We start from the raw sequence: 111,269 nt of genomic DNA, 5'->3' as shown, positions 1-111,269 counted from the left end.
GCTGTCTGCGTGATCGACAGCCCCACGTCGCGCAGACATTGGATTTGGTAACGTTCGCTTTGGCTCAGATGGGTGTAGTTCATGGTGCACTTGGGTTGACTGGCAGGTCACACAAGTCATCTTCACTTACTTATCTGGGCCTACCTTTTGGCAACGTGCACTTCGTTGTTTAAACCGCAAGCTTTTTTGCCGCTACCGCGCTATCAGAAGGCCTTGGCAGCTATGAATAAGTGAGTAAACACCCTGCGCAACGCCCCCCCACCGGCAGGGGATGCAAGGGCGAAGCAGGCGCCTACGCCGGGTTGTCGATCTCGATGAACTGGTGCTCCAGCCCACATCGCGCCGCCACATGGGCGGCCACGGCGGGGGCGCCATAGCGCTCGGTGGCATGGTGCCCGGCGGCAATGAAGCTCACGCCCATCTCACGCGCCAGGTGGGCCTGGGGTTCGGAGATTTCGCCGGTGATGAACGCATCGGCACCTGCGGCAATGGCCGACTCGAAATACCCCTGGGCGCCCCCGGTGCACCAGGCCACCAGGCGCACAGGACGAGATGGCATGCCACCTGCGGCTGTGGGCTGCACCAGCGTCACGGCACGGCCCAGCGCCTGCGCCACATGGTCGGCCAGGGCCTGACCGTCGTCAAAAACCGCCGGGGCGGAGAACCCCAGGTCCTGCTCGCCAAACCGCGCATCGGCGGCAAAACCCAGCACGCGGCCCAGTTGCGCGTTGTTGCCGAGTTCGGCGTGGGCATCGAGCGGCAGGTGGTAGGCAAACAGGTTGATGTCGTGCGCCAGCAGCAGCTGTAGCCGCTGCTTCATCCAGCCCGTGATGCGGCCGTCCTGCCCGCGCCAGAACAGGCCGTGGTGCACAAAGATGGCGTCTGCGCGGGCGGCAATCGCAGCCTCGATCAGGGCACGGCTGGCGGTCACGCCGCTCACCACGCGCTGGATCTCGGGCCGCCCCTCGACCTGCAGGCCATTGGGGCCGTAGTCCTTGAAGCGTTCGGGCTGCAGCAGGCCGTCGAATGCCTGCAAAAGTTGGTGGCGTGAAATGCTCATGCCGCTATTGTCGCGCGGGCCCCAAGCCCCCACATGGGGGACAATGCCGCCAGCGAGACGGCTTGGCTCCGCCCCCGGTGGCGGCGCTCTCGGCCTCTCCCTACCCACCACCTGTACGTTCATCGGGACGTGAATTTCATGAAACGACTCTGGCTGTTGTTCTCCCAGACCGTGACGGTGTTCGTTGCGGCCTATTTTGTTGTTGCCACCCTGCAGCCCGACTGGCTGGGCCGGGGCACCACACGCTCCGGGGCCGGCATTGCGCTGCTGGAGGCGCCCACCACGGCGCCCTCGCAGCCCGCTGCGGGCAGCTTCAGCGGTGCGGCGCGCAAGGCCGCGCCCGCCGTGGTCAGCATCAACACCAGCAAGGAAGTGCGCCACCCGCGCAGCAACGACCCCTGGTTCCAGTTCTTCTTTGGCGACCAGGGCAGCCAGGCGCAGGCGGGCCTGGGCAGCGGCGTGATCGTGAGCCCTGACGGCTACATCCTCACCAACAACCATGTGGTCGAGGGCGCGGACGAAATTGAAGTCACCCTCACCGACAGCCGCCGCGCCCGCGCACGTGTGATCGGCACCGACCCCGACACCGACCTGGCCATCCTCAAGATCGAGCTCGACAAGCTGCCCGTGATCGTGCTGGGCAACTCCGACGGCCTGGACGTGGGCGACCAGGTGCTGGCCATCGGCAACCCCTTCGGCGTGGGCCAGACCGTGACCAGCGGCATCGTGAGTGCGCTGGGCCGCAGCCAGCTGGGCATCAACACCTTCGAGAACTTCATCCAGACCGACGCGGCCATCAACCCCGGCAACTCGGGCGGCGCGCTGGTGGACGTGAACGGCAACCTCATGGGCATCAACACCGCGATCTACTCGCGCTCGGGCGGCAGCATGGGCATCGGCTTTGCGATCCCCGTGTCCACGGCGCGCATGGTGCTCGACGGCATCGTGAAGGACGGGCAGGTCACGCGCGGCTGGATCGGTGTGGAGCCCAACGAACTCTCGCCCGAGCTGGCCGAGACCTTTGGCGTGAAGAAGGCCACCGAGGGCGTGATCATCACCGGCGTGCTGCAGGACGGCCCCGCCGCCCAGGCCGGCATGCGCCCTGGAGACGTGATCGTGCGGGTGGACGGCAAGAACGTGGGCAATGTGTCCGAGCTGCTGAGCGCCGTGGCCGCCCTCAAACCGGGCACTAGTTCGGCCTTCAACGTGCAGCGGGGGGACAAGCTGGTGGAGCTGAGCATCAACCCCGGCGTGCGCCCCCGGCCGCAGCAGCGGAACATCCGGCGGTAAGCGGGGAGGCTGCGGGCGGGCCCTGGGGCCCGTCTTGCGCCAAGGGGCCGCTGCCACAGAGGCGGGCGCGGACAAACCGCTGGCTTGCTCAAATGCTATACAAAATATAGCATTAAGTCGTTTATGGACGTGCGGAAGCGGTCAATTTCATCCAAAAAACTGGCTCCAAGGATCGCGCAAGAAGCGCAGACCTGCCCCTCAGGCTTTGGATTGCCCCGCCCCGCTGCGTACACTGCGCACCGCCAGCAGGAACAAACGCTTCAAAAAGCCAGGGAAGAAATCAGGGAGCCGATGCGGACTCTTCCGCTTCTGCCGGCGCCTTGGTGTGCTTGATGAAAACCTGCGCGGCCCAGATGCCCACCTCGTACAGGATGCACATGGGGATGGCCAGCGACAGCTGCGACACCACATCGGGCGGCGTGACGATGGCGGCGATCACAAACGCGATCACGATGAAGTACCCACGGAATTCGCGCAGCTTCTGCACGCTGACCACACCCATGCGGGCCAGCACCACCACGGCAATCGGCACCTCGAAAGACAGACCAAACGCAAGGAACATCGACAGCACAAAACTCAGGTAGGCCTCGATGTCTGGCGCCGCTGTGATGCTTTTGGGCGCAAAGCTCTGGATGAATGCAAACACCTGGCCGAACACCAGGTAATAGCAAAACGCCACGCCGATGAAGAACAGCAGCGTGCTGGAGATCACCAGCGGCAGCACGAGCTTCTTCTCATGCGAGTACAGCCCGGGCGCCACAAAGGCCCACACTTGCCACAGCACAAACGGCAGGGCCAGCAAGAAGGCCGACATCAGCAGGATCTTGAGCGGCACCATGAAGGGCGAAATCACCGAGGTGGCGATCAGCGTGGCCCCCTTGGGCAGGTGTGCCACCAGGGGCGCCGCCAGAAAGTCGTACAGCGCGCCGGGGCCAGGGAAGAAGAACAGAATCGCCGCCGCAATGGCGATGGCGATGATGGCCTTGACCAGCCGGTCGCGCAGCTCCATCAGGTGCTGCACAAACGGCTGCTCGGTGCCGGCCAGCTCGTCTTCTTTGGTGGGGGTGTCGGACATGGTGGGTTTTCAGGTGCGCACAGGGCGCCCATGCAGCGCCGCGCACAGGGGGCCGCGCGGCGTCATCGTCAATGGAATTTCTGGGGGCGGTAGCGGGCCACACGCGCCGCACCGGACTGCGCCTTGGTGCGCACACCGCTTTTGGCCTTGTACCACTGGGGCACAGCGCCGCGCTTGAGGCGCCAGTTCTTGCCCGGGTGTTTGTAGGCGGGCACCACAGCGGACTGCTCCCGCAGGTCCGCATTGTTGCTGGTATCGGTGGCTTCGGCCCAGTCCTTCTCGAACTCGCTGGCGCTGGTCTGGATGGAACTCTGCACATCACGTGCCGCGTTCTCCACCGTGTCCTTCATCTTCTTGAGTTCGTCCAGCTCCATGGAGCGGTTGACCTCGGCCTTCACGTCGGACACATAGCGCTGGGCCTTGCCCAGCAGAGTGCCCACGGTGCGGGCCACGCGCGGCAGCTTTTCGGGGCCGATGACGATCAAAGCCACGGCACCGATCAGCGCCATTTTGGACAGGCCAATATCAATCATGGATGGATCAGGCGCAAGGGCACAACAGAGTGCAGCGTGTGCGGGTCAGCGGCCACACCGGCTCAGCTTTTTTGCTTGGCTTCGACATCGATGGTGGTCTTGTCGGCAGCCTGGCTGTTGGCCACCTGGCCAGCCGGGGGCGTTGCGGCGGTGTCAGGGGCGGCGCCGCCGTCCTTCATGCCGTCCTTGAAGCCCTTGACGGCGCCCCCAAGGTCGGAGCCCATGTTCTTGAGCTTCTTGGTGCCGAACACCATCACAACGATCAGCAGCACGATCAGCCAGTGCCAGATGGAAAAAGAGCCCATGGAATATCTCCTAACGAATTGCAACCATTTTAGACGGGGGCTGTGACCGGAGTTCGGCGCACGCGCTCCCCAGCGGGAAACTACCGGCTTGCGCCGTCAGTCTGGGTCAGCCTTTGAGCCACGGGCGGGGGCCACCCATGACATGGACATGCAGGTGGTGGATTTCCTGCCCACCTTCCAGACCCGTGTTTACCACGACGCGAAAGCCACCCTCGGGGTACGGGTTGCAGCCTTGCTCCAGCGCCAGCTTCGGGGCCAGCGCCATCATGCGCCCCAGCACTCCCGCATGCTCGGAAGTGACCTGGGCCATCGAAGGGATATGCAGCTTGGGGACCATCAGAAAGTGCACCGGCGCCCAGGGGTGGATGTCGTGGAAGGCGAAGATTTCTTCGTCCTCATAGACCTTCTTCGAAGGAATTTGGCCCGCGATGATTTTGCAGAAGAGGCAGTTCGGATCGTGCATGGGAAAAATCGGTTCGAAGTTAGCTGTAAACAACTCGCAGAGCCATGCTCACCGCCGGTTGAAACCGGCGAGCCCCCGGGCCAGCGCCACCGTGGAACTGGCTTTGCCAGGCCACGGGTGGCGTCCCCCTGAGGGGGAAGGCGCCGCAGGCGACACAGGGGGCTTCACGCATTGTCAGCGATCTTGATGGTGGGCCGCACGCCCACGTCCTTGCGGTGCGCCTGCAGCCATTCCTGCCCCGCCGTGCGGCCCAGGGCGAACAGCTTGCGCACAAAAGGCAGGTCGGCGCGGGTCTTGCTGTCGGCACCGAAAGGCGCCAGCACGGCGCCACCGTCGATGCGGTGCATGCGCACGCTCTTGTAGCGGCGCGGGTCCAGCTTGCCCTCGGCCAGCAGGCGGCGCACGAACTCGATGGCGCGCATCTCGGCCAGCAGGCTGGCGTTGAAAGTGACCTCGTTCATGCGCTCCATGATCTCGGGGCCGGAATGGGGCAACTCCAGGTGCTCGATGGGGTTGATCTGCACCAGCAGGATGTCGGAGGTTTCGGTCTGGTAGATCAGCGGGTGCAGTGCCGGGTTGCCCGAATAGCCGCCGTCCCAGTAATGCTGGCCGTCGATCTCCACCGCCTTGAACAGCAGCGGCAGGCAGGCCGAGGCCATCACTGCATCCGCGCTGAGCTTGGGGCCCGAGAAGATCTCACCGCGCCCGGTGCGCACATTGGTGGCACACACAAACACCTTGGGCCCGCCTGCGGCGCTGAGGGCACGGCGCGCGGTGCACAGCAGGTCAAAGTCCACCTCGCGCTCCAGCAGGCGGCGCAGCGGGTTGATGTCGAGGGGGTTGGTCTGGTAGGGCGAGAGCCACTGGCTCATCATGCCCAGCATGGGGTTGGCAGCCGACAGCGGTGAGCCCCACATCAGGCTGCCCAGCGTGCCCACGCCCTCCCACAGGCGGGTGAGCGTCTCGCGCGCCTTCTGGCAGCCCGCCAGGTGGGCGTCTTGCGGGTCTTTGTGCTCATGCGCGGCCTGGGCAAAACCGTGGGCCAGGGCCACGGCGTTCATGGCGCCCGCACTGGTGCCGCTCACGCCGTCAAAGTGCCACTGCCCGTCTTCGAGCAGCGCGTCCAGCACACCCCAGGTCAGCGCACCGTGCGAACCGCCGCCTTGCAGGGCCAGGTTCAGGCGCGGCAGCGGCGCTGCGGGGGCTTCAGGCATCCACCGCCCGGTTGTTGCTCATGGCCAGCATGCCGCGCACGATGCGGTACAGGAACCACAGCGAAATGATGCCCCAGGCAATCCAGCCCGGCGCAATCAGCAGCAGCCACAGGGGCGCGGTCACGATATACAGCACACCCACCCAGATCGTCGAGCGAATGCGCCAGGAGAAATGGTTGGCCTGCCAGGTGCCTTCGGCATCACCGCGCTTGACCAGATCGATCACCAGCGCAATCACCAGCAGCAGTGCGCTGGCCTGCGCCCCCGGCAGCACCGCCCCCACGGCCACAATGAGGTGCAGCACATAGCTGACCCAGCCGACGTTTTTCAGGCTCTGGGCCTTCTGGTCGTTGGTCTGCACATCGACGATATCGCTCATGAAGAACCTTCCTGGCTGGCACGCGCATCAGCCTTGCGCAAGGCTTTTTCCTCAATGCCACTGGTGCCTTCGCGGCGCTCCAGCTCGGCCAGCACGTCTGCAGGCGTGAGGCCGTAATGGGCCAGCGCCACCATGGAATGGAACCACAGGTCGGCCACTTCGTACACCAGCGTAGATTTATCGGCCCCGTGGTCCACGTCCTTCGCCGCCATCACCACCTCGGTGGCCTCTTCGCCGATCTTCTTGAGGAATGCGTCGGGCCCCTTGTGCAGCAGGCGCGAGACATAGCTCTTGTCGGGATCGCCGCCGTTGGCCGGCTTGCGGCTTTCAATGACAGCGGCCAAACGCGCGAGCGCGTCTTGTGACGCGGGGGCGAGGGAATCGTTGGAACTCATGGGTGTTATTTGTAGATGGATTCGGGGTCTTTCAAGACCGGATCGACAGGCTGCCAGGCGCCGTCCTTGAGCACGCTGAAAAAGCAGCTGTGGCGGCCGGTGTGGCAGGCGATGCCAGGCTCGTGGCCGAGCTGGGTGACCTTGAGCAGCACCACGTCGTTGTCGCAATCCAGGCGGATCTCATGCACGGTCTGCACATGGCCCGATTCTTCGCCCTTGAACCACAGCTTCTTGCGCGAGCGGCTGAAGTACACGGCGCGGCCGAGTTCGGCCGTTTTTTCGAGCGCCTCCCGGTTCATCCACGCAAACATCAGCACGTCGCCCGTGCCCTGCTCTTGCGCAATCACGGGCACCAGGCCCTGCGCATCCCATTTCACTTCGTTGAGCCAGTTCATGGCGGGGATTGTCGGCGATTTGCCTGGAGAGCCCGTGCGCCCAAGGTGCAGGTTTGAGGTCATTTTGGCCCTTTGGGCGCGACCACCATGCGCACGCAGCTACTAAAAAATGAGCAATCGAAATCCACCGGGCTGTGGGCACGCGGCCCTTGGCGCTGCCGCGCTGCCCGCCGCACACCCACTCAAAAACAATAGCTACAAACGCTTACCCATAGCGCGGAGAAGCCGATTTTTTTCACTCACCGCGCGACCGTCAGGAAGACCCACTTGCGGTCCCAGTTCTTGCGGCCCAGGTACTTGATGGCGAAGGCGTAGCGGCCCGGGGGCAGGAAGTCCTGCGTGAGGGTTTCCTGCTGCGTCACCACCGGCTGGCCATTGATGCGCACGCTGGAATTCGCCACCAGTTCGGACTCGCTCTCCAGGTCCTGGCCATCCAGGGCATAGACGATCACGTCGGGCTCTTCCTTCTCGTCCCCCACATGGGGCAGGCCCAGGGGGGTGGCGCGGGTTGCCACGTCCAGCGCCTGGGCGCCCGGCACGGGGTCGCGCACGACCCAGTGCACATCGCGCACATTGCTGTTGAGCGTTTGCAGCAGGGCCTTGAGCTTGTCGAATTCGGCCTTGTCGGCAATCACCTCCACCGGCTTGCCGCCGATGGTCGCATCAAAACACCGGCCAATGCGGTGCACACAAGGCAGGCGCTCGGAAAAGCTCGCGTACGACGGGGGTGGCACCTGGGCCGCAGCAGGCAGCGCCGTGGCCGCGCCAGCCAACGCCACCGTCAGCAGCCGGCGCAGGCCTGCGAACGGAACAGCCATCACAGCCGTACGGGGATACCGCGCTCGGCCATGCGGGCCTTGGCCTGGCCCACGGTGTATTCGCCGTAGTGGAAGATACTGGCGGCCAGCACCGCGTCGGCGCCACCGGTCTGGATGCCGTCTGCCAGGTGGTCGAGATTGCCCACGCCGCCCGAGGCGATCACGGGCACGCCCACGGCGTCACTGACGGCGCGGGTCAGCTCCAGGTCAAAACCTGCCTTGGTGCCGTCGCGGTCCATACTGGTCAGCAGGATTTCGCCCGCGCCGCGCTGCGCCATCTCGGTGGCCCAGGCAATGGCATCCAGGCCCGTGTTCTTGCGCCCACCGTGGCTGTAGACATCCCAGCCCGCGCCCACGGGCTGGCCGTGGGCGCCGATGCGCTGGGCATCCTCGGCCGAGCGGCGTTTGGAGTCAATGGCCACCACGATGCACTGCGCGCCGTACTTGGCCGACACGGCGTTGATCACCTCGGGGTTGGCGATGGCGGCCGAGTTGAAGCTGGTCTTGTCCGCACCCGCGTTGAGCAGCCTGCGCACGTCTTCCACGGTGCGCACGCCGCCGCCCACGGTGAGGGGAATGAACACCTGGCTGGCCACGGCCTCGATGATGTGCAGGATCAGGTCGCGGCCATCGCTGGTGGCGGTGATGTCCAGAAACGTGAGTTCGTCGGCCCCCTGGGCGTTGTAGCGCGCAGCGATCTCGACCGGGTCGCCCGCGTCGCGCAGTTCGACAAAATTGACGCCCTTGACCACGCGGCCTCCGGTGACGTCGAGGCAGGGAATGATGCGTTTGGCAAGCATGTCAGATGTCCAATGGGGCGGCGCTGCCGCCCCGGGGGTTGTTACCCATTCAACTCGTCAGCCCGCGCTTGCGCAGCTGCAAAGTCCAGGTCGCCGCTGTAGATGGCACGGCCGCAGATCACGCCTTCGACGCCCTCGCCTTCCACCGCACACAGCTGCTCGATGTCGGCCATGTTCGACAGGCCACCCGAGGCAATCACGGGGATGCTCAAAGCCTGGGCCAGCTTCACCGTGGCGTCGATGTTGATGCCCGAAAGCATGCCGTCGCGGCCGATGTCGGTGTAGATGATGGATTCAACGCCCCAGTCCTCGAACTTCTTGGCCAGGTCCACCACTTCGTGGCCGGTGAGCTTGCTCCAGCCATCGGTGGCGACCTTGCCGTCCTTGGCATCCAGGCCCACGATGATGTGGCCACCAAAGGCGCTGCACGCGTCCTTGAGGAAACCGGGGTTCTTCACGGCCGCCGTGCCGATGATCACGTAGCGCAGGCCACCGTCGATGTATTTTTCGATGGTGTCCAGGTCGCGGATGCCGCCGCCCAGCTGCACGGGAATGTCATCGCCCACCTCTTTGAGGATGGACTTGATCGCGCCGTAGTTCTTGGGCACGCCCGCGAAGGCGCCATTGAGGTCCACCAGGTGCAGGCGGCGTGCGCCTGCGTCCACCCACTTGCGCGCCATGGCGGCGGGGTCTTCGCCAAAGGTGGTGGATTGGTCCATATCGCCTTGCTTGAGGCGTACGCAGTGGCCGTCTTTGAGATCGATGGCGGGGATGAGCAGCATGGTGGTGGGGGTTCAGGGGATCGGCCAAATCTCGGCGCGGCCCGAACGGGATGGTTGAGGAGGAAGGGTGGAGAAAAAGAATCAGGGATTCCAGTGCAGAAAGTTGCGGTACAGGGCCAGGCCATGTTCCGCGCTTTTCTCCGGGTGGAATTGCGTCGCAAAAATATTATCGCGTGCAATGGCCGCAGCGAAAACACCGCCGTAGTCGGCCTGCCCCGCGCAATGGACGGGGTTTTGCGGCACGGCATAGAAGCTGTGCACAAAGTAGAAATAGCTGTTGTCGGGCACACCGGCCCACACGGGGTGCACAGCCCCCCCGTGCTCCATCTGGCGCACCTGGTTCCAGCCCATCTGGGGCACCTTGAAGCGGCTGCCATCGGGCTGGGTGCGGCCGGCCAGGTCGAACTTGAGCACGTCGCCGGGGATCAGGCCCAGGCCGGGGGTATCGCCCTCGGCACTGTGGTCCAGCAGCATCTGCATGCCCACACACACACCGAACAGGGGCTTGGTGGCAGCGGCTTCAAGCACCGATTCCTGCAGGCCGGATTCGCGCAGCTCGCGCATGCAGTCGGGCATCGCACCCTGGCCGGGCAGCACCACGCGTGCTGCGGCGCGCACGTCTTCGGGGCGCTGGGTGACCAGCACCGTCCAGCCCGTCCCCTGGGCGGCGGCCTGGACGGCCTGCGACACCGAGCGCAGGTTGCCCATGCCGTAGTCCACGACCACCACTGTTTTTGCTTCCATATTCATAGCTACTGGCGCTTACCCATCAGGCGCAGAGGCCCGATTTGATTCATAAAAATCACAAAGAACCCTTGGTGGACGGGATGACACCGGCCGAGCGCGGGTCGCGCTCCAGCGCCGCGCGCAGCGTGCGCCCGAACGCCTTGAAGATGGTTTCGCACTGGTGGTGGGCGTTGAAGCCCTTGAGGTTGTCGATGTGCAGCGTGACGCCCGCGTGGTTCACGAAGCCCTGGAAGAACTCGTACACCAGCTGCGTATCGAGCTGACCGATGCTGCCCGCCGTGAACTTCACATCGATGTGCAGCCCGGGGCGGCCCGAGAAATCGACCACCACGCGCGACAGCGCTTCGTCGAGCGGCACATAGGCGTGGCCGTAGCGGCGGATGCCCTTCTTGTCGCCCACGGCGCGCGCAAACGCCTGGCCCAGCGTGATGCCCACGTCTTCCACGGTGTGGTGGCCGTCAATGTGCAGGTCGCCTTCGCAGTCGACGTCGAGGTCGATCAGCCCGTGGCGGGCAATCTGGTCGAGCATGTGGTCGAAGAAGCCGATGCCGGTGTGCAGCTTGGCCTGGCCCGTGCCATCGAGGTTGATGCGCACGCGGATGCGCGTCTCGGCGGTGTTGCGGCTGACCTCGGCGATGCGGTCGGCCAGGGGGTCGGTGGTCGTGGAGGGGACGAGTGCGGAGGAAGTCATAGGGAGGCTTGCAGGGCGGCCAGCATCTGCGCGTTGTCGGAGGCGGCGCCCACCGTCAGGCGCAGGCAGTTGGCCAGCAATGGGTGCATTGTAGAAACGTTCTTGACGAGGACCTTGCGGTTTTTCATGCCGTCATAGGCCCGGGCGGAATCCGCCACGCGGATGAGGATCATGTTGGCCTCGCTGTCCCAGCATTTTTCGATGCCGGGCATCTGGCGCAGGGCCGCCAGCACCTTGGTGCGCTCGGCACGGATCTCGGCAGCCTGCGCGGCAAACACGTCGGCATGCTCCAGAGCGAACAGCGCAGCCTCGCAGTTGAGCACGCTCACGTTGTAGGGCGGGCGCACCTTGTCGATCTCGCTCACAAAGGCAGCGGGGCCGATGAGGTAGCCCAGGCGCACGCCCGCCAGGCCGAACTTGCTGAGCGTGCGCATCAGCAGCACGTGGGCATTGCGCGCGGGCTCGGCCCGCATGCGGTCGATGAAGGTGCGGCTGGCAAACGGCTGGTAAGCCTCGTCCATGACCACGATGCCGCCCTGCGCACCCGCGGCGTCGATGATGCGCTGCACCGCCCCCTCGTCCCACAGCGTGGCCGTGGGGTTGTTGGGGTAGGCGATGTAGGTGATGGCCGGGCGGTGCTGGGCGATGGCGGCCAGCATGGCGGGCTCGTCCAGCTCGAAGTCGGGCGTGAGCGGCACGCCGACAAAGTCCAGGCCCTGCAGCTGCGCGGACAGCGGGTACATCACAAAACCCGGCATGGGCGCGAGCATGGTGGCGCGCTGGCCCGTGCCGGGTTGGGCGCAGGCCAGGGCCAGCAGGGTGATGAGTTCGTCCGACCCGTTGCCCAGCACCACGCCGTAGCCCTCGGGCATGCCAGCATATTTGGCGAGGGCAGCCTTGAGGTCCAGCAGGCGGTCGCCGGGATAGCGGTTGAGCGCGACCGCGCCCAGGCGCTGGCCCAGCGCGGCCTGCAGATGCGCGGGCAGGCGGAACGGGTTCTCCATCGCGTCCATCTTGAGCATGCCGGTGGAGGGCTGCACGCCGTAAGCGTGCATGGCGCGCACGTCGGGGCGGATGCGGGCCAGGGCTTGAAGCGGGGAAGATGGAGCGGCGTTGGTCATTCGGCGGTGTCCAGTTCGTTGGGGGTGGTGAGAAACGGGTTGATGGGGCACACGGCGTCCAGCGGCTCGCCATGCGGCAGCGCCTCGGTCAGCAGGTAGCGGCAGCCTTGCTGGTGGGCGGACGAAAGGATGAGCGCATCCCAGTAGCCCAGGCGGTAACGGTCCTGCAGATCCCAGGCGCCGTCCACCGTATAGGAGTCGAGGTGTGGCGGCAGCCACACGCGCAGGCGGCGCACCTGGGCACGCACCTGCTGCAGCACCTGGGGGCCCTCAAAGCGCTGGATCGCCTGGTTGTAGAGCTCGTTGAGCACCTGCGAGCTGATACGGCCGCTGCGCGTCTGCCAGCAAAAGCTGATCCATTCGCGCGCCCGCGCCTGGCGCCCGGCATCGCGGTCGTCCACGCTGGCCAGCAGGATTTCGGTGTCAACAAAGATGGGGACGGTGCTCATGCGTTGTCAGCTTGCGGGTCAGCGCAGGAACAAGGTCTCGCGCGGCACATAAGGCCCGCTGGATGCACCCCAGCTCTCGAAGCCCAGCGCCTCGCGCATGGCCTGCGCATAAGCGTCTTCCTGGCGCATTTTTTCGGCCAGCCATTCACCGAGCAGGCGGGACACGCTGCTGCCGCGTTTGGCGGCTTCCACGCGCACCCATTCGGCAACGGTGTCGTCCATGGTCACGGTGACGTTTTTCATGGGGCCATATTACACGAATTTCGTGCCACACGAACTTCGTGTTTATTTTTCCACCTTGATCAGGCAGCCTGCCGTTGGCCCTGCAGCATGCGGGTGGCCATATCGCCCACGGTGCGCAACGCCTCCAGGTGCGCGGGCGACCAGTCGCCGCCCACGCCGATGCGCAAGCAGTTGCGAAATCGCCCGCTTGCGCTGAATACCGTGCCGGGTGCAATCAGGATCTGCTGTGCCAAGCAGGCCTCGTGCAGTTGCACCGAATCCAGCGCACGCGGCAGCTCCAGCCACAGCAGCAAGCCGCCCGGCGGGTCGCTCACACGCGTGCCCTGCGGAAAACGGGCGGCGACAACGTGCCGTACTTCGTCCATGCGCGCCGCCACGGCCGTACGCAGCTGGCGCATTGCCGCCGCATGGCCCGCCTGGGTGATGAGGTCGGCCAGCGCCAGCTCCAGGACGGCCGACTGCCCGCCCGCCTGCAGGTCCTTGATGCCTCGGACCTTGTCAGCCCAGCGCCCCGCCTCCAGCCAGCCCAGGCGCAGCCCCGGCGCAAGTGTCTTGGAGAACGAGTCGCACAGCATCACATGGCCCGTGGTGTCATACGACTTGACGGTGCGGCGCATGTCATCGACCTCCACAAGGTCGTTGTAGATCGCATCCTCGATGACCGCCATGCCATGCCGCGCCGCCATCTGCACCAGACGCTTGCGCTCGGCCTGCGGCATGCAGCTACCCAACGGGTTGCTGAGCGTCGGCACCACCATCAAGGCCTTGACAGGTTGTGTCTCCAGCGCAAGCTGCAGCGCATCGAGCGAAAGGCCATTGCGCGGGTGGGTGGGAATCTCCAGTGCCTTGAGGTGCAGCCCCTGCAGCACCTCCAAAAACGAAAAGTGCGTGGGCGACTCCAGCGCTACCACGTCGCCTGGCTGCGTCACGGCGCGCAGACACAGCGCAATGCTGTCCATGCAGCCCCCGGTGATCACAATGTTCTCGGGGTCCAGACTGCAACCCAGACCCACGGCGTAGCGCGCGATGGCGCGGCGCGCATCTTCGTGCCCCGAAGAGCTGGGATAGGTGCACAGCAGATTGCGATGGCGCTGCGCGGCGCGAACCACGGCGCGGCGCACCCGGTCGGGGTTGAACAGCTCCGGACCAGGAGTGCCACTGCTGTACGACACCATGTTCTCGGGCTGGTTACGCCCCAGGATGCGCTGGCCCAGCCAATCCACCGACACCTCGCGCGGGCGACGCATGGAGCGCGGCGTGCTGGGCTCAGGCAAGCTCACAGGCCGAGCCGCCACAAAAAAACCCGAGCGCGGGCGGGCTGTGATAAGGCGCGCATCCTCCAACCAGTGGTAGGCCTGCACCACCGTGGTCTGCGCCACGCCGTGCTGGCGTGCCAGCTCGCGCACCGACGGCAGCTTTTCGCCACGCGCCAACGTGCCGTTGCGGATCAGCTGCGCCAATTGCTCGGCGATCTGGAGATAGAGCGGAAGAGCGTCATCGGTGGCCATGGCTGCATTTTGTACTGGCAGCCAGACAAATAGCCAGTACAGAGCAGATGCAGCCCATACAGTACAGATGGCCAATACAGCCAGTCTGTACTGGACCAGGTCCTGCATGCCTGTCCGTGGCGCCGCGCGCGCCCTGGCAGCACAGTGAAGGCATGAACACGCTGCACACCCCCACCCCGCCGTCGCCCACGCTGCCCACCCAGCCTGCGGCGCCCCTCACCCTGCAATGGAAGCGCCAGCCGCTGCCGCCACTGCAGGCCGTCCAGGTGCTGGACTTCCGTGCGGGCGAAATCGCCCTGCTCGAAGTCGAACAAGGCCGTGTCTGGGTGACCTGCGACGGCCTGCTGGAGGATTATTTTCTGGAGGCCGGGCAGCGCCTGTCGTTCACCGGCCCGGTACGGCTGCGCGTGAGCGCCGAAGGCAGCCGCCCTGCGCAGCTGAGCTGGGCGAAACACCGGGCGGTGGAGGGAGCAACGTACCCACCCGCTGCCGCAGTCACTGCGCCACCAAGGGCCTCTGTGGTGCCCACGCCCGCACCGAGCACCCCGCCCCGGGGCGCGATCAGCGCGGCTTGACGGGCGTGGTCAGCCGCATCTCTGCGGCTTGCGCGTGGGCCTGCAGGCCCTCGCCATAGGCCAGCTCGGCGGCGATCGTGCCCAGCACCTGGGCACCCGCCTCGCTCACCTCGATGAGGCTGCTGCGCTTCTGGAAGTCGTACACACCCAATGGCGACGAAAAGCGTGCCGTGCCGCTGGTGGGCAGCACGTGGTTGGGGCCCGCACAGTAGTCACCCAGGCTTTCGGAGGTGTAGGCCCCCAAAAAAATCGCACCCGCGTGGCGCAGCAGCGGCTCCCAGCGGTGCGGGTCGGTGCTGCTCACTTCCAGATGCTCGGGTGCGATGCGGTTGCTGATGGCGCAGGCTTCCTCCATGTCCCTGGTGAGGATCAGCGCGCCCCGGCCCGTGAGGCTCTTGGCGATGATCTCGGCGCGCGGCATGGTGGGCAGCAGGCGGTCGATCTCGCGCTGCACGGCATCGAGGTAGGCGGCGTCGGGGCACAGCAGGATGCTCTGGGCCAGCTCGTCGTGTTCGGCCTGGCTGAACAGGTCCATCGCCACCCAGTCGGGCGGCGTGCTGCCGTCAGCCAGCACCAGGATTTCGCTGGGGCCAGCGATCATGTCGATGCCCACCGTGCCGAACACGCGCTTCTTGGCGCTGGCCACGTAGGCGTTGCCGGGGCCGGTGATCTTGTCCACCTTGGGCACGGTGGCCGTGCCGTAGGCCAGCGCCGCCACGGCCTGGGCGCCGCCGATGGTGAAGGCGCGCGTGACGCCCGCCACGTAGGCGGCTGCCAGCACCAGCTCGTTGCGTTCACCTCTTGTCGAGGTGCCCTCGCCCGTTCCGCCCGTCGCCACGCTGCCGCGCACGGGCGTGGGCACAACCATGATGATTTCCTGCACGCCCGCCACATGGGCCGGGATGGCGTTCATCAGCAGGCTCGACGGGTAGGCAGCCTTGCCACCGGGCACGTAGATGCCCACGCGGTCCAGCGGCGTGACCTTCTGGCCCAGCAAGGTGCCGTCTTCGTCGCGGTAGCTCCAGCTCTCGCCCGAGGCTTTCTTTTGCGCCTCGTGGTAGCTGCGCACGCGCTTGGCAGCGGCCTGCAGCGCGTCGCGCTGGGCCTGCGGAATGGCGTCGAAAGCGGCCTTGAAGTCGGCCTGGGTCAGCTCCAGCGCGGCCATGTTCGGTGCCGAGAGGCCGTCGAAGCGGGCGGTGTATTCCAGCACCGCCGCATCGCCGCGCTTTTGCACATCGGCCAGGATGTCGGCCACGCGCTGCTCGATGGCCGCGTCGGCGTCGGCAGACCAATGCAGGCGGGCTGCAAAATCAGCCTCAAAAGTGGCCGCAGAGGTGGACAGACGGGCGGGAGCAGCTACCAAAGTCATAGTTTCAGTCGGTGGGATAGGTCAGTTTTTTTCAGCCGGAATGGCGGAGGCAAACGCATCAATGATGCGGCGCAGCGGCGCCTGCTTGAGCTTGAGCGCGGCCTGGTTGACCACGAGATACGAGCTGATGTCCATGATGCGCTCAACCTCGACCAGGTGGTTGGCCTTGAGCGTGTTGCCGGTGGAGACCAGGTCCACGATGGCATCGGCCAGGCCCGTCAAAGGCGCCAGCTCCATGCTGCCGTAGAGCTTGACCATGTCCACGTGCACGCCCTTGGTCGCGAAAAAGTCGCGGGCGATGCTGGTGTATTTGGTGGCCACCTTCAGGCGTGCGCCCTGCTTGACAGCGCGCTCGTAGTCGAAGTCATTGCGCACGGCTACGCTCACGCGGCACTTGGCGATCTGCAAATCCAGCGGCTGGTACAGGCCCTGGCCGCCGTGTTCGATGAGGGTGTCTTTGCCCGTCACGCCGATGTCAGCACCGCCGTATTCCACGTAGGTGGGCACGTCGGTGGCGCGCACCAGCACCACGCGCACGTTGGGCTGGTTGGTGGGCAGGATGAGCTTGCGCGACTTTTCGGGGTCTTCCAGTACCTCGATGCCTGCGGCGGCCAGAAGCGGCAGGGTTTCGTCGAAGATGCGGCCCTTGGAGAGTGCCAGGGTAATCATGCTCATGCTTTTACTCGCTCGATGTCGGCGCCGATGCCGCGCAGTTTGGCTTCCATGCAGTCGTAGCCGCGGTCCAGGTGGTAGATGCGGTCCACCACGGTTTCGCCGTCGGCCACCAGGCCGGCGATGACGAGGCTGGCCGATGCACGCAGGTCGGTGGCCATCACGGTGGCGCCGGACAGGCGTGGCACGCCTTCGATCACAGCCACCTTGCCATCCACCTGGATTTTGGCGCCCAGGCGCACCAGCTCGTTGACGTGCATGAAACGGTTTTCAAAAATCGTCTCGGTCACCGTGGCCGTGCCCTGCGCAATGCAGTTGAGCGCCATGAACTGAGCCTGCATGTCGGTGGGGAAACCGGGGTACTCCGTGGTGCGAAAGCCCTGGGCCTTGAGCGTGGCGCCGCCCCGGCTCTTCACGTGAATGCCACCCTCCACCGCCTGCACGTCGGCACCGGCTTCACGCAGCTTCTCAATGACGGCGTCGAGGTGGTCGGCGCGGCCATGGCGCAGCACCACATCACCGCCGGTGGCGGCCACGGCGCACAAGAAGGTACCGGCTTCGATGCGGTCGGCCACCACGCGGTGGGTGCAGCCGTGCAGCTTGTCCACGCCCTGGATACGGATGCGGCTGGTGCCGTGGCCTTCGATTTGGGCGCCCATGGCGATCAGCATCTCGGCCAGATCGGAAATCTCAGGCTCTTGCGCAGCGTTTTCGAGCACCGTCTCGCCCTCGGCCAAGGCTGCGGCCATGAGGAAGTTTTCGGTACCCGTCACCGTCACCATGTCGGTGGTGATGCGCGCCCCCTTCAGGCGCTTCCAGCCAGCGGGCAGCTTGGCGATCATGTAGCCGTGTTCGACCACGATCTCGGCGCCCATGGCGGCCAGGCCCTTGATGTGCTGGTCCACCGGGCGGGAGCCAATGGCGCAACCACCGGGCAGCGACACCGTGGCCTCGCCAAAGCGGGCCAGCAGCGGGCCCAGCGCCAGCACCGATGCACGCATGGTCTTGACCAGCTCGTACGGCGCCTCGGGCGTGTTGAGCGCACTGGCGTCGATGCGCACCGTGCCGTCGTCAGCGCGCTCTGCAGTCACGCCCATGTTGCGGATGAGCTTGAGCATGGTGCTCACATCCTGCAGCTGGGGCACGTTGAGCAGGGTCACGGGCTCGGCCGTGAGCAAGGCGGCACACAACTCCGGCAAGGCGGCGTTCTTGGCGCCGGATACCAGCACCTCGCCCTGCAAGGTGCGTCCGCCACGAATCAGGAGTTTGTCCATGTCAAGTAACCAGAATATGAATAAAAATCGGCTCTACCGCGCGTCCATCATGCGCTGGTAGCTATCAATAAATGAGCAAAAGACCTGGCACTTTGTGTTTACTGCGCCTGCGCCGCCCACTCGGCGGGGGTGAAGGTCTTCATCGACAGCGCATGCACTTCGTCGGTGTGCATTTTCGCCCCCAGCGTGGCGTACACACGCTGGTGACGCTGGATGGCGCGCTTGCCCTCGAACTCGGCCGAGACGATGGTGGCGTACCAGTGGCGGCCATCGCCTTCGAGCGTGATGTGTTCGCAGGCCAGGCCAGCGGTGATGATGTCTTTGAGTTGGTCAGCGGTCATGTCAATTCCGAATCTTGTAGCCTGTGCGCAGCAGGTGCACAGCCAGGGCGCTCACAGCCAGCCAGGCGATGCCCACGATGCCCAGACTGAGCCAGGGCGAGGTGTCGCTCTGGCCAAAGAAGCCGTAGCGGAAACCGTCGATCATGTAGAAGAACGGGTTGAGGTGGCTCACGGCCTGCCAGAACGGCGGCAGCGACTGGATCGAATAGAACACGCCCGACAGGAAGGTCATGGGCACGATGATGAAGTTCTGGAACGCGGCCATCTGGTCGAACTTGTCGGCCCAGAGCCCCGCGATCAGCCCCAGCGTGGCCAGCAGCGCCGCGCCCAGCAAGGCAAACACCAAAATCCACAGCGGCGCTGCAAATTCGGGCCGCGCAAACGCCAGCGTGACGATGAACACCCCCAGGCCCACCACCAACCCACGCACCACGGACGAGCCTACATAGGCCACAAACCAGGCCCAGTGCGACAGCGGCGTGAGCAGCACAAACACGAGGCTGCCCATGATCTTGCTCTGGATCAGGCTCGACGAGCTGTTGGCAAAGGCGTTCTGCAGCACGCTCATCATCACGAGGCCGGGCACCAGGAAGGCGGTATAGCTGATGCGGTCGTAGACCTTCACATGGTCTTCGAGCACATGACCGAAGATCAACAGGTACAGCACGGCAGTGAGCACGGGAGCCGCGACGGTCTGGAAGCTGACCTTCCAGAAGCGCAACACCTCTTTGTAGAACAGAGTCTGCCAGCCGGTCATCGCTGTGCCCCCACGCTCGGCACTGCCGTGTCCTCGCTGCCCCCCAAGGGGGCCGCGCCTTGCTTGGGGCGGCCCGGCGCGGCGGCGGACGCCACCCCTTCCAGCGGGATGTTGGAAGCCGACGTGCCGGACATCACCTGCAAGAACACATCCTCCAGATCAGGCCTGCGAATCTCCATGTCCTGCACCTCGACCCCGGCCACGCGCAACGCGGCCAGGTGGTTTTCAATCTCTGCCGCGTCGTGGGCGGGCAGCTGGACGATACGACCGGTGACCCGCGCCACTGCAGCCAGCGAAGGCGGCAGGGCCGTGTCGGTCTTGAACTGCAGCACGCTGCCCGAGGCGGCCTTGAGCAACTCGCTGGTGCGGTTGAGCGCCACCACCTGCCCGGCCTTGAGCATGGCAATGCGGCCACACAGGGCTTCAGCTTCTTCCAGGTAGTGGGTGGTGAGCAGCACGGTGTGCCCTTCCTTGTTCAGGCGGGCGATGAAGTGCCACAGGGTCTGGCGCAGCTCCACGTCCACGCCCGCCGTGGGCTCGTCGAGCACGATGATGGGCGGCTTGTGCACCAGCGCCTGCGCCACCAGAACACGGCGCTTCATGCCGCCGGACAGTTGGCGCATGTTGGCATTGGCCTTGTCGGTCAGGCCGAGGTTCTCCAGCAGCTCGTCGATCCAGGCGTCGTTGTTCTTCACGCCGAAGTAGCCCGACTGGATGCGCAGCGCCTCGCGCACGTTGAAGAAGGGGTCGAACACCAGCTCTTGCGGCACGATGCCCAGCTTGCGGCGGGCATCGGCATACTGCGCCTGCACATCGCTGCCCTGCACCAGCACGCGGCCGCTGCTGGCACGCGCCAGGCCGGCAAGGATGCTGATCAGGGTGGTTTTACCGGCCCCGTTGGGGCCGAGGAGCCCGAAGAACTCGCCCTCCTCAATGTCCAGGTTGACCTGGTTCAGTGCCTGAAAAGGGCCTTTGGGCGTGGCAAAGGTCTTGGAGATGGCTTGGAAGGAGACTGCGGGCATGAAGCCGTCGATTTTACGGCCTTGCCTTGAACCGCGTTGGTGAGGGGGCGGGCGGTGGCTTTTGCCACACCGGGAGCCGGAGAATGCGGGAGAGGCTGAACCCTGAACCTGCTTCAGGACACCGGCGTGAGCAAGGTGCCCACACCATACAGGCCCGCCATGCCGCGCAGCGCCGTGGGCAGGCCTTGCACGGCAAAGGTCTTGCCCACCGACAGCGCCTCGCGCCGACATTCCAGCAGCACCGCCAACGCCGAGCTGTCAAACACCGTCATGGCGCTCGCGTCCACCACCACGCCGCTTTCGCGGTGCACCCGCAGGCCTTGCAGCAGCATCTGCAGGCAGGCCGTGGCCTGGCGGTGGGTGAGTTCGTGGGGCAGTACGAGCATGGCGGATTCGGTCACACCGTTTCAACCCTTGGCGGTGGTGTTGGCCTTGTTGCGCGCTACCAGAGTCTCGATCAGGCCGTCGATGCCCTTGGCGTTGATCTCTTGCGCGAACTGGCCCCGGTAGGTCTCGACCAGCCACACGCCCAGCACGTTCAGGTTGTAGATCTTCCAGCCTGCGCCGTCGCCGGGGGTCTTTTCGAGCCGGTAGTCGAGCTGGATGGGGTCGCCCCGGCCCACGATTTCGGTGCGCACCAGCACGTCCTTGTCTTCGGCCGCCGCACGCAGGGGCTTGACCTGGATGGTCTGGTCGTTGACCTGGGCCAGTGCACCGGCGTAGGTGCGCACCAGCAGGATCTTGAACTCTTCCTGCAGGCGTTTTTGCTGCTCGGGCGTGGCCTGGCGCCAGCCGGGGCCCACGGCCGCAGCCGTCATGCGGCGGAAGTTGACGTTAGGCATGACGGTCTTGTCCACCAGCGCGATCACCTTGGACAGATCGCCGCCCTGGATGGCCTTGTCGGCCTTGACGGTGGAGAGCACATCGGCAGACAGGCGCTTGATCAGCGCGTCAGGCGCTTCGTCAGCTGCCAGCGCGGGCACAGACAGGCCCAGCGAAAGCGCCATCCCGGCAGCAAGAGTCAGGGCGCTGCGGCCCAGGGTACGTCGGTTCATCATGTTCTTGGCTTTCATCAGCGCGGGCTGATGCCCGTCAAATCATTGTGGAGGCCTGGGTGCGCCCGCATGCTTCGCTGAGGTTGCGGATTGCAAGCAAGTGCAACAGGCACCGACCGTCTGTCGGAACACCCGGCGGGGTCGTTCAGCGCGGCGGCTCTTCGGGCAGCACGCCGTCGTTGCCATTGGCCTCGCTCTTATCGTCGCCATTGAACGGCGTGCCTGCCTGCTGGCTGCGCACCTGCAGGAACACATCGCGTGTGAAGCTGTATTTGTCCAGCGCCGCACTGTCGAGCACCGAGCTGGCACGCAGCAGGTTGGCCCGCGTGTCCACAACGCGCAGCGCGTAGAGCGAATTACGTGCCGAGACCGGATCCACATAACTCACCACATTGCCCTTCATGTCCACCGGCAAGGCCAAGGTGTCACGCACTGTGGAAGGCCCCAGGATGGGCAACACGAGGTACGGACCAGTGCCCATGCCCCAGTAGCCCAGCGTCAGGCCGAAATCCTGCTTGTAGCGGTCGATACCCAGCTCGCTGGCAATGTCCAGCACACCGCCAATGCCCATGAGGGTGTTCACATTCACCCGCATGAAGGTGGAGGCGGCGGCTTCGCCACGCAGCTGCAGCACGTTGTTCACGAACGACCACACATCGCCCAGGTTCGCAAAGAAGTTGCTCACCCCGGTGCGCACGGGCGCGGGCGTGACCTCCTTGTAGGCAATCGCCACCGGCTTGAGCACCATCGCATCCACATGCTCATTGAAGTTGGTCATGCTGCGGTTGTAGGACTCCAGCGGGTCACGCGGGTCGGGGTTGGCCACTGTGGCGCAGCCCGTCAGCAGCGCAGCGCCGAGCAAAAGCCCCAGGCAGGTCATCAGGCGCGCCGCCAAAGCCCCGCGTGCTGCGTGGGGGGGCGGGTTTGTATCGTGAGAGTTCGTCATTTTTTGCCACCTGTCCCAGCAGGTTTGCTGCCGTCTTCGGCCTTGCTGTAAAGAAATTGTCCGATGAGGTTTTCCAGCACCACGGCCGACTGGGTCGCCGTGACCATGTCGCCCGCCACCAGGTTTTTCTCGTCCGCACCGGCCTCGATGCCGATGTACTGCTCACCCAGCAGGCCGCTGGTAAGAATCTTGAGCGAGCTGTCCTTGGGGAAAGCGTAGCGGTTTTCCATCGCCAGCGTCACCCGCGCTTGGTAGGTCTTGTCATCAAAGGTAATAGCCTGTACCCGCCCCACCACCACACCGGCGCTGCGCACCGCCGCCTGGGGCTTGAGGCCGCCAATGTTGTCGAAGCGCGCCGTGATCTGGTAGCCCGGCTGGAAGTTCAGGGTCAGCAGGTTGGCCGACTGCAGCGCCAGAAACACCAGCGCCACCGTGCCCAGCATCACAAAGAGCCCCACCCAGAAATCGTTTTTGGAACGTTGCATTGTCTTGGATTCCTTCCCGCGCCAGCTTTGCCAGCGTCAGATACTGAACATCAGGGCCGTGAGCACGAAGTCCAGCGCCAGCACCGCCAGCGACGCCATGACCACCGTGCGCGTGGTGGCCCGCGACACGCCTTCGGGCGTGGGCTTGGCCACAAAGCCTTGTAAAAGTGCCACAAAGGTCACGGTGAAGCCGAAGACCACACTTTTGAGCACGCCGTTGCCCAGGTCTTTCCAGACATCCACCCCGCCCTGCATCTGGCTCCAGAAGGCCCCGGGGTCGATGCCGATCATGAGCACGCCCACCACCCAGCCGCCAATGATGCCCACGGCGCTGAACACCGCCGCCAGCAGCGGCATGGTGATCACCCCGGCCCAGAAGCGCGGCGCCAGGATGCGCTGCACCGGGTCCACGGCCATCATTTCCATGGCGCTCAATTGCTCGCCCGCGCGCATCAGCCCGATTTCGGCCGTGAGCGAAGTGCCCGCGCGGCCCGCAAACAGCAGCGCCGTGACCACAGGCCCCAGCTCGCGCACCAGGCTCAACGCCACCAGCAGGCCCAGGGCCTCCGAAGACCCGTAGCGCTGCAGCGTGTAGTAGCCCTGCAGCCCCAGCACAAAACCCACAAACAGGCCCGAGACCGCAATGATGGCCAGCGAGTAATTGCCCAGAAAATGGATCTGGTCGCGCACCAGCCCGGGGCGAACAAAGGTCGCCCCCGCCAGCCGCAGCAGCCGGAAAAACAGGCGCGCACCCAGGCCGATGTCCGCCAGTTGCTGGCGCACGGCAAAACCGACATCCGAGGGCTTATACCAACTCATGATCTGCGCCCTCCCTCCGGTCCAAAATCCTGGGCTGGGTCTGGCGACGGGTAGTGGAACGGCACAGGCCCCGCAGGCAGGGCATTTACAAACTGGTGCACCAGCGGGTCGCGGCTGGCGCGCACCTCATTGGGCGTGCCCTGGGCCGCCACCACGCCCTCACCCAGGATGATCACGTGGTCTGCAAGCCGGAAGGTTTCCTCCAGATCGTGCGAGACGATGATGCTGGTCAGGCCCATGGCGTCATTGAGCTGGCGGATCAACTGTGCCGCCGTGCCCAGCGAGATGGGGTCCAGACCCGCAAAGGGCTCGTCATACATGACCAGCTCCGGGTCCAGCACGATCGCGCGGGCCAGAGCCACGCGGCGGGCCATGCCGCCCGAGATCTGACTGGGCGCCAGGTCGCGCGCGCCACGCAGGCCCACGGCATGCAGCTTCATCAGCACCACGTCGCGGATCAGGGCTTCGGACAGGTCGGTGTGCTCGCGCAACGGAAAGGCCACGTTCTCGAACACGCTGAGGTCGGTGAACAGCGCCCCGAACTGGAACAGCATGCCCATGCGCCGACGCGCCGCATACAGCGTCGCCACATCCATGCGCCCCACATCCTGGCCATCAAACAGCACCTGGCCGCTCTGGGCCTTCTGCTGGCCACCGATCAGGCGCAGCACCGTGGTCTTGCCGCCACCCGATGCACCCATGAGTGCCGTGACCTTGCCGCGCGGCACCGTCAGGCTGACGTCGCGCAGGATGGCGCGATCACCGTAGGAGAAGGTGACGTTGCGCAATTCGGCGAGGAAAGACGGCTCTTGCATGCAAGGAAAAGGGTTGTGAAAATCCTGGACCTGCCCACGCAGCACCCGACGCGCCCCACAGTGAAACGAGCCGCGATGGTAGCCGAAGACACAAACATACATTCACGCATGTTTGTAAAAATTGGCACGGGGCGCGGAGGGCCGCAGCGGCCCCAAGACAGAGGCAACCCCGGATTGACAGGACTCCCGATTGTGCCAACAAAGCACATGAGCAGCGGGCCCCATGGTTTTACCCCGGAACTCACAGGTTGACCCCGTCGCAAAAAGCCCCAAAAAAACGGCGCCCGCAGGCGCCGCTTTTGCTTGAACCCATCCGCCGGTGATCAGCGGGGCAGGTCCGAGTAGCCCATGAGGAATTCGTCCACCGCGCGGGCGGCCTGGCGGCCTTCGCGAATGGCCCAGACCACCAGCGACTGGCCCCGGCGAATGTCGCCAGCGGCAAACACCTTGGGCACGTTGGTGGCATAGCCGCCATCGAACTCGGTGGTGGCGCGGGCGTTGCCACGGGCATCCTTGTCCACGCCAAAGGCGTCGAGCACGGCGGCCACAGGGCTCACAAAACCCATGGCCAGCAGCACCAGGTCGGCCTGGTAGTGCTTTTCGGTACCTGGGACTTCGACCAGCTTGCCGTCCTTGAACTCCACCTGCACGGTCGTCAGGCTCTTGACCTTGCCCTTTTCACCCGTGAACTCCTTGGTGGAGATCGCGAACTCACGCACACAACCTTCGTCGTGGCTGGAGCTGGTGCGCAGCTTGAGCGGCCAGTAAGGCCAGGTGAGGGGGCGGTTTTCCACCTCGGGGGGCTGGGGCATCACCTCGAACTGGGTCACGCTGGCCGCGCCATGGCGGTTGCTGGTGCCTACGCAGTCGCTGCCGGTATCGCCGCCACCGATCACGATGACATGCTTGCCCGTGGCCAGGATCTGGCCCTTGAGCTTGTCGCCTGCATTGACCTTGTTCTGCTGGGGCAGGAACTCCATGGCGAAGTGAATGCCATCGAGATCGCGGCCGGGCACGGGCAGGTCGCGCGACTGCTCGGCGCCACCGGTCAGCAGCACGGCATCGAACTCCTTGTTCAGCTGCTCGGGCGTGATGGTTTCCTTGGCCCAGTTGGTGACCTTGGAGTCCTTGCCCAGGCCATCCTTGGCTGCGCCCACAAACACGCTGGTGCGGATGACCACGCCTTCTGCTTCGAGCTGCTTGACGCGGCGGTCGATGTGCGACTTCTCCATCTTGAAGTCAGGAATGCCGTAACGCAGCAGGCCGCCCACGCGATCGTTCTTTTCAAACAACGTGACGCTGTGGCCAGCGCGTGCGAGTTGCTGGGCGGCGGCCATGCCGGCCGGTCCGGAGCCGACCACGGCGACCTTCTTGCCCGTCTGGTGCTTGGCGGGGCGGGGCTTGACCCAGCCCTCTTCCCAGGCGCGGTCGATGATCGCGTGTTCGATGGACTTGATGCCCACGGCGTCGTCGTTCACGTTGAGCACGCAGGCCGCCTCGCAGGGGGCGGGGCAGATGCGGCCGGTGAACTCGGGGAAGTTGTTGGTGCTATGCAGCACCTCGATCGCGCTCTTCCAGTCCTGGTGATAAACCAGGTCGTTGAAGTCCGGAATGATGTTGTTCACCGGGCAGCCGTTGTTGCAGAACGGCGTGCCGCAGTCCATGCAGCGCGCGCCTTGCACCTTGGCCTGGGCGCTGTCGAGCCCGATGACAAATTCCTTGTAGTGCTTCAAGCGCTCGGGCACGGGCTTGTAGCCCTCTTCGATGCGCTCGTATTCCATGAAGCCGGTAGTTTTTCCCATGACGGTGTCCTTGTCTATGAATGCTGTGCGAAGGTCTGTGGCGGGGCCTTACTTGGCCGGCGCCGCTTCCTTTTTGGGAGCAGCTACCGCAGGTGTAGCGGACTCTTCCAGCACTTTTCGTTCATAAATTTCGGCCAGCGCACGCTTGTACTCGGTCGGGAAGACCTTGACGAACTTGCCGCGCGATGCCGCCCAGTTGTCCAGCAGTTCGCGCGCGCGCTTGCTGCCCGTCCAGCGGTTGTGGTCTTCCAGCAGCTTCTTGAGCTGGGCCTCGTCGGTCTGGCCGTTGTGCCAGATTGAACGCGGCACCGTGGCCTCCTGCTCAGAGGCTGGCAGGATGCGCTCCAGCGTGACCATGGACATGTTGCAGCGCGTGTCGAACTGGCCGTCTTCGTCATAGACGTAGGCGACGCCGCCGCTCATGCCCGCCGCAAAGTTGCGGCCAGTCTTGCCCAGCACCAGCACGGTGCCACCGGTCATGTACTCACAACCGTGGTCGCCAGTGCCCTCCACCACCGCCGTGGCGCCCGACAGGCGCACGGCAAAGCGTTCGCCCGCCACACCACTGAAGAAGGCCTCGCCCGTGGTGGCGCCGTACATCACCGTGTTGCCCACGATGGTGTTGCGCACAGCGTCGCCACGGAAATCAATGCTGGGGCGCACCACCACACGGCCGCCCGACAGGCCCTTGCCCGTGTAGTCGTTGGCGTCGCCGATCAGGTACAGCGTGATGCCGCGCGTGAGGAACGCACCGAACGACTGGCCACCCGTGCCTTCCAGCTGGATGCGGATGGTGTCGTCTGGCAGGCCTTCGGGATGGGCGCGTGTCACGGCCCCCGAGAGCATGGCGCCCACGGAGCGGTTGACGTTGCGCGCCACTTCGATGAACTGCACGCGCTCGCCCTTGTCGATGGCAGGGCGGCTGCGTTCGATGAGCTTGCGGTCCAGCGTGCTCTCGATGTTGTGGTCTTGCACGTCCACGTGGAAACGCGGTACGTCGGCAGGCACATTGGGCTGTGCGAACAGGCGGCTGAAATCCAGGCCGCGCGCCTTCCAGTGCGAGAGGCCAGCGCGCATGTCGAGCAGGTCGGAGCGGCCGATCAGGTCATCGAACTTCTTGATACCGAGCTGGGCCATGATCTGGCGCACTTCTTCGGCGATGAAGAAGAAGTAGTTCACCACGTGTTCGGGCTTGCCCGAGAACTTCTTGCGCAGCTCAGGGTCTTGCGTGGCCACACCCACCGGGCAGGTGTTCAGGTGGCACTTGCGCATCATGATGCAGCCCTCGACCACCAGCGGAGCGGTGGCGAAGCCAAATTCATCCGCCCCCAGCAGCGCGCCGATGGCAACGTCACGGCCGGTCTTCATCTGGCCATCGGCCTGCACGCGTACGCGGCCACGCAGGCGGTTGAGCACCAGGGTCTGCTGGGTTTCGGCCAGGCCGATCTCCCACGGGCCGCCCGCGTGCTTGATGGACGACCAGGGCGATGCGCCCGTGCCGCCGTCGTGCCCGGCGATCACAAGGTGGTCGCTCTTGCACTTGGTGACGCCTGCGGCGATGGTGCCCACGCCCACCTCAGACACCAGCTTGGTGCTGATGCTGGCATGTGGTGCCACGTTCTTCAGATCGTGGATCAGCTGGGCCAAATCCTCGATGGAGTAGATGTCGTGGTGTGGCGGGGGCGAGATCAGGCCCACGCCCGGCACGCTGTGGCGCAGCTTGCCAATGTAGTTGGACACCTTGCCGCCGGGCAGCTGACCGCCTTCGCCGGGCTTGGCGCCCTGGGCCATCTTGATCTGGATCTGGTCGGCCGACGACAGGTACTCGGCCGTGACGCCGAAGCGGCCCGACGCGACCTGCTTGATGCGGCTGCGCAGCGAGTCGCCGTCCAAGAGCGGCAGGTCCACCTCAACGTTGGCCGCGCCGATCACGCTCTTCAAGGTATCGCCCTTCTTGATCGGGATGCCCTTGAGTTCGTTGCGGTAACGCGCCGCGTCTTCACCACCTTCGCCAGTGTTGCTCTTGCCGCCGATGCGGTTCATGGCCACGGCCAGCGTGGCATGCGCCTCGGTGGAGATGGAGCCCAGCGACATCGCGCCGGTGGCGAAGCGCTTGACGATTTCCTTGGCAGGCTCGACCTCATCGATGGAGATGGCCTTGGAGGGGTCGATCTTGAACTCGAACAGGCCACGCAACGTGAGGTGGCGCTTGCTCTGGTCGTTGATGATCTGGGCGTATTCCTTGTACGTGTTCCAGTTGTTGGCGCGCGTGCTGTGCTGCAGCTTGGCAATCGCGTCAGGCGTCCACATGTGGTCTTCGCCCCGGGCGCGCCAGGCGTATTCGCCGCCGGCATCCAGCATGGTTTCCAGCACAGGGTCGTCACCAAACGCGGCCTTGTGCATGCGGATGGCTTCTTCGGCGATTTCAAACACGCCGATGCCCTCCACGCGGCTGGCGGTGCCGGTGAAATATTTGCCCACGGTTTCCGTGTTCAGGCCGATGGCCTCGAACAGCTGGGCGCCGCAGTAGCTCATGTAGGTGCTCACGCCCATCTTGGACATGATCTTGGACAGGCCCTTGCCGATCGCCTTCACGTAGTTGTAGATGGCCTTGTCGGCAGACAGGTCGCCGCCCAGGTCCTTGTGCATATCGGCCAGGGTTTCCATGGCCAGGTAGGGGTGCACGGCCTCGGCGCCGTAACCCGCCAGCACGGCGAAGTGGTGCACTTCGCGGGCGGTGCCCGTTTCGACCACGAGGCCCGCCGTGGTGCGCATGCCAGCGCCCACCAGGTGCTGGTGGATGGCCGACAGCGCCAGCAGCGCGGGAATGGCCACTTGCGTAGCGCTCACGGCGCGGTCGCTGATGATGAGGATGTTGGCACCGCCCTTGATGGCGTCCACAGCCTGCGCGCACAGCGACGCCAGCTTGGCTTCCACGCCCTCACGGCCCCAGCTCAGCGGGTAGGTGATGTCGATGGTGGCGCTCTTGAACTTGCCTTGGGTGTACTTCTCGATGTCGCGCAGCTTGGCCATGTCGGCAAAGTCGAGCACTGGTTGGCTCACTTCGAGCCGCATCGGTGGGTTGACCTGGTTGATGTCCAGCAGGTTGGGCTTGGGGCCGATGAAGCTGTTGAGCGACATCACGATGGCCTCGCGGATCGGATCGATCGGCGGGTTCGTCACCTGGGCGAACAGCTGCTTGAAGTAGTTGTACAGCGGCTTGTTCTTGCCCGAGAGCACGGCCAGCGGGCTGTCATTGCCCATGGAGCCGATGCCTTCTTCGCCGTTCTTGGCCATGGGCGCCATCAGGAACTTGATGTCTTCCTGGGTGTAGCCAAAAGCTTGCTGGCGGTCCAGCAGGGGCAGGTCAGCAACCTGGGGCGCAGCAGCCTGGGCACCAGCTTCGATGCTGTCGAGCTTGATGCGCAGGTTCTCGATCCACTGCTTGTAGGGCTTGGTGTTGACGATGTTGGCTTTCAGCTCGTCGTCGTCGATCATGCGGCCTTGTTCCAGGTCGATCAGGAACATCTTGCCGGGCTGCAGGCGCCACTTGCGCACAATCTTGTTCTCGGGGATGGGCAGCACGCCCGACTCCGAGCCCATGATGACCAGGTCGTCATCGGTGATGCAGTAGCGCGAAGGGCGCAGGCCGTTGCGGTCCAGCGTGGCGCCGATCTGGCGGCCATCGGTGAACACGATGGAAGCGGGGCCGTCCCAGGGCTCAAGCATGGCAGCGTGGTATTCATAGAAGGCGCGGCGGCGCTCGTCCATGGTGGTGTGCTGTTCCCACGGCTCGGGGATCATCATCATCACGGCCTGGCTGATGGGGTAGCCGGCCATGGTCAGCAGTTCGAGGCAGTTGTCGAACGTGGCGGTATCGGACTGGTCGGCAAAGCTGATGGGGTACAGCTTTTGCAGGTCGGCCGCGAGCACGGGCGAGGCCATCACGCCTTCGCGCGCCTTCATCCAGTTGTAGTTGCCCTTGACGGTGTTGATTTCACCGTTGTGCGCCACATAGCGGTACGGGTGGGCCAGCGGCCACTCGGGGAAGGTGTTGGTGGAGAAGCGCTGGTGCACCAGGCCGATGGCCGAGACGCAGCGCTCGTCGGACAAGTCCTTGTAGTACACGCCCACCTGGTCGGCCAGCAGCAGGCCCTTGTAGACCACGGTGCGGCTGGACATGGACGGAACGTAGTATTCCTTGCTGTGCTTGAGCTTGAGCGCCTGGATGTTAGCGCTGGCCGTCTTGCGGATCACGTACAGCTTGCGCTCCAGCGCGTCCTGCACGATCACGTCGTTGCCACGGCCGATGAACACCTGGCGCAGGATGGGCTCCTTCTTGCGCACGGTGGGCGACATGGGCATGTCCACATTCACCGGCACATCGCGCCAGCCCAGCAGCACCTGGCCTTCGGCCTTGATGGCGCGCTCCATCTCCTGCTCACAGGCCAGGCGGGAGGCATGCTCCTTGGGCAGGAAGATCATGCCCACGCCGTATTCACCGGCGGCGGGCAGCGTGATGCCTTGCTTGGCCATCTCTTCGCGGTACAGCGCGTCGGGGATCTGGATCAGGATGCCCGCGCCGTCGCCCATCAGGGGGTCAGCCCCCACGGCACCACGGTGGTCGATGTTTTCCAGGATCTTCAGGGCCTGCGTCACGATGTCGTGGCGCTTCACACCCTTGATATGGGCCACAAACCCGAGGCCGCAGGCGTCGTGTTCGTTACCCGATGAATACAAACCGTGTTGTTGCAGATGCTGGATCTCGGCAGCCGTGGTCATGGCGCACTCCTCATATTTTTCGCAGGGAGTGGGAGATTAGTGCATTGCAACATGATTTGGCAAGCACATTAATTGGGGTCAGATTCCTTTTAATAACCCAGTATCTCAGTTTGATATTTTATTAGGGACATATCAAATTAAATAGCAATAAAGCCAATACAGAAGCGCGAAGAAGCCTATTTTTCCTCTGATTTCTTCACGCTCTTTGGCCGTCCGGCCTGCCCCGCCACCACCCGGCGGGGTGTCTGTTTTTGCAACCCCTCGATGAAATCTGCGTCGCCAAGGGCCCATCCGCTCAGGGCCGAAGCCGTGAGAGCCGCCTGCTCCTGCGACCCGATTCCCGTCTGCACCAATGCGGCATAGGCGGCCTCGCGGGCAAACGGCGTGTTGCCCAGCGCCCAGTACAAGGCATGGGGCGTGAGCAGGCGGTCGTTGCGTACACCCCGCCAGTGGGCGTGGCTGGACCAGAGGTAGTCCGCCGCATTCGCAACCAGCCCCGCCCTCACCGGATTGAGGTCCAGGTACACCATGCAGGGCAGCAGGTACTTATCGGGCTGCAGCACGGTGGACCGGTAGCGCCCTTCCCACAAGGTGCCGGTGCGCGCATGGCGGCGGTTGAAATACTGCACATAGCGCCGCCCCACCGCCTGCATCATTTGGGGCAGCGCCTCAGCCAACGAGGGGGTGACCAGCAAATGGAAGTGGTTGTCCATGAGCACATAGGCATGGACAGCCACCCCGTGCTGGAGCGCGCTGTCGGCCAGCAAGGCGAGCATGGTGTGGAAGTCTTCGCCGTCCTGAAATATGGGCTGGCGGTTGTTGCCACGCTGGATCACGTGGTGCAGGTGGCCTGGCAGGGCAAGGCGTGGAAGGCGTGCCATGGGTGAGGGTCGATGAAGGCAATGTGCGCCATCATAGACCCGTCCCCAATTTCAAAACCTCCGGCACGCTGCCGCGCCGCTGCGACACGGGTGACGCAATCAGCCCGCAGCAGCAGCCTCGGTCACGTCGGCAGCCACCGCCAACCCAAAACGGGGCCCCAAGGCGTTCTCCAGCCCGAACTCGACCAGGATGGCGCGCAGGCGCTCAGCCGCGCTGCGCTTTTTCTGCCCGGTGTAGCGGGCGATGATGAGTTCGTTCTTCATGCTGTGCTCCCAACCCACCAACTCGGTCACCGTCACCTGGTAACCGCTGGCCTCCAGGTACAGGCAGCGCAGCACATTGGTCACCTGGCTGCCCAGCTCACGGGTGTGCAGCGGGTGCCGCCACAGCTCGGCCAAGGGCGTGCGGGCCAGCTGCAAGGCCTTGCCCTGGCGCAGACAGGCGGCCATCTCGGCCTGGCAGCAAGGCACCAGCACCATGGCGCGGGCTTTCTTTTGCAGGCCAAAGGCAATGGCATCGTCGGTGGCCGTGTCGCAGGCATGCAGGGCCGTGACCACATCGATCTGCACAGGCAACTCGTCGGCCGCCGACGATTCGGCCACCGACAGGTTGAGGAAGGACATGCGGCCAAAACCCAGCCGCTGGGCAAGCAGGCGAGATTTTTCGACCAGCTCAGCCCGGGTCTCGACGCCATAGATATGGCCATGCCCCAGGGCCTTGAAATACAGGTCGTACAGAATGAAGCCCAGGTACGACTTGCCCGCGCCATGGTCTGCCAGGGTCGGCCCGCTGCCGTCGGCCGAAAGCTCCGACAGCAGCGGCTCAATGAAGTTGAACAGGTGGTACACCTGCTTGAGCTTGCGCCGCGAATCCTGGTTCAGCCGCCCTTCGCGCGTGAGGATGTGCAGCTCCTTGAGCAGCTCAATCGACTGCCCGGGCCGCAGCTCGGACATCTCTGCCGCCTGGGCATCGGCCTGAGATTCCTTCTTGCGGGTCGCCCCACCGGCTCCGCACGGCGAGGGGGATGGTTTCTTCTGCGTCATTGCGCACGCCCTCCCTCGGACTGCACCGCCCCAGGCCCCGCCGCGTGCGGCCCCACATCCAGCGCCAACCAACCCTCCATCCCCAAGCCCTCCAACACTTCCATGTTCCGCTCAAAGATGGCTTCCGCCTCAGGGAACACCTCCACGGCCCGGTCGATGCTGTCTTCACGCAGTAAATGCAGCGTGGGATAAGGCGCACGGTTGGTGCAATTGGTAACGTCGTCTACCTCGGTGCCCACAAACTGGAACTGCGGGTGAAAGCTGGCGATTTGCAGGGTGCCGTCCAACCCCAGCGCGTCCAGCAAATCCTCGGCCTCACCAAGAAAATCATTGAAAACCAGAAAATCCTGCAAACAGTGCGGCAGCACCAGCAGCGTCGTATCACGCACTTCGGCGGGCATGCCCTGCAGGGCCAGAAGCTCTTCACGCAACAACTCCAGCACAGCAGCGGGATTGTCGGTCAGTGCCACGGCGTAGTGGACCTGCCCCTTCACATGCACACCCTTGGCGAACGGGCACAGGTTCAGCCCGATCACGGCCTTCTCCAGCCAGCGCACGGTGTCATGGATGAACGGGGCTGCGGGATCGAGCGCGCCCATCGGGAAGATGGAGGAAGTGGATGTCATAGGCGCGCTGGCAGGCACAGTAAAAAGAGGCCTGATTTTACCGGCGCCTCGCCACGCCGCGCCGGGCGGCAGCGTCATCCGCCCAGCAGGCGCCGCCCCGTCAACCGTTCATGCTCCCGCGCAGCAAAGCGGTCCGTCATCCCGGCGATGAAATCAGCCACGGCACGCGCGCGCACCGCCGCATCCCCTGCCAGCGCCTGCTGCGCAAACGCCGCCTTCATCTCCTGGGGTGCGGCTACATAGGCCGCAAAAAGGTCTCGCACAATGTCCTGGGCCAGCCCCGTGGTCTCCATCACCTGTGGATGCCGATACAGGTGCCGGAACAGGAACTGCTTGAGCGCCTTGGAACGCTCGCGCATGCCATCGCTGAACAAAACCAGTGGAGGGCACTGGCGGACATCATCGGCACTGGCGGGCGCATGTTCACGCAAGGCCAACCGGGTGGCATCAATCACGTCGTACACCTGCGCACTGAGCATGCGGCGGATCGCTTCGAACAACAGTCGCCTTTGCAGCGATGGCTGCGCGAGATCCGGATGCTCGGCCAGCGCTGCAGCCCGGTACGCGTCAAACAGCGGAACATCGCGCAACTGCGCCAAAGTGATCAGGCCTGAACGCACACCATCGTCAATATCGTGCGCGTTGTAGGCAATCTCGTCGGCCAGGTTGCACAACTGGGCCTCCAGACTTGGTTGCTCCCGGCGCAGGAACCGCCCGCCCACACCACCGGGCTCGGCCGCCTCCAACTGTTCGGCATGCTGGCGCGAACAATGTTTGAGGATGCCCTCCCGCGTCTCGAAGGTGAGGTTGAGGCCGTCGTACTGGGGGTACCGCTCCTCCAGTTGATCCACCACACGCAGGCTTTGCAGGTTGTGCTCAAAACCGCCAAACCCGGACATGCAGCCATGCAGCGCATCCTGCCCCGCATGTCCAAACGGCGTGTGACCCAGATCGTGGGCCAGCGAAATCGCCTCGACCAGGTCCTCATTGATCTGCAGCGACCGCGCAATGGACCGCCCGAGCTGCGCCACCTCCAGCGAGTGGGTCAACCGGGTGCGAAACAGATCCCCCTCGTGGTTGAGGAACACCTGTGTCTTGTAAACCAGGCGCCGAAATGCCGTGGAATGCACGATCCGATCACGGTCCCGCTGGTACTCGGTGCGCGTAGGGGCGGGCTGCTCCGGGTAGCGCCTCCCCCGTGTCTGCGAGGGGAGTGAAGCGCAAGGCAAAAGATCAGAACTTTGAATCAAAATCGGGGCCTGCGCGCTTTGGACATACGTTACCAGCTACACATTAGATAGCAAATAGCAAACTACCCACGTCAACCACAACAGGCGTCAATGACCTCTCGCACCAAAGCATCGGGGGCAGCCCGCACCACAGCCTTGCCCGGCCCATCAATCAGCACAAACCGGATCTCCCCGCCTTCCGATTTCTTGTCGATGCGCATCAACTCCAGATAGCGGCCCGCGTTGTCCGCCTCATCCAGCACAGGCCCCTTCGTCGGCAAACCCGCCCGCGCAATCAGCGCAGTGAGCCGCTCCACAAACGCAGCGTCCACGAGCCCCAGTCGGCGGGACAACTCGGCCGCCATCACCATGCCAGCGGCCACCCCCTCCCCATGCAACCAGACGCCATACCCCATGCCCGCTTCGATCGCGTGGCCAAAGGTGTGCCCGAAATTGAGGATGGCCCGCAGGCCGGTTTCCTTTTCGTCTTGGCTAACGACCCATGCTTTGATTTCGCAGCTGCGTTGGACTGCATGCGCCAAGGCAGTACGGTCGCGGGCCAGCAAATCTTCGATAGAGGACTCCAGCCAATCCAAAAAATCGACATCGGCAATCGGCCCATATTTGATGACTTCCGCCAATCCGGCGCTGAGTTCTCGTAAAGGCAAAGTATCCAGCACAGCGAGATCGCACACCACTAGCTGTGGCTGGTAAAACGCTCCGATCATGTTCTTCCCGAGAGGATGATTTATGGCCGTTTTCCCCCCGACAGAAGAGTCTACTTGCGCCAAGAGCGTCGTTGGTACTTGTACAAAGGGTACGCCGCGCATATAACTTGCAGCAGCAAAACCTGTCATATCCCCGATCACCCCCCCACCCAGAGCAAAAAGTACAGTTTTCCGGTCACACTTATTGGTCAAAAGACTATCGAAAATTAACTGCAACACCTGCCAATTTTTGTGCTCTTCACCATCAGGAAGCAGTACTTGATGCACTACAGAAAATTTTCTCTGTAAGACACTACATAGTTGTTGCGCATAAAGAGGGGCGACCGTTGTGTTGGATACAACAATTGCCGCCCCCGAGAAATTCAAATCCGAATAAGTGACTTCAGCGAAGGACGAGCCGTCGCCAATCGCAATATTGTAACTACGACCACCCAAATCAATCGCAACCTGCGCAAAACCAACCTTCAACATTGCGCATGCACTCTCATACACAAAAAATCATGCATACAAAACCTTACAAATTCTTGCCCAAAAGGTCGAAAAATCAACCTGCGCACAGATCTAGCGAATTGGAAAAATTGAATTTCTCAAGCATCACAGACCCGTGTCAAAAAAAAGACGACTACACCGAATCCAATCAGCTCGAATACACCGCACTCGCAAGAATTAATTTTCAGAAATTTTAGCGCAGTTATTTAACGACTCTAGAAACCAAAAAATACCACACGTAGATCGAAAGCGAGCACTACACAGGGCACAATCAAAATCTAAAAAATAAGACAACATCACCATATTGAAAAGGAGCTGCCTAACGCCTCTCTATTTCATATCTACATAAAACACCTTCTCAGACAGTCCGCGCATCAAAAATAGAATACCCGGACTGTCTGAGGCCCCGAATCAAGGGCAAGTAACTGGAGGGACCGCAGTGGCATCACCAACGACTTCAATCGATACCTGACGTGTTACTACACTGGTACCACGTTTAGCCGTAACCAGGAATGCATTCACTCCACACGCCGGAGGCGTTCCATTGACAAAGCCCGTATTACCAGTAGTAGCCGATGTAAGCCAAGCTGGCAAAAGCTGGAAGTCCCAAGTAATGGCTTGTGTAAGATCACCCCCGCTACCAGAGAATGCATAGAGATATGAACTGCCCTTGATAGCATTTGGAAGCACACAAGCAGTATTTACGTTTGCAGAGCATCCATTGATGGTAAACACGAATGGATCCAGCGGCAAAGCCCCCGTAACAGTCAATGTCACAGTGCGCGATACTTGGCTCCCTATCGCATCCGTAACAGTCGCGACAACTGTGTAAACACCTGGTGCGGCCAAAGGAGTGCCACTGATAACTCCTGAACTATTTAGCGTCAAGCCAGGTGGCAGTGTACCGACCAACGACCAGCTGTAAGGCGCGATTCCACCGGTCGCTTGCAATACAGTCGCAAACGGGAGGGTATTAGGCACCGTCAAAGCCGTTGCAGTAAACGTAAGTGGAGTTGTCGCTACACCGTCCAGAACGCTGACCGCAACCAGCGAGGAAACAGCGTCTTGAATACCATTAGTGACATTGTTATCAAAACGATCTGTAGTCAATTCCAAAAGAATAACACCGCTTGCCGCCCCACTGGACAGAGAAAAGGTCCCAACTCCGCCCAATGTGCCAACTTGCAAAACACTACCCGACTGATTGCCAGATATCAGCTTAGCACCCGCATAGGCGCCAAATGGGCGAATACTCACTTGCAAATTGGAAGCGGAAGGATTGGACACCGGCTGATTTGCATCATCCATCAAAAAAGCCTGGATACCAACGCTATTGCGCAAATTACCAGTATTATCTCGAGACCCTAAGAATCCGGGCACCTGAGCCGTGGCCCGGACGCTGGCCGGTTTTCCACCGCCCCCACCACCTACGGCGATATCAACGCTTGCGGTGCGCACTTGTCCATCACGCGGATCCGTGACAGAACATGTCACTCGAGCAGTGCCGATTTGATTTCCCGCATGAAAATGAAACGAAGCCCCACCGGCATTTGCACCCAGTGTCACAGATCGATAGGCAAGCGGATTTTTATTTTCATCTTGATGCTCTGATTTTCCATCCAAGTAGTAAAGCGCGCCCGAGTCGAGCCCTGCCGTTAAATTGCAGCCAAAAACATCTTCCCCCCCAGGAATCGGGCTAGCCCCCTTTCGGGCATCAACATAGAGTGTCGTAGTGTATGCACCAAATGCGCCAATTACTGCCGGTTGATTTCCAACATTGAGAGGCAACTGGCTTTTCGTAGAACGCAACGAAATGCTGTATGGTTCATTGGTGCTACCAGAACTACCACCACCGCCACCACACGCTGCAAGAACTCCTATCATGGCAAGGATTGAAGCTTTAAGAAATTTACGCATTTGATTACATCCTCAATTCATTCAACGTGCAGAAACACGATCCGATATTACCTTAGGGGTAATAAAAACTAACATCTCCCGCTTAGTTGATTCTTTAGTTCTATTCTTGAACAAGTTACCAACAACTGGCACATCCCCGATCAAAGGAATTTTATTCTCTTGATTAGTTTCTTCCATTTCAAAAATCCCACCAATCACAACCGTCCCGCCATTCTCGATAAGGATTTGAGTTTTAACATGTTTTGTGTCAATTGCCACACCCTGAGTTGTCGTTTCACCGCGACTATCCTTGTTCACATCCAGATCTAAAATAATATTTCCTTCTGGAGTTATCTGCGGAGTAACCTCTAATTTTAGAACGGCTTTCTTGAATGCCAAAGTGGTTGCACCATTGGGGGCAGTTACTGAGTACGGATACTCAGTGCCTTGTTCAATTAAAGCTTTCGTTTGGTCGGCAGTAATAATTCTTGGACTTGATACTATTCTCCCTTTACCATCTGCCTCCATAGCAGACAACTCAAGCGTGAGAAATCGATTGGCGGCCGAATTAAATATCGAAAGTGCAAAACTCCCAACACCACTCACGCTAGAAAGACTAGCAGGAAGATTTACAAAATTCCCGTTTGTATTAGTAGACCCTCCGGCGCCACTCGAGGCAACTGCGTCACTGTACGAAGAGCCAAACGCTACTCGATTGTTTCCACCAATACTGTAGCCCCCATCCCCCCCCCGGTTAGCCCTCAGATCCGTTCCGCCAAGACGCACTCCCAATGAGCGACCAAAAGAATCTCGCGCCTCGACAATACGCGCCTCAATCAGAACTTGCCGAACAGCCACATCTAGACTAGCGAGCAAAAGCCGAACCTCTTCCAACTTGCTCGACGTGTCCGTCACAAACAACTGGTTGGTCCGCGGCTCTGATATTGCACTGCCCCGCTCCGACAAGAAACGCCCCCCCCCGCCGCCGCCACCGCCACCAGTTGCAGAGGTCGTTAGCTGAAGAAGGATATCCCCAGCCTTGGCATAGTTTAGTTGATAGGCTTGAGTTTTCAGCGGTTCCAATTTCTGTATTGCCAGAGCCGCTTCAAAATCTTTTTTCGTACGTGCATCGATCTCATCCTTCGGAGCAATCCAAAGAACGGATCCTGTCTTCTTCATGCCGAGGCCTTTTGCATCCATGATAATTTGGAGTGCTTGATCCCAAGGCACATCTTTGAGCCTCAGCGTAAGGGCCCCCGTTACGGTATCAGAAGTTACGATATTAAAGTTTGTGAAATCAGCAATTACCTGAAGCAGCGATCTGACTTCAATATTCTGAAAATTGAGTGAAAGCTTTTCTCCAGAATACCCGGGACCTTGAGTAAGCTTACTCAGATCGATCTTTTTCTGCCGAATTTCCACAACGAATTGACTGTCGCTTTGATAAGCACTGTGCTCCCAATCACCCGCAGACTCAATCAGCATACGCACACGCTCACCCACCTGAGTCGTCGTTACAGTTTGCACGGGAGTTCCAAAATCCGTAACATCAAGGCGCCGCCTAAGGCCCTCAGGTAGTGAAGAGCGCATGAACTCAACTACGATACCTTTCGCTTGTTGCTGGAGATCAACCCCCACCTGGCTGCTTGTCAAGTTAACAACAACTCGTCCGGAACCATCCGTGCCACGGCGAAAATCGACATCTTTCAATGGCAAAACATCACTGTTTTGGCCATCCGAAAAATGCACAACAGAGGATGCGGGATTTGAAGTCGCTCCTGCAACAGGATCAAGCGACAATATTAATGTTCTACCTTGAATATCAGTTCGATAAGAGGTTGCTGATTTCAGATTCAAGACAACGCGAGACCGCTCTCCTGCCTGAACCACATTGACTGACTTCAAATTACCTAAATTTACTTCATAGACTGACTTTCCAGAGGCGTTTCCCACACCTTGAAAATCAAGAGCAACGCGCGCTGGCGATTGCGTAGAAAAACCAGTCGGAGTTGAAGCAAGAGGCCCATCAAAATCTATTTTCAGTACCTCAACACCGCCCTGAATACTTGCAGCAATCGCACTGATAGCTCCCTGGGCCGCCACCCCCAAAGAAACAACTGCAATAGAAACGCCTACAGCAGCATTACGGCAAAAACTCACAAAGGAGCCACTATGATGTTTCATTTTTTACCCTCTTGCAGATCTAGCGACACTGGGCGCTCTATCCAGTCTCCAGTTGCATCCTGCGCGATTTCGCGCAATTGAATTGAAGTCTCCGTTACCCCAATGATCTTCCCATAATTTTGACCCAAATAATTCCCGACCTTCACTTGGTAAATTAGATTATCAACCTTCAATAACGCGGTAGGCGTTCCCGTTTTATTCAGACTCCCAACCATTGCCATCGCGTCCAATGGAAACGCCTCAAGAGGCTCTTTGCGTCGCGTCATCTCCGGGGCAATCAATGCCGCATTAGAGGCAATCTGCGCAGAATCTCGCCGTAATGCCTGGGTGAGCTTCACTTGATTGAAAGGTTCAAGCGCTCCAGCCTGAGAATATGACTCTGGAATAAATTTTTTCGGCTCCGTCAATGGAGTTACGTTAGGCCTCGTATTAGCTCTCTGATCAGCAATCCAAAGGCGTAGCTCATCCTCTCCTGATGGCAAACATCCTGCAAGAGAAAAAGTTGAGAAGAGAATTAGCGCACCCTTTACTGCTCCCCTCATTTAGCACCTCCAGCCTTTTTCTGCGCCTGTATTTCCTCAGGATCTAAATATCTGAAAGTACGTGCAGTCGCATCCATAATCAACCCATCGCGAGCGCCAGGCATGATTGATATATTATTCAGTGTCACAATGCGCGAAAGATGGGCGACATCCGACGCGAAAGCACCTAAATCATGATATTTCCCTGTCACTCGAATAGATATAGGAAGCTCTGCATAATAATCTTTGACGACTACCTGCCCAGGCTTGAAGAGTTCAAACTGCAGACTCCGCCCAAGCCCTGCCTGGTTGATATCAGACAAAAGAGCAGCCATCTCAGCTTTACTAGGCAGCTGCTTCTCGAGCTGAATAACATACTGCTGAATCTGCTCCCTTTGCTTTTTCAACGCATCCAAACTCACGGCCTTGACCAGCTTTTTCTGGTAGTCGGCCCGCAGGGCAACCTCTTTACTTCGCTCACCCTCCAGCTCTGCCTCATAGTCCTTCAAAAATGCGAACCACGAAACCGTGGCTACAGCTCCTGCGATAAAAAGACACAGCAGCGCCTTGGGAAAAACTGGCCATAGCGATGGATCTTTGGTGTCCAGATTCTTGAATTGCCGTTGAACTACATCCATCTGTTCGGCAAAGCTAATAGATTTTTCCTTTTTATTAGCCATGTCACTTGCCTCCCGATGCTGATGCAGCAGCACTGGCCGCCGCCATCGTCTTCTGGGCTTCACTTGCACGCACCAGCTGGAATTTCAGATTAAACGAGGACACTCTACGCTGATCCCGTTGACTCAAAGAAACCGTACTGGCTGTAATTTCACTCAACTCGGGCTTGTCTAGCCACGGGGTGTTAGCGGACAAGTTACGCAGCAACTCAGAAACTCGCTCATTCGATTGGGCCATGCCTTGCATGGTGATCGTTTGTCCGGTTTGACCAATCGCAGTGATATACACCCCATCTGGCAGCTGCTTGACCAGCTCCGTCAAAAGATGGACTGGAAGATTTCGGTCAGATTGAAGATCTTCGACAGCCTTCTGGCGTGCGCGCAGAGCAGCAATCTCATCTTCGATGGACGCGATTTCTTTGATCTGCTCTTCGAGCACTTTAATTTCCTGTTGCAGGAAATTGTTCTTGGCCTGCTGATCGGTGATCATCATCTGAAACCACCAATAGATGGCACCAGCTATCACCAAACCAAGGAGGAACGACGCAAACATGGTGGCCTGAAAAGCCTCCTTGCGACGCTTCCGCGCCTCCTCTCGGTGAGGGAGTAAGTTAATCAGAATCACTGCAAGAACCTCCGCATAGCCAGGCCGCAAGAGGTCAAATAGGATGGCGCTTCGCGCACCATCTTTTTGAGCCGGACGGAACTTCCAATCTCCATCCCGTCAAATGGATTGACCGCGCTGCAGGCAAACCCCGTCTGCTGAGTAACGGCCTCGGTGAGGCCTGGCAAAGGCGCCGACCCCCCCGCAAGCATGATGTGATCAACACGGTTGTGTGGCGTGCTGGTGAAGAAGAACTGCAATGCACGGCCAATTTCTTGGGCCATGCTATCGACGAAAGGACGAAGAACTGCAGCCTGGTAGTCTTCAGGAAGATCGCCGTTGCGTTTTTTGCCTTCTGCCTCTTCCACCGAAAAGCCATATTGACGCACGATCAATTGCGTCAGTTGAGCGCCACCAAACGCCTGGTCACGGTCATACAGGACTTCTTCGTTTCGAATGACCTGCATGCTGGTGGTAAGCGCACCCACCTCGAACAAGGCCACCATGGCATCAACGCCTTTGTTGGGGAGCGCCTCAATCAAACGTCCCGCCGCCAAGCGCGATGCATGGGATTCGATATCAACCACCACAGGCTTCAAGCCTGCAGCCTCTGCCAAGCCTTGTCTGTCCTGGACTTTTTCGCGCCGTGAGGCGGCGATGAGCACATCCACATCACCGGGCGCATTCTTGCTGGGCCCGATCACGCAAAAATCCAGACTTACCTCGTCGAGCGAGAAAGGAATGTATTGATTGGCTTCGGACTCGACCTGGACCTCAAGCTCCTGCTCCGTCATACCACCCGGGAGGGTGATCTTTTTGGTAATGACAGCAGAGGGTGGCAACGCAAGAGCGACATTTTTTGTCCTCGTTCCGCTCTTCTTCACGAGTCGGCGCAGAGCGTCCGCGACCTCGTCGAATTTTTCGATGTTGCCGTCCGTGATCCAGCCGCGCTCCAGCGGCTCGATGGCGCAACGCTCCAGAACCAGACCGCCTGCCTTATCACGCCCCAACTCCACCAGCTTGACACTGGAGGAACTGATGTCGATTCCCAGCAGCGGAGCAGACTGGCGACTGAACAAAGACCCCATTGAGATCAAGATTGGTCCCCTGTAACTTGCCAAAATGAGGCAACAAAACTTAACACTTCACATGAATGCTATCAGTAAGATAGTTCTCCAGCAAAGATTTTTCCCGTTGTAACGCCTGCGGAGCGTTGCCAAAAGCAGACGAAATTTCGGCGCTCGGCAATACCGTTCGACAAGGATCACGTGCCTTTCGGCGGCACCGGAATGGCCCGTATTTAGGATTCCAGAGAAGTCTGGACAGACATTTTTATAATGGGCGGCCTTACCCTTTCGGAGCGATATGCCGCCCTCCCCCTCGAAGTCGTCCGACAAGTCGGACACATCCTCCGCCCGCCCCCGCTCCACCTGGCTTCGCTGGCTTCTTCGCATCACGCTGTGGATGGCCGGGTTGGCGACGGCTGCGGCGGTCGGACTGGCGCTGGTCATCGCGGTGGCGCTCGCCGTGGCCTACCCCAACCTTCCCGATATCTCAGACCTGGCCGACTACCGGCCCAAGCTGCCGTTGCGCGTCTACTCCGCTGAAGGGGCCTTGCTGGGTGAGTTTGGCGAGGAGCGCAGAAACCTCACGCCGATCGAAGACATCCCGAAGGTGATGAAGGATGCTGTTCTGGCCATTGAGGATGCTCGCTTCTTCCAGCATGGCGGCGTGGACTACAAAGGCGTGGTGCGCGCAGGCCTTGCCAATTTGGGCCGTGTGAAAAGCCAAGGGGCATCGACTATCACAATGCAGGTGGCTCGCAATGTTTATCTGTCGTCAGAAAAAACATTTACCCGCAAGATTTACGAAATCTTACTGACATTCAAACTGGAGCACTTACTGACCAAAGATCAGATTCTTGAGATTTACATGAATCAGATTTTCTTGGGCAATCGGGCTTATGGTTTTGCCGCAGCCTCCGAGGCCTATTTTGGCAAACCGCTGAAATCTCTGTCCATTGCAGAAGCCGCGATGTTGGCGGGATTGCCCAAGGCCCCGTCGGCCTACAACCCCATCAGCAATCCCAAACGTGCCCGAGTCCGCCAGCAGTACATCATTGAGCGGATGGAAGAGAACGGCTTCATCACCGCGCAACAGGCGGCCGACGCCAAGAAGGAAGAGCTGAAGATCCGCACCGGTCCCGACAACACACGAGTGCATGCGGAGTACGTGGCCGAAATGGCCCGCCAACTGATCTTCACGCAGTACGGCAACGAAGCCTACACGCGCGGCCTGAACGTGTACACCACCCTGAATGCGGCGGAACAGGAAGCCGCGTACAGCGCCTTGCGCAGAGGGATCATGGACTATGAGCGACGCCAGCAGTACCGGGGCCCCGAGAAGTTCGTGACCTTGCCCACGGCGCCACAGGAAGTCGAGGATGCGATTGATGACGCCCTCGCCAACCACCCAGACAATGGCGACGTGCTTTCGGCCGTGGTGCTGGAGGCAACGCCGCGCAAAATCGTTGCAGCGCGTGCCAATGGCGACACACTGGAGATCGCCGGAGATGGCCTCAAGCCCGCGCAGTCAGGGCTGAGCGACAAGGCCCCGCCCAACATCAAGATCCGCCGGGGTGCGGTGATACGCGTGGTCAAGACGCCCAAAGGCGCCTCGGAGATCACGCAACTGCCTGAAGTCGAAGGCGCCTTTGTGGCCCTGGACCCTCGCAACGGCTCCATCCGCGCCCTGGTGGGAGGCTTCGACTTCGACAAGAACAAGTTCAACCACGCCGCACAGGCGTGGCGCCAGCCGGGCTCCAGCTTCAAGCCGTTCATCTACTCTGCCGCACTTGAAAAGGGCTTCACTCCGGCCACCGTCATCAACGACGCGCCGCTGTTCTTTGATGCCGGTGTGACCGGTGGCCAGCCCTGGGAGCCCAAGAACTACGACGGCAAGTACGACGGCCCCATGAGCATGCGCACGGGCCTGGCCAAATCCAAGAACATGATCTCGATCCGCATCCTGCAGGCCGTAGGCCCCAAGACGGCGCAGGAGTGGGTGGGACGTTTTGGCTTTGATCCTGAAAAGCACCCTGCCTACTTGACCATGGCGCTAGGGGCAGGCTCCGTCACGCCGCTGCAGATGGCGGCCGCCTACTCGGTGTTTGCCAATGGGGGCTATCGCGTGAACCCCTGGCTGATCACCAAGGTCACGGACCACAAGGGCCGGGTGATTTCCGAGACCACACCGCCAGTGACCAGCGAACAACCTCGGGCCATCGAGGCCCGCAACGCTTTTCTGATGAACAGTCTGCTGCAGGAAGTCACCCGTTCCGGGACGGCGGCCCGTGCGCAAGCCACCCTCAAACGCCCCGACCTGTACGGCAAGACCGGCACCACCAACGACTCGGTGGACGCCTGGTTTGCCGGCTACCAGCCCACCATCGCAGCCGTCACCTGGATCGGCTACGACACGCCCCGCAACCTGGGCAGCCGCGAAACCGGGGGCGGACTCAGTTTGCCCGTGTGGATCAGCTTCATGGAGCGCGCACTCAAGGGCGTCCCCGTGATGGAGCCCACGGTGCCTGCTGGGGTGGTCAATGTGGGTGGCGAGTGGTTCTATGACGAGTACGCCCGCAGTGCAGGCGTGTCGAGTGTGGGGCTGGAAGACCAACGCTCCACTTCACCGGCGGTCACACCCCAGGCGCCACCGCCTTCTGAAGAGCGCAGCCGCATCCTCGACCTGTTCCGCAACTAGCGGAGCAACGCTTGCACACAGCGCTGCACGGATGCGGTGGGACGCGGCACGCATCCGCCAGAGCAAGGAGAACAGGGGGCGGGAGCTTGCCCAGCCCGCTCCCGGCGCACAACGAAGCGCCGATTGCTTGACTGGGCGGCAGTCTAAAGGGCAGCAAACTGCAAAGGCAGCCCTGATTGCTGGGTGGCATCGCGGCTCAGACACGCGAAAAACTCTCCAGCCCCCTTTGTGTCCTGCCATGCGCTGCCGTCAAACCGGTAGTGGTAGCCCCCCGAGCGAGCCGCCAGCCAGACCTCGTGCAGAGGTTTTTGCAGGTTGATGACGATCTGGCTGCGGTTGGGAAAGGTCAGTGTCACCATGCCGCCTGACCTCTGGGCGTCCACATCGGCATCCGTGGTGTCGTTGATGCGATCACAGCTGCGCTCGACGGCAAGCAGCAGTTGTTCGGCGTGGTCCATGAATTCGAGGTCGGTCATTACAATTTGCGCATGTTGAAAGCTCCCCAAATTCTAGTCAGGACACTTGTCCTTGCTGCCAGTGCGGCGGCCCTGCTTGGCTGTGGACAGCGGGGGCCCTTGTACCTGCCGACGGGGCCTGCTGCGGGCCAGCGCGCCACTCTGCCAGAAACACTCACGCCCAGCAGCGGCGCGGGCGCAGCGCAGGCGCCTGCTGCCGCAGCCTCTACCCCCCGCTGACGCCGCTGGGACAACGTCCCGCCATGGGGCACCAATGCAGCACCGCTTGATTTCGATCAAGCACAAACCCTAGGGGCACTCGTACAGTCTGCGCTTTATTGCACCGCAGGATGGCCATGGCCCTGGAACTCTACCGCGACAAAAATCACGCTTGCCTGATGTTCACCGACCTCATCGAGGAGGACGGCCAAGCCGTGCAAGCCAACCAGTTTTTGATCGTTGACGACGACACGGGCGCCATCATCGACCCGGGCGGCAACCTCGCGTTCAACGAGCTCTTCATGGGAATGACCAAACATTTCCCGCCCCACAAGCTCTCGTACCTGATCGCCTCGCACGCCGATCCGGACATCATTGCCTCGCTCGACCGCTGGATGACGAGCACCAAGGCCAACCTGGTGATCTCGCGCGTGTGGGAGCGATTTGCACCCCACTTCACCAAGGTGGGAAAAACAGAAAACCGCGTGATTGGTGTGCCCGACGGCGGTGGCCACCTGCCCCTGGGCCGCCACGAGCTGGTGCTGCTGCCTGCGCACTTCATGCATTCCGAAGGCAACTTCCACTTCTACGACCCGGTCAGCCGCATCCTGTTCACGGGCGACCTGGGCGTGTCGATGATGTCGGGCGCCGAAGCCCGTGTGCCGGTGACCGACCTCAAGGCGCACATCCCGCGCATGGAGGGCTTCCACCGTCGATACATGGTGTCCAACAAGATCCTGCGCCTGTGGGTGCGCATGGTGCGGCAGCTTGATATCTCCATGCTGGTGCCGCAGCACGGCGCCCCCATCAAGGGCAAAGAAGCCATCAACGACTTCTTTGAATGGATCGAGAACCTGATGTGTGGCATTGACCTGTTTGATGACCGGGCCTACCAGATCCCCACGGCCTACATCGACCCCGTGACCCGGCAGATGCGCCCGGCACTGCGGGCCGTCAATGCGTAAAACTGAGCCATCACAAGGAAAAATGGCCGCCTCCGCGCATTAGGCAAGTAAAGTTTGCTATTAAATATATAGCAATTATCTCCCAACGCTAAGGCAAGCCCGCCGGCGTGCTACGCCCGCGCTGGGTGGCGGCCCGGCCAGGCTGCGGCCTGTACCAGCGGTGCCAGGCACGCCAGCCCAGCAGCACCGCCAGGATGGCGGCGTACAGCGCCACTTCCGCAAAATCGTTCTTACCGGCACGCATCCAGAAGAAGTGCAGGATGCCCAAACCCGCCACCGCGTAGACCGCGCGGTGCAGCGCCTGCCAGCGCTTGCCCCCCAGCGCCTTGATGGCCCGGTTGAACGAGGTGCCCGCCAGCAGCGCCAGCAGCAGCAGTGCCAGCGACCCGACCAGGATGAACGGCCGCTTGGCGATGTCGCGCAGGATGTCTGCCAGGTCAAAACCCATGTCGAACCAGGCATAGCTCAACAGGTGCAACACCCCATAAAAAAACACGAACAGGCCCAGCATGCGCCGAAACCGCGCCAGCTGCGGCGTGGCCGAAAGCACGCGCAGTGGGGTGACGGCCAGCACCAGGCACAGCGCCCGCAGCGTCCAGTCGCCCGTGGCGCGGATCAGGGCCTCTGCGGGGTTGGCGCCCAGCTGGTTGGTGGCTGCGGCCACCACCAGCCAGACCAGGGGCAGCAGGCACAGCACAAACACCAGCGGTTTGGCGGCGGGATGGAGCAGAAGTTTGCGCATGGGGATCGGTACCCTTCCTGGCAGCCGCAGCCCCCACGCGGAAGGCCGGGCAAAAAGACAGGGCCCAGAGAAGGTCAGGCGGTCGCCAGGGGTCAGTAGAACTTCTTGAGGTCCATGCCCGCATAGAGCTGGCCGACCTGGGCTTCGTAGCCGTTGAACATCAGAGTCTTGCGCTTCTTGGCGAACAGGCCGTCTTCACCAATGCGCCGCTCGGTGGCCTGGCTCCAGCGCGGGTGGTCCACCTCGGGGTTCACGTTCGAGTAGAAGCCATATTCCTGCTTGGCCGCCTTGTTCCAGGCGGTGCCCGGCTCCTTCTCGACGAAGCGGATCTTGACGATGCTCTTGGCGCTCTTGAAGCCGTACTTCCAGGGCACCACCAGGCGCACGGGTGCGCCGTTCTGGTTGGGCAGCACCTCGCCATACATGCCAAACGCGAGCAGGGTCAGCGGGTGCATGGCCTCGTCCAGGCGCAGGCCTTCCACATAGGGCCAGTCGAGCACCCGCGAACCGACGAAAGGCATGGTCGCCTTGTCGGCCAGGGTCACAAATTCCACATACTTGGCGCTGCCCTGCGGCTCCACGCGCTTGATCAGCTCGGCCAGCGAATAACCCACCCAGGGGATGACCATGGACCAGCCTTCAACGCAGCGCAGCCGGTAGATGCGCTCTTCCTGCGGGCTGAGCTTGATCAGGTCTTCGATGCCGTATTTGCCGGGCTTCTTGACCAGCCCTTCCACTTCCACCGTCCAGGGGTTGGCCTTGAGTGTGTGGGCATTGCGCGCCGGGTCGGCCTTGTCGGTGCCGAATTCGTAGAAGTTGTTGTAGGTGCTCGCGTCTTTGTAGTCGGTGAGCTTTTCCATCGTGACCGCGCCCGCCACAGTGGACTTGGCACCCGCCAGCGCAGCCAGCTTGTTGGGCCGCACCACCTGCGCCTGCTGCGCCAGCGCCTCGCGGCCTGCCCAGGCCGCCATCGCGGCACCTGCCGCGCCGCCCGCCATGAGCTTGAGCATCTGGCGGCGGTCTTCGTAGACCGCGCGGGGCGTGATTTCGGAGGGGTGGGGGTGGTTGAAGCCCGAATCGCGCGGGGGGATCAGCATGGGGAGACTCCGGTCATGGTCTGGTGGAAACAGCTGCAGCGGTAGAGCAACACTACTGCTAGTTCGTTCCCTGGACTGTGCAGGTTACACCGACGACGCAATAGTTGCCGCCGCCTGCGCCAATGCCCGACCGGGCCCTCTCCCTTGAACCCATCACAACGTGCCGTAGCTGTGCAGGCCGCTCAGGAACATGTTCACGCCCAGGAATGCGAACGTGGTGACCGCCAGCCCCACCAGCGCCCACCAGGCGGACACCGTGCCGCGCAGCCCCTTCATCAGGCGCATGTGCAGCCAGGCCGCGTAGTTGAGCCAGACGATCAGCGCCCAGGTCTCCTTCGGATCCCAGCTCCAGTAGCCACCCCAGGCCTCGGCCGCCCACAGCGCGCCCAGCACGGTGGCAATGGTGAAGAACGCAAATCCCACGGCGATGGACTTGTACATCACGTCGTCCAAGATCTCGAACGAGGGCAGGCGCGCCGCGATGCGCTTGCGGCCCAGCAGGATGCCCGCGACGATGAGTGCGGAGATGCCGAAGTACACCATCCAGTAGCTGCCGCCGTTCTCGGTGGCGCCCTGGCGGAACACGATGGGCTCAAAACACAGCACCACGCCCAGCAGCCACAGGGGCGCCAGCTTGTACCAGCGGGTTTCGGTGGCCTGCTGCTTGATCAGGTAGGCAAAGGCCACCATGGCGGCCAGCGCAAAGGTGCCGTAGCCGATGAAGTTGGCGGGCACATGCAGCTTCATCCACCAGCTCTTGAGGGCAGGCACCAGCGGCTGGATCTCATGCGCCTCGCGCACCACGGTGTACCAGAGCAGGAAGCCCACGGCGGCACTCACCACCAGCATGACAAAACCGCCCAGGGCACGCGTGTCGTACTGCTCTTCGTAGTACAGGTAGAACGCCGCCGTCATCCAGCAGAACAGCACGAACACCTCGTACAAATTGCTCACCGGGATGTGGCCGATGTCCGGGCCGATGAGGTAGCTTTCGTACCAGCGCACCAGCGTGCCAATGAGCGCCATGGCCACGGCCACCCAGGCAATGCGCGAGCCCAGCATGCTCATGGTGCGCCCCTCGCCGCGCGAAAACATGCCGATCCAGTAGAACGCGGTGCTGATGAAAAACAGCATGCTCATCCACAGGATGGCGGACTGGCTGGAGAGGAAGTATTTGAGCCCGAACACCGTGTCGGCCCGGGCCAGGCTGCCCGCCCCGTCCTGCTGGTACAACCCGATCGCCATCAGGGCCACGGCGGCCACGATGAGCAGCAGCACCCGCAGCGGGCGCCAGAACCAGCACAGCCAGATCGTGCAGGGAATGGTCCCGAGCAGGATGCCTTTTTCGTACCCGTCCATGAAGCTGCCATACCGCTGCAGCGCGTAAAGACCGCCCACGGTCACGATGGCGGCAAACAGCCAGTCCAGCCAGTTGCGACGGGCAAAGAAGCCCTCGTTCAGGGTGATCGTGGTGGTGTTCGAAGAAGAGGTCGCGGTGTTCATGCAGTACCTTCGCGGGGCGAGGCCCCGATCAGTTTGTGTGCGAGCTGTGCAAACTCCTGGTCACTGTCCAGCGTCTTGCGGTTGGTGGACAGCGCCATCGTGGCGTGGGTACGCCCTTCCTGGGGAGCCACCCACACCCATACGCGCCGCTCCCGCACGTACAGCATGGCAAAAATGCCCAGGATCAGCAAGGCGCAGCCCAGATAGACAATGTTCTTGCCAGGGGCGCGGGCCACCTGGAACACGCTGGCCTGCACCTGGGTGAAGTCCTTGAGTTCGAACGCCAGCGGCGCGGGGTAGATCTGCGCGTCCGACAGCGAGAGCACGGCCTGCGTCATGAAGCCCTGGGTGCGGTCATCGTGCTGCAGCGGCGCCTGGCCCGCCTGCTTGCGCGCAAGCTGGGCCAGCTCGAACAGCGTGCCATTGAGGATGCGCACCAGCACCTCGCCCGCCCGCGCGCGCTCGGCCTCGGGCACGTTGGCCTCCATGAAGTCCGACACCGCCTGCAGGCCGCCCGTGGGCTTGCCACCTACCATGCCTTCGCCCGCAAACAGCGCCAAAGCGCGGGATGCCGAGAGGCGCAGCTGCTCGGCTAGCTCGGGTCGCGACGAATCCATGGCCTGCGTCACATAGCGGCGCACGGCCTGATCGCGCGCATCGGGGTCTGCCAACAGGGCCTTCATGCGCAGAAAACCGTCCATGCTGCCGTTGTCGTCTGCAGGCACGCGCAGGTAGCGGAAGGGGTCGGCAGGCGACTCGCGCACGCCCAGCAGAAACACCGGCACGCCGTCACCCGTGTCCACGGGCAGCATGTAGTTGTGGAACTCGCGCGCCTGGCCTGCAGCGTCGCGCAGCTTGTAGCTCACGCTCGGGCCCACGTTGCGCAGCTCTTTTTTGGTCACGGTCTTGTTGGCGGCCCCCAGGCGCGACTCCACCGATTCGCGCAGGTCCACCTTGCGCACATCGGCACCGCTGCCACCGGGGCCTGCGCCGCCAAAGTTCTCGACGTTGATGGTTCGCAGGGCCGTGAACTCCAGCGTCAGCGTCTCGCTGCCCGGACCGCCCCCCTTGCTAGAGAGCTGGGTAGAGCCGCCCACCACACCTTCCACATCAAACGGTTTGGCGCCCGCCACCATGGGCGCGGCGCGCAGCTTGAGGTGCGATCCGCCGTCGTCAAAGCTCGACTGGTAGATCTCGATGCCTTTGTAGCTGGCCGGGTGGTTCACCTCCACACGCGCCGGAATCTTCTCGCCCGTGGCCTTGTCGTGGATCACGATCTCGCTGGCGAACAGCTTGGGCATGCCCGTGGAGTAGTGCTCCACGATGAATTTCTTGAGTTCGATGGCGAACGGCAGGTCCTGCAGCAGCACGCCGTCGGACTGGTTCAGGATGGCGGTGCTGGACTGCGTGCCCTCGGCCACCAGCAGGTTGCCCCGGAAGGTGGGGTTGCGCTCGGACAACCGGTGCTCGGGCTTCACATCGGCAATCAGACCGCCGCCCTGGTAGGGCGTCTTGCCCCCCAGCAGCATCTGGGCGCGCACGATGAGGTCGCCGTCCAGCAGGCCGCCCACACACACCAGCACGATGGCGCTGTGCGCCGCGATGTAGCCGATCTTGTTGGCCGCGCCCGCCTTGGCCGCCACCATCCAGCCGGTGCCAGGGCCCGCAGCGGTGTCGCGCTGCTGCAGGCGCACCTTCCAGCCACCACCGGCCAGCAGGGTGCCTATGCGGCGGGCCTCGGCCTCGGCCGCCTCGGGCAGGTCGGCCTGCGCCTTGTGGTGGAAGGCCTTGAGGCTCTGTTCGCGGATGTTTTCCTTGTAGGCCTTGAGGTCCACCAGAATCTTGGGCGTGTTGCGGGCGATGCACAGCGAGGTGCTGATCACCAGAAACGCCAGGATCAGCAGGAACCACCAGGCGCTGTACACCGCGTTGAGCTGGATGGCGCCAAACAGTTCGGCCCAGAACGGCCCGAACTGGTTGACGTAGTTGACTGCGGGCTCATGCTGCTTGAGCACCGTGCCGATCACCGAGGCAATGCAGATCACCGTCAGCAGCGAGATGGCAAACCGCATGGAGGACAGCAGTTCGATCCCGGCGCGCCAGGCCTGGGAACCAGACTGGATGCGAAGGCCTTGGGTGTTGTCGGACATGGATAAAACGGTGTCTGCGAAGCGCGAAAGAAAAAGGGCGGGGCCATCTGTGTGATGGACCCGCCCTTTTTGGGGTTGTTATTGGCGGTAGGTTCCGTGCGGCCCGGTTCAAAAAACCTCAAGGGGCCACGGTTTGACGAAAATCAATCAGCGCAGACCGGCGATGTAGTCCGAGACGGCCTTGATTTCCTTGTCGTTGAGCTTGGCAGCCACCTGGGTCATCTGGATGCTGTTGGCGCGCGAGCCATCGCGGAACATGTTCAGCTGCGAAACCGTGTAGTCGGCATGCTGGCCCGCCAGACGGGGGTATTGAGCCGGGATGCCTGCGCCGTTGGGGCTGTGGCAGCCTGCGCAGGCGGCGATGTTGCGGTCGGCAATGCCACCGCGGTAAATGCGCTCGCCCAGGGCCACCAGGTCCTTGTCCTTCGCAAAACCAGCCTTGGCAGGCTTGGAGGCCACCCAGTAGGAAATGTTGCGCATGTCGTCGTCCGACAGAGCGGCCGCAAAGCCCTTCATGACGGCGTTGTTGCGCTTGCCCGATTTGAATTCCTGCAATTGCTTGACCAGGTATTCAGGGTGCTGCTGCGACAGCTTGGGGTTGGCCGCGATGGCCGAATTGCCGTCGGCGTTGTGGCAGGCCGCGCACACTGCGGTGAAGCTGGCCTCGCCCTTGACGAGATCCGGCTTGGCCACTTTGGGGGCGTCGCCCGCCGCGTAGGCCGAGAAAACAGGTGCTGCCAGTGCGGCAGCCGTCAGCAAGGAGGCGAGCAACTTCATATCGAGGGTGTATGTTTATGTGCGCAAAACCGCGCGATTCTACAATGAGGCTTCCTTGTATCCCAATTCCCCATGACGACTTCCTCTATCGCGCCAGCTGCTGGCTCCCTTCCGCCCGCACCCGACGCCAAGATCGCCATGGGCTGGATGCACACGGCCAGGTTCCTGACCACGGCTGCGCAGCTGCACCACCTGCCGCCCATCGATGTGCCCGAGATCGCCTTTGTGGGCCGTTCCAACGCCGGCAAATCCACCTGCATCAACACGCTCACGCAGCAAAAGCAGCTGGCGTTTGCCTCCAAAAAACCCGGCCGTACGCAGCACATCAACCTGTTCTCGCTGGGCAAACAGGGCGTGACCGACGCCGTGCTGGCCGACCTGCCCGGCTACGGCTATGCCGCAGTGTCGCGCTCGGACAAAGTGCGCTGGCAGCAGGTGATGGTGAACTACCTGGTCAGCCGCACCAGCCTCACCGGCATCGTGCTGCTGTGCGACCCGCGCCTGGGCCTGACGGAGCTGGACGAAGCCCTGCTTGAAGTCGTGCGCCCCCGCGTCGAAGAGGGCCTGAAGTTCCTCGTGGTGCTGACCAAGGCCGACAAGCTCACCCGCGCCGAACAGGCCAAGGTGCTGTCGATTACGCGACTGCACGCGGGCGGCGGCGAGGTGAAGATGTTCTCGGCCCTCAAGAAACAAGGGGTGGACGACGTGGCCCAGCTGCTGTGGCAGTGGGCCCACCCGGTGCGCCCTGCGGCAGCGCCTGAAGCCGCCGATGCCGATGCACCGCCTGCCGGGGCAGATACCGCCCCTGAAAATTCAGACAAAAACAGCCTCTAGCGCGCGACCATCATGCGCTAGTAGCTATTTAATTAATAGCAATAGCGCCATGATCCAGCAAAACGCCGTTCCCCTTCCCCATGGCATCACCCTGCACTGTCGCACCAGCGGCGTGGCGGGGCGCCCTGTGCTGCTGTTCCTGCATGGGTTTCCCGAGGGGGCCTTCATCTGGGACGAGCTGCTGCTGCATTTCTCCCGCCCCGAGAACGGCGGCTACCGCTGCGTGGCGCCCTACCTGCGCGGGTTTGGCCCATCCAGCAGCCCGGCCGGGGTGGATGCCTACCGCGCCAAACACCTGGTGCAGGACCTGGTCGCGCTGATCGCCCACGAATGCCCCGGGGGCGCGCTGGAATGCCTGGTGGCGCATGACTGGGGCGGTGCCGTGGCCTGGAACCTGGCCAACCAGCAGCCGCAGCTGATGAAGCGCCTGGCGATCATCAACTCCCCCCATCCCGGCGCCTTTGTGCGCGAGCTGGCGCACAACCCGGCCCAGCAGGCGGGCAGCCAGTACATGCACTTCCTGTGCCGCCCGGATGCCGAGGCGCTGCTGGCAGACAACGACTTCCGCCGCCTGTTCGGCTTTTTCGACGACCCGCAGGGCATTGCGCCCGCCTGGCTCACCGACAGCGTGCGCGCGCAGTACAGGTCGCTGTGGCAGCAAGGCCTGACCGGTGCATGCAACTACTACCGCGCCAGCCCCATCCGCCCGCCACGGGATGGCGACCCCGGCGCGCAGGCCATCACCCTGCCCGAATCGATGCTGACGGTGGAGGTGCCCACCCTGGTGCTGTGGGGCATGGACGACCCGGCCTTGCTACCCGGGCTGCTTGATGGCCTGCCGGGCTGGGTGCCGCAGCTGCAACTGCAACAGGTAGAAGCCGCTTCGCACTGGATCGTGCACGAACACCCGGAGCGCGTGGCCCTGGAATTGCAGCGCTTTTTTCATCAAAAAGCATAGCTACCAAGGCTTTCTGGACGCGCGGAAGCGGCCATTTTTGCCAAGAAATTGAGGCCTCACAACGGGCCGAAGCCATACCGCCTGGGCGGAGCCCCACCGCCAGAGATCAGTACACCGAGTCCTCACCCTCGGGCCGGGTCTTGAAGCGCTTGTGCACCCAGTAGTACTGCTCGGGCATGGTGTCGATCACGGCCTGCAGCTCGCGGTTCATGCGCACAGTGTCGGCCTCGGCGTCGTCGGTGGGGTAATCAGCCCAGGCGGGCGAGACCTCGGCCACATAGCCCGTGGGCGTCATGCGCGAATACACACCCACCACCTTGGCCCGCCCCAGCCGCGCAAAACGCGACAACGACGGGATGGTGGCCGCCGTCACGCCGTAGAACGGCACAAACACCGAGTCGTTGCGGCCATAGTCCATGTCGGGCAGCAGGTACAGCAGGCCGCCCTTGCGCAGGCTGGAGATGATGGGCTTGACACCGTCGGCACGGTTGAGCATGCGCACATCGCCAAACCGCTGGCGCCCGGCCATGAACCAGGCGTCTACCGCCGGGTCCGGGTGGGTGGCAAAAATCGAGGTGAAGGCGCGGCCGGTGTTCAGCGGCAGCGCCAGCCCGCCTGCGTCCATGCCATAGAAATGCGGCGCGAACAGGATGGTGGGCGTGTCGCCCTCCAGTTCGTGCACGGCGCCCGTGAGGCGCACGCGCTGCTCGACCACGGCACGCGGCGCGGCCCAGAGCCAGCTGCGGTCCAGCCAGGCCTGGCAGAACGCCACAAAGTTGGCCCGCGCCACGGCCCGGCGGCGCGCCTCGGTCCAGTCGGGGAAACACAGCGCCAGGTTGCGCAGCGCCACCTTGCGCCGCCGCACCACCAGCACATAGGCCACCTGCCCCAGCGCCCAGCCCATGCCGCGCAACACAGGCAGGGGCAGCAGCGCCAGCACGCTCATGAACCACACGCCCAGGCGGCCGGTCATGCGGCACCCCCGGCAGCAGATTCAGCCGGTGCGGCATCCCCGCGCGGCTGCTTGTAGCGGCCATAACCCCACAGATATTGCTCGGGGCATTGGCGAATCAGGTGTTCCATGGCCTGGTTGACCTGCAGCACGGCCGCGTCCATCTGGTCGGACAGCGGCTGCGCCAGGGGTTCGAAATGCGTGAAATAGCCCCGTCCCCAGGACAGGCGCTCGCAGCGCACCAACACCACGGCCGCACCGGTCTGCTGCGCCAGGCGCACGGCCAGGGTCATGGTGTAGGCATCGCGGCCAAAAAACGGCGCCCACTGCCCCTGCCCCTCGGGCGGCACCTGGTCGGGCAGCAGGCCCACAGCCTCGCCCCGGCGCAGGGCCTTGATCATCTGGCGCACACCCGCCAGCGTGGTGGGCACGGCCAGCATGCCGGGGCGGTTGCGCGCGGTTTCCATCACCTTGGCCAGCCAAGCCTGGCGCGCGGGGCGGTACAGCACGGTGATGGGGCCCCGCTCGGCGCTCCAGCGCCGAGCGACCGCCTGGGCCGACAGCTCAAAACACCCCTGGTGCGGGGTCAAAAACACAACGCCCCGCCCGACAGCGTAGGCCTGCTCTACACAGGCCTCGCCCGTGATGGCGCAGGGCATCGTGGCGCCCAGCCACAGGCGCGGCAGCTCGGCCACCATGCGCCCGGCATGGGCCACCGCAGCCCGCACAGCACCAAACGAATAGCCCGCCAGCGCCGAATTGGCGAGAAAGCGGCGCCGGTAGGTGGGCGACGCACAAAACGCCACCCAGCCCATTGCTGCACCCATGGCATGCAGCAACCACAGTGGAAACGCGGAAAAGAATCGGAAGACGACTGGCATTAAAATAGAGGGGTCGCTGAGTTAAATGAGCAACTTGCAGGGCGACGTTAAAAAAATCTGCTAAAGCGTTCGCCAGATCTCCTTCGGGGTGAGGGCAACGCCCCAAATGCCGGAACACAGGAGTTTATTCAAATGGCGAACGACTTTCTCTTTACCTCGGAATCCGTCTCCGAAGGCCACCCCGACAAGGTGGCTGACCAGATCTCGGACGCGATTCTCGATGCCATCTTCAAGCAAGACCCCCGCAGCCGCGTCGCCGCCGAAACGCTGACCAACACCGGCCTGGTGGTGCTGGCGGGCGAGATCACCACCAACGCCCACGTGGACTACATCCAGGTAGCGCGCGACACCATCAAGCGCATCGGCTACGACAACACCGACTACGGCATCGACTACAAGGGCTGCGCCGTGCTGGTGGCCTACGACAAACAGTCCAACGACATCGCGCAGGGCGTGGACCACGCGAGCGACGACCACCTGAACACCGGCGCCGGCGACCAGGGTCTGATGTTCGGCTACGCCTGCGACGAAACGCCCGAACTGATGCCCGCGCCCATCTACTACGCGCACCGCCTGGTGGAGCGCCAGGCCCAGCTGCGCAAGGACGGCCGCCTGCCCTTCCTGCGCCCTGATGCCAAGAGCCAAGTGACGATGCGCTACGTGGACGGCAAGCCCCACAGCATCGACACCGTGGTGCTCTCCACCCAGCACCACCCCGACCAGAGCGAAACGCAAACCAAGATGAAGGCCAGCTTCACTGAAGCCGTCATCGAAGAGATCATCAAGCCCGTGCTGCCCAAGGAATGGCTGCAGAACACGCGCTACCTGATCAACCCCACCGGCCGCTTTGTCATCGGTGGCCCGCAGGGCGACTGTGGCCTCACCGGCCGCAAGATCATCGTGGACACCTACGGCGGTGCCTGCCCCCACGGCGGCGGCGCCTTCAGCGGCAAGGACCCAACGAAGGTGGACCGCTCGGCCGCCTACGCCGCCCGCTACGTAGCCAAGAACATCGTGGCTGCGGGCCTGGCACGCCAGTGCCAGATCCAGGTGGCGTACGCCATTGGTGTGGCCGAGCCGATGAACATCACGGTGTACACCGAAGGTACGGGCGTGGTGCCGGACGACCGTCTGGCCGCACTGGTGCGCGAACATTTCGATCTGCGCCCCAAGGGCATCATCCAGATGCTGGACCTGCTGCGCCCGATCTACGAAAAGACCGCCGCCTACGGCCACTTCGGCCGCGAAGAACCCGAGTTCAGCTGGGAACGTACGGACAAGGCTGCCGCACTGCGTGCGGCAGCAGGGCTGTAAGCCCTCCGCGCATCGCGCGGCTTTCCGTACGTGGACGAAGCTCATATCGCGCAGCGATGTGAGCGTAGGCCAGAAGACCGATAAAGCTGCTGCGCTTCGCGCTGCAGCCGGGCTTTAAAGCCCGCCGCGCGATAGCGCGGTTTTCGGTCTTCGGGCGCAGTTCATATCGCGCAAGCGATGTGAACGCAGACCCAAGAACTAAAAAGGCCGCAACGCCCCGCGCGTTGCGGCCTTTTTCTTTTTGCCGCGCGCCCCCTGTGCGGCACTCTCCTACACCCACGCCCAGCCGCTGCTGACGGCGGCGCCGGCGGCCAGTCCGTATTGTTTCTGCTCGCCCTGTCGCAGCCCGCGCGGCGCAACAGCCCACAGAGCAGATACGGACAACCCACCATGCCCGACACCACGATCTTTGAAGCCTTGCGCGAAAGCCACGAACGCCAGCGCGCGCTGTCCACCGCGCTCACCGACACCAGCGGAGACAGCCCCGAGCGGCGCGCGCTGTTTGACGAACTCAAGACCGAACTGGCCGCCCACGCGCTGGCCGAGGACCGCCATTTTTATGTGCCGCTGATGGCACACGACGCAGGCATCGACGTGTCGCGCCACGCGATCGCGGAGCACCACGAGATCGACGAACTGGTGGAGTCACTCGAAGAAACCGAGCTCTCCAGCCCCGCCTGGTTACCGCTGGCCAAGAAGCTGACCGACAAGGTGGAACACCATCTGCAGGAGGAAGAACACCGCTTCTTCCAGATGGTGGGCAAGCTGCTGACAGAAAAGCAGAAAACCGCATTGGCGGCGAGCTACCGGGATGACTACGAGGACGCCAAAGCCGCCCCGGCCTGACGGCTTTCCTCTCGAAAGCTCAGACCGCCTCTTCCGCTTGCACCACGCAGTTGCGACCGCTGGACTTGGCCTTGTACAGCGCTGTGTCCGCGCGCTTGATGAGCGCATGGCTGTCTTCCTTATGGTCCCAGGTAGCTACGCCGAAGCTAGCGCTTACATGGCCCACGGCTTCGAACGGCGCGCCCGCGATGCGGGCCCGTACGGCCTCGGCCACGGCCATGGCGGCATCCACAGGGGTTTCCTTGAGCAGGATGATGAACTCCTCACCGCCAAAGCGGGCCGCGCAGTCTGACGAACGCAGCAGCTCGCGCACGCGCAGGGCCGTGTGCTTGAGCACCACATCGCCCGAATCGTGCCCGAAAGTGTCGTTGATGCGCTTGAAGAAGTCGATGTCGAACATCACCACCGACAGCTGGCTCTTCTTGACCCGGGTCTCTGCCATGCCGGCCTCTAGCCGCTCGAAGAAGCGGCGGCGGTTGACCAAGTCGGTCAGGAAGTCCTTGGTCGCCAGGTCTTCCAGCTTCGCATTGAGCCGCGCCATCGGCTCGATCACCAGCGACGACAGCGAGAGGTTGAGCACCACAAACAACAGCGCAAAGCTGGTCACCAGCGCCGCCATCACGGTGTTGAAGGTCTGGCGCGCCTTCTCCAGCGGGAAGTACATGGGCACCTTCACCACCTGGATGCCCACCGTCTCGTTTATGCCCCAGCCAAAGCCGTTCTTGTCGCCATAGACCTTGAGCATGGTGGGCGGCGCCACGGCCGGTGTGCTGTGGCAGGCCATGCACTGGGCCTGCTTGATGGTGATGGGCCGGGCCACGTACATTGCGCGGTGCATGCCCTCGCCCACCTCACCGGTCACCTCTTTCTTCAGGTCGGTCCGGCCTTCACGGAAGTCGCTGATGATGCGCTCCTCCCAGTCATTGGCCCGGTCGCGCAGGTTGGTGGGGTTGAGCACCGCCTCCTTGTATTCGTAGCCCGGGAAGCGGCTTTGCAGGCGGCGCAGCGTCTCCGTCGCTGCGTAGGCCGGTACGGTCTGCGGCAGAAATTTTTCGGCCAGGGTCACGTCCAGGTGCGGCTTGACCAGCTCAGTGGTGTAGTCGCGGATGGCCATGGCGGCATGCATCATGATCTGCGATTTGTGCTGCACCTCTTCGATGGCCACCTGCTGCAGAAAGCGGTGCACATAGGCGCCCGCGCCCAGCACCGCCAGCAGCAACACCGCCGCCAGCACCAGATTGAATTTGAGCCGCAAAGACATGGATCTCCCTCAGGTCCGGCGGGCAGCCGGCGGTTTGGTGGCACTGGCGCCGGAGAGCCCGACTGCGCGCAACCATTGTTCGTGGGACACAAAGTTTGCGTTTGTGCCAGATTTGCGCGCGGCGGTCCAATGCTTTGTGCACCACGGGGGCCGGAGCCAAGGGCAGATTACACAACCCAGCGCAGTAAGTTCTGGCCAGGCGCCGCGTCACAGGCAGTACGGGTAGTACGACAAGACGCAGCAACGACGCCAGAGGGGTTGTGTGATCCGCGCTACAAACCCCGGGCGCTCAGCGACAAAGTCCGCCGGTAGGCCGGGCGCACCCGGTACAGCTGCGCGGGGCGGTGTGCGCCCCCGGTCTGCAGAGCGCCCACCACGGGCTCCAGCATGTCCAGCTCGTCCATCTTGCGGCGAAAGCTCACCTTGTTGACCGGCTCGCCCAGCACGGCCTCGTACACCGCCTGCAGCTGCGGCAGCGTGAAGGGCTCGGCGCACAGGTGCACGGGCAGCGACGAATACTGGCTCTTGCTGCGCACGCGCAACACGGCGGTGTCAATGATCTGGCGGTGGTCAAAGGGCAGCGGCGGCAGCGCATCCACTGCCACCAGCTCCACCCGCCCCGCAGCCTGCGCCAGCACGGCAGAAGGCACCAGGGCGCAATAGGCCACGGCCACCGACCAGCCACGCGGGTCGCGCACCGCCCCCGTGAAGGTGGCCAGTTGCTCCAGGTAAGGGCTTTCCAGCCCAGCCTTGTCACGCAGCACCCGCACGGCGCTGGCCTGGGCGTCCACATCGTCCTGGGCATGGATGTAACCGCCGGGCAGCGCCAGGGCCTGGGCAAAAGGCTCGTGCTCGCGGCGCACCAGGGCCACCTTCAGCGTGGCCTGCTCCAGGGTCAGCAGCACCAAGTCCACGGTGCAGATCACGGCGGGAATGCTGTCGGTGGTCATGCGGTGAGGTAGTTCATTGCAAAGTTGAACGAACAAGGCTACCACCAGGACAGATTGCGGCAAAGCATTCCGAGACTACGGACGCCCTGCAGCCCCGAAACATCCGCTTGCAAACTACTTAGTTGCGAATTTAACCTAACAAAACTACACTGCCCCCACAGCGAAGGAGAAAGACCATGGCCACACGCACCACCCAGCTTCTGGTGATCGACCCCCAAAACGATTTCTGCGACCTGCCCGCCACCCGCTGCCCCGCAGGCAGCGCGCCCAGCCTGCCCGTGGCGGGCGCCCATGCCGACATGCTGCGCCTGGCGGCCTTCATCCGGGCCCAGGCCGGTCAGCTCGACGCCATCACGGTCACGCTCGACTCGCACCAGCGCTTCGACATCGCCCACCCCGGCTTCTGGCAACAGGCAGGCGGCGGTGCGGTGGCGCCCTTCACCCCCATCACCGCCGCCCAGGTGCGCGCAGGAGACTTTGCACCGCGCGATGCCACCGCCCTGCCGCGCACGCTGGCGTACCTGGACACGCTCGAAGCCCAGGGCCGCTACAGCCTCATGGTCTGGCCCGTGCACTGCGAGGTCGGCAGCTGGGGCCACGGCGTGCACGCCGATGTGCTGGCAGCCTGCGGCGACTGGCAGTTGCTGCGCCAGCGTGCCGTGCGCAATGTGTTCAAGGGCACCAACCCCTGGACGGAACACTACAGCGCCATAGAGGCCGAGGTGCCCGACGCGGACGACGCCAGCACCGCGCTCAACACCGCCCTGCTGCAGTCGCTGGGCCAGGCTGATCGGCTGCTGATTGCAGGCGAGGCCAGCAGCCACTGCGTGCGCTCGACCACCGAGCACATCGTGCAGCACCTGCCACGCCTGGTGCCGGGCTGGCACACAAGCCGCATCGTGCTGCTGACCGATGGCATGAGCCCCGTGGGTGGCTTCGAGGCACAGCACCAGGCGTTCATGGATGCGATGCACGCGGCAGGCGTGCAGCTGAAAAATATGAATGAAATTGGCCTCTAGCGCCTGACCATCTTCCCCTGATAGCTATAAGTTCAGGAGCAAATCATGCAACCCGTCATCACCAGTCTGCTCGACACCGACCTCTACAAGTTCACCATGTGGCAGGCCCTGCTGCACCGCCATCCACAGACGCAGAGCGAGTACCGCTTCGTCTGTCGCAACCAGCCCCTGTACCCGCTGCCCGAATTGCTGCCCGAGGTGAATGCCGCGCTCGACCACCTGTGCAGCCTGCGCTTCACGGCAGACGAACTCAGCTACCTGTCCGGGCTGCGCTTCATCAAAAGCGATTTCATCGACTTTCTGCGCATCTTCCAGTTCCAGCGCAGCTTCATTGAAGCGCGGGCCGAGGGCGACACGCTCCACATCGTGGCGCGCGGCCCGCAGGTGCATGTGATGGGCTTCGAGATCTTCGTGCTGGCCATCGTCAACGAGCTGTACTTTCGCCGCTTCGATGCGACCCTCGCCCTCACCAGCGGCCGCGAGCGCCTGGCGGTCAAGGTGCAGCAGCTGCAGGACCTGGCCCGGCAGGCCACGTTGCGCCATCCCTTCGAGCTGTTCGACTTCGGCCTGCGCCGCCGCTACAGCGGCGCCTGGCAGCGCGAGGTGGTGCAGATCTTTGCCACGCAGGCGCCGCAGTGGTTCAAGGGCACCAGCAACGTGCTGCTGGCGCGCGACCTGGGCCTGGTGCCCATCGGCACCATGGCGCACGAATACCTGCAAAGCTACCAGGCGCTGGGCGTGCGGCTGCGCGACTTCCAGAAGGCGGCGCTCGAAGACTGGGTGCAGGAGTACCGGGGCGACCTGGGCATTGCGCTGACCGACACCGTGGGCATGGATGCCTTCCTGGCCGACTTTGACCTGTACTTCGCCAAGCTGTTTGACGGCCTGCGGCACGACTCGGGCGACCCGGTGGCCTGGGGCGAAAAGGCGCTGGCGCACTATGCGAAGCTGCGCATTGACGCGCACACCAAGCGGCTGGTGTTCTCCGACGGCCTCACGCTCACCAAGGCGCTGGCGCTGTACCGGCATTTTGGCGACCGCACGCAGCTGGGTTTTGGCATCGGCACCCACCTCACTAACGACATGGGGGATGCGCCGGAGATGAAACCGCTCAACATCGTGATGAAACTCACCCGCGCCAACGGCCAGGCGGTGGCGAAGCTGTCGGACACGCCGGGCAAGACGCTGTGCGACGATGAAACCTACTTAGCCTACCTCCGCCAAGTCTTCAACGTTGCATAAGAAGCCACCCTGAGTCGCTTCGCGCCTTCCCCCCAGGGGGACGACGCCCTCACTGCGGGGCGGCCCTTGCTCGGCGTCCCTGGCATAGGCAGCGCCAGTGTCGGCGGCCACCGATGAAATCGAACCTTAGGATGAATGACACTATGCTCCGTATCACCATCGCCCAATTGAATTTCACCGTTGGCGACATCGAAGGCAATGTCACTCGCATGGTGGCCGCTGCCCGCCAGGCTGCGGCCGACCGGTCCGATATCGTCGTTTTCAGCGAACTCGCGCTGTGTGGCTACTACCCCGGCGACATGCTGGACGAGCCGCCCTTCCTGCAGCGCGTGCAGGACGGCCTGGCCGCGCTGCAGCAGGCGTCGGCCGAGCTGCCCGCGCTGCACTGGGTGATGGGCGCCCCCACACCCGCCACGGGCCCCGGCAAGCGCCTGCACAACAGCCTGCTGGTGCTGCAGGGCGGCGCCGTGCGCCTGCAGTACGCCAAGCAGCTGCTGCCCACCTACAACATCTTCGACGAGCGCCGCCACTTCGAACCCGGCCCCGACGTGGCCAAGGTGCTGCGCATTGGTGGCACGCAGGTGGGACTGCTGGTGTGCGAGGACGGCTGGAACGACCACGGCGCCGACTACGCCACCAACCCCTTCGAGCGCCTGCGCGACGCCGCGCCGGACCTGGTGATCAGCATCAACGCCAGCCCCAGCCATGTGGGCAAGCGCGAGCAGCGCCACCAGATCTTTGGCGGCGCGTCGCGCCGCCATGGCCTGCCCATCCTGTACGTGAACCAGGTCGGCGGACACGACCAGGTGGTGTACGACGGCGCATCGTTTGCGGCCGAACCCTCTGCGGGCGTCGTGTTCGAGGCGCCACGTTTTGTGGAGGACCTGCGCACGCTGCAGTTCGACAACGGCCACTTCCTCACGGCCGAGGGCCGGGCCCCGGCACCGGTACCGGTACCGGTACCTGCAGAGGGCCTGCCCACCATGGAGTTCTACCGCCAGCAGATCCTGCTGGGCCTCAAGGACTACGCGCGCCGCTGCGGCTTCCGGCAGGTGATGGTGGGCAGCTCGGGCGGCATCGACAGCGCGCTCACGCTGGCCCTCGCCGCGCAGGCGCTGGGGCCCGAAAACGTGGTGGGCATCACCATGCCTTCGCGCTACTCCAGCAGCGGCTCGGTCGATGACTCGGTGGCGCTGTGCCAAAACCTGGGCGTCAAACTGCTGACCCACCCGATTGCCGACCTGGTGGCGGGCTATGCGCGGCAATACGAAGCCAGCTTCGGCCAGGCGCTGGCGGGCCTGCCGCTCGAAAACCTGCAGGCGCGCATCCGGGGCACAGTGCTGATGGAGTACTCCAACGCCTTTGGCCACCTGCTGCTCACCACGGGCAACAAGAGCGAGATCTCGGTGGGCTACTGCACGCTGTATGGCGACACCAACGGCGGGCTGGGCTTGATTGGCGACTTGTACAAGACCGAGGTGTTTGCCCTGTCGCGCCATGTCAACGAACAAGCGGGGCGCGAGCTGATCCCGCAGGCCATCATCGACAAGGAACCCTCTGCCGAACTGGCCCCCGGCCAGCGCGACGTGGACAGCCTGCCGCCCTACCCCGTGCTGGACGAAGTGCTCAAGCTGCTCCTCGAGGGCGAGCGCCTGTCGCCCGCCGAACACCTGGCCGCGCAGGCCTTTGTGGCCCAACTGCAGGCCGACGACGCCGGGCGTGCCCTGGTGCAGCGCGTGCGCATGATGGTGGCGCGCAACGAGTACAAACGCCGCCAGGCCCCGCCCATCCTGCGGGTGCGGCCCCGGGCGTTCGGCAGCGGGCGCCAGATGCCCATCGCTGCGCGGTATGTGTGAGCCGTGGGCCCTTCGGTAGAATTACTATAAAAACAATAGCTACTTGGGCATGATGGACGCGCGCAAGCGGCCAAAAAACCTCAAAATTTCGGAGACCCATGTACGACACCGCCCTCCTCATCGGCCGCTTTGAGCCCGTGCACAGCGGCCACCTGGCCCTGCTGCACGAGGCACTGCGCGTGGCGCCCCAGGTCATCGTGGTGGTGGGCTCGGCCTGGCAGGCCCGCTCGCCCAAGAACCCCTTCACCTGGCAAGAGCGCGAGGCCATGCTGCGCGATGCGCTGCCCCCGGCCGACCGCAGCCGCATGCAGGTGCTGCCCGTGCGCGACTACTACAACGAGGCCGTGTGGGTGCAGGCCGTGCGCCAGGGTGTGGCGCAGCACACGCAGCACACGCAGCCCGGTGCCCGCATCGCGCTGGTGGGCCACTTCAAGGACGCGACCAGCAGCTACCTGCGCGCCTTCCCGGGCTGGGCACTGATCGACCTGCCGCGCCAGGGCAGCATGGACGCCACCACCATCCGCGACGCCTACTTTGGCGCCACGGCCGCCACGGTGGACGAAGCCCTGGCGCCGCTGGCTGCGCAGATCCCGCCCAGCACGCTGCGCCAGCTGCAGGCCTTTGCCCACACGCCGCACTACGCCGCGCTGCAGGAGGAGTGGCGCATGCTGCGCGGCTACCGCCAGGCCTGGTCCGCAGCGCCGTACCCGCCCGTGTTCGTGACGGTGGACGCCGTGCTGCGCTGCCAGGACCATGTGCTGCTCATCCGCCGCGCCCACGCGCCCGGTAAGGGCCAGCTGGCCGTGCCCGGCGGCTTCATCGAGCAGCGCGAGACGGTGTGGCAGTCCTGCCTGCGCGAGCTGGTGGAAGAAACCCACTGCCACCTGCCCGAAGCCCACATGCGTGCCGCGCTGCAGTCGGTGGCCGTGTTCGACCACCCCGACCGCAGCCAGCGCGGCCGCACCATCACGCATGCGCACTACTTCGACCTGGGCGATGCGCCCTTCCCGGTGGTGCAGGCCGACGACGACGCGATGCTGGTGCAGTGGACACACATCGATGCATTGGCGGGGATGGAAGAAGAGTTCTTTGAAGACCACTTCCACATGCTGGACCACTTCCTGACGATCACCGGGGCGCCGCTGCGAGGCTGACAGTCCGCCCCGCGAGCCCGCCGATCAACGCGGCGGTGGGAGCTTGCGCAGCCAGTCTGTGAGGGCCTGCACCGGCATCGGCCGCGCGTACAGGTAGCCCTGGTACTGCGCGATGCCGCGCTTCGCCACCCAGTCCAGCTGCTCCTGCGTTTCCACGCCTTCGGCCACGGCGGTGAGCTTCATCAGTGTGGAGAGCGAAACAATGAGCTCAGCCAGCGAGCGGTTGGCGTCCGTGTCCTGGATGAAGGTCTTGTCTATCTTGAGCGTGTGAATAGGGAAACGCTGCAGGTAGGCCAGGTTGGAGTAGCCCGTGCCAAAGTCATCCAGCGCCATGGTCAGCCCCAGCGCCGACAACTCGCGCATCACGCCCAGCACATGCTGGTCTTCGCCCAGCAGCATGGATTCGGTGATCTCCAGCTCCATGCGCGCGGGGTTCACCCCGGCCTGGCGCAGCACACCGGTGATGTCGTGCAACAGGTCGGGCGATGCAAACTGGCGCGGCGACAGGTTGACCGACACCACCAGATCCCAGCCCTGCGCCGCCCACGCCACCTGCTGGTGTGCGGCCTGCGCCAGCACCCACAGGCCCAGCTGGCCGATCAGGCCCATGCTTTCGCACGCAGGGATGAACTGGGCGGGCAGCACCACGCCCAGGCGCGGGTGGTTCCAGCGCACCAGCGCCTCGACCGCGCGCAGGATGTTGGTGGCCACGTCCACGCGGGGCTGGTAGTAGACCTCGAACTCGTCGCGCTCCAGCGCCTGGCGCAATTCCTTTTCCAGCTCGGTGCGGCTGCGTGCCATCTCGGCCAGGCCGCTGTCAAAGTAGACCAGCGTGTTGCGACCGCGCTCCTTGGCGGCATACATCGCCAGGCCCGCGTTGCGCAGCAGGATCTCGATGGTGTCGCCGTCCTGCGGGTACAGCGCCACGCCCATGCTGGAAGTGACGCACAGTGGCGTGCCCGCCACCGACAGCGGCGCGGCCAGCGCCACCGAGATGCGCTCGTGCAACGCGTCGAGATCGGCGCGGATGCGCGGCGATGTGAGCAGCACCAGAAACTCGTCACCGCCCCAGCGGGCCAGCACCTCGGTGCCATGCCGCGTGTGGCGCAAGCGCTGCGACAGCGCCACCAGCAGCTCGTCGCCCGCCGCGTGGCCCAGGGTGTCGTTCACGTCCTTGAAGCGGTCCAGGTTGATGAGCAGCAGCGCCGCCTCCAGCGACTGGGCGCGGGCTTCTTCCATCGCGCGCGCAAAGCGCTGGGTGAAGTGCGCGCGGTTGGGCAGGCCGGTGAGCACGTCGTGCAGCGACTGGAAGTTGGCGCGCTCCTCGGTGTGTTTGATATCACTGATGTCGGCCTCGCTCACCAGCACGGCGTCCTGGCCGGTGATGGCGTCGCTGCAGCGGCGTGCCGACAGCTCGTGCCAGCGGTCGCCCTGGGGCGTGCGCACGGCCAGGGTGAGCGTGGCCACACCCTGCTGCTCCAGGCTGCGCGACAGGGCGGCAAACGCAGCCGGGTTGCCTATGCGGTCCTGCAGCCGCTCGCCGGGGCTGAGCACCACAGCGCGTGCGGCCGGGTTGCGGTACAGCGCTACGCCGTTCTGGCCATAGAGAGTGATCATCACCGCCGTGTGCAGCAAGGCCTCCACAGAGCGCAGCGACTCGGGCGGTACCACGCCCACGGGCTCGCCTTCGCAGAGCATGCTCATGCGGCCATCGGGCAGCCTGTGCCCACTGAAGCGCACATTGAGCGACACCGGCACGCCGCCGGGATAAATGGTCCATTGCTCATTGAAGCTGGTGTTGCCCCGCAGCACAAAGTCGCTCTGGTACTGCGCCAGGCGCAGCGCCACCGATTCGGACATGTCGTGCCCCATGTCGCGCCCACACAGATCGGCCAGCGTGGAGGCGTTCCACACCGCCAGCGCGGGGGTGTTGGCCCAGTGCACGCATTGACCATCGATGTCGAACACCCAGACGGGGCGGGACAGCCACTCCAGCGCGGCGTAGCGGGCAGTGCGGTCGACCAACTCGGTGGCTGGGGGCTGGCGGTCCACTGGCAGGCGCGCTGCCGGAGTGTGTGCCGACACGTTCATGCCCCCCCGCAGCCCGGCGCCAGTCCGAGGGCAAGTGCACACAAAAGGGCCAGCGACAACCGGGCGGACATGGGTGGCAGGAATGTGGGGGAAAAACGCAAGAGAGGTTTGCGTCAGAAGCAACTACCGATTGCATCTTCGCACACTCCCATGGCTTGTCCAGCCCACTTTGGCAGGGGCTCTTCCGGCAATCTGCCCAGCCCCCTCCGGGGTCAGGCCACGCGGAACTGCCCCACAGTTTGCGACAACGCCACCGCCTGCTGGCTGAGCGACTGGGCGGCCGCCAGGGCTTCCTCCACCAGCGCTGCGTTCTGCTGCGTGCTCTGGTCCATCTGCGAAATCGCCTGGTTGACCTGGGCAATGCCCGCGCTTTGTTCGCCGCTGGCGGCGCTGATCTCGGCGACCATGGAGGTCACGCTTTTCACGCCTGCCACCACTTCGCCCATGGTGGCACCCGCCTGCTCCACGAGTTGTGTGCCCACGCCCACCTTGGCCACAGAGTCGTCGATCAGGCCCTTGATCTCCTTGGCCGCCGCCGCACTGCGCTGGGCCAGGCTGCGCACCTCGCTCGCCACCACCGCAAAGCCCCGCCCCTGTTCGCCCGCACGCGCAGCTTCCACCGCCGCATTCAGCGCGAGGATATTGGTCTGGAACGCAATGCCGTCGATCACGCTGATGATGTCCACGATCTTGCGCGAGGACTGGTCGATGGAGCCCATGGTGCCCACCACCTGCTGCACCACGTCGCCCCCGCGCACGGCCATGTCCGAGGCCGCGCGGGCCAGCTCGTCGGCCCGCTTGGCGTTGGCGGCGTTCTGCTGCACGGTGGAGGTGAGCTGCTCCATCGAGGCTGCGGTCTCCTGCAGCGCGCTGGCCTGCGACTCGGTGCGGGCCGACAGGTCGCCATTGCCTGCAGCAATCTCGGAGGACGCGGTGTTGATGGAATCGGTGCTGTCGCGCACCTGCTTCACCAGATGCGAGAGGTTGTCGCGCATGGCGCGGATGGCATGCAGGATGCTGGTGGTGTCGCCAGGCAGGGTTTGCACGTCCACGGCCAGGTTGCCTTCGGCGATCTGGGTCACCACATCGGCCGCGTACTGCGGCTCACCACCGAGCTGGTGCACCAGGCTGCGCAGCATCTGCCAGGCCATCAGCGCGACGATGAGCATCAGCACTGCGCCGATGGACAGCAGGATGGCGGTGTTGCGCCAGAAGGTGTTCTCGATGTCGTCCACATAGTCGCCAAAACCAATGATCCAGTCCCAGGGCTCGAACTTGATGATGGCGTAGAGCTTGTCCACCGGCTCCTTGGCGCCGGGGCGTGTGCCAGGGGCCGTCACTGTGCCCACGGTTACGCCCTGCAGCGCGGCGCGGTAGCGCACACCCGCTTCTTTGCCGCCCTTTTCATCGACGATGCCGATGCGCTTGGGGTTGGGGTGCACGTAGTTCACATCGTTGGTGAAGCCCCGGACAAAAAAATATTTGTCCTTGTCAACAAAGCTGCCGATGGTCTGGGTGGCTTCCTTGATGGCGTCTTCGCGCGAGAGCGCCCCGCTTTTTTCTTTTTCGTGCGACTTCTGGGCCGCCGCGTGGGCCAGCACCACCAGGTTGGAGAGCTGCGCCGTGCGCTCTTTCATCATCGACTGGTAGAGCGTGGTGAGCGCCATGGCTGACAGAACGACCAGGCCCAGGAGCGTGGCGGCGCACAGCCACAGGATGCGGGTTTTGAGTTTCATGGGCCTCTCCTCTTCTCAAGATAAGGGGTTAATGGTAACCAGAAGATACAACGAGGCCCACATCCTGTGGGAATGCGGCCCTAAGCCGCTGCGTAGGGCGCCCCGCCTGCCCGCTCCAGCATGGCATGCAGCAGCACATTGCATCCTGCCTCAACGTGCTCAGGTTTCGCGTCCTCGATCTCGTTGTGGCTGATACCGTCTTTGCAGGGGATGAAGATCATTCCACTGGGTACCAGCCTGGCCATGTAAACCGCATCATGCCCCGCGCCCGACACGGCGGGCATGTGGCTGTAGCCCAGCTTGGCCGCAGCGCGGCCCACGGCGTCCACGCATTCGGGTTGGAAGAGTTGCGCGGGGTAGCTGGACACCATTTCGATGTGCACCTGCACGCCGTGCTCTTGGGCTACCTGGTCGGCAAAGGCCTTGACCTCGGCGGCCATGGCATCGACCAGCGCATCGGTGCTGTTGCGCAGGTCGATGCTGAACTTGACCCGGCCCGGGATCACGTTGCGGCTGTTGGGGAACACCTGCACCATGCCCACCGTGCCGCGCCCGTGCGGCGGGTGGCGGTGGGCGGCAGCGACTACGTCTTGCATGATGCGTGTGGCGGCCAGCATCGCGTCCTTGCGCAGGGCCATGGGCGTGGGGCCTGCGTGGGCTTCCATGCCGGTGACGGTGCAGTCAAACCAGCGGATGCCCAGCACGCCGCTGACCACACCGATGGTCTTGTCGTTGTCTTCCAGCACGGGGCCTTGTTCGATGTGGGTTTCAAAGTAGGCGCCGATGGGGTGGTCGCCGGGCTCCTGGTCTCCGATGTAACCGATGCGCTCCAGCTCACCCTTCACCGTCTTGCCTTCGGTGTCGGTGGCTGCGTAGGCGTGCTCCAGCGTGAAGGCTTTGGCAAACACGCCCGAGCCCATCATGACGGGCACGAAGCGGCTGCCTTCTTCGTTGGTCCAGAAGGCCACTTCGATGGGGGCCTCGGTTTCGATGCCGTGGTCGTTGAGCGTGCGCACCACTTCGATGCCGGCGAGCACGCCGTAGTTGCCGTCGAACTTGCCGCCGGTGGGCTGGGTGTCGATGTGGCTGCCGGTCATGATGGGTGGCAGGCTGTTGTTGCGCCCGGGGCGGCGCATGAATCCGTTGCCGATCTTGTCGATGGTGACCGTCATGCCCGCTTCGCGCGCCCAGCGGGTGACGAGGTCACGGCCCTGTTTGTCCAGGTCGGTGAGGGTGAGGCGGCACACGCCGCCCTTGGGTGTGGCGCCGATCTGCGCCAGCTCCATGAGCGAATCCCACAGGCGCTGGCCGTTGATGCGGAGGTTTTCGATGTTGGGTTTGACTTTGGTGTCCATGGTGTTGTTCTCCGTCGGTTCAGCGGGCAACCGCTGTGGGGGCCAGGTCCTGCGCCCGTTTCTGCACGGCCTGGAAGTTGGCGCCAAACGCCGGGCGCTTGATGTAGCGGCCCCTGCCTTGCTCGGCCTGCAGGTCGCCGTTGGCGTACACCACGCGGCCCTGGCTCACGGTGTGGCTGGGGATGCCGCGCACGGTGCGGCCTTCAAAGATGTTGAAGTCGCCCTTGCTGAACTGGGTCTTGGCGGAGAAGGTCTTGGTGCCTTGCGGGTCCCACAGCACCAGATCGGCATCGGCGCCTTCGCCGATGTAGCCCTTGCGCGGATAGATGTTGAACAGCTTGGCCGCGTTGGCCGAGGTGATGGCCACAAACTCGCTGGGCGTGAGGCGCCCGGTGTTCACGCCGCCATCCCACAGCGCGGCCATGCGCTCTTCCACGCCACCCGTGCCGTTGGGGATCTTGGCAAAGTTCTCCTTGCCCATGGCCTTTTGCGCGGCGCAGAAGGTGCAGTGGTCCGTGGCCGTGGTGTGCAGCTGGCCCGACTGCAGGCCGCGCCACAGCGCCTCCTGGTGGCCCTCGGGGCGGAAGGGCGGGCTCATCACATAGGCGGCGGCCTTGGCAAAGTCGGGGTCGCGGTAGACGCTGTCGTCCACCAGCAGGTGGCCCGCCAGCACCTCGCCGTACACGCGCTGGCCGCGCGCACGGGCGCGGGCAATCGCGTCGGCCGACTCCATGCAGCTCACATGCACCACGTAGATGGGAACGCCCAGCACGTCGGCAATCGCGATGGCGCGGTTGGCGGCCTCGGCCTCCACCATGGGTGGGCGCGACAGTGGGTGGCCCTCGGGGCCGGTGATGCCCATCTTGGCGACCTCCTGCTGCAGCAGGTACACCAGCTCGCCGTTTTCGGCATGCACCGTGGGCATGGCGCCCAGCTCCAGCGCGCGCTTGAAGCTGTTCACCAGGGTTTCGTCATCGCACATGATGGCGTTCTTGTAGGCCATGAAGTGCTTGAAGCTGTTCACACCCTCGTCCTGCACCAGCGTGCCCATGTCGGCGCGCACCTGCTCGCTCCACCAGGTGATGGCGACGTGGAAGGAATAGTCGGCGGCCGACTTCTCCGCCCAGCCGCGCCACTTGCGATAAGCATCCAGGATGGGTTCTTGCGGATCGGGGATCACGAAGTCGATGATGCTCGTGGTGCCACCGGCCAGCGCAGCCGCCGTGCCGGTGAAGAAATCGTCCATGGTGACGGTGCCCATGAACGGCAATTGCATGTGCGTGTGCGGATCGATGCCGCCGGGCAGCACGTACTGGCCGCTGGCGTCCAGCACCTGCGCGCCCGCAGGCGCCTGGGCCGCAGCCCCATCCCCCACGGCCGCGATGCGGCCATCGACGCACAACACATCGGCGCGCTGTTCACGGTCGGCGTTGACCACGGTGCCACCGCGGATCACAAGGGCTTGGCTCATGGGGGTCTCCTTCAGGGATGCGGATCAGATCAAAAAAGGCCCTGCACTGGCACCAGGCCCAGGCAGGGCCAAGGGGTCACTTCTTCTTGGCAGTCAGGTAGTAGTAGGTGCCGGCCACGGCCAGGCTGAAGAACCAGCCAGAGTCGAACAGCGTGAGCCAGATGGCGGGCATGCCCGCCTTGTCCACCACGCCCGACACCGCCAGATAGCCTGGCAGGCAAGGCAGCACGCCCAGTGCAAAGGCGATGAGCGCGTGCAGGTTCCAGCCATTGCTGTACTCATACTCGCCGCCCCGGCGGTACAGGTCTTCCACCTTCAGCTCGCTCTTGCGCACCAGGTAGTAGTCCACCAGCAAAATGCCTGCAATGGCGCCCAGCAGCGTGCCGTAGCCGCCCAGCCAGGTGAAGAGGTAGCCGCCCGATGTGGCCAGGATCTTCCAGGGCATGAACACCAAGCCGATCAGCGCAGCAATCACGCCGCCCATGCGGAAGCTGATCTTGGAGGGCGCGACCTGGCTGAAGTCATACGAAGGCGACACCAGGTTGGCGGCCACGTTGGTCGTCAGGTTGGCCAGAAGGATCACCAGCAGGCCCAGGCCCGCGGCCACGCTGCCCATCTGGGTCAGCAAGCCATCAGGGAACAGCTGGGCCTTGCCATACAGGATGGCCGACGCCGAGAAACCGATGACCCCGACCATGGAGAACAGCGCCATGGGCAGCGGAAGGCCAATGGCCTGGCCCACGACCTGGTCCTTCTGCGACTTGGCGAAGCGCGTGAAGTCCGGGATATTGAGCGCCAGCGTGGCCCAGAAGCCCACCAGCCCCGTGAGTGCCGCCCAGGTCTTGGGCCCGCCTTCCACCACCTTGGCGGGCAGATTGAAGAGCTGGCCCGATGGCACCTTCATCATCAGAACCACAACGAACAGCACCGAAGCGCCGATCATCAGCGGCGCGGCGATCACTTCCAGCAGGCGGATGGACTCCGGCCCCTTCCAGATGAAGTAGATGTGCACCGCCCAGAACGCGAGGAAACACATGAACTGCGAGGTGCTGATGGTCTCCCCAGCGGCTGGCCCTGCGAGGTTCATGCCCACGATGTTCAAGAAGCCATGCAGCGCGAGTGCGCCGAAGTAGCAGTTGATGGAAAACCAGCCACAGGCCACCAAGCCCCGCAGCACAGCGGGCAGGTTGGCGCCCTTCACACCAAACGATGCACGCGCCAGCACCGGAAACGGCACACCGTACTTGGGCCCCACGCGCCCTATGAGCACCATGGGAATGAGCACGATGCAGTTGGCCAGGAACACCAGCCACACCGCCATCTGCCAGGTGAAGCCCTGGTCGAGCATGGAGCTGGCCATGGTGTAGGTGGGCACACACACCACCATGCCCACCCAGAGTGCCGCGAAGTCTTTCCAGGTCCAGTGTCGCTGCGCGGCGGTGGTGGGGAGCAGATCTTCATTGGCGAGCGTGTTGGAGGCTCCGCCGGGCATTAGCCCCGCCACATGGGCCGCGCTGCCGGTACTGTTGGTCATGCCTGTACTCCTGTCAAAGACTTCGTTGGGGTTGCACACAACCCGCCGTCTGTTTCAGCGCCCTCACGCTGGCAGATGGCGGGCAAAGGGAAGCGAGCGATGCTAGAGATCACGCAAGAACTGCACCAGATGCAGTGCAGCATGCGTTGCAAATCGGCACCACAACGGGTGCTGTCACAACGCTTTGCAGGGTCTGTGGCACACGCACGCAGGGGCCGCTTATCAAGCCGCTGCAGACACGCGCTGGGGGTTATTGGGGTGCGTGGTCCAGTTGGCGTATTCGCCCGTCACTTTCTTGCCCGTTCGCACATCAACTTCGCCCGACTCCAGCGCGCGCATGGTGATGCACTCGGGCACGGGGCAGATCGACACACACAGGTTGCAGCCCACGCATTCGGCCTCGTTGATCTCGAACTTGCGCACGCCACCCTCTTTGGTGAAGGTGATGGCCTGGTGCGAGGTGTCTTCGCACACCACATGGCAGCGGCCGCACTGGATGCAGGCATCCTGGTTGATGACGGCCTTTTCGATGTGGTTGAGGTTGAGGTTCTTCCAGTCCTTGACCGTGGGCACGGCCTGACCCTTGAAGTCATCCAAGGTGGCGTAGCCGTGCTCGTCCATGAAGTTGGACAGGCCGTCACACATGTCCTGCACGATCTTGAAGCCATACACCATGGCCGCCGTGCACACCTGCACTGTGCCGCAGCCCAGCGCAATGTATTCAGCCGCGTCGCGCCAGGTGGTGATGCCGCCGATGCCGCTGATGGGCAGGCCGGCGGTCTGCGCGTCGCGTGCGATCTCGGCCACCATGTTGAGCGCGATGGGCTTGACGGCCGGTCCGCAGTAGCCGCCGTGCGAGCCCCAGCCGTCAGTGCTCGGGCTCATCACCATGCGGTCCAGGTCCACGCCCATGATGGAGTTGATGGTGTTGATGAGCGACACCGCATCTGCCCCGCCCGCCTTGGCGGCGCGTGCGGGCTGGCGCACGTCGGTGATGTTGGGCGTGAGCTTCACGATCACGGGCAGCTTGCTGTAATGCTTGCACCAGGCCGTCACCATCTGGATGTACTCGGGCACCTGGCCGACGGCCGCGCCCATGCCACGCTCGCTCATGCCGTGGGGGCAGCCGAAGTTGAGTTCAATGCCGTCGGCGCCGGTGTCTTCCACGAGCGGCAGGATGGCCTTCCAGCTCTGCTCCTCGCAGGGCACCATCAGTGAGACGATCATGGCGCGGTCGGGCCAGTTGCGTTTGACGCGCTTGATCTCTTCGAGGTTGGTGTGCAGCGGCCGGTCGGTGATCAGCTCGATGTTGTTCAGGCCGATCACGCGGCGGTCCTGTGACATCAATGTGGAGTAGCGCGGGCCGTTGACGTTGACCACGGCCGGGTCTTCGCCCAGCGTCTTCCACACCACGCCGCCCCAGCCCGCCTCAAAGGCGCGGGTGACGTTGATCTCTTTGTCGGTGGGCGGTGCGGACGCGAGCCAGAAGGGGTTGGGGCTCTGGATGCCCAGGAAATTGCTGCGAATGTCTGCCATGGGGTGCTCCCGTGAAAACTGGGGTGAAGGGGTTCAAGCCATCAATGCGGCGTGGATGGAGACAGCGGCCACCTTGCCGTGCTCCACCGCCTCCACCGTGAGGTCGCGGCCGCCCACACGGCAGTCGCCACCGGCCCACACGCGCGCCAGGCTGGTCTGGCCTTCGGCATCGGTGACGATGCGCCCGCCTTCCAGCGCAATGCGGTTGCCCACCGGCTCGGCCACAAAGGTCTGGCCAATGGCCTTGAGCACCATGTCGGCATCGAGCGTGAAGGTTTCACCGGTTTCCACCAGCTTGCCGCCGCTCAGTGCCGTGGCGGCAAAGCGCACGCCCTGGACAGCGCCGCCTTCGCTCAGCACCTCTTTCGGTGCGGCCCAGTGGCGGATGGTCACGCCATTCGTCTGCGCCCATTGTTGTTCCACGGCCGATGCCGACATGGCCTCGGCGCCCCGGCGGTAGACGATGGTCACTTCTTCAGCGCCCAGCTTGCGCGACTGCACGGCAGCATCCACCGCCGTCATGCCGCCACCAATCACCACCACACGGCGGCCCACGGGCAGGGTGGAGAGGTCGGTGCTCTGGCGCAGCTCGGCAATGAAATCCACGGCATTGCGCAAGCCTGTGGCCGTGGGTTCGGCCACGCCCAGCGCGTTCACGCCCTGCAGGCCCAGGCCCAGGAACACCGCGTCGTAAGCGCCCAGCAGGCTGTCGAGCGTGATGACACGGCCCAGCTGCTGGCCCGTGCGCACCTCGATGCCGCCGATGGACAGCAGCCACTCCACCTCCTTCTGAGCGAAGTTGTTGGTGGTCTTGTAGCTGGCGAGGCCATATTCATTGAGGCCACCGAGCTTGGGGCGCGCCTCGAACAGCACCACATCATGGCCGCGCACAGCCAGGCCATGCGCGCAGGCCAGGCCCGCCGGCCCTGCGCCCACCACGGCCACGCGCTTGCCGGTGGCGGCTGCGCGCTGGAACAGGGGTGCACCGGGCTTTTCAAAAAACGCGTCAGTTGCATAGCGCTGCAACGAGCCGATCTCCACCGGCTTGTCCTCGTTGGTATTGCGCACGCAGGCCTGTTCGCACAGCACCTCGGTGGGGCACACGCGGGCGCACATGCCGCCCAGCGGGTTGGCCTCCAGGATGGCACGGGCAGCACCCCGGTTGTTGTCCTGCGCAATGCGGTGGATGAACGATGGGATGTCGATGCCCGTGGGACAGGCGGTGGCGCAGGGCGCATCGTGGCAGTAGTAGCAGCGCTCGGCCTCGATCAGGGCCTGGGGTTTGGTGAGCGGCGGGTGCGCATCACTGAAGTTGGCAGCGTAGTCGGCCAGGTTCAGGCGTGCGGCATGAATGCCGCAGGCACGGCTTGCGGGTGTGTCCATCAGGTTTCCTCCGAGAGGGTCAGGGTGGGGGTCTGGGCGCAGTCCATGCAGGCGCTCCAACGCGCCCGTGCCACGCTGCGCTGGCTGCGCATGCGGCTGGGGCCAGCCAATGCAGCGCAGGCGCAGGCGCCTGTGCTTGCAAACTTCGGAGGTTTCATCGTGGTCCTCGCTGTGGGGTGCAGGTGCCCGCTGCTTTGGTGCAGCGGTGCCCTGCGTTGTGGGTCAATTTACCAACGTGTAAAAATTTACCAATTGGTAAAATCCCTAGAGCAAACCGCGTGCCAGCGCCACGCCAGCGATTTGCCAGTTTTTGGGCCCTGGCTTGTTCCACAATGGTGCAATGACTGCTGCCGCCTCCCGCCCGCCCAAAGCTCCTTCCGCCCCCCGCTCCCCCAAGGTGCCACGCACCGCCTCTGGCGACACCGTGGTGCCCCGCGCGCCCAAGGCCTCGCGCCTGGCCAAGGAGCAGGGCATCCTCACCGAGGCCGAGAACCACTTTGCGCAGTTCGGCTTCGAGGGCGCCTCGCTGGAGAACATTGCCGCCGCTGCGGGCATCAGCCGCCACAACCTGCTGTACTACTTCCCGAGCAAGGAGGCGCTGTACCAGCGGGTGCTGGACGATGTGCTCACCCAGTGGCTGGCGGGCATGGAAGATCTGTCGCACAGCGACGACCCCCAGCAGGCGCTGCGGCGCTACATCCGCGCCAAGCTGCACTACTCGCGCACGCGCCCGCAGGGCGCCAAGGTGTTCACCAAAGAGGTGATTGCGGGTGCACCACGCTATGGCCAAGCCATCACCGAGCGGGTGGCGCCGCTGCTCAAGACCGAGGTGCGCACCTTCGAGCGCTGGGCGCGCGAGGGCCGCATTGCCAAGGTCAACTTCACGCACCTGATGTTCATCATCTGGTCGGTCACGCAGGCGTATGCGGAGCAGGAAGCGCAGTTCGCCCTCCTGCTGGGCAAGCCCGCCTTGACCGAGCGTGACTACGAAAAGGCCGAGGAGCTGATCGTGCGCATGGTGCTGAGCGCACTGGCGCCTGATGCGGTGGCTTGAGCGGGTGGCGATGCATGCAGCCCGGGCGCGTCCGCATCTCAAATACTACATATTTGATAGCATAAAAACCAATATGGTCGCGCGCAAACGGCCTATTCTTCTCATAATTTAGCCCACTCCCTCCACCGGCAACGCCTTGAGCCGCCGGTACAGCGACCGCTCGCTGATGCCCAGTTGCCGCGCCAGCGCCGCGCGGCTGCCCTGGTGGCGGGCCAGCGCCTGGCGCAGGGTGGCGTCGTCCAGCAGGGCGCGGGGCGGCTGGGGCGCCTGCAGCACAGGGTGCCCCGCATCCTCCGGGGGCGGCAGGCCACAGGCCAGGGCCTGGTGCATGTGGCCCGCGTCAATCTCCAGGTGGTCGCACAGCACGGCGGCGCGCTCCAGCAGGTTGCGCAGCTCGCGCACGTTGCCCGGGTAGGGCTGCGCCTGCAGCACGGCCACCGCCGCATCCGACAGGCGCAGCGCGCGGTGGGCGGGGGCCAGGCGGTCGAGCAGCGCCTGCGCCAGCAGGGCGATGTCCTCTGGCCGCTCGCGCAGGGGCGGCAGGTGGATGGGGAAGGTGCCCAGGCGGTAGTACAGGTCTTCGCGAAATCGCCCCTCGGCCACCAGACGCGGCAGGTGGCGGTGGGTGGCCGACACCACGCGCAGGTCGGCATGCCGCAGCTCGGTGCTGCCCACGCGGCGGTAGGTGCCTGTCTCCAGCAGGCGCAGCAGCTTGATCTGCTGGGGCAGCGGGATGTCGCCCACCTCGTCCAGAAACAGCGTGCCGCCGTCGGCCACCTCCACCAGCCCTGCCCGGGCCTGCGCCGCGCCGGTGAAAGCGCCCTTCTCGTGTCCGAACAGCTCGGCCTCGAACAGGCTCTCGGACAGGCTGGCGCAGTCCACGGGCACCAGGGCGCGCGTGGCCCGGGGGCTGCCCCGGTGCAGCGCCTGGGCCACCAGCTCCTTGCCGGTGCCCGACTCGCCCAATAGCAACACGGCGGCCCGCGTGGGCGCCACGCGCGCCACCAGCCCCAGCATCTGCTGGAAGGCGGGCGAGCGCCCGACCAGGCCCGGCACGCCGGGCAGGGTGCGGGCCGCCAGGGGCAGCGGCACCATCTTCTCGACGAAGAAGGCGGCCTGCCCGTCCGCCCCCTGGATGGGGGTCAGCTCGATCTGCACGTATTCCTCGCCCTGCGGCGTGTGGTGCAGGTGCAGCACATGTTCGCGCTGGCCCGACTGGCGCGCCTGCGCCAGGGGGCAGGACTCGCCCGCCTGGTCGCAAGGGACGCGGGCATGGTGCGACACAGCATGGCAGTGGCGGCCCACCACGGGGACCCCGCCGCCAAACTGCTGGCGGTAGGCCACATTGGCCGCCAGGATGCGGTAGGCACCGTCCAGCAGGATGTGGGGGTCGGGCAGGCCTTCAAGGAAGGCCACCAGCTCGGGCGGCGGGAGGTGAGGGCTGGCCATGGCGGGATGTGAAGAGGGATGGAGCACAAGGCAAAACGCCGAAGGCCCCACGGTGCCCGAGTTCTGGCTCCCGGGCTTTGATCTATGCCATGGCGTCTGCACATGGCAGTCAGTTGGCAGTTATCTGGCAGCGCTTCGGCAGTGGTTCGCGCCCCTCGACAGGCGAAAAGCTCCGGTACTCCGTTGATTCACAAAGGTTTTTCTCCTGACGCCTCCATGGCACGCCATTTGCCAAGAGAGACCCAGACCGGGCAAGCCGCCGGACAGTTCTTCATCTCCCATTTGTCGCACCCGCGCTTGCCCCACGCCCACCACCACCGGAACTCCGCCATGCCCTACACGCTCTCGCCCTCCCCCACCGCTCTCGCCCCCTCCCAGGAAAGCCCGGACAACACCGAACGCCGCCAGATGGTGCTGCTCGCCGCAGCCACAGGCGGCCTGGCTGCCGCCGGGGTGGCGATCCCCCTGGTGTCCAGCCTCGCGCCCAGCGAGCGTGCACGGGCCCTGGGCGCCAGTGTGGAGGTGGACGTCGGCGACCTGCCCCCGGGTGGACTGGCCACCGTGGAGTGGCGTGGCAAACCCGTGTGGATCTTGCGGCGCACGCCCGACATGCTGGCCGCCCTGCCCCGGCTGGACCCGAGTCTGGCCGATCCGGCATCCCGCAAGGACCAGCAGCCCGACTACGCCCGCAACCCCGGGCGCTCCATCCGCCCCGAGCTGCTGGTTGCCGTGGGCATCTGCACCCACCTGGGGTGCTCGCCGAGCACCATCCCCGCAGGCACGGCCCACCCCAGCGTGGGGCCCGACTGGCAAGGGGGTTTCTTCTGCCCCTGCCACGGCTCCACCTTCGACCTGGCGGGCCGCGTATTCAAGAACAAACCCGCCCCCGTCAACCTGGAAGTGCCGCCCCATCACTATGTGTCGGACACCCGCTTGCGGATCGGCGAGGACGCAGCCTGAGCAACCTGCTGCGCATCAGCCCTGCTTCTGCTGCCACAACACATCCAGCACATGCTGGGTGGCGCGCTCCACGCCGCCTTCGCGGTGGGCAACGCCCAGCGGCCGCCACAGCGGGCGCTGCAGGGGCAGCATGCGGATGCGCGGGTCCAGAGGCGCAGCGGTGGCAGCCTCATGGGGCAGCAGCGTGGCGCCATAACCGGCGGCCACCAGGCTTTTGATGGCGTCGTTGTAATTGAGCTGGATGCGCGCCCGGGGGTGCTCGCCCGCCTGCGCAAACCATTCCTTGCACAGTCGTGACAGGCTGGTGCCCTCGTCGTTCAGGATCAGTGGCTGGCCCGCCAGCCAGCGGGGTGTAGCGCGGCGGGGCGATGCCCAAGCCGACGGCACAAAGGCCATGACCGGATCACGCCGCCAGGGCAGCACCACCACCCCGCGCACGGCGGGCTGCGGCAGGGCCACCAGGCCAATGTCCAGTGCCCCGCTGGCCAGGCGCTCCATGGTCTCTGGCGAAGTCAGCACCGCCACCTGCACGTCCACACCCGGGTGGTGCTGGCCCAGCACCTCCAGCGCCTGCGGCAACAGGTGCGCAATGGCGCCAGTGGAGGCGCCCAGGCGCACCCGCCCGGACAGCCCTTGCACCTGGCGCTGCACCAGGTCCAGGGTTTCGTCCGCATCGGCCAGCAGGCGCCGCGCACGTTCGACAAGCGCCTCGCCCACGCCCGAGGGCCGCACCTCGCCCCGCTTGCGCACCAGCAGGGGCGCGCCGATGTGGGCTTCCAGGTCGGCGATGTGCAGGCTCACCGTGGGCGGCGCCAGGTGCAGCACGCGCGCGGCTTCGGCAAAGGAGCCAAGGTCGGCAATCGTGACCAGGGTGCGCAGCCGGTCGAGGTTGAGTTCGCGCATGACGTTCAGTAAACCTGATGCTGATGTTTGTGAAATTCAACTTTTCAAAGTTTAGACCGGCGCCGAAGATTGCGCATCCCCTTTCCGAAACCCATTCGACATCCATCCACTTCGGCATCCGCCCCTCCGCCCAGGGATGCCAGTTTGACCACCGGAGCCCCAACTCATGACTGCATCTCCCCTTGTTTTTATCGACGGCGACCAGGGCACCACCGGCCTGCAGATCCACGAGCGCCTGCGCGGCCGCACCGACCTGCGCCTGCTGACCCTGCCCGAGGCCGAACGCAAAAACGCAACCCGCCGCGCCGAAGCCATCAACAGCTGCGACATCGCCATCCTGTGCCTGCCCGATGCGGCTGCGCGCGAGGCCGTGGCCGCCATTACCAACCCGGCCGTGCAGGTGATCGACGCCAGCTCAGCGCACCGCACCGATCCGCAGTGGGTCTATGGTTTTCCTGAAATGGATGCCGCACAGCCCGCGCGCATCGCCAGCGCCCAGCGGGTGAGCAACCCCGGCTGCTACCCCACGGGCGCCGTGGCCCTGTTGCACCCCCTGGTGCAGGCAGGCCTGCTGGGCCGCGAGCATGCGGTCACGGTGCATGCGGTGTCGGGTTACTCGGGCGGCGGGCGGGCCCGCGTGGAAGAGCATGAGGGCCCCCACGCCACGCAGGCACCCGGCTTTCAGCTCTACGGCTTGAAGCTGGAGCACAAGCACACGCCCGAAATTGCACGCTACGCGGGCCTGGCCCAGCGCCCCTTTTTTGTGCCCGCCTACGGCGCGTTCCGCCAGGGCATCGTGCTGAGCATTCCCCTGTTTGTGCACCAGCTGCCTGCGGGTGCCAGCGGCGAGCGGCTGCACGCCTGTCTGCAGCAGCACTACGCAGGTGCAGCCCATGTCGAGGTCATGCCCCTGGCGCAGGCCGAAGCCGCCGAGCACCTCGACCCGCAGGCCCTCAATGGCACCAACCAGCTGCGGCTGGGGGTGTTCGCCAACGCAAAGCATGGGCAGGTGCTGCTCACGGCCGTGTTCGACAACCTGGGCAAGGGCGCCTCGGGCGCGGCGGTGCAGAACCTGGACCTGATGCTGGCGCACCGGGCCGCATGATGGCCCGCCCCGTGCCGTGACTGAGCAGCGCGGCGCGAACCCCAAGACAAGACACCAACAAAAAGGGCTCCCAAAAGGAGCCCCGTTTGCTTGGCCAGTGCGGGTGTCTTCAAAACACCTCCCATGGCAGCAGCACCCGCACCGCGCGAAGTGCCACCACCATGGGAAGTCCCGCAACTGTGTCAATCGGCCAACCGTTTACATGGCGCTGAATTCGCCCGAAGGGATCTGGCCGGTGCGCAGGGCATCAGCAGCCAGGGCACGCACAGCAGCGCGGTCAGTGGTGGACTTGTAGGTCACCACACGCGAACCAGCGGGTTCGATGCTGCGGGTCTGGGCCACGGTCGCGGCTTCAGCAGCCACTTCAGCACGGGTGCGGTTCGTGTCGAACTTCAGGGCGAACTGCGAGCCATCGGCTTCGTCAGCGTGTGCGCCGAAGGCAGAGAAAGCAGCCACAGCGGCGATGGAGATGATGCGAGCGGTCTTGTTCATGGTGAAACTCCGGTGAAATTCAAAAAAGAGGGATGTACTGGGCAATACGAAACAGAAAGGGCGGTGGATTCAGCGAATCAGGCGCTGAAGAATCAACCACGCTCACCGTAAGAAATCTGGCCGGTGCGCACAGCGTCAGCAGCCTGGGCACGCACAGCAGCGCGGTCGGCGGTGCTCTTGTAAGTCACCACACGCGAACCAGCGGGTTCGATGCTGCGGGTCTGGGCCACGGTGGCGGCTTCGGCGGCCACTTCAGCGCGGGTGCGGTTGGTTTCGAACTTGGTGGCGAACTGCGAAGCATCGGCTTCGTCAGCGTGGGCGCCAAAGGAGGCGAAAGCAGCGACAGCGGCGATGGAGAGGAAACGTGCGGTGTTGTTCATGATGAAAATCCTTGAAGTTAAAAAAGCGTCTCAAAAAAACCGGGTCAAAAACCAATCCTGAACCGGGTTCGGTGAGTCGCCTTGCGGGTTCGGCTCATCGATGGGTTGAACTGTACGCCGATGGTGTTCAGAGAAAAACCATCTAGTCGCGAACTGACTGTTCCAGTATTTGAAACAATGCCGCGTGGCATGGACAGGCAGAAAAAAAGCCCGTGGCTCCTTTCAGAACCACGGGCAGGGCGGGCGCAAATCCTCAAGGGCGGAATTTTTGGCTGCTCGCAAGAGCGGCGCGCAAATGCCGCGGTCTTCACCTCTCAGTACAGATACACCGCGCCCGCGTTGGTGCGGCTTTCGTCGGCCTGGTTGCCGCCAATTCCGTTCGATCCACCGTCTTCCGTCGAAGCCCCAACCGCCAGCGTGTTGCCGTCGCCCGACAGCGCCACCCGGCCGCCAAAGCGGTCGCCACTGCCGGTGTTCGGCGCCTTCACGTAGGCTTGCTGCGCCCAGGTGCCTGCGGTGCGGCGAAACACCAGCACGGCGCCTGCATCGGCAGCCGTGGTGTCGGCCTGGTTGCCGTTGAAGCCCGTGGCCGCGCTGTTGTCGCGGTACGAGGGCACCACCAGCGTGTTGCCGTCGCTGGACATGGCGAGGTTGTTGCCGAAGCGGTGGGGCGTGCGGGTGTTGGATGCCTTCAGGTAGGCCTGCGGCTGCCAGGTGCCGCCTGCGCGGGTGTAGACAAACACGGCCCCTGAGTTGAGCGCCAGGCTGTTGCTGGCAGGGGGCACCACATACACGCCCGTGTGATCGCTGCTGTCCCCGTCCATGCCCACAGCCAGCGTGTTGCCGTCCCCCGACAGCATGACCGCCACGCCAAAACGGTCCAGCGCCAGAGGGCTGGGGGCCTTGAGGTAGGCCTGCTGCGCCCAGACCCCAGCCGTGCGCTGGAACACATAGGCAGCCCCCGCGTCCTGCAAGGAATCATCGGCCGGAGTGGCTGCCGAGGCGCTGCGCTCAAAAAACGCGCCCACCGCCAGCGTGTCGCCGCTGCCAGACAGGCTGAGGTAGATCCCGAAAAAATCCCCCGCCCCTGCGTTGGCGGCTTTGATGTAGCCCTGCTGCGCCCAGCTGGTGCCGGTGCGGCTGAACACATAGGCCGCGCCTGACGACGCGAACGCCGCATTGCCATGGGCGCCAGTCAGGTCGCCGCTCTCGTAGTAGGCGCCCACAGCCAGGGTGTTGCCATCGGCCGAGAGCGCAACAAACGAGCCGAACAGGTCGAAGGCAAAGGTGTTGTTGGCCTTGATGAAGGCCTGCTGCGACCAGGTGCTGCCCGAGCGGGAGTACACGTACACCGCGCCGGAACTGCTGGCGAGGTTGTTGCTGGGAGGCATCACCGCAAAGGTTCCTGACTGGTCGCCGCTTTCGCCGTCCGCGCCAATGGCCAGGGTGTTGCCGTCGGCCGACAGGGCTACGGCGTTGCCAAAGTAGTCGTTGGCCTCGCCCCCCGGAGCAGTGATCCGCGCCTGTTGTGACCAGGTGCTGCCAGTGCGGGTAAAGACATACACCGCCCCCGTGTTGCCAGCTTCGCCATAGGCCCCGACGGCCAGCGTGGTGCCGTTGGCGGACAGGGCCACCCGATTCCCAAACCGCGCTTCGGCTGCGGTGCTGGAGGCTTTGAAATAGCCAATGGCCTGCACCATGTCTGCCGCCACCGGGGCCGACGGGACGCTGCACCCGCTGATGTTGCAGGCCCGCACCGTGTAGGTGGCGTTCAGCCGCTGGTGCAGCAACACCGGCACCGCATGCGCCAGCGCGGTGGTGGCGGTGGAGCCGATCTGCGCGGCCGCCAGCGGGCCCGCACCATCGGGGTCTTCGTGCACGGTGTAGCTGGTGGCATGGGTGGCCGGTAGCCATGAGAAGTTCAACGCCTTTGCCCCGTAGGTGATGCCCAGGCCCAGGGGGGCGGCGGCGATGGGTGGAGGCGGCGGAGGCGGTGGGGGCACATCGATCGTGCGGCAGGTCACCCGCACCTGCGTCACCGGTGCCAAGGCCACACCGGTGGCGCTGTTGGCCTCGCAGAACTGGTCCAGGGGCTGCACCTGCACGGCCACCGAATAGGTGCTGCCATGGGGCACGGCCAGGGCAAAGCGGAATGACCCGTCAGTGGTCAGCGCGAGGTCGGACATGCCATTGAGCCGCAAAGTCAGCGCCCCCGCCAGGCCCACCACCGTCCCGCCCACTGCATAGGTGTTGGCAGTGCAGCGGACCTGCACATTGGTGACCGGCCCTGCCACCACGCCCGTACCGTTCTCCACCAGGCAGGTCTGCCCGATGGGCTGGGTGCGCACCACAATGTCGTAGGCTTCGCCATGCGCCACCTGGGTGGCGTAGCTGCCGCTGGCGGTGATGGTCAACTCCCCGCGTGTGCCATTGGCAAGCACCAGCACGCCCGCAAGCCCGGACACCTGACCGCCCACCGGGTGCAGCACTGCGGCAGGCGGCGGGGCGGGCACGGCGTCGCCGCCTCCCCCACCACAAGCGGCCAGCACACCAGCGGCCACCCCCACCAGCCAGCGGGCCGCCCAGCGGCGGATGCCCGCCAGTGCCCCGGGCTGCCCCCCCGGGTGTGGCAACCCATGGAGCCAAACCCACGCGCCCTTTCGGCGCTGCGGGCAGGGGGTTTCGGTGTGAAGGGGGGCAGATCGAGGCATCAAAGGTTCTCCGCGCACAGGACAGGGACGGTGGCCCGGCAGGCCACCAGGCACTCTAGTTTTTGCAGCCCCATACACCCACCCCACCGAAGCGGGGTTGACAGGCGGGACTGCGCCCTGCCCCTTTCGCCTTTCCCTTTCAGTTCTGCGGCCCGCTGCCGATAAACCCTGGATAAAACCAACGAGAAAAGACCACCCATGAGTGTTGTCGGCCTGTCCAGCCTTTCCCCCGCGCTGGCAACGGCGTGGAGCCCCACAGTAACCCCCGCCCCATCGGCAGCAACGCGCCCGGTAGCGGCGCAGCCAGCGCCGGTCACCCCACAAAAACCCAGCGCACCCAGCAGCAGTACCAGCAACATCGCCAGCGCCGCCGTGCAGGGCAACCAACGCTTCTTGCACATCACGCAGATGCCAGGCAGCCTGGAGACGGCCCCCGCCACCTACGAAGCACTGCTGGACATGCAGGCCCGGGGCGGGCGCATGCAGGTGTGGGAACAAGCCCCTGACAACGCCCTGGCCGAGGTGATGGGCCGCAACGCCAGTGGCACCACACAGCAGGGCCGCCTGGCGGGCCTGGGCTCTGCGCTGCTGGGGCAGGTGGCCAGCACGGGCGTGGGCTACCGGCAAACCGTGGTGGACATGGCTGCCGTCGCTTCGCCCGACCGGGTCCAGGGCAAGGCCACGGATGCGCTCTGGTCCTTCAAGAGCCGCCCCAGTGGCAGTGTGGAACTCTCCATCGAGACGCGGTCTGGCGCCCGGGTCCGCCTGTCCATCCACGACCAGCGCGAGCCCAGCGCCTCCGGCGCGGGCATGTCGGTCGAGATCGTGGTGGAGGGAGAACTCAGCATGCAGGAGCGTGAAGCACTCCAGGCCCTGGCCAGCGGGTTCGACAAGGCGGTGCAGGGGCTGTCGGGTGACGACCCGAAGCTGGATGTGGAAGAGCTGCTCCGGTTCGACAGCAAGGCATTCACCCGGCTGGAACTCCAGACGGAGATGTATGGCAAGGACAGAGATGGCAACCGGGTGTTGACGCTGGGCGCGCAGATTCAGGTCGATGGAGACCGGCGCGCGGTGCAGCTGCGAAGCCGTGACGGCGTGGTGAAGATGGCGACCGACCTGCGCCAGCCCGCGCAGTGGGGCACAGATGCGCAAAGGGCCAACGCTGTCGAGCACTGCCTGGGCCGCATCGACAAGGCGGCAGAACGCGGCCAGGCCCGGCAGGCCCTGGTGGACCTGTTCAAGTCCAGCTTTGCCGCCATGCACAGCCGCTACGGCGCCCCCCACACAGGCGGCGGCCTGAAACCCGGCACCGCGCTGCACACCCTGCCCGGTACCTTCGGCGAAGAAGACCAGGGCCTGTTGACCGGCCTGGCGGACTTTGACGCCAGCATCACGGCCACCACGCGGGCCACCAACCCGCGCCGCACGCAGGAACTCGACACCTTCCACTACACGCTGAACCAGTCCACCCACATCACGGGCAGCTCCAGCCGCAACCGGGCTGTCAGCCAGACCCAGACCGCGCAGCTCGTCGCCGCCTACCACCAGTCCCTGCTGGTGTCGGCAGCACCCCGGCTGGACACCACCTCGGCGTCACAGAACTACCTCTACAACAAGGTGGAGGACAGCAGCAGCACGGAGGCGCACCTGGCCTATGACAACGGCGAGGCCATCCGCGCCACACTCACCCAGGCCGCGTCCCGCTCGCTGCACACGCTCAGGGTGCAAAACAACCAGGTCACGGGCAACAGCACCAGTGCACCCGGGCCACAGTCCCGGCACACCGACCTGCTCCCCCTGCTCAAGCAACTGCAGCTGCAGCGCCAGCAAGACGCCCAGGAAGCCGACGACACCGCGCGCCGCGAGCGGCAGGAAACCCTGCAGGCCTGGCACACCCAGGTTTTGCAGGGCCTGTGACGGCCGCCCCGGCAACCCGCCCAACGCCTGTCACCCGGCACCTTCGCCCTCTGCCCCCACCCGGGCGGCGGCGTTCAGCAGGCCTTCACCCCTTTTTTTGCCTCCCAAACCCCCAGGCGTCTGCAGGGAGTGTCTTGAAACGGCCATAAATGCCCCTATCATTAGCACTCACCTCAGACGAGTGCTAACACCACCTCGCCTGTCGGAAGTTTGGGAGTGCCTGGATGCCCAGGCACTGAGTACGTCAGCTTTTTTACTGAAAACAGGAGCATTGCAATGAACCTTCGCCCTCTGCACGATCGCGTGATCGTCAAGCGTATCGAAAGCGAAACCACGACCGCCTCCGGCATCGTGATCCCTGACAACGCTGCTGAAAAGCCTGATCAAGGTGAAGTGCTGGCCGTGGGCCCTGGCAAGAAAAACGACAAGGGCGAAGTGCTCGCCCTGAACGTGAAGGTCGGCGACCGCGTTCTGTTCGGCAAGTACTCGGGCCAGACCGTCAAGGTCAATGGCGACGAGTTGCTGGTCATGAAAGAAGACGACCTGTTCGCAGTTGTCGAGAAGTAACTCCTTCTCGGTCGTTTACTCACTTTTTCATAGCTGCAAGCGCTTACTGGATAGGCGCAGGCAGCGAATTTGAATCCAACTTTAGGAGCCAAAAATGGCAGCAAAAGACGTAGTTTTCGGCGGCGAAGCCCGCGCTCGCATGGTTGAAGGCGTGAACATCCTGGCCAACGCGGTCAAGGTCACGCTGGGCCCCAAGGGCCGTAACGTGGTGCTGGAGCGCTCGTTCGGCGCCCCCACCGTGACCAAGGACGGTGTGTCCGTGGCCAAGGAAATCGAACTCAAGGACAAGCTGCAGAACATGGGCGCCCAGCTCGTGAAGGAAGTGGCCTCCAAGACCAGCGACAACGCTGGTGATGGCACCACCACCGCCACCGTGCTGGCACAAGCCATCGTGCGCGAAGGCTTCAAGTACGTGGCTGCTGGCATCAACCCGATGGACCTGAAGCGCGGTATCGACAAGGCTGTCGCCGCCCTGGTGATCGAGCTGAAGAAGGCTTCCAAGCCCACCACCACCTCCAAGGAAATCGCCCAAGTGGGTTCGATCTCCGCCAACTCCGACGAAACCATCGGCAAGCTGATCGCTGACGCCATGGACAAGGTCGGCAAGGAAGGCGTGATCACCGTGGAAGACGGCAAGTCGCTGGAAAGCGAACTGGACGTCGTGGAAGGCATGCAGTTTGACCGCGGCTACCTGTCGCCCTACTTCATCAACAACCCAGAAAAGCAATCCGCCATTCTGGACAACCCCTTCGTGCTGCTGTTCGACAAGAAGATCAGCAACATCCGCGACCTGCTGCCTACGCTGGAACAAGTCGCCAAGGCTGGCCGTCCCCTGCTGATCATTGCCGAAGAAGTTGACGGGGAAGCCCTGGCTACGCTGGTGGTCAACACGATCCGCGGCATCCTGAAGGTTGTGGCTGTGAAGGCTCCTGGCTTCGGCGACCGCCGCAAGGCCATGCTGGAAGACATCGCCATCCTGACGGGCGGCAAGGTCATCGCTGAAGAAGTGGGCCTGACCCTGGAAAAGGTCACGCTGGCCGACCTGGGCCAAGCCAAGCGCATCGAAGTGGGCAAGGAAAACACCATCATCATCGACGGCGCTGGCGCTGCTGCTGACATCGAAGCCCGCGTCAAGCAAGTGCGCGTGCAGATCGAAGAAGCCACGTCCGACTACGACCGCGAAAAGCTGCAAGAGCGCGTGGCCAAGCTGGCTGGCGGCGTGGCCGTGATCAAGGTCGGCGCTGCCACCGAAGTCGAAATGAAGGAAAAGAAGGCCCGCGTGGAAGACGCACTGCACGCCACGCGTGCAGCTGTGGAAGAAGGCGTTGTGGCTGGCGGCGGCGTGGCTCTGCTGCGTGCCAAGCAAGCTGTGGGCGACTCGGTCAAGGGCGACAACGCCGACCAGGAAGCCGGTATCAAGCTGGTGCTCAAGGCCATCGAAGCCCCCCTGCGCGAAATCGTGAACAACGCCGGCGGCGAAGCCTCGGTGGTGGTGAACGCTGTGTTGGCCGGCAAGGGCAACTACGGCTTCAATGCATCGAACGACACGTACGGCGACATGCTCGAACTGGGCATTCTGGACCCCACGAAGGTCACCCGCACGGCTCTGCAAAACGCTGCCTCCGTGGCATCGCTGCTGCTGACGACCGAAGCCATGGTGGCTGAGGCTCCGAAGGACGAAGCCGGCGCTGGCGGCGGCATGCCCGACATGGGCGGCATGGGTGGCATGGGCGGCATGGGCATGTAATTGCCCGCCCCCCGCGCAGCCAGCAGCGTGCTGACTGACTGCGCAGGCAGCGCCCAACAAAAAACCCGCAGGCCTTCACGGCCTGCGGGTTTTTTTATGGCGTGGCGGGTTGCTTGTAAGGCCCCGCATCCCGCAAAAATCAGTCGCCGCTGGGCTGTACCCACCAGTAGATCAGCACCAGCGAACCGATCCCGGTCAGCGACAGCAGCTGCCACCAGCCCGATCGGCCAATGTCATGCAACCGGCGCGCACCCACGGCGATGGCGGGCAGCAGCAGGGCCAGCGCGGCAATGCCGTACAGCACCTCGCTCACAAAGCCGGTGACCACCAGCACCACCACCTGGAACAAGGCAAACCACCAGAACTCCGAGCGTGGCGCGCGGCCGGAGAAACCCGCGTACTGCGCGAAGCAGCTTTTGACAGCAGAAACAAAATCCACAGTGCACTCCCTCTCTTGGTTGAAAAGCAAACCAGCGATGTGGGGGACCAAGCCCCCGCGCCATGATAGGGGGGCTCTGCGTCAGACATGGGTGGAAATTGCTGGGCGCCGTCGCACGGTGTGGGTCGCACGCGGCACACAGGCAGCCGTTCACTATATTTTTTATAGCTACAAAGGCATATCCATCAGGCGGAAGCGGCCATTTTGACTGTATTTTCCTGCTTCAGCCCAGCTCAACCCGCCTTGCGCAGCGCCTGCGTGGCGCGTGCCAGCTCGGTGATGCGCGCCCAGTCGCCCGCGCGCACGGCGTCGGTGGGCGTAAGCCACGAGCCGCCCACGCAGCGCACATTGGGCAGCGCCAGATAGTTGGACGCAGTGGCGGGGGTGATGCCCCCCGTGGGGCAGAAGCTCACCTGCCCAAACGGGCTGGCCCAGGACTTGAGCAGTGGAATACCGCCCACGGCCTCGGCCGGGAAGAGCTTGAGGAACGAGAACCCATCGGCCAGCGCCGCCATGATCTCGCTCGACGTGGCCACGCCGGGCAGCAGCGGCAGGTTCAGGCCCTTGCAGGCGCTGCCCACGGCCGAGGTGTAGCCGGGGCTCACGGCAAACCGCGCACCGGCTTCGCTCGCGCGGCGCGCGTCATCGGCATTGAGCACCGTGCCCACGCCCACCACGGCCTCGGGCAGGTTGCGGGCGATGGTTTCGATGGCGGGCAAGCCTGCAGCGGTGCGCAGCGTCACCTCCAGCACCTTCACGCCACCGGCCAGCAGCGCTTCGGCCAGGGGCAGCGCGTCTTCCACGCGGTCGATCACGATGACGGGGATGACGGGGCCATGGCTGGCGATGTCGAGGGGATTCATAGGCGTGGAAGCAGGGGTTACAGCCATGTGCAGGCTCCTTGTTCGGCACCGCCCGCGTGGCGGCGAAAGTTGGTGAAGAGTTCGCGGCCGAAGCCGATTTGCGACGGGGCGTTGTAGGGCGCGGGGGAACGGGCCGCCCAGGTGGCGTCATCGACCAGCACATCGAGCGTGCCAGCCACCGCATCGACCCGCACGATGTCGCCATCGCGCACCTTGGCCAGCGGGCCACCGGCCAGTGCCTCGGGCGTGACGTGGATAGCGGCGGGCACCTTGCCCGATGCGCCGCTCATGCGGCCATCGGTCACCAGCGCCACCTTGAAGCCCTGGTTCTGCAGCACAGCCAGCGGGGGCGTGAGCTTGTGCAGCTCGGGCATGCCGTTGGCCTGTGGGCCCTGAAAGCGCACCACAGCCACCATGTCCTGGTTCACGTCGCCCGCGCTGAAGGCAGCGAGCAAAGCCTCTTGCGAATCGAACACGCGGGCAGGGGCTTCGACAATGTGGCGATCTTCCGGCACGGCCGAGACCTTGATCACTGCGCGGCCCAGACGGCCTTGCAGCAGGCGCAGGCCGCCGGTGGGCGAGAAAGGCGCGCTCACGGGCCGCAGCACCGAGGTGTCACCCGACACGGCGGGTGCGCTCTTGCCGCCATCGGCAATGCCACCCGCGTTCACGCTCAACACATCGGCGTGCATGAAGCCACCCGCCAGCAGCTCACGCAGGATCCAGGGCGGGCCGCCCGCAGCCTGGAACTGGTTCACATCGGCATCGCCATTGGGATACACGCGGGCCAGCAGCGGCACCACGGACGAGAGTTCGTCAAAGTCCGTCCAGTCGATCAGGATGCCCGCGCTGCGCGCAATCGCCACCCAGTGGATCAGGTGGTTGGTGGAGCCGCCCGTGGCCAGCAAGGCCACCATGGCGTTGACGATGCAGCGCTCGTCCACCAGCTTGCCGATGGGCGTGAAGCGGTTGCCGCGCTTGCCGATGTCGAGCACCGTGCGCACCGCCTGCCGCGTGAAGGCTTCGCGCGCCTCAGTGCCGGGCGACTCGAACGCCGCACCGGGCACATGCAGGCCCATGGCTTCGAGCAGCATCTGGTTGCTGTTGGCCGTGCCGTAAAACGTGCAGGTGCCGGGGCTATGGTACGCAGCCGATTCAGCCTTGAGCAGCTCGTCGCGGCCCACCAGGCCCTGCGCGTACTGCTCACGCACCTTCGACTTGTCCTTGTTCGAAAGACCTGTGCCCATGGGGCCTGCAGGCACAAACACGCAAGGCAAATGGCCGTAGTGCAGCGCGCCGATCAGCAGGCCGGGCACGATCTTGTCGCACACGCCCAGCAGCAGCGCGCCATCGAACACATCGTGGGATAGCGCTACCGCCGTGGCCATGGCAATGGCGTCGCGGGAGAACAGCGACAGCTCCATGCCGGGCGTGCCCTGCGTCACGCCGTCGCACATCGCAGGCACGCCACCGGCCACCTGCACCGTGGCGCCATGCTGGGCAGCCTCGTCGCGCAAAACGGAGGGGTAACTCTGGTAGGGCTGGTGGGCCGAGAGCATGTCGTTGTAGGCCGTGACGATGCCGATGTTGGGGGCCTTTTCGACGGTGACTTTGAACTTGTCAGAGCCCGGCAGCGCCGCATAGGCGTGGGCCAGGTTGGCGCAGCCCATGCGGTCTTGCGCGGGCTTGCGGGCGATCATGGCGTCAATGCCAGCAAGGTAGGCGCCGCGCGTGTCTGCGCTGCGCTGGACAATGCGCTCGGTCACGCGCGCTACAACTGGGTGCATGGAGGTCTCCATCGGTGGGTGGCTCGGCCCCAGGGCGTTACCCCTGGCGCCTGTTATCTGAGGCCCTAGAATGTAACTCGATAACCACCTCGATTCAACCCATGCCCCTGCAAACCTTGCCCTTGCCGCCGTCCGAACTGGGCGAATCCCCCTTCTGGCACCCCACGGAGAAATCCCTGTACTGGTGTGACATTCAGGGTCAAGCAATACACGCATGGCATCCCGAAAGCGGCCGCCACCGACAATGGCGCATGCCCAGTGAGCCCGGCTGCTGCGCGCCAGCAGCGGGTGGGAGATTGGTAATCGGGTTACGAAACGGTTTCTATCTTCTGGATACGGCGAAGGACAGCGCCAACCCCACCGCCCTCACCTGCCTGGCCCTGCTCCCACCTGAGCAGCACGACACCAGGGTGCTGCGCCTGAACGACGGCCGCTGCGACACCGCAGGCCGCTTCTGGGCGGGCTCGGTCATCACGCCCCGCACGGCACCCCATGCCGCGCTGTGGTGCTTGCAGGCCGATGCCACCAGCGCCACCGGCTACCGCGTGCGCCGCATGGCAGGCGACAACTTCACCGCCAACGGCCTGGCCTTCAGCTCCGACAACCACACGCTGTACTGGTCGAACACGCCGGAGCATCGCATCGACCAGTTCGACTTCGATGTGGCCACGGGCGAAATCACCAACCGCCGCCCTTGGGTGCAGTTCGATCGCAAGATGGAAGGCCAGCCCTACGGTGGGCGGCCCGATGGTGCGGCAGTGGATGTGGAAGGCAACTACTGGGTGGCGATGTACGAAGGGGCTTGCGTGTTGCAGCTTTCGCCAGCGGGTGAGGTGCTGCAGCGCACTACCGTGCCGGTGCAGTGCCCGACCATGGTGTGTTTTGGGGGGGAGGATTTGCGGACGTTGTTCATCACGTCGGCACGGGCGGGGCGGCCGGTGGAGGAGCAGGAGGCGGCGGTGCCGGCAGGGTCGCTGTTCAGCGTGCGGGTGGAGACTGCTGGGCTACCAGTGAACCTCTTCACGTATTAAGGACGCTGGGCGGTTCAAGGACCATTGCAGACGTTTGGCTTTCCCGAAGGTTGGCACCTACCACCTACGCCGACCCTCACGACAGAAGAACTAGGCTTCACTGAGGTAGCCCTTCTCAACTTGCTGCTTCTGATTCTCAAAAATGGCCATGGCAGTCTTCATTCGCAAGAAGCCAAACTTTCTATAGAAAGGCTCTTTGCCAGGAACTGCATACAAGATGATTTTCTTGTGTCCGCATGACATTTCCATCAACTTGCTGACAACCTGTTTGCCGAGGCCTGTACCTTGATGACCAGGCGATACCGCAATGTCGCAGATGTACGAGCAATCTGCACCATCTGCGAGCGCGCGCCCCACCGCTACGAGCTTCGCATTCTCGTAGACGAAACACTTGAACATGCTGTTTGAGAAGACCCTCTGCAGATGAAGCGGGCTCTTCTCGCCCAAAGGGGCGGCTCGATAAAGGGCAGAAAGTTCTTCCCAGTCGATCCCATCAGTAGAGAGTTTCCATTCGAGTGACACTTGTGACTCCCTTGCCCGAAATTGGCCGATAGCCATCATTCTTACTCACACCCCTCCCAGCGCCCCCAACACGTCATAACACGCCCCCATGTTGTGATAGTCCACCTTCCCCGCATTGCTCTTCTCGCGGGTGGTATTGCGGTTGTCGCGGTGCAGGATGCGAAACCACGCGCCATGTTCATGGTCCACAAAGTGGGCCCAGCAGTAGGCCCAGATGCGGTCGTACCACTGCCAGTAGCGCTCATCGCCCGTGCGCACAGCCAGCACCGCTGCAGCCGCCATGCTCTCGGCCTGCACCCAGTGGTATTTGCCGTCGTCGCAGATGCTGCCGTCGGGCGCCATGCCGTAGTACAGGCCGCCGTGTTCGGCATCCCAGCCGCGCTCCACAGCGGTATCGAACAGGCGCTGCGCACAGGGCACGTGCCAGTCGGCAGGCAGCAGCGCATCGAGTTGCAGCAGCAGCTTGGCCCATTCGGTCTGGTGGCCGACTTGATAGCCCCAGGGGCGAAAGATGTTGCTGCGATCGTGGCGGTTGTAGTCCCAGTCCACGGACCAGTCGGCGTGGAAATGTTCCCACACCCAACCTTCGGCAGCGGGGGCGCTGGCGACGGTGGACAGCGCTGCCTGCAGCTGGCAGATGCCTTGTGCGAGTTGCTCGGCACGCTCGATGTAGCGGCGCTCGCCCGTGGCGCGGAAGGCCGAGATCATGGCTTCGCAGGCATGCATGTTGGCGTTCTGGCCCCGGTAGCTGGTCAGCTGCCAATCAGGGCTGGCCTCGTCGGCATACAGGCCTGCGGCGGGTTGCCAGAAATGCAGTTCGGCGGTGTCAAATGCTTCAGCCAGCCACTGGCGGGCTTCGGGCACTCCCGCCTCATATGCGCGGGCGTAGGCCAGTATCACAAAGGCCATGCCATAGCAGTGGCGTGTGGCGTCTTGCACGGTGGTGCGGCCTTCATGCCAGTCGATCAGCCAGGCGTAGCCGCCCATCGCACGATCAACAGGGTCAAGGAACGCAGTGCGCAAAAACTCCAGCGCGTGCCGCATGCCCACCTGGTAGCGTGCCTCGCCCGTGGTGCGGTAGAGCATGGCGTGCGTGACCACAAAACGCGTGGCGCTGACGAGATGGCGGGTATGCGTGTTGTAGACCGTGCCGTCGTCCAGGAAGAAGTGGAACTGGCCGCCGCTCGCGTCCGTGGCCACGGGGGCGTAGAACGCCATGGTGTCACGCAGATGCTGGCGCAAAAAGGCTGCGGACCGGAAGTCTGGCAGGGGCGGGATCGCCATGGCGTGTGTCTCCTGATGTGTTGGCTGTGGGCCAGAAACCGCGCTGGTTTCTGGCAGTGGAGCACCCGGTCTGGCGCCGGAGCTACTCCGAGGACGGTGCGGTGCTGGGTCAAGTCGCGTTGCGCAACAGGCCCAGCAGGCCCGCCGTGGAGCCATCGAGCCCTGCCACATCACCGCTCTCCAGCCGCGCTTCCAAGTCCTTGGCCAGCACCTTGCCCAGTTCTACGCCCCACTGGTCAAAGCTGTTGATGCCCCACAGGCTGCCGCTCACAAACACGCGGTGCTCCTGCAGTGCAATCAGCGCGCCCAGCGATGTGGGGGTGAGTGATTCGAGCAGCATCAGGGTGCTGGGACGGTTGCCCGGAAAGTGCCGGTGGCCGTCGTCGCTGGCCTTGCCCACCATCAGCGCCTGCGTTTGCGCCAGGGCGTTTGCCAGCAGCTTTTGCTGGTGGCCGGGCAGCGGGTGCGAGTCCTTGCGCACGGCCACGATCTCCAGCGGCAGCACATCGGCGCCCTGGTGCAGCATCTGGAAGAACGCGTGCTGGCCGTTGGTGCCGGGCTCGCCCCAGAGCACGGGCGATGTGACGCAGGCCAGCGTGCTGCCGTCTTGCGCCACGCGCTTGCCGTTGCTCTCCATCTCCAGCTGCTGCAGGTAGGCCGAGTAACGGCCCAGCGCGGCGTGGTACGGCGCGATGCAGCGGCTGGTGAAGCCGTGGAAATTGCGGTACCAGACATCGAGCAGACCCAGGCGCACGGGCAGGTTCTGCGCCAGCGGCGCGGTGCGGAAATGCTCGTCCATGGCATGCGCACCCGCGAGGAAGTCGCGGAAGCCTTGGGCACCGATCGCGATGGCAATGGGCAGGCCAATGGCCGACCACAGCGAGTAGCGGCCGCCCACCCAGTCCCAGAAGCCGAAGGTGGTGGTGATGCCCAGGGCCGCTGCGGCTTCGATGTTGGTGGTGAGTGCCGCAAAGTGGCGCGCCACATCGCGCCCACCCTGGGCATCGAACCAGGCCAGCGCAGAGCGCGCATTGGTCATGGTCTCGGCCGTGGTGAAGGTCTTGGACGCCACCAGGAACAACGTGCTCTCGGGCCGCAGACCCTTGAGCACATGGTGCAACTCGTGCCCGTCCACGTTCGAGACAAAGTGAAAGCGCTTGCCCGGTGTGCGGAACTCTTCGAGCGCGCGCACGGCCATGTGCGGGCCCAAGTCCGATCCGCCGATGCCAATGTTCACCACGTCGGTGATGGCGGCATCGCTGCGCACCTGCTCGGCGTACTGCAGCATCGCATCGAGCGTGTGGTGCACATCGGCCAGACGCTGTGCGGTTTCGGGCACATCACCGGGCAGGGCCACGCCGGCCGGGCGGCGCAGCAGCGTGTGCAGCACGGCGCGGTTTTCGGTGGTGTTGACGGCCTCGCCCGCCAACATCGCATCGCGGTGCTGTTCCACCCCGCAGGCGCGGGCCAGATCCAGTAGCAGGGCTTCGGTCTCGCGGCTCCACAGGTTCTTGGAGAGGTCGGCAAACACGTGGGGCGCCTGCTGGCTGAAATGCGCAAAACGACCCGCGTCTTGCGCAAAGGCCTGGCGCATATCCAGGCTGCGGCCCTGGGCGTCAAAGTGGGCCGCCAGCAGGGGCCAAAGGGCAGTCTGGTCGCAACGGGTGGGCATGAGGGTCATGTCGTCTGGGGTTGGAAATGCGCCGGAATGGTAACTTGATTACAGAAATTCAACGAGTTTTACGGATTCTTTTGGGTTACAAGCAGCAGGAACATAGCAAAGAAGGCCACAAATTTATGTAACGTGATTACAATTCCACGCAGCAAAACGACACACCCACCACGGAGACACCATGAGTTTTGACCTCGTCCTGTTCGGCGGCACCGGCGACCTTGCCTGGCGCAAGCTCATGCCCGCATTGTTTCAGGCATTCCGCCATGGCACGCTGCCCGAGGGCGGGCGCATCATCGCCGTGGCGCGCGACGACCTGAGCGACGAACAATACCGCAGCCTGATCCAGTCGCGGTTCGACAGCGTGGAACTGGCCAAGCGCCCCACACCGGACGAGTTTGCGCGGTTTGCGGCCTTGCTGAATTACCTGCGCATGGACCTGTCCAAAACCCAGGACTACGAACGCCTGGCCGAGACGCTGAAGGCACGCGGCGCCGACTCGGTGGTGATGTACGTGGCCACCGCGCCCAGCCTGTTCACCAACGTGTGCGAGCAGATCGCCGCCGTGGGCCTGAACGGCCCCACCACCCGCGTGGTGCTGGAAAAGCCCCTGGGCCACGACCTGCAGTCCAACCGCGCCATCAACGACACCCTGCGCCGCGTGCTCAAGGAAGAGCAGGTCTTCCGCATCGACCACTATCTGGGCAAGCCCTCGGTGCAGAACCTGTTTGCGCTGCGATTTGGCAACGCGCTGTTCGAGCCCCTGTGGCGCCGCGAGACCATTGCCAACATCCAGATCACGATTGCTGAAGAGCTGGGCGTGGAATCGCGCGGCGCGTTCTACGACCAGACCGGTGCGATGCGCGACATGGTGCAGAACCACGCGCTGCAGCTCTTGTGCGCGATCGGCATGGAGCCGCCCATCAACTCCAGCGCCAACGCGATCCGCGACGAAAAGCTCAAGGTACTGCAGTCGCTCAAGCCCTGGACGCTGGAAACCATTGGCCAGCATGTGATCCGCGGCCAGTACGCGGCGGGCAACCACCAGGGCCAGCCCGTGCCCGGCTATGCACAAGAAAAAGGCGTGGCCCCCGGCAGCGCCACCGAGACCTTTGTGGCGCTGCGCACCGAAATCAGCAACTGGCGCTGGGCGGGTGTGCCGTTCTACATCCGCACCGGCAAGCGGCTGGCGGGGCGCGATGCGCACATCGTCATCAACTTCCGCCCCGTGCCCCACCCCATCTTCAAGACGCCTGCAGGCGCTGCCAACCGGCTGGTGATCAACCTGCAGCCCAAGGACGGGCTGGAACTGCACCTGATGGCCCAGGGCGCCGCCCAGCACCAGACGGAACCCGCACTGTCGCAGGTGCACCTGAACCTGGACTTTGACCAGCGCTTTGGCACCGAGCGCGTGGGCGCCTACGAGCGCCTGCTGCTCGACGTGATCGCTGGCCGCCTGAACCTGTTCGTGCGCAGCGACGAGCAGGAAGAAGCCTGGCGCTGGGTGGAACCCATCCTGCAATACTGGAAGAACGACCCGGCAGGCCCCCGCCCCTACCCTGCGGGCAGCTGGGGCCCGCGTGCGGCCAGCGCGATGATTGCGCGCGATGGGTATTGCTGGAGTGAAGAGATGTGACACGGAAAAAGGCCCACCAGGGCCTTTTCTTTTTTGGGTGAGTGCAATCAGCGCGGCATGGCGCTGGTCGCAGGCCCGACCAGCTCGATCGGCAACCCGTCCGGGTCGGCAAAAAACGTGAACAGTGCACCGGTGAACGGATCCACCCGCACCGGCTCCACGGCCACGCCATGCGCCACCAGCGCGGCCACGCTGGCCTCCATATCGGCTACGCGCAACGCCAGATGGCGCAGGCCACAGGCCTCGGGGTAGGACGGGCGCGGCGGCGGGTTTGGAAAGGAGAACAGCTCCACCTGCGTGCCATCGGGCAGTTGCAGGTCGAGCTTGTGCGACTGGCGTTCGGCGCGGTAGTGCTCATGCACCACCTGCAGACCCAGCACCTCGGTGTAGAAGTGGCGCGAGCGCGCGTAGTCGCTGGCGATGACGGCCACGTGGTGCACACCGGTGGGCCGGAGCATGGGCGGTGGTGCGCTGTCGCTACTCATGCGTCCGAGCCCGCAATGTCCAGCGCGCGCGATGCGCCGTGCAGCGCGGGCGTGGCACCGGGGTCGATGACCCAGCAGGGGATGCCCGCCAGGTAAGACTGGAACCGCCCCTTGGATTCAAACCGCGCGCGGAACGGGGACTGGTCGAACCAGGTGCCCAGGCGCGGCACCATGCCGCCGCCGATGAACACACCGCCGCGCGCGCCCAACGTGAGCGCCAGGTTGCCCGCCACGCTGCCCAGAAAGCCGCAGAACAGCTCCAGCGCCTCCAGCGCCAGCGGGTCGTTGGCCTGCAGTGCGAGTTCGGTCACCTGCGCAGCCGAGCTGATCTCTTTGCCACCACGCTGGGCCAGCCGGCGCAGCGCGTGGTACAGGTCCACCAGCCCGGCGCCACACACGGCGCGTTCGGCCGACACATGGCCGTAGCGCTCTTGCAGGATGCCCAGCACATCGAATTCGCGCTGGGTCTGCGCGGCCAGCGTGACATGGCCACCCTCGCCCGACAGCGGCACACCCAGACTGGAGCCCGGCGGAAACACCAGGCCTGACACCCCCAGGCCCGTGCCCGGGCCCAGTAGCGCAATCGCGGCGCCCGGCACGGCCGTGCCGCCGCCCACGGGGCGCAGTTGATCGGGCGTGAGCAGGGGCAGCGCCAACGCGAGTGCGGTGAAGTCGTTGATGACCACCAGCCGCTCAAAACCAAAGGCCTCGCGCACGGCGCGCTGCGAGAAGCTCCAGCTGTGGTTGGTCATGCGGATCGCGTCGCCCGTGACGGGGTTGGCAATGCCGAATGCGGCCTCGCGCGGGGTGGGCACGCCCACCTCTTGCAGGTAGGCGGCCAGTGCCGCGTCCACCGTGGGGAACTGCGCGCAGGGCAACACCCGCGTGTCGTTGAGCGGGCCCGTGGGCGATGCCTGCCAGGCCAGGCGGATGTTGGTGCCGCCAATGTCGGCAAGAAGGCGCTGCGGGTGCATAGATCGACGAAAAGAATCCCAAAGGGTTCGAAGAAAGGCAGGGCGGGCAGGATGTCACACCCGCCCGGCGGTGGGAGAGCCAGCGGCTGCGGCCTTCAATTGCTACATTATTAATAGCTCAAAAGGCATACCAGTCGCGCGCAGAAGCCTGTTTTTACTTCAAATCTTTGCCCTGACAAAGACCAAAGTCGGGTGGCGGCGTCTGCGCCGCAGGTTCACACCGTCCGGCCCAGAGGCTGAGAGTTTTTTAGCCAAGCCCGAAAGGCGCGCGAAAACGCCTCGGATCTAGGCGCAAAGCACAGCCATAGCTCGGGCTATGGCGAGCATTTGCAACGACGAGCCGGGGCTTTTTGGCGTGCAAGGCGGGCATGGCTAAAAGACTCTCAGCCTCTCAGGCGGCCAGCCGCTCTTCCGACTGTGCATCAAACCAGTGGGCATGCGCGGGCGCCAGGGCCAGGCCCACATGCTCGCCGGGCTGCACGCGGGTCTGGGCGTCGGTGCGCAGCGTGACGCTGCCCGCAGCGGTGTCCACCATCACATAGGTGTCCGGGCCCGTGGGCTCCACCACGCTGACCCGGCCGCGCCAGGGGGCGGTCTCCTGCATCACCAGGTGCTCGGGGCGCACGCCCAGCAGCACCTCGTTGGCACTGGATGGTGGAGGCGCCAGGTTCAACGCCGCACCCTGGATGCCAAACTGCCCGCCCGTGACCGCGCCGCGCAGCAGGTTCATGGTGGGGGAGCCGATGAAGGTGGCCACGTAGGTGTTGGCCGGGCGGTTGTAGATCTCGTCGGGGGTGCCCAGCTGCTGCACCACGCCGCCCTTCATCACCGCGATGCGCGAGCCCAGCGTCATGGCCTCGACCTGGTCGTGCGTCACGTACACGCTGGTGATGCCGCTGGCCTGGTGCAGGCGCTTGATCTCGGCGCGCATCTCCACGCGCAGCTTGGCGTCGAGGTTGGACAGCGGCTCGTCGAACAGGAACAGCTGCGGCTGGCGCGCGAGCGCCCGGCCCATGGCCACGCGCTGGCGCTGGCCGCCCGAGAGTTGGCTGGGGCGGCGGTCCAGCAGCTGGCTGATCTGCAGCATGGCGGCCACTTCGTCGATGCGCTTCTGGCGCTCGGCCTTGGGCATCTTGCGCATCTCCAGCGCAAAGCCGATGTTGTCGGCCACGGACAGCGTGGGGTACAGCGCGTAGCTCTGGAACACCATGGCGATGTCGCGGTCGCGCGGAGGCATGCCCACCACGTTGTTGCCGGCGATGCGGATCTCGCCCTCGGTGGGCTCGTCCAGGCCCGCAATGATGTTGAGCAGCGTCGACTTGCCGCAGCCCGAGGGGCCGACCAGGATCAGGAATTCGCCCGGTGCCACGTGGATGTCGATCTTGCGCAGCACTTCCACGCTCTTGTCGCCCTTGCCAAAGCGCTTGTTGATGCCCGCGATGTCCAATGAAGACGCCATGATTTTCCTTAACCTTTCACCGCGCCAGCCGTCAGGCCGCGCACAAAAAACTTGCCTGCGAGAACGTAGATCACCATGGTGGGCAAGCCTGCGATGATCGCGGCCGCCATGTCCACGTTGTAGGCCTTCACACTGCTGCTGGTGTTGGCCAGGTTGTTCAGGCCCACGGTCACGGGCTTCGAGTCGGTGCCCGAGAACACCACGCCAAACAGGAAGTCGTTCCAGATGTTGGTGAACTGCCAGATCAGCGTGACCATGATGATGGGCGTGGACAGCGGCAGCACGATGCGCCAGAAGATCTGGAAGAAGCTCGCGCCGTCCATGCGTGCGGCATTCACCAGCTCTTTCGGGATGGCCGCGTAGTAGTTGCGGAAGAACAGCGTGGTGCCCGCCAGCCCCGCCAGGCAGTGCACCAGCACCAGCCCGGTGATGGAGCTCGACAGCCCCAGCCAGCCGAGCACCTGGCTCATCGGCAGCAGCACCACCTGGAAGGGCATGAACACGCCGAACAGCAGCATGCCAAACAGCGCATCGCTGCCCCGGAACTTCCACAGGCTGAGTACATAGCCATTGAGCGCGCCCCACACGGTGGAGATCAGCACCGCAGGCACGGCCATGGCCACCGAGTTCATGAAGAACGGGCGCAGCCCATTGCAGTCCACGCCCGTGCAGGCGCTCTGCCAGGCAGTGCCCCAGGCCGACCAGTTCAGCGAACCCGGCAGCGCCAGCAGCGAGGTGCTGCGGATTTCCTCGGCGTCCTTGAACGACGTGACGAGCATCGCGTACAGCGGCAGCAGAAAGAAGACGGTGGCCAGGGCCAGCACCGCGTAGACCAGAAAGCGGCCCACAGAAGGGAGCAAGGAGGGCTTAGCGGTCATGGGCTTTGGTCCGCAGTTCGCTGTAAAGGTAAGGAATCACCAGGGCCGCCACGGTGGCCAGCATCATGGTGGCGCTGGCCGCGCCCAGGCCGATCTGGCCGCGCGAGAACGACATGGTGTACATGAAGGTGGCAGGCACATCGGTGGCAAAACCAGGGCCACCGGCGGTGAGTGCCATCACCAGGTCAAAGCTCTTGATCGCCAGGTGCGACAGCACCATGAGCGTGGAGAAGAACACCGGCCGCAGCGCGGGCAGCACGATGCGCCAGTAGATGCGCGGCAGCGAAGCGCCATCGACCTGCGCGGCCTTGATGATGCTGTCGTCGATGCCTCGCAGACCCGCCAGGAACAGCGCCATCGCAAAGCCTGCACTCTGCCAGATGCCCGCGATGACCACGCAGTAGATGGCCATCTCGGTGTCCACCAGCCAGCCAAATTCAAAGTTGGGAAAGCCCCAGTCGCGCACCATTTTCTCGATGCCCAGGCCCGGGTTGAGCAGCCACTTCCAGGCCGTGCCGGTCACCACAAACGACAGCGCCATGGGGTACAGGTAGATGGTGCGCAGCGCGCCCTCGGCGCGGATCTTCTGGTCCAGCAGCACGGCCAGCACCACGCCGATGGCGAGCGAGCCGCCCACGTAGCCCACGCCGAAGATGCCCAGGTTCTTGAGGGCCACCCACCAGCGGTCCATCTCCCACAGGCGCTCGTACTGCGCCAGGCCCGCCCATTCGTAGTTGGGCAGCATGCGCGAGACGGTGAGGCTGAGCACGCCGTTCCACACCATCAGGCCATAAATGAAGGCGAAGCCCAGCACAAAGGCAGGCGCTACGACCAGCTTGGGCAGCCATGTTTCAAAGGTGTTCTTGCTCATGGCCACGGTATGTGTTTGTCATCGTCCTGCATGGAAAAAAAGCGGGGGACACGCAGGAGTGCCCCCCAAACTGAACAAAGTAACCTCTGGATAACTCGCTATCTCACTACCTCCTCAACGGATCACCACCACACCTCGTACTGCACGCCCACCAGCGTGCGCGAGGTCTTGCCATTGGCGCCAAAGCTGCCCGCGTTGGCTGCGGCGGCGGCCTGGTTCCAGTTGGCCTTGGTCACGTACAGGCGCAGCTCGGGGCGCGACCAGAAGTCTTCCGACAGCGCCAGGGCACCTGCCAGCGTGGCCTTGGACAGGCGCTGGTCCGGGCCACTGCCCTTGCGGGTGGTGGTGGACAGTTCCACCAGGCCCTTGAAGTTCTTGCTGAACGCGTACGAGCCCCGGCCGCCCAGCGAGAAGTCCTTGGTCTCCACACCGGTCAGGTCGGCCTTGTTGGTCTGGTAGCCAATGAGGGCCTGGCCGCCAAAGGGGCCGCTTTGCCAATTGATGGAGTCGGCAATGCGCGTGGAGCGGCGGCCAGCGCGCGTGCCGTCGATGGCTTCAAACTCGCCGTCGATGCGGGCATGGCCGCGCGAGGTTTGCAGGTAGAAGGTGTTGCTGATGCTGGGCAGCAGGAATTCCTTTTGCGTGTGCATGAAGGAGATGCCCGAGCCCGAACCACCGTTGACCTGGCCCTTGCCGCCCACGGCCGTGAGCAACACCCGCAGCTTGCCGCCGGGGTTGGTGTTGATTTCGGACAGGTCGGCGTTGATACGGTGCGCCTTCACGTTGTTGGGCAGGTTGCCGTCGAACTTGTCGCCGGTGAACACACCCACACCCAGCTTCATGCCGCCCACGGGCACATCCGTCACACCAGCGCCGATGTTGTCGCCGTAGTTCAGCAGAAAGTAGTCAACGATGTGCACATCCTGGATGCGCAGGCGGCGCTGGCCGGCCCAGAACTTGGCTTCGGGGGCGAACGAGAAGCCGCTCATTTCTACAAACGCCTGCTCGGTGCTGATGTCGCCACTGCCCCACTTGGCGGGCATGTAGTTCACCTTCCACTTCACGCCACCAGCTTCGAAGGTGCGCGCAAAGTTGACTTCGATGCCGTTGTCGCCCTCGTTGCCCAGGCGGAACTTCTGCAGCTCGCCGCCGAGCGACAGGTTGCCCTTGACGCCGTCGGAGTGGTTGAACACCGGGCCACCGCGCGAGTAGCCGTTGAACTCAAAGCCTGCTACTTCCATTGCAAAGGCGCCATTCGCGCATGCGGCGGCCAAAGCCACCGCCGTGAGGCGGTTTCTTGTCTTCATGATGGGATCCCTCTGGGGTTGGTTTTAGTGCGTGTGTGCGCGTGTGTCTTGCACGGCTTACTTGGTTTTCGCGGCGGCCGCGATCTTCTTCATGGCATCGGCGACGCTGACCTTGTCGTCGTTCCAGAACTGGCTGACCACGTCCTTGATGGCGCCTTCGGTGGCCGGGGCAATCGCCATGCCGTGGGCCGCGCTGGGCACCAGGCCGCCGCTCTTGGCGGTGTCCACGAAGTCCTTGGCCGAGGCCTTGGCGCAGTCGTCAAACTTGTCCATCGGCTGGCCCGCACGCACGGGGATGGAGCCCTTATTCAGGTTGAACACTTCCTGGAAGGCCGGGCTCATGATGGAGCTGGCCAGGTCGCTCTGCGCCTTCTGTGCAGCGGCGTCCTTGAGCTTGAACAGGATGAACGAATCGACGTTGAAGGTGAACGCATTGGCTGAGCCTGGTGCCGCAGCACACAGGAAATCCTTGCCCGGTGCCTTGCCTGCGGCCAGGAACTCGCCCTTGGCCCAGTCACCCATCAGCTGGAAGCCCGCCTTGCCCTGGATCAGCATGGCCGTGGCCAGGTTCCAGTCGCGGCCGGGTGCGCCGGGGTCGGTGTAGCCCTTGATGCGGCGGAAGGTCTCGAGCGACTTCTTCATGGTGTCGCTGGTGAGTGCAGTGCTGTCGAGCTTGACCAGCGCGTCCTGGTAGAACTTGGCGCCGCCCACGCCCAGCACCACGGATTCAAAGGTGGTGAAGTCCTGCCAGTTCTGGCCGCCGTGGGCCACGGGCACCAGGCCTGCGGCCTTGAGCTTGTCGGCCGCCGCAAAGAACTCGTCCCAGGTCTTGGGCATGGCGGCAACGCCAGCCTTCTTCAGGGCCTCGGAGCTGCCCCACATCCAGTTGACACGGTGCACGTTGACCGGGGCGGCCACGTAGGCGCCCTTGTACTTCATCACATCGGCGACCACCTTGGGCAGCAGCTCGTCCCACTTCTCGGCCTTGGCCAGTGTGTCCATGTTGGCCAGCACGCCTTCCGAAGCCCATTCCTGGATAGCCGGGCCCTTGGTCTGCGCGGCCGAAGGCGGGTTGCCCGAGATCACGCGGCTCTTGAGCACGGTCATGGCGCTGTCGCCACCACCACCGGCCACGGCAAAGTCGCGCCAGGTGTGGCCCTTGCCCTGCATGATTTTCTTGAGTTCGGCCACCGACTTGGCCTCGCCGCCCGAAGTCCAGTAGTGCAGGACCTCGACCTCCCCCGCGCTGGCCGACATCGCTGCCGCCAGGCCCACCGCCACTGCGGCGATTTTTGTCATCTTCCACATACCCGTGTCTCCTCGATGTTTGAATCCGTTTGGTGCGCCGCAATTCGGTGCTGTTCAGCGCAGTTGGTACTTTAATTACAATAATTAATTTAATTCTCAGGGCTTTCCCTGAGAGTCGCAGCCGGGCCACAAAGGCTTGGCTGCGGGGGCCTTTGATATGCTCAATCCATGGCCACGCTACTCATTGTCGAAGACGACGCCCTCTTGCTCGACGCACTTTCCGGCCAACTCAAGCAACTCGATTACAGCGTCTGCACCGCCAGCAGCGTGCCGCAGGCCATGGCGCTTTTGCAGATGCAGGCAGTGGACGGGATCATCCTGGACCTGGGCCTGCCAGGCGCCGATGGCATTGAGCTGCTGACCTGGGCGCGCGCGCACATTGCGGGCCTGCCGGTGCTGATCCTCACCGCCCGTGACGGCGTGGAAGACCGCGTGCAGGGTCTCAACGCCGGGGCCGACGACTACCTCACCAAGCCCTTCAACATGCAGGAGCTGCAGGCCCGCCTGCAGGCCATGCTGCGCCGTGCGCGCCAGCCTGCCTTCACCCAAGCCAGCAGCACCCAGGGGCCGCAGCTCACCACCCTGGGCCCGCTGGTGCTGGACCACGCGGGCCAGGCCGCCGCGCTGAACGGCGACCCGCTGGACCTGACCCAGCGCGAGTGGGAACTGCTGGCCCTGCTGGCCCACCGCGTGGGCGAGGTGGTCACGCGCGACGACGTGCTGGCCGCCTGGCGCGCCAGTCCCACCGAACCCGGCCAGGCCGCAGCGCCATTGGCCTCGAATGCGCTGGAGGTGTATGTGCACCGCCTGCGCAAGAAGCTGGACACCTCGCCCCTGAACATCCGCAATATCCGGGGGTTGGGGTACATGCTGAACAGACCGTGACCATCCCCCTGAGCGGCTACGCCGCTTCCCCCTTCTCTCGCAGCGCTGCGCACTGCGGGAAGGGGGACTCCGCCAGCGCGGCGGGGCGGCCCTTGCGCGGCGGCCCTCGCATGGGCCGCGCCAGTATTTAACGCAGCGCCGCCCATTTTTGACTGCTGAAACATGCGCCATGTACCTGGGGTTTCTCTTCAACGCAAGCTGCTGCTGTGGCTGCTGCTGCCGCAGCTGGTGTTGTGGCTGTCGGGCGGATTTCTGGCCTGGCGCATTGCGCTGCAGAACGGCGAGAAGGGCATTGACCAGACGCTGACCCAGTCGGTGCGGGCGCTGGCGCGGCAGATCAAGCCGATTGGGGACGGGCTGCTGGTGGATTTTCCGAAGGCCGCGCAGGACATCCTGGAGCAGGACCCGGCCGACCGCATCACCTACATGGTGTCGTCGCCCCCCGGCCGGTTTCTGCTGGGCAACGCCCAGCTGCCGCCGCCGCCGCCCGTCGATGTGCGCGTGGGCGACCCCTACCTCTACCACGCGCGCGTGGACGACCGCCCCGTGCGCGTGGCGCTGCTGGACGTGGACTACGGCACCGCCTCCACCCGCCAGCGCCTGCGCGTGCAGGTGGCCCAGAGCCTCACGGTGCGCGAGCGCATTGCCCAGGAGCTGCTGGAGCAGATGGTGTTCCCCATGGGCCTGATGGGCCTGGCCCTGAGCGCCGTGGTGTACGCAGGCGTGCTGCGCGGCCTGCAGCCCCTCAAGCGCCTGGAGGCGCAGATCGAGCGCGCGGGCGCCCAGCCCACCACCGGCACGACACCACTGCTACCCATCGAGCTGACATCGGCCCCGCAAGAGGTGCATTCGCTGGCCAGCACCATCAACCGTCTGCTGGAAACCGTGGCCCGCGGCCAGCAAAAGGAAAAGCGTTTTCTCAACGACGCCGCCCACCAGCTGCGCACCCCGCTCGCAGGCCTGATCGGCCAGACCGAACTGGCCCTGCACGAAAGCCACGAACCGGCGGTGCAGGCCCGCCTGCAGAAGGTGCTCTCGGCCGCCCAGCGCAGCGCCCACCTGGTGCACCAGCTGCTGCAGCTGGCGCGCTCCGAGTCGAACGTGGAGATGCAGCCCATCGACCTGGCGGCCCTGGCCCGCGAGGTGGCCCGCGAATGGGCCGCCCGCGCCCTGGCCCAGGGCATGGACCTGGGCTACGAGGGCGACGACAGCCTGCCCGTGCAGGGCCACCCGCTGCTGCTGCGCGAGGCGCTCAACAACCTCATCGACAACGCTCTGCACTACGCCGGCCCCGGCGCCACCGTGACAGTGCGCGTAGGCCACGAGGAGCCCGGCCGCTGGGCATTGCTGCTGGTGGAGGACGACGGTCCGGGTGTACCGGCCGAGCACCTGGGCGATCTGTTTGCGCGGTTCTGGCGCGGGTCCGACAAGGCGGGCGGCTGTGGGCTGGGCCTGTCGATCGTGGAGGAGATTGCGCTGCGGCATGGCGGCCGGACAGTGGGCGAGGGGGTGGTGCCGAAGGGGTTGCGGGTGGGGATGCGTGTGCCTGCGGGGTGATTTTTTTGAGATTTTTTGGGCTTTACCGCGCTCTGGAAAAGCCTTTATAGCTATTATTTTTATAGCATAAGTAGATCAAAGGGCGGGATTTTTCATAGTCTGGATGCGCCTCAACCGTTCGGGCTGAGCATGTCGAAGCCTTGGCGTGCAGATTTGAAAAACATGCTCGGTTTGAGGACGGAGGCCGGGGTGTGCGCCCGGCGGCGCAGTGGCTTTCTTTTGCTTCGCCAAAAGAAAGTCACCAAAGAAAAGGCGACCCTGCTGTCTGCGACCCCTTCGCTGCGCTGCGGGGCAACCTGGGGTGCTCGGTCACGGGGTGCACCGCAGAACTCGCTGCGCGCCTGCGGCGCTCTGCTCGGACAACTGCGGTGAATCAGTTCACGAAGCATGCGCGCTCCGACGCGCATGCCACCCCGCGCCCTGCGCGCCCCAGGCGCATACAGAAGGGAACCCACCGGGATCGGACATCCATTCGGGCCATCGCTGCGCTCGGCCCCATCTCGCGCTGCGCAGGCAGGGCCGAGCGCAGCGATGGCCCGTGGGGCTGTTCAGCTGTTTGGGTGTTCGGTTCCCCACCCCCTGCTGGCTGCGCCTGCGGCGGGGTGGTTGCGGGGTGGCATGGGCGTCGAAGCGCCCATGCTTCGTGAACTGACTCGCCGCAGTTGTCCGAACGGAGCTGCGAAGCAGCGCAGTGAGTTCTGCGGCGCACCCCGCAACCGCCCCGCCGCAGGTTTGCCCCGTAGCGAAGCGCAGGGGTCGCAGACTGGGGGTCGCCCTTTCTTTGGTGACTTTCTTTCGGCGACGCTGTATGGACCGGACACATGGGAAACAGGTGTGCGGGGACATGGGTAACACCTCCTCAATTGGAAGCCGTCAGGGCGTTCATGTCCAGACGCATGAATCGCTGGTGACAGAAGTACAGGTCAAAGCACCCGTCGTGCAGATCGTCCGGGCGCAAGGCGACCGGCAGTCTGTGCAGTGCACTGGATAACCGTAGCTTGTGTCCCCGGAACTTCACAAAGCCATTCCAGCCCACCGTGAGCACATGGTCGCGCTCGGCGTACTCGATGGGCGCCAGGGTCGTTGGCATGGGCCGGGCACTCATGCGGTAGTGCTGCACCG

General features: G+C 64.1%; 102 protein-coding genes and 1 pseudogene. 23 read left to right on the top strand and 80 right to left on the bottom strand.

Going from position 1 to position 111,269, the window contains the following annotated elements; all coding sequences use genetic code 11:
* Nucleotides 1-292: 292 nt before the first annotated feature.
* Nucleotides 293-1,060 (bottom strand): Nif3-like dinuclear metal center hexameric protein, encoded by a 768-nt coding sequence (locus ACYZGB_RS13760; protein WP_462388980.1) that lies wholly within the window; start codon nt 1,058-1,060, stop codon nt 293-295.
* Nucleotides 1,061-1,198: 138 nt separating this feature from the next.
* Between ACYZGB_RS13760 and ACYZGB_RS13755 the strand changes: the two genes are divergently transcribed.
* On the top strand, nt 1,199-2,350 hold the full coding sequence (locus tag ACYZGB_RS13755; protein ID WP_462388979.1) for a trypsin-like peptidase domain-containing protein: 1,152 nt from the start codon (nt 1,199-1,201) through the stop codon (nt 2,348-2,350).
* Between the two features lie 280 nt (nt 2,351-2,630).
* On the opposite strand, the gene tatC is transcribed toward ACYZGB_RS13755, so the two are convergent.
* The 17 genes from tatC to ACYZGB_RS13670 all read right to left on the bottom strand — a co-directional run bounded on the left by tatC (nt 2,631) and on the right by ACYZGB_RS13670 (nt 14,268).
* Nucleotides 2,631-3,425, bottom strand: a complete 795-nt coding sequence (gene tatC / locus ACYZGB_RS13750) for a twin-arginine translocase subunit TatC (RefSeq protein WP_462388977.1) — start codon at nt 3,423-3,425, stop codon at nt 2,631-2,633.
* A 68-nt stretch (nt 3,426-3,493) separates the two neighbouring features.
* Nucleotides 3,494-3,958 (bottom strand): Sec-independent protein translocase protein TatB, encoded by a 465-nt coding sequence (gene tatB, locus ACYZGB_RS13745; RefSeq protein WP_462388975.1) that lies wholly within the window; start codon nt 3,956-3,958, stop codon nt 3,494-3,496.
* Between the two features lie 62 nt (nt 3,959-4,020).
* Nucleotides 4,021-4,263, bottom strand: coding sequence for a Sec-independent protein translocase subunit TatA (tatA, locus tag ACYZGB_RS13740; RefSeq protein WP_462388973.1), 243 nt, complete (start codon nt 4,261-4,263; stop codon nt 4,021-4,023).
* A gap of 106 nt (nt 4,264-4,369) precedes the next feature.
* On the bottom strand, nt 4,370-4,726 hold the full coding sequence (locus ACYZGB_RS13735) for a histidine triad nucleotide-binding protein (protein WP_462388971.1): 357 nt from the start codon (nt 4,724-4,726) through the stop codon (nt 4,370-4,372).
* A 164-nt stretch (nt 4,727-4,890) separates the two neighbouring features.
* A complete protein-coding gene (locus tag ACYZGB_RS13730) occupies nt 4,891-5,940 on the bottom strand; it encodes a patatin-like phospholipase family protein (protein ID WP_462388970.1) in 1,050 nt (349 codons plus the stop codon).
* Nucleotides 5,933-6,319 (bottom strand): DUF4870 family protein, encoded by a 387-nt coding sequence (locus tag ACYZGB_RS13725; RefSeq protein ID WP_462388968.1) that lies wholly within the window; start codon nt 6,317-6,319, stop codon nt 5,933-5,935. Before ACYZGB_RS13725 ends, ACYZGB_RS13730 begins: the two co-directional genes overlap by 8 nt.
* Complete coding sequence (locus ACYZGB_RS13720) at nt 6,316-6,714, bottom strand: phosphoribosyl-ATP diphosphatase (protein ID WP_462388967.1); 399 nt, start codon at nt 6,712-6,714, stop codon at nt 6,316-6,318. Before ACYZGB_RS13720 ends, ACYZGB_RS13725 begins: the two co-directional genes overlap by 4 nt.
* A 5-nt stretch (nt 6,715-6,719) precedes the next feature.
* Nucleotides 6,720-7,118, bottom strand: coding sequence for a phosphoribosyl-AMP cyclohydrolase (gene hisI / locus ACYZGB_RS13715; protein ID WP_462388992.1), 399 nt, complete (start codon nt 7,116-7,118; stop codon nt 6,720-6,722).
* 230 nt (nt 7,119-7,348) lie between these two features.
* Complete coding sequence (locus ACYZGB_RS13710; protein ID WP_462388965.1) at nt 7,349-7,927, bottom strand: hypothetical protein; 579 nt, start codon at nt 7,925-7,927, stop codon at nt 7,349-7,351.
* The gene (gene hisF, locus ACYZGB_RS13705) at nt 7,927-8,727 is read right to left on the bottom strand and encodes an imidazole glycerol phosphate synthase subunit HisF (RefSeq protein ID WP_462388964.1); all 801 of its coding nucleotides are present in this window, start codon (nt 8,725-8,727) and stop codon (nt 7,927-7,929) included. Before hisF ends, ACYZGB_RS13710 begins: the two co-directional genes overlap by 1 nt.
* A 41-nt stretch (nt 8,728-8,768) precedes the next feature.
* On the bottom strand, nt 8,769-9,509 hold the full coding sequence (gene hisA / locus ACYZGB_RS13700) for a 1-(5-phosphoribosyl)-5-[(5-phosphoribosylamino)methylideneamino]imidazole-4-carboxamide isomerase (protein WP_462388963.1): 741 nt from the start codon (nt 9,507-9,509) through the stop codon (nt 8,769-8,771).
* Between the two features lie 81 nt (nt 9,510-9,590).
* Nucleotides 9,591-10,259, bottom strand: a complete 669-nt coding sequence (gene hisH, locus ACYZGB_RS13695) for an imidazole glycerol phosphate synthase subunit HisH (protein ID WP_462388961.1) — start codon at nt 10,257-10,259, stop codon at nt 9,591-9,593.
* A gap of 52 nt (nt 10,260-10,311) precedes the next feature.
* Entirely contained in the window at nt 10,312-10,947 is a 636-nt protein-coding gene (gene hisB / locus ACYZGB_RS13690; RefSeq protein WP_462388959.1) for an imidazoleglycerol-phosphate dehydratase HisB, read from the bottom strand.
* Nucleotides 10,944-12,068, bottom strand: a complete 1,125-nt coding sequence (hisC, locus tag ACYZGB_RS13685; RefSeq protein ID WP_462388958.1) for a histidinol-phosphate transaminase — start codon at nt 12,066-12,068, stop codon at nt 10,944-10,946. The genes hisB and hisC overlap by 4 nt, the downstream gene beginning before the upstream one ends.
* Nucleotides 12,065-12,517 carry a PIN domain-containing protein gene (locus ACYZGB_RS13680; protein WP_462388956.1) on the bottom strand — a complete coding sequence of 151 codons (453 nt, stop codon included), beginning with the start codon at nt 12,515-12,517 and terminating at the stop codon, nt 12,065-12,067. Before ACYZGB_RS13680 ends, hisC begins: the two co-directional genes overlap by 4 nt.
* 18 nt (nt 12,518-12,535) lie before the next feature.
* On the bottom strand, nt 12,536-12,760 hold the full coding sequence (locus tag ACYZGB_RS13675) for a CopG family transcriptional regulator (RefSeq protein WP_291472038.1): 225 nt from the start codon (nt 12,758-12,760) through the stop codon (nt 12,536-12,538).
* 59 nt (nt 12,761-12,819) lie between these two features.
* Complete coding sequence (locus ACYZGB_RS13670; RefSeq protein WP_462388955.1) at nt 12,820-14,268, bottom strand: aminotransferase-like domain-containing protein; 1,449 nt, start codon at nt 14,266-14,268, stop codon at nt 12,820-12,822.
* 152 nt (nt 14,269-14,420) lie between these two features.
* Between ACYZGB_RS13670 and ACYZGB_RS13665 the strand changes: the two genes are divergently transcribed.
* Nucleotides 14,421-14,843 carry a DUF2917 domain-containing protein gene (locus tag ACYZGB_RS13665; protein WP_462388953.1) on the top strand — a complete coding sequence of 141 codons (423 nt, stop codon included), beginning with the start codon at nt 14,421-14,423 and terminating at the stop codon, nt 14,841-14,843.
* Here the strand turns inward: ACYZGB_RS13665 and hisD are convergent.
* The 25 genes from hisD to ACYZGB_RS13540 all read right to left on the bottom strand — a co-directional run bounded on the left by hisD (nt 14,830) and on the right by ACYZGB_RS13540 (nt 42,958).
* Nucleotides 14,830-16,212, bottom strand: a complete 1,383-nt coding sequence (hisD, locus tag ACYZGB_RS13660) for a histidinol dehydrogenase (protein WP_462388951.1) — start codon at nt 16,210-16,212, stop codon at nt 14,830-14,832. The genes ACYZGB_RS13665 and hisD overlap by 14 nt on opposite strands.
* A gap of 21 nt (nt 16,213-16,233) precedes the next feature.
* The gene (hisG, locus tag ACYZGB_RS13655) at nt 16,234-16,881 is read right to left on the bottom strand and encodes an ATP phosphoribosyltransferase (RefSeq protein WP_462388991.1); all 648 of its coding nucleotides are present in this window, start codon (nt 16,879-16,881) and stop codon (nt 16,234-16,236) included.
* Nucleotides 16,882-16,883: 2 nt separating this feature from the next.
* Nucleotides 16,884-18,158, bottom strand: a complete 1,275-nt coding sequence (gene murA, locus ACYZGB_RS13650; RefSeq protein WP_462388949.1) for a UDP-N-acetylglucosamine 1-carboxyvinyltransferase — start codon at nt 18,156-18,158, stop codon at nt 16,884-16,886.
* A 98-nt stretch (nt 18,159-18,256) separates the two neighbouring features.
* Nucleotides 18,257-18,499 (bottom strand): BolA family protein, encoded by a 243-nt coding sequence (locus ACYZGB_RS13645; RefSeq protein ID WP_015012677.1) that lies wholly within the window; start codon nt 18,497-18,499, stop codon nt 18,257-18,259.
* Between the two features lies 1 nt (nt 18,500).
* A complete protein-coding gene (locus ACYZGB_RS13640) occupies nt 18,501-19,256 on the bottom strand; it encodes an ABC transporter permease (protein ID WP_462388947.1) in 756 nt (251 codons plus the stop codon).
* Nucleotides 19,253-20,278, bottom strand: coding sequence for an ABC transporter ATP-binding protein (locus ACYZGB_RS13635; RefSeq protein WP_462388945.1), 1,026 nt, complete (start codon nt 20,276-20,278; stop codon nt 19,253-19,255). The genes ACYZGB_RS13640 and ACYZGB_RS13635 overlap by 4 nt, the downstream gene beginning before the upstream one ends.
* A 113-nt stretch (nt 20,279-20,391) precedes the next feature.
* A complete protein-coding gene (locus ACYZGB_RS13630) occupies nt 20,392-20,664 on the bottom strand; it encodes an STAS domain-containing protein (protein ID WP_462388943.1) in 273 nt (90 codons plus the stop codon).
* A 21-nt stretch (nt 20,665-20,685) separates the two neighbouring features.
* Nucleotides 20,686-21,336: an MlaC/ttg2D family ABC transporter substrate-binding protein gene (locus ACYZGB_RS13625; protein ID WP_462388990.1), complete on the bottom strand. Its 651-nt coding sequence runs from the start codon at nt 21,334-21,336 to the stop codon at nt 20,686-20,688.
* A 142-nt stretch (nt 21,337-21,478) separates the two neighbouring features.
* The gene (locus tag ACYZGB_RS13620) at nt 21,479-22,213 is read right to left on the bottom strand and encodes an MlaA family lipoprotein (protein ID WP_462388988.1); all 735 of its coding nucleotides are present in this window, start codon (nt 22,211-22,213) and stop codon (nt 21,479-21,481) included.
* A 62-nt stretch (nt 22,214-22,275) separates the two neighbouring features.
* A complete protein-coding gene (mlaD, locus tag ACYZGB_RS13615) occupies nt 22,276-22,764 on the bottom strand; it encodes an outer membrane lipid asymmetry maintenance protein MlaD (RefSeq protein WP_462388942.1) in 489 nt (162 codons plus the stop codon).
* 36 nt (nt 22,765-22,800) lie between these two features.
* Nucleotides 22,801-23,583 carry a lipid asymmetry maintenance ABC transporter permease subunit MlaE gene (gene mlaE, locus ACYZGB_RS13610; RefSeq protein WP_462388941.1) on the bottom strand — a complete coding sequence of 261 codons (783 nt, stop codon included), beginning with the start codon at nt 23,581-23,583 and terminating at the stop codon, nt 22,801-22,803.
* A complete protein-coding gene (locus ACYZGB_RS13605; RefSeq protein ID WP_462388940.1) occupies nt 23,580-24,398 on the bottom strand; it encodes an ABC transporter ATP-binding protein in 819 nt (272 codons plus the stop codon). Before ACYZGB_RS13605 ends, mlaE begins: the two co-directional genes overlap by 4 nt.
* Nucleotides 24,399-24,721: 323 nt before the next feature.
* Entirely contained in the window at nt 24,722-26,200 is a 1,479-nt protein-coding gene (locus tag ACYZGB_RS13600) for a glutamate synthase subunit beta (RefSeq protein WP_462388938.1), read from the bottom strand.
* A gap of 48 nt (nt 26,201-26,248) precedes the next feature.
* Nucleotides 26,249-30,982, bottom strand: coding sequence for a glutamate synthase-related protein (locus tag ACYZGB_RS13595; protein ID WP_462388936.1), 4,734 nt, complete (start codon nt 30,980-30,982; stop codon nt 26,249-26,251).
* A gap of 176 nt (nt 30,983-31,158) precedes the next feature.
* Nucleotides 31,159-31,863 (bottom strand): transposase, encoded by a 705-nt coding sequence (locus tag ACYZGB_RS13590; protein WP_462388935.1) that lies wholly within the window; start codon nt 31,861-31,863, stop codon nt 31,159-31,161.
* Nucleotides 31,864-31,962: 99 nt separating this feature from the next.
* Entirely contained in the window at nt 31,963-32,907 is a 945-nt protein-coding gene (locus tag ACYZGB_RS13585) for a class I SAM-dependent methyltransferase (RefSeq protein WP_462388934.1), read from the bottom strand.
* Entirely contained in the window at nt 32,904-33,533 is a 630-nt protein-coding gene (locus tag ACYZGB_RS13580; RefSeq protein ID WP_462388986.1) for a DUF1415 domain-containing protein, read from the bottom strand. The genes ACYZGB_RS13585 and ACYZGB_RS13580 overlap by 4 nt, the downstream gene beginning before the upstream one ends.
* A gap of 74 nt (nt 33,534-33,607) precedes the next feature.
* On the bottom strand, nt 33,608-34,780 hold the full coding sequence (locus ACYZGB_RS13575; RefSeq protein ID WP_462388985.1) for a deoxyguanosinetriphosphate triphosphohydrolase: 1,173 nt from the start codon (nt 34,778-34,780) through the stop codon (nt 33,608-33,610).
* Between the two features lie 74 nt (nt 34,781-34,854).
* Nucleotides 34,855-35,961, bottom strand: coding sequence for a 3-dehydroquinate synthase (gene aroB / locus ACYZGB_RS13570; protein ID WP_462388932.1), 1,107 nt, complete (start codon nt 35,959-35,961; stop codon nt 34,855-34,857).
* Between the two features lie 429 nt (nt 35,962-36,390).
* Nucleotides 36,391-37,896, bottom strand: coding sequence for a putative Ig domain-containing protein (locus ACYZGB_RS13565; protein ID WP_462388931.1), 1,506 nt, complete (start codon nt 37,894-37,896; stop codon nt 36,391-36,393).
* A gap of 21 nt (nt 37,897-37,917) precedes the next feature.
* Nucleotides 37,918-40,059 (bottom strand): type IV pilus secretin PilQ, encoded by a 2,142-nt coding sequence (gene pilQ / locus ACYZGB_RS13560; RefSeq protein ID WP_462388930.1) that lies wholly within the window; start codon nt 40,057-40,059, stop codon nt 37,918-37,920.
* Nucleotides 40,056-40,601 (bottom strand): pilus assembly protein PilP, encoded by a 546-nt coding sequence (locus tag ACYZGB_RS13555; RefSeq protein ID WP_462388928.1) that lies wholly within the window; start codon nt 40,599-40,601, stop codon nt 40,056-40,058. The genes pilQ and ACYZGB_RS13555 overlap by 4 nt, the downstream gene beginning before the upstream one ends.
* Nucleotides 40,598-41,260 (bottom strand): type IV pilus inner membrane component PilO, encoded by a 663-nt coding sequence (locus ACYZGB_RS13550; RefSeq protein ID WP_462388927.1) that lies wholly within the window; start codon nt 41,258-41,260, stop codon nt 40,598-40,600. Before ACYZGB_RS13550 ends, ACYZGB_RS13555 begins: the two co-directional genes overlap by 4 nt.
* 1 nt (nt 41,261) lies before the next feature.
* A complete protein-coding gene (locus ACYZGB_RS13545; RefSeq protein WP_462388926.1) occupies nt 41,262-41,882 on the bottom strand; it encodes a PilN domain-containing protein in 621 nt (206 codons plus the stop codon).
* Entirely contained in the window at nt 41,879-42,958 is a 1,080-nt protein-coding gene (locus tag ACYZGB_RS13540) for a pilus assembly protein PilM (RefSeq protein WP_063459786.1), read from the bottom strand. Before ACYZGB_RS13540 ends, ACYZGB_RS13545 begins: the two co-directional genes overlap by 4 nt.
* A gap of 268 nt (nt 42,959-43,226) precedes the next feature.
* Here ACYZGB_RS13540 and ACYZGB_RS13535 point away from each other — a divergent pair, with 268 nt between their 5' ends.
* A complete protein-coding gene (locus tag ACYZGB_RS13535; RefSeq protein WP_462388924.1) occupies nt 43,227-45,623 on the top strand; it encodes a penicillin-binding protein 1A in 2,397 nt (798 codons plus the stop codon).
* Nucleotides 45,624-45,766: 143 nt separating this feature from the next.
* Here ACYZGB_RS13535 and cyaY read toward each other — a convergent pair whose 3' ends face one another.
* A complete protein-coding gene (gene cyaY / locus ACYZGB_RS13530; protein WP_462388923.1) occupies nt 45,767-46,099 on the bottom strand; it encodes an iron donor protein CyaY in 333 nt (110 codons plus the stop codon).
* A gap of 12 nt (nt 46,100-46,111) precedes the next feature.
* Here cyaY and lptM point away from each other — a divergent pair, with 12 nt between their 5' ends.
* Nucleotides 46,112-46,318, top strand: a complete 207-nt coding sequence (gene lptM, locus ACYZGB_RS13525) for an LPS translocon maturation chaperone LptM (protein WP_252659274.1) — start codon at nt 46,112-46,114, stop codon at nt 46,316-46,318.
* A 116-nt stretch (nt 46,319-46,434) separates the two neighbouring features.
* Complete coding sequence (locus tag ACYZGB_RS13520; protein WP_462388921.1) at nt 46,435-47,262, top strand: oxygen-binding di-iron domain-containing protein; 828 nt, start codon at nt 46,435-46,437, stop codon at nt 47,260-47,262.
* A gap of 88 nt (nt 47,263-47,350) precedes the next feature.
* Here the strand turns inward: ACYZGB_RS13520 and ACYZGB_RS13515 are convergent, their stop codons facing one another.
* The 5 genes from ACYZGB_RS13515 to ACYZGB_RS13495 form a co-directional block, all read right to left on the bottom strand.
* The gene (locus ACYZGB_RS13515) at nt 47,351-48,004 is read right to left on the bottom strand and encodes a protein-methionine-sulfoxide reductase heme-binding subunit MsrQ (RefSeq protein WP_462388920.1); all 654 of its coding nucleotides are present in this window, start codon (nt 48,002-48,004) and stop codon (nt 47,351-47,353) included.
* A gap of 92 nt (nt 48,005-48,096) precedes the next feature.
* Nucleotides 48,097-49,101 (bottom strand): protein-methionine-sulfoxide reductase catalytic subunit MsrP, encoded by a 1,005-nt coding sequence (msrP, locus tag ACYZGB_RS13510; protein WP_462388918.1) that lies wholly within the window; start codon nt 49,099-49,101, stop codon nt 48,097-48,099.
* 153 nt (nt 49,102-49,254) lie between these two features.
* Nucleotides 49,255-50,604 carry a c-type cytochrome biogenesis protein CcsB gene (gene ccsB / locus ACYZGB_RS13505; RefSeq protein WP_462388917.1) on the bottom strand — a complete coding sequence of 450 codons (1,350 nt, stop codon included), beginning with the start codon at nt 50,602-50,604 and terminating at the stop codon, nt 49,255-49,257.
* Nucleotides 50,601-52,754, bottom strand: coding sequence for a cytochrome c biogenesis protein ResB (locus tag ACYZGB_RS13500; RefSeq protein ID WP_462388915.1), 2,154 nt, complete (start codon nt 52,752-52,754; stop codon nt 50,601-50,603). The genes ccsB and ACYZGB_RS13500 overlap by 4 nt, the downstream gene beginning before the upstream one ends.
* Before the next feature lie 147 nt (nt 52,755-52,901).
* Nucleotides 52,902-53,531, bottom strand: coding sequence for a c-type cytochrome (locus ACYZGB_RS13495; RefSeq protein ID WP_462388913.1), 630 nt, complete (start codon nt 53,529-53,531; stop codon nt 52,902-52,904).
* A gap of 72 nt (nt 53,532-53,603) precedes the next feature.
* Between ACYZGB_RS13495 and yihA the strand changes: the two genes are divergently transcribed.
* Nucleotides 53,604-54,365, top strand: coding sequence for a ribosome biogenesis GTP-binding protein YihA/YsxC (gene yihA, locus ACYZGB_RS13490; protein ID WP_462388911.1), 762 nt, complete (start codon nt 53,604-53,606; stop codon nt 54,363-54,365).
* A 49-nt stretch (nt 54,366-54,414) separates the two neighbouring features.
* Nucleotides 54,415-55,323 (top strand): alpha/beta fold hydrolase, encoded by a 909-nt coding sequence (locus tag ACYZGB_RS13485; protein ID WP_462388910.1) that lies wholly within the window; start codon nt 54,415-54,417, stop codon nt 55,321-55,323.
* Nucleotides 55,324-55,429: 106 nt separating this feature from the next.
* Here the strand turns inward: ACYZGB_RS13485 and ACYZGB_RS13480 are convergent, their stop codons facing one another.
* Nucleotides 55,430-56,296: a lysophospholipid acyltransferase family protein gene (locus ACYZGB_RS13480; RefSeq protein WP_462388909.1), complete on the bottom strand. Its 867-nt coding sequence runs from the start codon at nt 56,294-56,296 to the stop codon at nt 55,430-55,432.
* On the bottom strand, nt 56,293-57,156 hold the full coding sequence (locus ACYZGB_RS13475; RefSeq protein WP_462388908.1) for a lysophospholipid acyltransferase family protein: 864 nt from the start codon (nt 57,154-57,156) through the stop codon (nt 56,293-56,295). The genes ACYZGB_RS13480 and ACYZGB_RS13475 overlap by 4 nt, the downstream gene beginning before the upstream one ends.
* Nucleotides 57,157-57,288: 132 nt before the next feature.
* Here ACYZGB_RS13475 and metK point away from each other — a divergent pair, with 132 nt between their 5' ends.
* Both metK and ACYZGB_RS13465 read left to right on the top strand, forming a co-directional pair.
* Complete coding sequence (metK, locus tag ACYZGB_RS13470; protein WP_462388907.1) at nt 57,289-58,470, top strand: methionine adenosyltransferase; 1,182 nt, start codon at nt 57,289-57,291, stop codon at nt 58,468-58,470.
* A 390-nt stretch (nt 58,471-58,860) separates the two neighbouring features.
* The gene (locus ACYZGB_RS13465) at nt 58,861-59,316 is read left to right on the top strand and encodes a hemerythrin domain-containing protein (RefSeq protein WP_462388905.1); all 456 of its coding nucleotides are present in this window, start codon (nt 58,861-58,863) and stop codon (nt 59,314-59,316) included.
* Between the two features lie 19 nt (nt 59,317-59,335).
* On the opposite strand, the gene ACYZGB_RS13460 is transcribed toward ACYZGB_RS13465, so the two are convergent.
* Nucleotides 59,336-60,577, bottom strand: coding sequence for a diguanylate cyclase (locus tag ACYZGB_RS13460; RefSeq protein ID WP_462388903.1), 1,242 nt, complete (start codon nt 60,575-60,577; stop codon nt 59,336-59,338).
* A gap of 272 nt (nt 60,578-60,849) precedes the next feature.
* A complete protein-coding gene (locus ACYZGB_RS13455; protein ID WP_462388902.1) occupies nt 60,850-61,527 on the bottom strand; it encodes an NUDIX hydrolase in 678 nt (225 codons plus the stop codon).
* Nucleotides 61,528-61,703: 176 nt separating this feature from the next.
* Between ACYZGB_RS13455 and ACYZGB_RS13450 the strand changes: the two genes are divergently transcribed.
* From ACYZGB_RS13450 to ACYZGB_RS13435, 4 genes are all read left to right on the top strand, one after another.
* The gene (locus ACYZGB_RS13450; RefSeq protein WP_462388901.1) at nt 61,704-62,546 is read left to right on the top strand and encodes a cysteine hydrolase family protein; all 843 of its coding nucleotides are present in this window, start codon (nt 61,704-61,706) and stop codon (nt 62,544-62,546) included.
* 45 nt (nt 62,547-62,591) lie between these two features.
* On the top strand, nt 62,592-63,788 hold the full coding sequence (pncB, locus tag ACYZGB_RS13445; protein ID WP_462388899.1) for a nicotinate phosphoribosyltransferase: 1,197 nt from the start codon (nt 62,592-62,594) through the stop codon (nt 63,786-63,788).
* A gap of 143 nt (nt 63,789-63,931) precedes the next feature.
* Complete coding sequence (locus ACYZGB_RS13440) at nt 63,932-65,644, top strand: NAD+ synthase (protein WP_462388897.1); 1,713 nt, start codon at nt 63,932-63,934, stop codon at nt 65,642-65,644.
* A gap of 98 nt (nt 65,645-65,742) precedes the next feature.
* Nucleotides 65,743-66,798 carry a bifunctional nicotinamide-nucleotide adenylyltransferase/Nudix hydroxylase gene (locus tag ACYZGB_RS13435; RefSeq protein ID WP_462388896.1) on the top strand — a complete coding sequence of 352 codons (1,056 nt, stop codon included), beginning with the start codon at nt 65,743-65,745 and terminating at the stop codon, nt 66,796-66,798.
* A gap of 24 nt (nt 66,799-66,822) precedes the next feature.
* Here the strand turns inward: ACYZGB_RS13435 and ACYZGB_RS13430 are convergent, their stop codons facing one another.
* The 8 genes from ACYZGB_RS13430 to ACYZGB_RS13395 all read right to left on the bottom strand — a co-directional run bounded on the left by ACYZGB_RS13430 (nt 66,823) and on the right by ACYZGB_RS13395 (nt 78,062).
* Complete coding sequence (locus ACYZGB_RS13430) at nt 66,823-68,889, bottom strand: putative bifunctional diguanylate cyclase/phosphodiesterase (protein ID WP_462388895.1); 2,067 nt, start codon at nt 68,887-68,889, stop codon at nt 66,823-66,825.
* Between the two features lie 212 nt (nt 68,890-69,101).
* On the bottom strand, nt 69,102-70,625 hold the full coding sequence (locus ACYZGB_RS13425) for a methyl-accepting chemotaxis protein (protein ID WP_462388894.1): 1,524 nt from the start codon (nt 70,623-70,625) through the stop codon (nt 69,102-69,104).
* Between the two features lie 80 nt (nt 70,626-70,705).
* A complete protein-coding gene (locus ACYZGB_RS13420) occupies nt 70,706-71,980 on the bottom strand; it encodes a Zn-dependent hydrolase (RefSeq protein WP_462388893.1) in 1,275 nt (424 codons plus the stop codon).
* Between the two features lie 19 nt (nt 71,981-71,999).
* Nucleotides 72,000-73,451, bottom strand: a complete 1,452-nt coding sequence (gene hydA, locus ACYZGB_RS13415; RefSeq protein ID WP_462388892.1) for a dihydropyrimidinase — start codon at nt 73,449-73,451, stop codon at nt 72,000-72,002.
* Nucleotides 73,452-73,527: 76 nt separating this feature from the next.
* Nucleotides 73,528-74,985, bottom strand: a complete 1,458-nt coding sequence (locus tag ACYZGB_RS13410; RefSeq protein WP_462388890.1) for an NCS1 family nucleobase:cation symporter-1 — start codon at nt 74,983-74,985, stop codon at nt 73,528-73,530.
* Between the two features lie 222 nt (nt 74,986-75,207).
* Nucleotides 75,208-76,521: an NAD-dependent dihydropyrimidine dehydrogenase subunit PreA gene (preA, locus tag ACYZGB_RS13405; RefSeq protein ID WP_462388888.1), complete on the bottom strand. Its 1,314-nt coding sequence runs from the start codon at nt 76,519-76,521 to the stop codon at nt 75,208-75,210.
* 33 nt (nt 76,522-76,554) lie between these two features.
* The gene (locus tag ACYZGB_RS13400; RefSeq protein WP_462388887.1) at nt 76,555-77,904 is read right to left on the bottom strand and encodes an NAD(P)-dependent oxidoreductase; all 1,350 of its coding nucleotides are present in this window, start codon (nt 77,902-77,904) and stop codon (nt 76,555-76,557) included.
* Nucleotides 77,904-78,062: a hypothetical protein gene (locus tag ACYZGB_RS13395; protein WP_462388885.1), complete on the bottom strand. Its 159-nt coding sequence runs from the start codon at nt 78,060-78,062 to the stop codon at nt 77,904-77,906. Before ACYZGB_RS13395 ends, ACYZGB_RS13400 begins: the two co-directional genes overlap by 1 nt.
* 182 nt (nt 78,063-78,244) lie before the next feature.
* Here ACYZGB_RS13395 and ACYZGB_RS13390 point away from each other — a divergent pair, with 182 nt between their 5' ends.
* Nucleotides 78,245-78,958 carry a TetR family transcriptional regulator C-terminal domain-containing protein gene (locus tag ACYZGB_RS13390; protein WP_462388884.1) on the top strand — a complete coding sequence of 238 codons (714 nt, stop codon included), beginning with the start codon at nt 78,245-78,247 and terminating at the stop codon, nt 78,956-78,958.
* Nucleotides 78,959-79,066: 108 nt separating this feature from the next.
* On the opposite strand, the gene ACYZGB_RS13385 is transcribed toward ACYZGB_RS13390, so the two are convergent.
* Nucleotides 79,067-80,407 carry a sigma-54 interaction domain-containing protein gene (locus tag ACYZGB_RS13385; protein WP_462388882.1) on the bottom strand — a complete coding sequence of 447 codons (1,341 nt, stop codon included), beginning with the start codon at nt 80,405-80,407 and terminating at the stop codon, nt 79,067-79,069.
* 330 nt (nt 80,408-80,737) lie between these two features.
* On the opposite strand from ACYZGB_RS13385, the gene petA reads away from it, so the two are divergent.
* Complete coding sequence (petA, locus tag ACYZGB_RS13380; RefSeq protein WP_462388881.1) at nt 80,738-81,367, top strand: ubiquinol-cytochrome c reductase iron-sulfur subunit; 630 nt, start codon at nt 80,738-80,740, stop codon at nt 81,365-81,367.
* A gap of 15 nt (nt 81,368-81,382) precedes the next feature.
* On the opposite strand, the gene ACYZGB_RS13375 is transcribed toward petA, so the two are convergent.
* Nucleotides 81,383-82,270 (bottom strand): LysR family transcriptional regulator, encoded by an 888-nt coding sequence (locus tag ACYZGB_RS13375; RefSeq protein WP_462388879.1) that lies wholly within the window; start codon nt 82,268-82,270, stop codon nt 81,383-81,385.
* A 166-nt stretch (nt 82,271-82,436) separates the two neighbouring features.
* Here ACYZGB_RS13375 and argC point away from each other — a divergent pair, with 166 nt between their 5' ends.
* Nucleotides 82,437-83,375, top strand: a complete 939-nt coding sequence (gene argC, locus ACYZGB_RS13370; protein ID WP_462388878.1) for an N-acetyl-gamma-glutamyl-phosphate reductase — start codon at nt 82,437-82,439, stop codon at nt 83,373-83,375.
* Nucleotides 83,376-83,573: 198 nt separating this feature from the next.
* Here the strand turns inward: argC and ACYZGB_RS13365 are convergent, their stop codons facing one another.
* From ACYZGB_RS13365 to ACYZGB_RS13355, 3 genes are all read right to left on the bottom strand, one after another.
* On the bottom strand, nt 83,574-83,867 hold the full coding sequence (locus tag ACYZGB_RS13365; RefSeq protein WP_462388876.1) for a DUF4148 domain-containing protein: 294 nt from the start codon (nt 83,865-83,867) through the stop codon (nt 83,574-83,576).
* A 92-nt stretch (nt 83,868-83,959) separates the two neighbouring features.
* Nucleotides 83,960-84,247 carry a DUF4148 domain-containing protein gene (locus tag ACYZGB_RS13360; protein ID WP_462388874.1) on the bottom strand — a complete coding sequence of 96 codons (288 nt, stop codon included), beginning with the start codon at nt 84,245-84,247 and terminating at the stop codon, nt 83,960-83,962.
* 314 nt (nt 84,248-84,561) lie between these two features.
* Entirely contained in the window at nt 84,562-86,880 is a 2,319-nt protein-coding gene (locus ACYZGB_RS13355) for an FG-GAP repeat protein (protein ID WP_462388873.1), read from the bottom strand.
* A 276-nt stretch (nt 86,881-87,156) separates the two neighbouring features.
* Here ACYZGB_RS13355 and ACYZGB_RS13350 point away from each other — a divergent pair, with 276 nt between their 5' ends.
* The 3 genes from ACYZGB_RS13350 to groL all read left to right on the top strand — a co-directional run bounded on the left by ACYZGB_RS13350 (nt 87,157) and on the right by groL (nt 91,189).
* On the top strand, nt 87,157-88,875 hold the full coding sequence (locus ACYZGB_RS13350; RefSeq protein WP_462388871.1) for a hypothetical protein: 1,719 nt from the start codon (nt 87,157-87,159) through the stop codon (nt 88,873-88,875).
* 276 nt (nt 88,876-89,151) lie between these two features.
* Entirely contained in the window at nt 89,152-89,442 is a 291-nt protein-coding gene (locus ACYZGB_RS13345) for a co-chaperone GroES (RefSeq protein WP_056173280.1), read from the top strand.
* A gap of 94 nt (nt 89,443-89,536) precedes the next feature.
* The gene (gene groL / locus ACYZGB_RS13340; protein WP_462388870.1) at nt 89,537-91,189 is read left to right on the top strand and encodes a chaperonin GroEL; all 1,653 of its coding nucleotides are present in this window, start codon (nt 89,537-89,539) and stop codon (nt 91,187-91,189) included.
* A gap of 139 nt (nt 91,190-91,328) precedes the next feature.
* Here the strand turns inward: groL and ACYZGB_RS13335 are convergent, their stop codons facing one another.
* The 3 genes from ACYZGB_RS13335 to edd form a co-directional block, all read right to left on the bottom strand.
* Nucleotides 91,329-91,628 carry a DUF805 domain-containing protein gene (locus ACYZGB_RS13335; RefSeq protein WP_462388869.1) on the bottom strand — a complete coding sequence of 100 codons (300 nt, stop codon included), beginning with the start codon at nt 91,626-91,628 and terminating at the stop codon, nt 91,329-91,331.
* 233 nt (nt 91,629-91,861) lie between these two features.
* Nucleotides 91,862-92,518, bottom strand: a complete 657-nt coding sequence (eda, locus tag ACYZGB_RS13330; RefSeq protein WP_462388868.1) for a bifunctional 4-hydroxy-2-oxoglutarate aldolase/2-dehydro-3-deoxy-phosphogluconate aldolase — start codon at nt 92,516-92,518, stop codon at nt 91,862-91,864.
* Complete coding sequence (gene edd / locus ACYZGB_RS13325; RefSeq protein WP_462388867.1) at nt 92,509-94,278, bottom strand: phosphogluconate dehydratase; 1,770 nt, start codon at nt 94,276-94,278, stop codon at nt 92,509-92,511. Before edd ends, eda begins: the two co-directional genes overlap by 10 nt.
* 101 nt (nt 94,279-94,379) lie before the next feature.
* Between edd and ACYZGB_RS13320 the strand changes: the two genes are divergently transcribed.
* Nucleotides 94,380-95,309, top strand: a complete 930-nt coding sequence (locus ACYZGB_RS13320) for an SMP-30/gluconolactonase/LRE family protein (RefSeq protein ID WP_462388866.1) — start codon at nt 94,380-94,382, stop codon at nt 95,307-95,309.
* A 90-nt stretch (nt 95,310-95,399) separates the two neighbouring features.
* Here ACYZGB_RS13320 and ACYZGB_RS13315 read toward each other — a convergent pair whose 3' ends face one another.
* The 3 genes from ACYZGB_RS13315 to pgi form a co-directional block, all read right to left on the bottom strand.
* The gene (locus ACYZGB_RS13315) at nt 95,400-95,831 is read right to left on the bottom strand and encodes a GNAT family N-acetyltransferase (protein WP_462388864.1); all 432 of its coding nucleotides are present in this window, start codon (nt 95,829-95,831) and stop codon (nt 95,400-95,402) included.
* A gap of 45 nt (nt 95,832-95,876) precedes the next feature.
* Complete coding sequence (locus ACYZGB_RS13310) at nt 95,877-97,115, bottom strand: AGE family epimerase/isomerase (protein ID WP_462388863.1); 1,239 nt, start codon at nt 97,113-97,115, stop codon at nt 95,877-95,879.
* 109 nt (nt 97,116-97,224) lie between these two features.
* The gene (gene pgi, locus ACYZGB_RS13305; RefSeq protein WP_462388983.1) at nt 97,225-98,787 is read right to left on the bottom strand and encodes a glucose-6-phosphate isomerase; all 1,563 of its coding nucleotides are present in this window, start codon (nt 98,785-98,787) and stop codon (nt 97,225-97,227) included.
* Nucleotides 98,788-98,968: 181 nt separating this feature from the next.
* On the opposite strand from pgi, the gene zwf reads away from it, so the two are divergent.
* Nucleotides 98,969-100,423, top strand: a complete 1,455-nt coding sequence (gene zwf, locus ACYZGB_RS13300; protein ID WP_462388861.1) for a glucose-6-phosphate dehydrogenase — start codon at nt 98,969-98,971, stop codon at nt 100,421-100,423.
* A 47-nt stretch (nt 100,424-100,470) separates the two neighbouring features.
* On the opposite strand, the gene gloA2 is transcribed toward zwf, so the two are convergent.
* The 7 genes from gloA2 to ACYZGB_RS13265 form a co-directional block, all read right to left on the bottom strand.
* The gene (gene gloA2, locus ACYZGB_RS13295; protein ID WP_462388859.1) at nt 100,471-100,881 is read right to left on the bottom strand and encodes an SMU1112c/YaeR family gloxylase I-like metalloprotein; all 411 of its coding nucleotides are present in this window, start codon (nt 100,879-100,881) and stop codon (nt 100,471-100,473) included.
* Between the two features lie 23 nt (nt 100,882-100,904).
* Nucleotides 100,905-101,882: a glucokinase gene (gene glk / locus ACYZGB_RS13290; RefSeq protein WP_462388858.1), complete on the bottom strand. Its 978-nt coding sequence runs from the start codon at nt 101,880-101,882 to the stop codon at nt 100,905-100,907.
* A 391-nt stretch (nt 101,883-102,273) separates the two neighbouring features.
* On the bottom strand, nt 102,274-103,341 hold the full coding sequence (locus ACYZGB_RS13285) for an ABC transporter ATP-binding protein (protein WP_462388856.1): 1,068 nt from the start codon (nt 103,339-103,341) through the stop codon (nt 102,274-102,276).
* Between the two features lie 8 nt (nt 103,342-103,349).
* On the bottom strand, nt 103,350-104,219 hold the full coding sequence (locus ACYZGB_RS13280; RefSeq protein WP_462388854.1) for a carbohydrate ABC transporter permease: 870 nt from the start codon (nt 104,217-104,219) through the stop codon (nt 103,350-103,352).
* Entirely contained in the window at nt 104,209-105,090 is an 882-nt protein-coding gene (locus ACYZGB_RS13275) for a carbohydrate ABC transporter permease (RefSeq protein ID WP_094286387.1), read from the bottom strand. Before ACYZGB_RS13275 ends, ACYZGB_RS13280 begins: the two co-directional genes overlap by 11 nt.
* Nucleotides 105,091-105,212: 122 nt before the next feature.
* Entirely contained in the window at nt 105,213-106,331 is a 1,119-nt protein-coding gene (locus ACYZGB_RS13270) for a carbohydrate porin (protein ID WP_462388982.1), read from the bottom strand.
* Between the two features lie 123 nt (nt 106,332-106,454).
* On the bottom strand, nt 106,455-107,705 hold the full coding sequence (locus ACYZGB_RS13265) for an ABC transporter substrate-binding protein (RefSeq protein ID WP_462388852.1): 1,251 nt from the start codon (nt 107,703-107,705) through the stop codon (nt 106,455-106,457).
* Between the two features lie 168 nt (nt 107,706-107,873).
* Here ACYZGB_RS13265 and ACYZGB_RS13260 point away from each other — a divergent pair, with 168 nt between their 5' ends.
* Both ACYZGB_RS13260 and ACYZGB_RS13255 read left to right on the top strand, forming a co-directional pair.
* On the top strand, nt 107,874-108,590 hold the full coding sequence (locus ACYZGB_RS13260) for a response regulator transcription factor (protein ID WP_462388851.1): 717 nt from the start codon (nt 107,874-107,876) through the stop codon (nt 108,588-108,590).
* A gap of 162 nt (nt 108,591-108,752) precedes the next feature.
* The gene (locus ACYZGB_RS13255; RefSeq protein ID WP_462388849.1) at nt 108,753-110,147 is read left to right on the top strand and encodes a sensor histidine kinase; all 1,395 of its coding nucleotides are present in this window, start codon (nt 108,753-108,755) and stop codon (nt 110,145-110,147) included.
* An 859-nt stretch (nt 110,148-111,006) separates the two neighbouring features.
* On the opposite strand, the pseudogene ACYZGB_RS13250 reads toward ACYZGB_RS13255, so the two are convergent.
* Nucleotides 111,007-111,269 (bottom strand): annotated as a pseudogene (locus tag ACYZGB_RS13250) (IS481 family transposase); the annotation flags it as partial.

It is taken from the genome of Acidovorax sp. Q11 (assembly GCF_054950075.1).
The sequence above is the reverse complement of the archived record's forward strand: the minus strand, read 5'-3'. Positions and strand labels throughout refer to the sequence as shown.

Excerpts from the sequence above, each read along its gene's own strand:
- ACYZGB_RS13760 (WP_462388980.1), bottom strand. The coding sequence starts at position 1,060 with ATGAGCATTTCACGCCACCAACTTTTGCAGGCATTCGACGGCCTGCTG.
- ACYZGB_RS13755 (WP_462388979.1), top strand. The coding sequence starts at position 1,199 with ATGAAACGACTCTGGCTGTTGTTCTCCCAGACCGTGACGGTGTTCGTT.
- tatC (WP_462388977.1), bottom strand. The coding sequence starts at position 3,425 with ATGTCCGACACCCCCACCAAAGAAGACGAGCTGGCCGGCACCGAGCAG.
- tatB (WP_462388975.1), bottom strand. The coding sequence starts at position 3,958 with ATGATTGATATTGGCCTGTCCAAAATGGCGCTGATCGGTGCCGTGGCT.
- tatA (WP_462388973.1), bottom strand. The coding sequence starts at position 4,263 with ATGGGCTCTTTTTCCATCTGGCACTGGCTGATCGTGCTGCTGATCGTT.
- ACYZGB_RS13735 (WP_462388971.1), bottom strand. The coding sequence starts at position 4,726 with ATGCACGATCCGAACTGCCTCTTCTGCAAAATCATCGCGGGCCAAATT.
- ACYZGB_RS13730 (WP_462388970.1), bottom strand. The coding sequence starts at position 5,940 with ATGCCTGAAGCCCCCGCAGCGCCGCTGCCGCGCCTGAACCTGGCCCTG.
- ACYZGB_RS13725 (WP_462388968.1), bottom strand. The coding sequence starts at position 6,319 with ATGAGCGATATCGTCGATGTGCAGACCAACGACCAGAAGGCCCAGAGC.
- ACYZGB_RS13720 (WP_462388967.1), bottom strand. The coding sequence starts at position 6,714 with ATGAGTTCCAACGATTCCCTCGCCCCCGCGTCACAAGACGCGCTCGCG.
- ACYZGB_RS13710 (WP_462388965.1), bottom strand. The coding sequence starts at position 7,927 with ATGGCTGTTCCGTTCGCAGGCCTGCGCCGGCTGCTGACGGTGGCGTTG.
- hisF (WP_462388964.1), bottom strand. The coding sequence starts at position 8,727 with ATGCTTGCCAAACGCATCATTCCCTGCCTCGACGTCACCGGAGGCCGC.
- hisA (WP_462388963.1), bottom strand. The coding sequence starts at position 9,509 with ATGCTGCTCATCCCCGCCATCGATCTCAAAGACGGCCACTGCGTACGC.
- hisH (WP_462388961.1), bottom strand. The coding sequence starts at position 10,259 with ATGAATATGGAAGCAAAAACAGTGGTGGTCGTGGACTACGGCATGGGC.
- hisB (WP_462388959.1), bottom strand. The coding sequence starts at position 10,947 with ATGACTTCCTCCGCACTCGTCCCCTCCACGACCACCGACCCCCTGGCC.
- hisC (WP_462388958.1), bottom strand. The coding sequence starts at position 12,068 with ATGACCAACGCCGCTCCATCTTCCCCGCTTCAAGCCCTGGCCCGCATC.
- ACYZGB_RS13680 (WP_462388956.1), bottom strand. The coding sequence starts at position 12,517 with ATGAGCACCGTCCCCATCTTTGTTGACACCGAAATCCTGCTGGCCAGC.
- ACYZGB_RS13675 (WP_291472038.1), bottom strand. The coding sequence starts at position 12,760 with ATGAAAAACGTCACCGTGACCATGGACGACACCGTTGCCGAATGGGTG.
- ACYZGB_RS13670 (WP_462388955.1), bottom strand. The coding sequence starts at position 14,268 with ATGGCCACCGATGACGCTCTTCCGCTCTATCTCCAGATCGCCGAGCAA.
- ACYZGB_RS13665 (WP_462388953.1), top strand. The coding sequence starts at position 14,421 with ATGAACACGCTGCACACCCCCACCCCGCCGTCGCCCACGCTGCCCACC.
- hisD (WP_462388951.1), bottom strand. The coding sequence starts at position 16,212 with ATGACTTTGGTAGCTGCTCCCGCCCGTCTGTCCACCTCTGCGGCCACT.
- hisG (WP_462388991.1), bottom strand. The coding sequence starts at position 16,881 with ATGATTACCCTGGCACTCTCCAAGGGCCGCATCTTCGACGAAACCCTG.
- murA (WP_462388949.1), bottom strand. The coding sequence starts at position 18,158 with ATGGACAAACTCCTGATTCGTGGCGGACGCACCTTGCAGGGCGAGGTG.
- ACYZGB_RS13645 (WP_015012677.1), bottom strand. The coding sequence starts at position 18,499 with ATGACCGCTGACCAACTCAAAGACATCATCACCGCTGGCCTGGCCTGC.
- ACYZGB_RS13640 (WP_462388947.1), bottom strand. The coding sequence starts at position 19,256 with ATGACCGGCTGGCAGACTCTGTTCTACAAAGAGGTGTTGCGCTTCTGG.
- ACYZGB_RS13635 (WP_462388945.1), bottom strand. The coding sequence starts at position 20,278 with ATGCCCGCAGTCTCCTTCCAAGCCATCTCCAAGACCTTTGCCACGCCC.
- ACYZGB_RS13630 (WP_462388943.1), bottom strand. The coding sequence starts at position 20,664 with ATGCTCGTACTGCCCCACGAACTCACCCACCGCCAGGCCACGGCCTGC.
- ACYZGB_RS13625 (WP_462388990.1), bottom strand. The coding sequence starts at position 21,336 with ATGATGAACCGACGTACCCTGGGCCGCAGCGCCCTGACTCTTGCTGCC.
- ACYZGB_RS13620 (WP_462388988.1), bottom strand. The coding sequence starts at position 22,213 with ATGACCTGCCTGGGGCTTTTGCTCGGCGCTGCGCTGCTGACGGGCTGC.
- mlaD (WP_462388942.1), bottom strand. The coding sequence starts at position 22,764 with ATGCAACGTTCCAAAAACGATTTCTGGGTGGGGCTCTTTGTGATGCTG.
- mlaE (WP_462388941.1), bottom strand. The coding sequence starts at position 23,583 with ATGAGTTGGTATAAGCCCTCGGATGTCGGTTTTGCCGTGCGCCAGCAA.
- ACYZGB_RS13605 (WP_462388940.1), bottom strand. The coding sequence starts at position 24,398 with ATGCAAGAGCCGTCTTTCCTCGCCGAATTGCGCAACGTCACCTTCTCC.
- ACYZGB_RS13600 (WP_462388938.1), bottom strand. The coding sequence starts at position 26,200 with ATGGGAAAAACTACCGGCTTCATGGAATACGAGCGCATCGAAGAGGGC.
- ACYZGB_RS13595 (WP_462388936.1), bottom strand. The coding sequence starts at position 30,982 with ATGACCACGGCTGCCGAGATCCAGCATCTGCAACAACACGGTTTGTAT.
- ACYZGB_RS13590 (WP_462388935.1), bottom strand. The coding sequence starts at position 31,863 with ATGGCACGCCTTCCACGCCTTGCCCTGCCAGGCCACCTGCACCACGTG.
- ACYZGB_RS13585 (WP_462388934.1), bottom strand. The coding sequence starts at position 32,907 with ATGACGCAGAAGAAACCATCCCCCTCGCCGTGCGGAGCCGGTGGGGCG.
- ACYZGB_RS13580 (WP_462388986.1), bottom strand. The coding sequence starts at position 33,533 with ATGACATCCACTTCCTCCATCTTCCCGATGGGCGCGCTCGATCCCGCA.
- aroB (WP_462388932.1), bottom strand. The coding sequence starts at position 35,961 with ATGTTGAAGGTTGGTTTTGCGCAGGTTGCGATTGATTTGGGTGGTCGT.
- ACYZGB_RS13565 (WP_462388931.1), bottom strand. The coding sequence starts at position 37,896 with ATGCGTAAATTTCTTAAAGCTTCAATCCTTGCCATGATAGGAGTTCTT.
- pilQ (WP_462388930.1), bottom strand. The coding sequence starts at position 40,059 with ATGAAACATCATAGTGGCTCCTTTGTGAGTTTTTGCCGTAATGCTGCT.
- ACYZGB_RS13555 (WP_462388928.1), bottom strand. The coding sequence starts at position 40,601 with ATGAGGGGAGCAGTAAAGGGTGCGCTAATTCTCTTCTCAACTTTTTCT.
- ACYZGB_RS13550 (WP_462388927.1), bottom strand. The coding sequence starts at position 41,260 with ATGGCTAATAAAAAGGAAAAATCTATTAGCTTTGCCGAACAGATGGAT.
- ACYZGB_RS13535 (WP_462388924.1), top strand. The coding sequence starts at position 43,227 with ATGCCGCCCTCCCCCTCGAAGTCGTCCGACAAGTCGGACACATCCTCC.
- cyaY (WP_462388923.1), bottom strand. The coding sequence starts at position 46,099 with ATGACCGACCTCGAATTCATGGACCACGCCGAACAACTGCTGCTTGCC.
- lptM (WP_252659274.1), top strand. The coding sequence starts at position 46,112 with ATGTTGAAAGCTCCCCAAATTCTAGTCAGGACACTTGTCCTTGCTGCC.
- ACYZGB_RS13520 (WP_462388921.1), top strand. The coding sequence starts at position 46,435 with ATGGCCCTGGAACTCTACCGCGACAAAAATCACGCTTGCCTGATGTTC.
- ACYZGB_RS13515 (WP_462388920.1), bottom strand. The coding sequence starts at position 48,004 with ATGCGCAAACTTCTGCTCCATCCCGCCGCCAAACCGCTGGTGTTTGTG.
- msrP (WP_462388918.1), bottom strand. The coding sequence starts at position 49,101 with ATGCTGATCCCCCCGCGCGATTCGGGCTTCAACCACCCCCACCCCTCC.
- ccsB (WP_462388917.1), bottom strand. The coding sequence starts at position 50,604 with ATGAACACCGCGACCTCTTCTTCGAACACCACCACGATCACCCTGAAC.
- ACYZGB_RS13500 (WP_462388915.1), bottom strand. The coding sequence starts at position 52,754 with ATGTCCGACAACACCCAAGGCCTTCGCATCCAGTCTGGTTCCCAGGCC.
- ACYZGB_RS13495 (WP_462388913.1), bottom strand. The coding sequence starts at position 53,531 with ATGAAGTTGCTCGCCTCCTTGCTGACGGCTGCCGCACTGGCAGCACCT.
- yihA (WP_462388911.1), top strand. The coding sequence starts at position 53,604 with ATGACGACTTCCTCTATCGCGCCAGCTGCTGGCTCCCTTCCGCCCGCA.
- ACYZGB_RS13485 (WP_462388910.1), top strand. The coding sequence starts at position 54,415 with ATGATCCAGCAAAACGCCGTTCCCCTTCCCCATGGCATCACCCTGCAC.
- ACYZGB_RS13480 (WP_462388909.1), bottom strand. The coding sequence starts at position 56,296 with ATGACCGGCCGCCTGGGCGTGTGGTTCATGAGCGTGCTGGCGCTGCTG.
- ACYZGB_RS13475 (WP_462388908.1), bottom strand. The coding sequence starts at position 57,156 with ATGCCAGTCGTCTTCCGATTCTTTTCCGCGTTTCCACTGTGGTTGCTG.
- metK (WP_462388907.1), top strand. The coding sequence starts at position 57,289 with ATGGCGAACGACTTTCTCTTTACCTCGGAATCCGTCTCCGAAGGCCAC.
- ACYZGB_RS13465 (WP_462388905.1), top strand. The coding sequence starts at position 58,861 with ATGCCCGACACCACGATCTTTGAAGCCTTGCGCGAAAGCCACGAACGC.
- ACYZGB_RS13460 (WP_462388903.1), bottom strand. The coding sequence starts at position 60,577 with ATGTCTTTGCGGCTCAAATTCAATCTGGTGCTGGCGGCGGTGTTGCTG.
- ACYZGB_RS13455 (WP_462388902.1), bottom strand. The coding sequence starts at position 61,527 with ATGACCACCGACAGCATTCCCGCCGTGATCTGCACCGTGGACTTGGTG.
- ACYZGB_RS13450 (WP_462388901.1), top strand. The coding sequence starts at position 61,704 with ATGGCCACACGCACCACCCAGCTTCTGGTGATCGACCCCCAAAACGAT.
- pncB (WP_462388899.1), top strand. The coding sequence starts at position 62,592 with ATGCAACCCGTCATCACCAGTCTGCTCGACACCGACCTCTACAAGTTC.
- ACYZGB_RS13440 (WP_462388897.1), top strand. The coding sequence starts at position 63,932 with ATGCTCCGTATCACCATCGCCCAATTGAATTTCACCGTTGGCGACATC.
- ACYZGB_RS13435 (WP_462388896.1), top strand. The coding sequence starts at position 65,743 with ATGTACGACACCGCCCTCCTCATCGGCCGCTTTGAGCCCGTGCACAGC.
- ACYZGB_RS13430 (WP_462388895.1), bottom strand. The coding sequence starts at position 68,889 with ATGAACGTGTCGGCACACACTCCGGCAGCGCGCCTGCCAGTGGACCGC.
- ACYZGB_RS13425 (WP_462388894.1), bottom strand. The coding sequence starts at position 70,625 with ATGAAACTCAAAACCCGCATCCTGTGGCTGTGCGCCGCCACGCTCCTG.
- ACYZGB_RS13420 (WP_462388893.1), bottom strand. The coding sequence starts at position 71,980 with ATGGACACCAAAGTCAAACCCAACATCGAAAACCTCCGCATCAACGGC.
- hydA (WP_462388892.1), bottom strand. The coding sequence starts at position 73,451 with ATGAGCCAAGCCCTTGTGATCCGCGGTGGCACCGTGGTCAACGCCGAC.
- ACYZGB_RS13410 (WP_462388890.1), bottom strand. The coding sequence starts at position 74,985 with ATGACCAACAGTACCGGCAGCGCGGCCCATGTGGCGGGGCTAATGCCC.
- preA (WP_462388888.1), bottom strand. The coding sequence starts at position 76,521 with ATGGCAGACATTCGCAGCAATTTCCTGGGCATCCAGAGCCCCAACCCC.
- ACYZGB_RS13400 (WP_462388887.1), bottom strand. The coding sequence starts at position 77,904 with ATGGACACACCCGCAAGCCGTGCCTGCGGCATTCATGCCGCACGCCTG.
- ACYZGB_RS13395 (WP_462388885.1), bottom strand. The coding sequence starts at position 78,062 with ATGAAACCTCCGAAGTTTGCAAGCACAGGCGCCTGCGCCTGCGCTGCA.
- ACYZGB_RS13390 (WP_462388884.1), top strand. The coding sequence starts at position 78,245 with ATGACTGCTGCCGCCTCCCGCCCGCCCAAAGCTCCTTCCGCCCCCCGC.
- ACYZGB_RS13385 (WP_462388882.1), bottom strand. The coding sequence starts at position 80,407 with ATGGCCAGCCCTCACCTCCCGCCGCCCGAGCTGGTGGCCTTCCTTGAA.
- petA (WP_462388881.1), top strand. The coding sequence starts at position 80,738 with ATGCCCTACACGCTCTCGCCCTCCCCCACCGCTCTCGCCCCCTCCCAG.
- ACYZGB_RS13375 (WP_462388879.1), bottom strand. The coding sequence starts at position 82,270 with ATGCGCGAACTCAACCTCGACCGGCTGCGCACCCTGGTCACGATTGCC.
- argC (WP_462388878.1), top strand. The coding sequence starts at position 82,437 with ATGACTGCATCTCCCCTTGTTTTTATCGACGGCGACCAGGGCACCACC.
- ACYZGB_RS13365 (WP_462388876.1), bottom strand. The coding sequence starts at position 83,867 with ATGAACAAGACCGCTCGCATCATCTCCATCGCCGCTGTGGCTGCTTTC.
- ACYZGB_RS13360 (WP_462388874.1), bottom strand. The coding sequence starts at position 84,247 with ATGAACAACACCGCACGTTTCCTCTCCATCGCCGCTGTCGCTGCTTTC.
- ACYZGB_RS13350 (WP_462388871.1), top strand. The coding sequence starts at position 87,157 with ATGAGTGTTGTCGGCCTGTCCAGCCTTTCCCCCGCGCTGGCAACGGCG.
- ACYZGB_RS13345 (WP_056173280.1), top strand. The coding sequence starts at position 89,152 with ATGAACCTTCGCCCTCTGCACGATCGCGTGATCGTCAAGCGTATCGAA.
- groL (WP_462388870.1), top strand. The coding sequence starts at position 89,537 with ATGGCAGCAAAAGACGTAGTTTTCGGCGGCGAAGCCCGCGCTCGCATG.
- eda (WP_462388868.1), bottom strand. The coding sequence starts at position 92,518 with ATGGCTGTAACCCCTGCTTCCACGCCTATGAATCCCCTCGACATCGCC.
- edd (WP_462388867.1), bottom strand. The coding sequence starts at position 94,278 with ATGCACCCAGTTGTAGCGCGCGTGACCGAGCGCATTGTCCAGCGCAGC.
- ACYZGB_RS13320 (WP_462388866.1), top strand. The coding sequence starts at position 94,380 with ATGCCCCTGCAAACCTTGCCCTTGCCGCCGTCCGAACTGGGCGAATCC.
- ACYZGB_RS13310 (WP_462388863.1), bottom strand. The coding sequence starts at position 97,115 with ATGGCGATCCCGCCCCTGCCAGACTTCCGGTCCGCAGCCTTTTTGCGC.
- pgi (WP_462388983.1), bottom strand. The coding sequence starts at position 98,787 with ATGCCCACCCGTTGCGACCAGACTGCCCTTTGGCCCCTGCTGGCGGCC.
- zwf (WP_462388861.1), top strand. The coding sequence starts at position 98,969 with ATGAGTTTTGACCTCGTCCTGTTCGGCGGCACCGGCGACCTTGCCTGG.
- gloA2 (WP_462388859.1), bottom strand. The coding sequence starts at position 100,881 with ATGCTCCGGCCCACCGGTGTGCACCACGTGGCCGTCATCGCCAGCGAC.
- glk (WP_462388858.1), bottom strand. The coding sequence starts at position 101,882 with ATGCACCCGCAGCGCCTTCTTGCCGACATTGGCGGCACCAACATCCGC.
- ACYZGB_RS13285 (WP_462388856.1), bottom strand. The coding sequence starts at position 103,341 with ATGGCGTCTTCATTGGACATCGCGGGCATCAACAAGCGCTTTGGCAAG.
- ACYZGB_RS13280 (WP_462388854.1), bottom strand. The coding sequence starts at position 104,219 with ATGACCGCTAAGCCCTCCTTGCTCCCTTCTGTGGGCCGCTTTCTGGTC.
- ACYZGB_RS13275 (WP_094286387.1), bottom strand. The coding sequence starts at position 105,090 with ATGAGCAAGAACACCTTTGAAACATGGCTGCCCAAGCTGGTCGTAGCG.
- ACYZGB_RS13270 (WP_462388982.1), bottom strand. The coding sequence starts at position 106,331 with ATGGAAGTAGCAGGCTTTGAGTTCAACGGCTACTCGCGCGGTGGCCCG.
- ACYZGB_RS13265 (WP_462388852.1), bottom strand. The coding sequence starts at position 107,705 with ATGTGGAAGATGACAAAAATCGCCGCAGTGGCGGTGGGCCTGGCGGCA.
- ACYZGB_RS13260 (WP_462388851.1), top strand. The coding sequence starts at position 107,874 with ATGGCCACGCTACTCATTGTCGAAGACGACGCCCTCTTGCTCGACGCA.
- ACYZGB_RS13255 (WP_462388849.1), top strand. The coding sequence starts at position 108,753 with ATGCGCCATGTACCTGGGGTTTCTCTTCAACGCAAGCTGCTGCTGTGG.